General features: G+C 73.3%; 87 protein-coding genes and 2 riboswitches (2 of these 89 running past the window's edge). Of the genes, 31 read left to right on the top strand and 56 right to left on the bottom strand.

All coding sequences use genetic code 11. The annotated features are described in order from the left end of the window. Nucleotides 1-736, bottom strand: partial view of a thrombospondin type 3 repeat-containing protein gene (locus EDD28_RS18075; protein ID WP_170169386.1) — the 5' end (the start) only. It extends 2,042 nt beyond the left edge of the window; only the first 736 of its 2,778 coding nucleotides appear in the window; its start codon is at nucleotides 734-736; its stop codon lies beyond the left edge, outside the window. Nucleotides 737-1,050: 314 nt separating this feature from the next. Between EDD28_RS18075 and EDD28_RS07530 the strand changes: the two genes are divergently transcribed. Both EDD28_RS07530 and EDD28_RS07525 read left to right on the top strand, forming a co-directional pair. Beyond that, nucleotides 1,051-3,204: an NAD(+) synthase gene (locus tag EDD28_RS07530; RefSeq protein ID WP_123739997.1), complete on the top strand. Its 2,154-nt coding sequence runs from the start codon at nucleotides 1,051-1,053 to the stop codon at nucleotides 3,202-3,204. A gap of 155 nt (nucleotides 3,205-3,359) precedes the next feature. Beyond that, complete coding sequence (locus tag EDD28_RS07525; RefSeq protein WP_123739041.1) at nucleotides 3,360-3,734, top strand: SHOCT domain-containing protein; 375 nt, start codon at nucleotides 3,360-3,362, stop codon at nucleotides 3,732-3,734. A 149-nt stretch (nucleotides 3,735-3,883) separates the two neighbouring features. Here EDD28_RS07525 and EDD28_RS07520 read toward each other — a convergent pair whose 3' ends face one another. Next, nucleotides 3,884-4,489 carry a thymidine kinase gene (locus EDD28_RS07520; protein ID WP_123739040.1) on the bottom strand — a complete coding sequence of 202 codons (606 nt, stop codon included), beginning with the start codon at nucleotides 4,487-4,489 and terminating at the stop codon, nucleotides 3,884-3,886. 71 nt (nucleotides 4,490-4,560) lie between these two features. Here EDD28_RS07520 and EDD28_RS07515 point away from each other — a divergent pair, with 71 nt between their 5' ends. From EDD28_RS07515 to EDD28_RS07495, 5 genes are all read left to right on the top strand, one after another. Beyond that, complete coding sequence (locus EDD28_RS07515; RefSeq protein ID WP_123739039.1) at nucleotides 4,561-6,699, top strand: alkaline phosphatase family protein; 2,139 nt, start codon at nucleotides 4,561-4,563, stop codon at nucleotides 6,697-6,699. Next, entirely contained in the window at nucleotides 6,696-7,538 is an 843-nt protein-coding gene (locus EDD28_RS07510; RefSeq protein ID WP_123739038.1) for an MBL fold metallo-hydrolase, read from the top strand. The genes EDD28_RS07515 and EDD28_RS07510 overlap by 4 nt, the downstream gene beginning before the upstream one ends. A 96-nt stretch (nucleotides 7,539-7,634) precedes the next feature. Next, entirely contained in the window at nucleotides 7,635-8,213 is a 579-nt protein-coding gene (locus EDD28_RS07505; protein ID WP_148059567.1) for a hypothetical protein, read from the top strand. Between the two features lie 230 nt (nucleotides 8,214-8,443). Continuing rightward, complete coding sequence (locus EDD28_RS07500; protein WP_123739036.1) at nucleotides 8,444-9,034, top strand: hypothetical protein; 591 nt, start codon at nucleotides 8,444-8,446, stop codon at nucleotides 9,032-9,034. Nucleotides 9,035-9,112: 78 nt separating this feature from the next. Continuing rightward, the gene (locus EDD28_RS07495; RefSeq protein ID WP_123739035.1) at nucleotides 9,113-9,808 is read left to right on the top strand and encodes a copper resistance CopC family protein; all 696 of its coding nucleotides are present in this window, start codon (nucleotides 9,113-9,115) and stop codon (nucleotides 9,806-9,808) included. Between the two features lie 105 nt (nucleotides 9,809-9,913). On the opposite strand, the gene EDD28_RS07490 is transcribed toward EDD28_RS07495, so the two are convergent. The 3 genes from EDD28_RS07490 to EDD28_RS07480 form a co-directional block, all read right to left on the bottom strand. After that, the gene (locus EDD28_RS07490) at nucleotides 9,914-12,268 is read right to left on the bottom strand and encodes a glycoside hydrolase family 31 protein (protein WP_123739034.1); all 2,355 of its coding nucleotides are present in this window, start codon (nucleotides 12,266-12,268) and stop codon (nucleotides 9,914-9,916) included. Between the two features lie 111 nt (nucleotides 12,269-12,379). After that, on the bottom strand, nucleotides 12,380-13,408 hold the full coding sequence (locus EDD28_RS07485; RefSeq protein ID WP_123739033.1) for a LacI family DNA-binding transcriptional regulator: 1,029 nt from the start codon (nucleotides 13,406-13,408) through the stop codon (nucleotides 12,380-12,382). A gap of 21 nt (nucleotides 13,409-13,429) precedes the next feature. Next, entirely contained in the window at nucleotides 13,430-14,749 is a 1,320-nt protein-coding gene (locus tag EDD28_RS07480; RefSeq protein WP_123739032.1) for an alpha-amylase family glycosyl hydrolase, read from the bottom strand. A 384-nt stretch (nucleotides 14,750-15,133) separates the two neighbouring features. Between EDD28_RS07480 and EDD28_RS07475 the strand changes: the two genes are divergently transcribed. The 4 genes from EDD28_RS07475 to EDD28_RS07460 all read left to right on the top strand — a co-directional run bounded on the left by EDD28_RS07475 (nucleotide 15,134) and on the right by EDD28_RS07460 (nucleotide 20,257). Next, nucleotides 15,134-16,525, top strand: coding sequence for an extracellular solute-binding protein (locus EDD28_RS07475; RefSeq protein ID WP_245967958.1), 1,392 nt, complete (start codon nucleotides 15,134-15,136; stop codon nucleotides 16,523-16,525). 80 nt (nucleotides 16,526-16,605) lie between these two features. Next, complete coding sequence (locus tag EDD28_RS07470) at nucleotides 16,606-17,616, top strand: carbohydrate ABC transporter permease (protein ID WP_123739030.1); 1,011 nt, start codon at nucleotides 16,606-16,608, stop codon at nucleotides 17,614-17,616. After that, nucleotides 17,613-18,524 carry a carbohydrate ABC transporter permease gene (locus EDD28_RS07465; protein ID WP_245967957.1) on the top strand — a complete coding sequence of 304 codons (912 nt, stop codon included), beginning with the start codon at nucleotides 17,613-17,615 and terminating at the stop codon, nucleotides 18,522-18,524. Before EDD28_RS07470 ends, EDD28_RS07465 begins: the two co-directional genes overlap by 4 nt. Continuing rightward, the gene (locus EDD28_RS07460) at nucleotides 18,521-20,257 is read left to right on the top strand and encodes a glycoside hydrolase family 13 protein (protein ID WP_123739029.1); all 1,737 of its coding nucleotides are present in this window, start codon (nucleotides 18,521-18,523) and stop codon (nucleotides 20,255-20,257) included. Before EDD28_RS07465 ends, EDD28_RS07460 begins: the two co-directional genes overlap by 4 nt. A gap of 47 nt (nucleotides 20,258-20,304) precedes the next feature. On the opposite strand, the gene EDD28_RS17305 is transcribed toward EDD28_RS07460, so the two are convergent. Genes EDD28_RS17305 through EDD28_RS07450 form a run of 3 tightly spaced genes read right to left on the bottom strand, consistent with a single transcriptional unit; the run spans nucleotide 20,305 to nucleotide 22,507 of the window. Beyond that, nucleotides 20,305-20,466: a hypothetical protein gene (locus tag EDD28_RS17305; protein WP_170169385.1), complete on the bottom strand. Its 162-nt coding sequence runs from the start codon at nucleotides 20,464-20,466 to the stop codon at nucleotides 20,305-20,307. 8 nt (nucleotides 20,467-20,474) lie between these two features. After that, nucleotides 20,475-20,792, bottom strand: coding sequence for a metal-sensitive transcriptional regulator (locus EDD28_RS07455; protein ID WP_425469979.1), 318 nt, complete (start codon nucleotides 20,790-20,792; stop codon nucleotides 20,475-20,477). Beyond that, nucleotides 20,792-22,507 (bottom strand): FAD-dependent oxidoreductase, encoded by a 1,716-nt coding sequence (locus EDD28_RS07450; RefSeq protein ID WP_123739995.1) that lies wholly within the window; start codon nucleotides 22,505-22,507, stop codon nucleotides 20,792-20,794. The genes EDD28_RS07455 and EDD28_RS07450 overlap by 1 nt, the downstream gene beginning before the upstream one ends. A 167-nt stretch (nucleotides 22,508-22,674) precedes the next feature. On the opposite strand from EDD28_RS07450, the gene EDD28_RS07445 reads away from it, so the two are divergent. Further along, nucleotides 22,675-24,192 carry an aldehyde dehydrogenase family protein gene (locus tag EDD28_RS07445; protein ID WP_123739027.1) on the top strand — a complete coding sequence of 506 codons (1,518 nt, stop codon included), beginning with the start codon at nucleotides 22,675-22,677 and terminating at the stop codon, nucleotides 24,190-24,192. Nucleotides 24,193-24,419: 227 nt separating this feature from the next. Here the strand turns inward: EDD28_RS07445 and EDD28_RS07440 are convergent, their stop codons facing one another. From EDD28_RS07440 to EDD28_RS07430, 3 genes are read right to left on the bottom strand one after another with little or no spacing between them, the layout of a single operon-like run. Beyond that, the gene (locus EDD28_RS07440; protein ID WP_123739026.1) at nucleotides 24,420-26,159 is read right to left on the bottom strand and encodes a hypothetical protein; all 1,740 of its coding nucleotides are present in this window, start codon (nucleotides 26,157-26,159) and stop codon (nucleotides 24,420-24,422) included. Continuing rightward, nucleotides 26,156-27,067 carry an FAD:protein FMN transferase gene (locus EDD28_RS07435; RefSeq protein WP_123739025.1) on the bottom strand — a complete coding sequence of 304 codons (912 nt, stop codon included), beginning with the start codon at nucleotides 27,065-27,067 and terminating at the stop codon, nucleotides 26,156-26,158. Before EDD28_RS07435 ends, EDD28_RS07440 begins: the two co-directional genes overlap by 4 nt. 53 nt (nucleotides 27,068-27,120) lie before the next feature. Next, the gene (locus EDD28_RS07430) at nucleotides 27,121-27,636 is read right to left on the bottom strand and encodes an FMN-binding protein (protein WP_123739024.1); all 516 of its coding nucleotides are present in this window, start codon (nucleotides 27,634-27,636) and stop codon (nucleotides 27,121-27,123) included. A gap of 163 nt (nucleotides 27,637-27,799) precedes the next feature. Here EDD28_RS07430 and ppk2 point away from each other — a divergent pair, with 163 nt between their 5' ends. Next, entirely contained in the window at nucleotides 27,800-28,837 is a 1,038-nt protein-coding gene (gene ppk2, locus EDD28_RS07425; protein WP_245967956.1) for a polyphosphate kinase 2, read from the top strand. A 22-nt stretch (nucleotides 28,838-28,859) separates the two neighbouring features. Here the strand turns inward: ppk2 and EDD28_RS07420 are convergent, their stop codons facing one another. Then, complete coding sequence (locus tag EDD28_RS07420) at nucleotides 28,860-30,479, bottom strand: DHA2 family efflux MFS transporter permease subunit (RefSeq protein WP_123739023.1); 1,620 nt, start codon at nucleotides 30,477-30,479, stop codon at nucleotides 28,860-28,862. 163 nt (nucleotides 30,480-30,642) lie between these two features. Here EDD28_RS07420 and EDD28_RS07415 point away from each other — a divergent pair, with 163 nt between their 5' ends. Continuing rightward, nucleotides 30,643-31,641, top strand: coding sequence for a CAP domain-containing protein (locus EDD28_RS07415; RefSeq protein WP_123739022.1), 999 nt, complete (start codon nucleotides 30,643-30,645; stop codon nucleotides 31,639-31,641). A gap of 13 nt (nucleotides 31,642-31,654) precedes the next feature. Here EDD28_RS07415 and EDD28_RS07410 read toward each other — a convergent pair whose 3' ends face one another. The 4 genes from EDD28_RS07410 to EDD28_RS07395 all read right to left on the bottom strand — a co-directional run bounded on the left by EDD28_RS07410 (nucleotide 31,655) and on the right by EDD28_RS07395 (nucleotide 34,061). Beyond that, nucleotides 31,655-32,239 (bottom strand): PIN domain-containing protein, encoded by a 585-nt coding sequence (locus tag EDD28_RS07410; protein ID WP_123739021.1) that lies wholly within the window; start codon nucleotides 32,237-32,239, stop codon nucleotides 31,655-31,657. 34 nt (nucleotides 32,240-32,273) lie between these two features. Next, the gene (locus EDD28_RS07405; RefSeq protein ID WP_123739020.1) at nucleotides 32,274-32,780 is read right to left on the bottom strand and encodes an excisionase family DNA-binding protein; all 507 of its coding nucleotides are present in this window, start codon (nucleotides 32,778-32,780) and stop codon (nucleotides 32,274-32,276) included. A gap of 99 nt (nucleotides 32,781-32,879) precedes the next feature. Further along, a complete protein-coding gene (locus EDD28_RS07400) occupies nucleotides 32,880-33,641 on the bottom strand; it encodes a VOC family protein (RefSeq protein ID WP_123739019.1) in 762 nt (253 codons plus the stop codon). A gap of 105 nt (nucleotides 33,642-33,746) precedes the next feature. Continuing rightward, nucleotides 33,747-34,061 (bottom strand): DMT family transporter, encoded by a 315-nt coding sequence (locus EDD28_RS07395; RefSeq protein WP_123739018.1) that lies wholly within the window; start codon nucleotides 34,059-34,061, stop codon nucleotides 33,747-33,749. Between the two features lie 10 nt (nucleotides 34,062-34,071). Then, nucleotides 34,072-34,137, bottom strand: a riboswitch (guanidine-III (ykkC-III) riboswitch). 146 nt (nucleotides 34,138-34,283) lie between these two features. On the opposite strand from EDD28_RS07395, the gene EDD28_RS07390 reads away from it, so the two are divergent. From EDD28_RS07390 to EDD28_RS07380, 3 genes are all read left to right on the top strand, one after another. Then, nucleotides 34,284-36,326: a DUF4914 family protein gene (locus EDD28_RS07390; RefSeq protein ID WP_123739017.1), complete on the top strand. Its 2,043-nt coding sequence runs from the start codon at nucleotides 34,284-34,286 to the stop codon at nucleotides 36,324-36,326. A 92-nt stretch (nucleotides 36,327-36,418) separates the two neighbouring features. Further along, complete coding sequence (locus tag EDD28_RS07385; protein ID WP_123739016.1) at nucleotides 36,419-36,910, top strand: VOC family protein; 492 nt, start codon at nucleotides 36,419-36,421, stop codon at nucleotides 36,908-36,910. Continuing rightward, entirely contained in the window at nucleotides 36,907-37,305 is a 399-nt protein-coding gene (locus tag EDD28_RS07380; protein ID WP_123739015.1) for a VOC family protein, read from the top strand. Before EDD28_RS07385 ends, EDD28_RS07380 begins: the two co-directional genes overlap by 4 nt. A gap of 27 nt (nucleotides 37,306-37,332) precedes the next feature. Here EDD28_RS07380 and EDD28_RS07375 read toward each other — a convergent pair whose 3' ends face one another. From EDD28_RS07375 to EDD28_RS07340, 8 genes are all read right to left on the bottom strand, one after another. Then, entirely contained in the window at nucleotides 37,333-40,659 is a 3,327-nt protein-coding gene (locus EDD28_RS07375) for a glycoside hydrolase family 2 TIM barrel-domain containing protein (protein WP_123739014.1), read from the bottom strand. Then, complete coding sequence (locus EDD28_RS07370; protein WP_123739013.1) at nucleotides 40,656-42,911, bottom strand: glycoside hydrolase family 3 C-terminal domain-containing protein; 2,256 nt, start codon at nucleotides 42,909-42,911, stop codon at nucleotides 40,656-40,658. The genes EDD28_RS07375 and EDD28_RS07370 overlap by 4 nt, the downstream gene beginning before the upstream one ends. Nucleotides 42,912-42,995: 84 nt before the next feature. After that, nucleotides 42,996-44,954: an alpha-galactosidase gene (locus EDD28_RS07365; RefSeq protein WP_123739012.1), complete on the bottom strand. Its 1,959-nt coding sequence runs from the start codon at nucleotides 44,952-44,954 to the stop codon at nucleotides 42,996-42,998. Between the two features lie 65 nt (nucleotides 44,955-45,019). Continuing rightward, the gene (locus EDD28_RS07360; RefSeq protein ID WP_123739011.1) at nucleotides 45,020-46,462 is read right to left on the bottom strand and encodes a glucosidase family protein; all 1,443 of its coding nucleotides are present in this window, start codon (nucleotides 46,460-46,462) and stop codon (nucleotides 45,020-45,022) included. Continuing rightward, nucleotides 46,459-47,403 carry a carbohydrate ABC transporter permease gene (locus EDD28_RS07355; protein ID WP_123739993.1) on the bottom strand — a complete coding sequence of 315 codons (945 nt, stop codon included), beginning with the start codon at nucleotides 47,401-47,403 and terminating at the stop codon, nucleotides 46,459-46,461. Before EDD28_RS07355 ends, EDD28_RS07360 begins: the two co-directional genes overlap by 4 nt. Further along, complete coding sequence (locus EDD28_RS07350; RefSeq protein WP_123739010.1) at nucleotides 47,400-48,317, bottom strand: carbohydrate ABC transporter permease; 918 nt, start codon at nucleotides 48,315-48,317, stop codon at nucleotides 47,400-47,402. The genes EDD28_RS07355 and EDD28_RS07350 overlap by 4 nt, the downstream gene beginning before the upstream one ends. Before the next feature lie 103 nt (nucleotides 48,318-48,420). Further along, the gene (locus tag EDD28_RS07345; protein WP_123739009.1) at nucleotides 48,421-49,812 is read right to left on the bottom strand and encodes an ABC transporter substrate-binding protein; all 1,392 of its coding nucleotides are present in this window, start codon (nucleotides 49,810-49,812) and stop codon (nucleotides 48,421-48,423) included. Between the two features lie 59 nt (nucleotides 49,813-49,871). Then, complete coding sequence (locus EDD28_RS07340; RefSeq protein ID WP_123739008.1) at nucleotides 49,872-52,901, bottom strand: alpha-mannosidase; 3,030 nt, start codon at nucleotides 52,899-52,901, stop codon at nucleotides 49,872-49,874. A 184-nt stretch (nucleotides 52,902-53,085) separates the two neighbouring features. Between EDD28_RS07340 and EDD28_RS07335 the strand changes: the two genes are divergently transcribed. Further along, a complete protein-coding gene (locus EDD28_RS07335) occupies nucleotides 53,086-54,321 on the top strand; it encodes an ROK family protein (protein ID WP_170169384.1) in 1,236 nt (411 codons plus the stop codon). A 189-nt stretch (nucleotides 54,322-54,510) separates the two neighbouring features. On the opposite strand, the gene EDD28_RS07330 is transcribed toward EDD28_RS07335, so the two are convergent. From EDD28_RS07330 to EDD28_RS07315, 4 genes are all read right to left on the bottom strand, one after another. Then, complete coding sequence (locus tag EDD28_RS07330) at nucleotides 54,511-55,494, bottom strand: sigma-70 family RNA polymerase sigma factor (protein WP_123739006.1); 984 nt, start codon at nucleotides 55,492-55,494, stop codon at nucleotides 54,511-54,513. A gap of 112 nt (nucleotides 55,495-55,606) precedes the next feature. Further along, on the bottom strand, nucleotides 55,607-56,449 hold the full coding sequence (locus EDD28_RS07325; protein ID WP_123739005.1) for a carbohydrate ABC transporter permease: 843 nt from the start codon (nucleotides 56,447-56,449) through the stop codon (nucleotides 55,607-55,609). Nucleotide 56,450: 1 nt separating this feature from the next. Continuing rightward, nucleotides 56,451-57,377, bottom strand: a complete 927-nt coding sequence (locus EDD28_RS07320; RefSeq protein WP_148059566.1) for a carbohydrate ABC transporter permease — start codon at nucleotides 57,375-57,377, stop codon at nucleotides 56,451-56,453. Nucleotides 57,378-57,382: 5 nt separating this feature from the next. Continuing rightward, nucleotides 57,383-58,732 (bottom strand): ABC transporter substrate-binding protein, encoded by a 1,350-nt coding sequence (locus EDD28_RS07315; protein WP_123739003.1) that lies wholly within the window; start codon nucleotides 58,730-58,732, stop codon nucleotides 57,383-57,385. A gap of 425 nt (nucleotides 58,733-59,157) precedes the next feature. On the opposite strand from EDD28_RS07315, the gene EDD28_RS07310 reads away from it, so the two are divergent. From EDD28_RS07310 to EDD28_RS07290, 5 genes are read left to right on the top strand one after another with little or no spacing between them, the layout of a single operon-like run. Next, entirely contained in the window at nucleotides 59,158-60,453 is a 1,296-nt protein-coding gene (locus EDD28_RS07310) for a mandelate racemase/muconate lactonizing enzyme family protein (RefSeq protein ID WP_123739002.1), read from the top strand. A 33-nt stretch (nucleotides 60,454-60,486) separates the two neighbouring features. After that, on the top strand, nucleotides 60,487-61,254 hold the full coding sequence (locus EDD28_RS07305; protein WP_123739001.1) for a FadR/GntR family transcriptional regulator: 768 nt from the start codon (nucleotides 60,487-60,489) through the stop codon (nucleotides 61,252-61,254). Between the two features lie 3 nt (nucleotides 61,255-61,257). Next, nucleotides 61,258-62,265 (top strand): aldose epimerase family protein, encoded by a 1,008-nt coding sequence (locus tag EDD28_RS07300; protein ID WP_123739000.1) that lies wholly within the window; start codon nucleotides 61,258-61,260, stop codon nucleotides 62,263-62,265. Continuing rightward, the gene (locus EDD28_RS07295; protein ID WP_123738999.1) at nucleotides 62,262-62,990 is read left to right on the top strand and encodes an SDR family NAD(P)-dependent oxidoreductase; all 729 of its coding nucleotides are present in this window, start codon (nucleotides 62,262-62,264) and stop codon (nucleotides 62,988-62,990) included. The genes EDD28_RS07300 and EDD28_RS07295 overlap by 4 nt, the downstream gene beginning before the upstream one ends. 6 nt (nucleotides 62,991-62,996) lie before the next feature. Further along, entirely contained in the window at nucleotides 62,997-63,848 is an 852-nt protein-coding gene (locus EDD28_RS07290; protein WP_123738998.1) for an SMP-30/gluconolactonase/LRE family protein, read from the top strand. On the opposite strand, the gene EDD28_RS07285 is transcribed toward EDD28_RS07290, so the two are convergent. After that, entirely contained in the window at nucleotides 63,845-64,693 is an 849-nt protein-coding gene (locus tag EDD28_RS07285) for a fumarylacetoacetate hydrolase family protein (RefSeq protein WP_123738997.1), read from the bottom strand. The genes EDD28_RS07290 and EDD28_RS07285 overlap by 4 nt on opposite strands. Nucleotides 64,694-64,762: 69 nt before the next feature. Between EDD28_RS07285 and EDD28_RS07280 the strand changes: the two genes are divergently transcribed. Next, nucleotides 64,763-67,651: an FAD-binding and (Fe-S)-binding domain-containing protein gene (locus EDD28_RS07280; RefSeq protein WP_123738996.1), complete on the top strand. Its 2,889-nt coding sequence runs from the start codon at nucleotides 64,763-64,765 to the stop codon at nucleotides 67,649-67,651. Nucleotides 67,652-67,690: 39 nt separating this feature from the next. On the opposite strand, the gene EDD28_RS07275 is transcribed toward EDD28_RS07280, so the two are convergent. The 6 genes from EDD28_RS07275 to EDD28_RS07245 all read right to left on the bottom strand — a co-directional run bounded on the left by EDD28_RS07275 (nucleotide 67,691) and on the right by EDD28_RS07245 (nucleotide 75,226). Next, nucleotides 67,691-68,374 (bottom strand): SDR family NAD(P)-dependent oxidoreductase, encoded by a 684-nt coding sequence (locus EDD28_RS07275; RefSeq protein ID WP_123738995.1) that lies wholly within the window; start codon nucleotides 68,372-68,374, stop codon nucleotides 67,691-67,693. Then, nucleotides 68,371-69,633, bottom strand: coding sequence for a hypothetical protein (locus tag EDD28_RS07270; RefSeq protein WP_123738994.1), 1,263 nt, complete (start codon nucleotides 69,631-69,633; stop codon nucleotides 68,371-68,373). Before EDD28_RS07270 ends, EDD28_RS07275 begins: the two co-directional genes overlap by 4 nt. Further along, entirely contained in the window at nucleotides 69,630-71,870 is a 2,241-nt protein-coding gene (locus tag EDD28_RS07265) for an alpha-galactosidase (protein WP_123738993.1), read from the bottom strand. The genes EDD28_RS07270 and EDD28_RS07265 overlap by 4 nt, the downstream gene beginning before the upstream one ends. Nucleotides 71,871-72,020: 150 nt before the next feature. Beyond that, a complete protein-coding gene (locus EDD28_RS07260) occupies nucleotides 72,021-72,392 on the bottom strand; it encodes an RNA-binding S4 domain-containing protein (RefSeq protein WP_123738992.1) in 372 nt (123 codons plus the stop codon). Nucleotides 72,393-73,352: 960 nt separating this feature from the next. After that, nucleotides 73,353-73,886 carry a MarR family winged helix-turn-helix transcriptional regulator gene (locus tag EDD28_RS07250; RefSeq protein ID WP_123738991.1) on the bottom strand — a complete coding sequence of 178 codons (534 nt, stop codon included), beginning with the start codon at nucleotides 73,884-73,886 and terminating at the stop codon, nucleotides 73,353-73,355. Between the two features lie 140 nt (nucleotides 73,887-74,026). Beyond that, nucleotides 74,027-75,226 carry a substrate-binding domain-containing protein gene (locus tag EDD28_RS07245; RefSeq protein ID WP_123738990.1) on the bottom strand — a complete coding sequence of 400 codons (1,200 nt, stop codon included), beginning with the start codon at nucleotides 75,224-75,226 and terminating at the stop codon, nucleotides 74,027-74,029. 234 nt (nucleotides 75,227-75,460) lie between these two features. Between EDD28_RS07245 and pdxY the strand changes: the two genes are divergently transcribed. The 3 genes from pdxY to EDD28_RS07230 all read left to right on the top strand — a co-directional run bounded on the left by pdxY (nucleotide 75,461) and on the right by EDD28_RS07230 (nucleotide 78,537). Continuing rightward, nucleotides 75,461-76,312, top strand: coding sequence for a pyridoxal kinase PdxY (gene pdxY, locus EDD28_RS07240; RefSeq protein WP_123738989.1), 852 nt, complete (start codon nucleotides 75,461-75,463; stop codon nucleotides 76,310-76,312). Nucleotides 76,313-76,402: 90 nt separating this feature from the next. Continuing rightward, nucleotides 76,403-77,128 carry a LytR/AlgR family response regulator transcription factor gene (locus EDD28_RS07235; protein WP_123738988.1) on the top strand — a complete coding sequence of 242 codons (726 nt, stop codon included), beginning with the start codon at nucleotides 76,403-76,405 and terminating at the stop codon, nucleotides 77,126-77,128. After that, a complete protein-coding gene (locus tag EDD28_RS07230) occupies nucleotides 77,125-78,537 on the top strand; it encodes an ATP-binding protein (RefSeq protein ID WP_123738987.1) in 1,413 nt (470 codons plus the stop codon). The genes EDD28_RS07235 and EDD28_RS07230 overlap by 4 nt, the downstream gene beginning before the upstream one ends. Here the strand turns inward: EDD28_RS07230 and EDD28_RS07225 are convergent. The 11 genes from EDD28_RS07225 to EDD28_RS07175 form a co-directional block, all read right to left on the bottom strand. Then, on the bottom strand, nucleotides 78,530-79,567 hold the full coding sequence (locus EDD28_RS07225; RefSeq protein ID WP_245967955.1) for a glycosyltransferase family 2 protein: 1,038 nt from the start codon (nucleotides 79,565-79,567) through the stop codon (nucleotides 78,530-78,532). The genes EDD28_RS07230 and EDD28_RS07225 overlap by 8 nt on opposite strands. A 12-nt stretch (nucleotides 79,568-79,579) precedes the next feature. Continuing rightward, complete coding sequence (locus EDD28_RS07220) at nucleotides 79,580-80,206, bottom strand: hypothetical protein (protein WP_123738986.1); 627 nt, start codon at nucleotides 80,204-80,206, stop codon at nucleotides 79,580-79,582. Between the two features lie 10 nt (nucleotides 80,207-80,216). After that, nucleotides 80,217-82,688 carry a glycoside hydrolase family 3 C-terminal domain-containing protein gene (locus EDD28_RS07215; protein ID WP_123738985.1) on the bottom strand — a complete coding sequence of 824 codons (2,472 nt, stop codon included), beginning with the start codon at nucleotides 82,686-82,688 and terminating at the stop codon, nucleotides 80,217-80,219. Next, nucleotides 82,688-85,657 carry a glycoside hydrolase family 3 C-terminal domain-containing protein gene (locus tag EDD28_RS07210; RefSeq protein ID WP_245967954.1) on the bottom strand — a complete coding sequence of 990 codons (2,970 nt, stop codon included), beginning with the start codon at nucleotides 85,655-85,657 and terminating at the stop codon, nucleotides 82,688-82,690. Before EDD28_RS07210 ends, EDD28_RS07215 begins: the two co-directional genes overlap by 1 nt. Nucleotides 85,658-85,871: 214 nt before the next feature. Next, on the bottom strand, nucleotides 85,872-86,303 hold the full coding sequence (locus tag EDD28_RS07205; protein WP_123738984.1) for a hypothetical protein: 432 nt from the start codon (nucleotides 86,301-86,303) through the stop codon (nucleotides 85,872-85,874). 115 nt (nucleotides 86,304-86,418) lie between these two features. After that, on the bottom strand, nucleotides 86,419-88,842 hold the full coding sequence (locus EDD28_RS07200; RefSeq protein ID WP_123738983.1) for a glycoside hydrolase family 3 N-terminal domain-containing protein: 2,424 nt from the start codon (nucleotides 88,840-88,842) through the stop codon (nucleotides 86,419-86,421). A gap of 393 nt (nucleotides 88,843-89,235) precedes the next feature. Next, nucleotides 89,236-91,668: a glycoside hydrolase family 3 N-terminal domain-containing protein gene (locus tag EDD28_RS07195; RefSeq protein ID WP_123738982.1), complete on the bottom strand. Its 2,433-nt coding sequence runs from the start codon at nucleotides 91,666-91,668 to the stop codon at nucleotides 89,236-89,238. Nucleotides 91,669-92,002: 334 nt separating this feature from the next. Then, on the bottom strand, nucleotides 92,003-94,399 hold the full coding sequence (locus EDD28_RS07190; RefSeq protein WP_123738981.1) for a glycoside hydrolase family 3 protein: 2,397 nt from the start codon (nucleotides 94,397-94,399) through the stop codon (nucleotides 92,003-92,005). Nucleotides 94,400-94,694: 295 nt separating this feature from the next. After that, entirely contained in the window at nucleotides 94,695-97,127 is a 2,433-nt protein-coding gene (locus EDD28_RS07185; protein WP_123738980.1) for a glycoside hydrolase family 3 protein, read from the bottom strand. 272 nt (nucleotides 97,128-97,399) lie between these two features. Next, on the bottom strand, nucleotides 97,400-98,221 hold the full coding sequence (locus tag EDD28_RS07180) for an ABC transporter permease (RefSeq protein WP_123738979.1): 822 nt from the start codon (nucleotides 98,219-98,221) through the stop codon (nucleotides 97,400-97,402). Then, complete coding sequence (locus EDD28_RS07175) at nucleotides 98,218-99,006, bottom strand: ABC transporter ATP-binding protein (protein WP_211339134.1); 789 nt, start codon at nucleotides 99,004-99,006, stop codon at nucleotides 98,218-98,220. Before EDD28_RS07175 ends, EDD28_RS07180 begins: the two co-directional genes overlap by 4 nt. A 191-nt stretch (nucleotides 99,007-99,197) precedes the next feature. On the opposite strand from EDD28_RS07175, the gene EDD28_RS07170 reads away from it, so the two are divergent. After that, a complete protein-coding gene (locus EDD28_RS07170; RefSeq protein WP_123738977.1) occupies nucleotides 99,198-101,867 on the top strand; it encodes a helix-turn-helix transcriptional regulator in 2,670 nt (889 codons plus the stop codon). 24 nt (nucleotides 101,868-101,891) lie between these two features. Here the strand turns inward: EDD28_RS07170 and EDD28_RS07165 are convergent, their stop codons facing one another. The 7 genes from EDD28_RS07165 to EDD28_RS07135 form a co-directional block, all read right to left on the bottom strand. Then, the gene (locus tag EDD28_RS07165) at nucleotides 101,892-102,671 is read right to left on the bottom strand and encodes an ABC transporter ATP-binding protein (protein ID WP_245967953.1); all 780 of its coding nucleotides are present in this window, start codon (nucleotides 102,669-102,671) and stop codon (nucleotides 101,892-101,894) included. Continuing rightward, nucleotides 102,668-104,317 (bottom strand): ABC transporter permease, encoded by a 1,650-nt coding sequence (locus tag EDD28_RS07160; protein ID WP_123738976.1) that lies wholly within the window; start codon nucleotides 104,315-104,317, stop codon nucleotides 102,668-102,670. Before EDD28_RS07160 ends, EDD28_RS07165 begins: the two co-directional genes overlap by 4 nt. Before the next feature lie 119 nt (nucleotides 104,318-104,436). Beyond that, nucleotides 104,437-105,588: a thiamine ABC transporter substrate-binding protein gene (locus EDD28_RS07155; protein ID WP_123738975.1), complete on the bottom strand. Its 1,152-nt coding sequence runs from the start codon at nucleotides 105,586-105,588 to the stop codon at nucleotides 104,437-104,439. A gap of 60 nt (nucleotides 105,589-105,648) precedes the next feature. After that, nucleotides 105,649-105,761, bottom strand: a riboswitch (TPP riboswitch). A gap of 664 nt (nucleotides 105,762-106,425) precedes the next feature. After that, complete coding sequence (locus EDD28_RS07150) at nucleotides 106,426-107,277, bottom strand: amino acid ABC transporter permease (protein ID WP_123738974.1); 852 nt, start codon at nucleotides 107,275-107,277, stop codon at nucleotides 106,426-106,428. A 13-nt stretch (nucleotides 107,278-107,290) separates the two neighbouring features. Next, nucleotides 107,291-107,938, bottom strand: a complete 648-nt coding sequence (locus EDD28_RS07145; RefSeq protein ID WP_123738973.1) for an amino acid ABC transporter permease — start codon at nucleotides 107,936-107,938, stop codon at nucleotides 107,291-107,293. A 154-nt stretch (nucleotides 107,939-108,092) separates the two neighbouring features. Further along, nucleotides 108,093-109,106, bottom strand: coding sequence for a glutamate ABC transporter substrate-binding protein (locus EDD28_RS07140; protein ID WP_123738972.1), 1,014 nt, complete (start codon nucleotides 109,104-109,106; stop codon nucleotides 108,093-108,095). Nucleotides 109,107-109,213: 107 nt separating this feature from the next. After that, nucleotides 109,214-109,708: a (deoxy)nucleoside triphosphate pyrophosphohydrolase gene (locus EDD28_RS07135; protein WP_123738971.1), complete on the bottom strand. Its 495-nt coding sequence runs from the start codon at nucleotides 109,706-109,708 to the stop codon at nucleotides 109,214-109,216. 71 nt (nucleotides 109,709-109,779) lie between these two features. On the opposite strand from EDD28_RS07135, the gene map reads away from it, so the two are divergent. After that, nucleotides 109,780-110,547, top strand: coding sequence for a type I methionyl aminopeptidase (gene map, locus EDD28_RS07130; RefSeq protein WP_123738970.1), 768 nt, complete (start codon nucleotides 109,780-109,782; stop codon nucleotides 110,545-110,547). A gap of 190 nt (nucleotides 110,548-110,737) precedes the next feature. On the opposite strand, the gene EDD28_RS07125 is transcribed toward map, so the two are convergent. The 3 genes from EDD28_RS07125 to EDD28_RS07115 form a co-directional block, all read right to left on the bottom strand. Continuing rightward, on the bottom strand, nucleotides 110,738-111,691 hold the full coding sequence (locus EDD28_RS07125; RefSeq protein WP_123738969.1) for a PfkB family carbohydrate kinase: 954 nt from the start codon (nucleotides 111,689-111,691) through the stop codon (nucleotides 110,738-110,740). Nucleotides 111,692-111,773: 82 nt separating this feature from the next. Beyond that, nucleotides 111,774-112,358 (bottom strand): phosphosulfolactate phosphohydrolase, encoded by a 585-nt coding sequence (locus tag EDD28_RS07120; RefSeq protein ID WP_123739989.1) that lies wholly within the window; start codon nucleotides 112,356-112,358, stop codon nucleotides 111,774-111,776. Beyond that, complete coding sequence (locus tag EDD28_RS07115; RefSeq protein ID WP_170169383.1) at nucleotides 112,339-113,706, bottom strand: MFS transporter; 1,368 nt, start codon at nucleotides 113,704-113,706, stop codon at nucleotides 112,339-112,341. The genes EDD28_RS07120 and EDD28_RS07115 overlap by 20 nt, the downstream gene beginning before the upstream one ends. Before the next feature lie 106 nt (nucleotides 113,707-113,812). Here EDD28_RS07115 and EDD28_RS07110 point away from each other — a divergent pair, with 106 nt between their 5' ends. Both EDD28_RS07110 and EDD28_RS07105 read left to right on the top strand, forming a co-directional pair. Beyond that, nucleotides 113,813-114,889 carry a small ribosomal subunit Rsm22 family protein gene (locus EDD28_RS07110; RefSeq protein ID WP_170169382.1) on the top strand — a complete coding sequence of 359 codons (1,077 nt, stop codon included), beginning with the start codon at nucleotides 113,813-113,815 and terminating at the stop codon, nucleotides 114,887-114,889. Then, nucleotides 114,877-115,343, top strand: the 5' portion of a protein-coding gene (locus tag EDD28_RS07105; RefSeq protein ID WP_245967952.1) for a M50 family metallopeptidase. It continues 328 nt past the right edge of the window; only the first 467 of its 795 coding nucleotides appear in the window; its start codon is at nucleotides 114,877-114,879; the stop codon falls past the right edge of the window. The genes EDD28_RS07110 and EDD28_RS07105 overlap by 13 nt, the downstream gene beginning before the upstream one ends.

Raw genomic sequence — 115,343 nt, 5'->3', positions numbered from 1 at the left:
CGTCACCGCCGGCGCCGCCGTCCTCGGCGTCGCGACCGTTCGTCCCCTCCGCACCCCAGGCACCGCCGAGGCCGCCGGCGCCACCCGTGGCGCCGATGCCGGGCTCGCCACCGCGACCCCAGTCCGAGGCTCCGCCACCACCGTGCTCACCGGCGCGGTCGCCCATGCCACCCGCGCTGCCGCTGCAGAACCAGGCGTAGGAGCAGCCTCCGGCGGCGCCGCCTCCCGCCGCGACGACGAGGATCTCCTCGACGCCCGTGTCCCCGTGAACGATCGCGATCGCGGACGAGCCACCACCCCCGCCTCCGCCGGCGGCGGAACCGCTCGCCGAGCCGCCGGTACCGCCCGGGGAGTACCCCGCTCCGCCGGTCCCTCCGTCCGCCTCGTTCGCGCCCGGCGCCGACGGGACGAGCCTGAGCACGTCGCCCGGCTCGACGTCGATGGTCCCGGCGAGGGCCGTCGCCACGCCGCCGAAGTTGCCGCCCGCGCCCCCGCCCGAGGCACCGTCGATGTGGAAGCCGATCGTGGACACGCCGCCCGGAACGGTGAAGTCCGTGGCGACGCCGGGATCGTCCGCACCGGAGACGGTCATGGACGCCGTGCCGCTCGGGCCGTAGTCGAGGGTCGGGGCCGCCGCGGCCGGCATCCCCTGGCACGCGAGGAAGACGACGAACGCGGCCGCCGATCCTCTCCCCGCGAGCCTCCTGGCACTCCTGCGGCGCGCCGTCACCGGCACCGAGGCACCCGCCCCAGCCCGAACTTCTTCTCTCAGCATCACTCATGAACTCCTATTCACCGTCTCGCCTGCGACGGGTGGCCTCCGAAGACGCCTTCCCGTGGGCGCCGCACCCCGGACGGAGCGCGCGACGAAGTCATTAGAGACAGCGCCCAGCCCGACTGAGTACGCCGGTTGAGGTAGTCAGGGCGTGTCGCTCGCAGATCTGAGTGACGCCGATCGGCAGTTGAGCGACGCGGCAGGTGTGTCGCGTCGGCGAGGTCGTCGCCGACGCCCGCTCGGGGGAGCACCGCGCGGTGCGGCAGACTCGTCCCATGAGTCCCAGCCCCGAGGCCGTCACCCCCGCCACGGACCCCCGCGACTTCCGCAACGCCTACCGGCACGGCTTCGCGCGCGTCGTCGCGGCGACCGTCCCCGTCCGGATCGCCGACCCCGCGACCAACGCCGCAACGATCGCCACCGAGGTCGCCCGTCTCACGGCGCCCGGCGCGCCGGCCGAGGGCGCCGCCGCGATCCTGTTCCCGGAGCTGTGCCTCACCGGGTACGCGATCGACGACCTCGTCCTGGCCGACACCGTCCTGGCGGCCACCCGCACGGCCATCGCCACGCTCGCCGCGGCGACCGCCGACACCGGCGCCCTCGTCGTCGTTGGCGCCCCCCTGCGCCACGGCACCCGCCTGTACAACTGCGCCGTCGTGCTGCACCGGGGCACTGTCCTCGGCGTCGTGCCGAAGTCGGCCCTGCCGACCTACCGCGAGTTCTACGAGCGACGCTGGTACGCACCCGGCGACGACCAGCGCGGCGGCACGATCTGGCTGGTCACCGGCGAGGGAGCCGACGCCACCCACACGCCGGTCCCGTTCGGTCCCGACCTCCTGTTCGACGCCGTCGACGTGCCCGGCCTCACGGTCAACGTCGAGATCTGCGAGGACATGTGGGTGCCGGTCCCGCCGAGCAGCGAGGCGGCCCTCGCGGGCGCGACCGTCCTGCTCAACCTGTCCGGCTCCCCCATCACGATCGCGCGCGCCGAGGACCGTCACCTCCTCGTCCGCGCGCAGTCGGCGCGCTGCCTGGCCGCCTACGCCTACGCCGCCGCCGGCACGGGCGAGTCGAGCAACGACCTGTCCTGGGACGGGCAGACGATGATCTACGAGACCGGGACGCTCCTGGCCGAGACCGAGCGGTTCCCCGCGACGGCCCAGGCGAGCGTCGCCGACGTCCACGTCGCCCGGCTCGTCGCCGACCGGCTGCGTCAGGGCTCGTTCGACGACAACCGCCGCACGCACGCCGAGCGGGTCGCGCAGTTCCGCACGATCCCGTTCGTCCTGGACCCCCCGCGGCACGACATCGGGCTGCGTCGCGCGCTCGACCGCTTCCCGTTCGTGCCCGACGACCCGGCCCGCCTCGCGCAGGACTGCTACGAGGCGTTCAACATCCAGGTCTCCGCGCTCGAGCAGCGGATGAAGCAGATCGGCCTGCCCAAGCTCGTCATCGGCGTCTCGGGCGGCCTCGACTCCACCCACGCGCTGCTCGTCGCGGCTCAGGCCGTCGACCGGCTCGGCCTGCCCCGCGAGCACATCCTCGCGTTCACGATGCCCGGCTTCGCCACGAGCGACCACACGAAGAACAACGCCCGCGCGCTGTCCGAGGCCATCGGCGTGACGTTCGAGGAGCTCGACATCAAGCCGGCCGCGCGCGAGATGCTGCACCGGATCGGCCACCCCTTCGCGGACGGCGAGCCGGTGTACGACGTCACCTTCGAGAACGTCCAGGCCGGCCTGCGGACCGACTACCTGTTCCGGCTGGCCAACCAGCGCGGCGGCATCGTCGTGGGGACCGGCGACCTCTCGGAGCTCGCGCTCGGCTGGTGCACCTACGGCGTCGGCGACCAGATGTCGCACTACGGCGTCAACGCCGGCGTCCCCAAGACGCTCATCCAGCACATCATCCGGTGGACGACGTCAACTGATCAGTTCGACGACGCCACCGCCGCCGTCCTGCAGTCCGTCCTCGACACGGAGATCTCCCCCGAGCTCGTGCCCGCCGGCCAGGACGGCGCGGTCCAGTCGACCGAGTCGACCATCGGCCCCTACGCGCTGCACGACTTCGCCCTCTTCCACACCCTGCGCTACGGGACACCGCCATCGACCATCGCCTACCTCGCCGAGCAGGCGTGGCGCGACCCCGACGCCGGCGAGTGGCCCCCCGGCTTCCCCCAGGGCAAGCGCCCCAGCTACGACCTCGCCCAGGTCACCCGCTGGCTCGAGGTCTTCCTGCGCCGGTTCTTCGGCTTCGCGCAGTTCAAGCGCTCCGCCATCCCCAACGGCCCCAAGGTCAGCCCCGGCGGCTCCCTCTCCCCCCGCGGTGACTGGCGCGCCCCCTCCGACGGCAACGCCGACGCCTGGCTCGCGGAGCTGCACGCCGCCGTCGACCCGACGCTCACCACCCCCGACGCGGACCCCGCCTAGCGCATCGCCGGGGAGCGACGACGCCACCCGCCCGGGTGGCCGGCGTCTCACGACGCCCCACCCGCGACCACCCGCCGAGCGGAGCGGGCCCGCGAGCCCTAGAGTCGTCAACGGATCCGGGCCAACGTCCCGGTCACGACCTCAAGGAGCCCCCCGTGGAGCTGTGGCACTTCATCCTGCTCATCTTCGAGTTCTTCCTCCTGCTCGCCTGGTTCTACATCCTGTGGATCATCATCAGCGACCTCTTCTCCGACCGGGCCGTCAGCGGCTGGGCCAAGGCGCTGTGGATCGTCTTCGTCATCTTCTTCCCGTTCCTCGGCAGCCTCGTCTACCTCATCGCCCGCGGCGGCGGCATGGCCGAGCGGCGCGCGGCGCAGGTCCAGGCGGCGCAGAGCCAGTTCAACGACTACATCCGCCAGCAGGCGGGCACCGGCTCCGCGAGCGAGCTGCTCGACGCCAAGAAGCTGCTCGACGACGGCACGATCACCCAGGCCGAGTTCGACCGGATCAAGGCCCGCGTCGTCGGCTGACGCCACCCCGCCTCGATCAGGACGGCCTCCGTCCGGCGACCACGGTCACCGGACGGAGGCCGTTCCCGTCGGGGCGCCGGGCACCGGGCGCCGCGACGTCGGGCCTCGCTCGTCCGACGTCCGGAGCCGGGGCGCGCCGTCCCGGCCGGTCAGCCGAGCCGGCCGCCCGACTGCTCCAGGTAGCACGCCCCGCACATCGACTCGTAGGTGACGTCGCCGGCGTCGATCGCCACCTGGTCGCCGTCGAACACGAACCGCCCGCCGGTGAGGCGCGCGTTGAACAGCGCCTTGCGACCGCAGCGGCAGATCGTCTTGAGCTCCTCGAGGCTGTGCGCAACCTCCAGCAGGCGGGCGCTGCCCGGGAACGCGACCGTGCGGAAGTCCGTGCGGATCCCGTACGCCAGCACCGGGACCCCGTCGAGGATCGCGATCCGGAGCAGGTCGTCGACCTGTTCGCCCGAGAGGAACTGCGCCTCGTCCACCAGCAGGCAGGCGACCGGCTCCCCGACCGACTCGCGCACGCGCGCGACGTGCTCGGCGAACAGCGTCCGGACCGAGACGTCCGGCGCGATCGTGAAGTCGACCTCGCGGGACACCCCGAGGCGCGACAGGATCGCGGTGTCGCCCTTGGTGTCGATCCCCGGCTTCGCGAGCAGCACGTGCTGGCCGCGCTCCTCGTAGTTGAACGCGGCCTGCAGCAGCGCCGTCGACTTGCCGGAGTTCATCGCGCCGTAGCGGAAGTAGAGCTTGGCCACGAGCGACGATCCTAGGGCTCGCCCCGCCCCGCGCTCGCCAGCGTGTCGGCCGTCGGTGGCACGCTTGCCGTGTGCCCACCGCCCACCCGGACCACTCCTCGACGCCGCAGCCGCCGCGCCGCGTGCGCCCGGACGTCGCAGACCTCGCCGAGGCCCTGACGTCGTTCGTCGGGTCCGTCGTCGGGCTCGGCGTGGGGATCGCGGTCGTCGACGGGGTCTCGGCGCCGAGCCTGTGGGCGATCCCGCTCGCGGCGCTCGTCGTCTTCGCGATCACGTGGCTCCTCCAGGCCCCGCTGCGCTGGCTGGCCGATCGCGTCGGGGCGGCGCTCGCCTTCGCGCTCGGGCTGGCCGTCCAGATCGCGACGATGTGGGCCGCGCTGCGCCTCCTGCCCGGTCTCGTGGTCCGCACGTGGTGGGACGCGGCGCTCGTGCTGCTCGTCGCGGCCGTCGTCGTCGCGGTCCTGGGCTGGCTGACGGCGAGCGACCCCGCCTACGCCGTCGGCGACGTCGTACGACGCGGCCGGCGCGCCCATCGTCGTCGCGCCCGACAGGCAGCGAACGGTGCCACCGGTCCCGCGGCCCCGGCGCGCGAGCCCGGCCTGCTGCTGGTGATCCTCGACGGCGTGGCCGAGCCCGTCCTGCGCTATGCCATCGAGGCGGGCCACGCCCCGACGATGGCGCGGTGGCTGGCGAGCGGCCGCTACCGGCTCGACGGGTGGTGGACGCAGGTCCCGGCGACCACGCCGGCGTCGACCGCCGGCATCCTGCACGGCAAGGCCGACCACATCCCGGCGTTCCGCTGGTGGGACGCCTCGCTCGGCCGGCTGGTCGTCGCGAACCACCCGTGGGACGCGGCGGCGATCGAGGCGTCCTTCACCGACGGCGAGGGACTGCTCGCGCACGGCGGCGCGGCGGTCGCGACCGCCTTCTCCGGCGACGCCGCCACGACGCAGCTCGTCATGTCCCGCACCTACGGGCACCGGGTCAAGGGACGCCGCGTCGGCAGCGTCTACATCCGCTTCCTGGCCAACCCGTTCGTCTTCTTCCGGACGCTCAGCCTCACGGTCGGCGAGATGGTCAAGGAGCTGTGGCAGGCCCGGCAGGCGCGGGTGCGCGGCGTCGAGCCGAGGATCGGCCGGGGCGGCTGGTACGTGGTCCTGCGCGGCGTCACGAACGTGTGGCTGCGCGCGCTCGGGACGACCATCGTCGCGGGCCACATGGAGCGCGGGACGCCGACGATCGCCGTCGACTTCGTCGACTACGACGAGGTGGCGCACCACGCCGGCCCGCTCCGCCCCGAGTCGATGCGGTCGCTGGAGGGGCTGGACGGCGTGCTGCGCGCGCTCGCCACGGTCAACGAGGTCGCGCTGCGGGACTACCGGATCGTCGTCGTCTCCGACCACGGCCAGTCGCTCGGCGCCACGTTCGAGCAGGTCGCGGGCCGGTCGCTCACCGAGGTCGTCACCGCGCTCATGGGCCGGCCGCGCTCGGAGCGGCCCGAGGAGGCCGGTCACGAGCGGCCGGGCGACGAGGACTGGGGCCCGCTCAACGCGCTGCTCAACGAGATCGTCGCGCCGGTGCGCGGGCGGACCGTCGCGTCGGGGCCGGGCAGGAGGGCGGCGGGCCGGCCGACCGAACCGGCGCGGATCGACCAGGAGCGGCTGGCCGACGCCCTCGACCCCGACGCGGTCACCGTGATCGCGTCGGGCAACCTCGGCCTCGTCTGGTTCACCGGGGTCCCCGGACGACTGCAGCTCGACGAGGTCCAGCGTCGCTGGCCCGGTCTGGTCGCCGGGCTGGCCGATCACGTGGGTGTCGGCGTCGTCGTGGTCGACTCCTGGCGCGGCCTGCTCGTCATCGGTCCGCGCGGCGTGCGCGCGCTCGAGCCGGAGGTCGCGCCCGACGACCCGGAGGTCGAGGGAGAGGACCCGCTGGCGATCTTCGCCGACGTCGACGCGGCCGCCCGCGACCTGCGGCGCGCCGGGCGCCTCCCGAGCACGGGCGACCTGCTGGTCGTCTCGAGCGTCGGCCCCGACGGTCACGTCCACGCCTTCGAGCACCAGGTCGGCTCGCACGGCGGGCTGGGCGGTCAGCAGAACGAGGCGCTGCTGCTGCACCCCGCCGCGCTCACGGTGTCCGACGAGCTGGTCGGCGCCGACGCCGTGTACCACCAGCTCGTGGCGTGGCAGCGGGAGCTCGGGCTGCGATGAGGGTCACCTGGCTGGGCCACGCGACCTGCGTCCTCGACCTTCCCGACGGAACACGTCTCGTCACCGACCCGCTGCTCGGCGCGCGGGCCGGCGTGCTCATCCGGCGCGGGCGGGTGCCGGAGCACGCCGAGTGGGTCGACGCGGACGCGGTCCTGCTCTCCCACCTGCACCACGACCACGCCCACCTGCCCTCGCTCCGCGCCACCGGCGGGCTGGTCCTCGGGCCGGCCTCGACCGCGCGGTGGGCCGAGCGGCAGCGGCTGCGCGCCCGCGGGCTCGGCGACGAGTGGTTCCAGCTCAGCGCCGAGGTGGCCGTGCGGACCGTCCCTGCCGTGCACGGCGACCGGCCGATGCCGCACCGACCGAACGATGCGGTCGGGTTCGTCGTGCGCTGGGCCGACGGGGGTGCGAGCGGCGACCGCGACGGGGCGGGCGGGGGCCGCGGTGCTGCCGGGGGCGACGGGGGCGGTGGTGCTGCCGGAGGCGGCGCCGTCCGGCGGCTCTGGTTCGCTGGCGACACGGAGCTGTTCCCCGGCCTCGCCGACCTGCCCGACCTGGCGGGCGGCCCCATCGACGTGGCGCTCGTGCCCGTCGGCGGCTGGGGGCCGCGACTCTCGGGTGGCCACCTCGACCCGAGCCGCGCCGCCGAGGCGGCGGCGATCGTCGGGGCGCGGACGGCCGTCCCGATCCACTGGGGCACCTTCCACGCTCCGCTCGGCCGTCACGTGCCGCGCGGCTGGATGGACCGGGGCGGACCCGACTTCCTGCGCGCGCTCGACGCCATCGCGCCGGGCACCTCCGGCGTTCTCCTGGCGCCGGGCGAGCATCACGCGCTGTAGCCCGTCCCGGACCGTCGTCCACAGGTTCGAGGGCGGTGGTATCGGTCGGTTCGATGCTGTTCTAGGGTGGTCGACAGGGGCGGTCTGGAGCGGTTGATGAGCGACATGTGGTGGTCGCGCGGTGTGGGGTGTGGTCTCGTCGTGGTGCTCGCGGTCGGGCTCGTCGCCTGCCGCGGAGGTGAGGAGCCGACGCCAGCGCCGTCCGGCTCTGGTGCCTCCCCCACGGTGGAGGCCAGTCCGAGCCTCGATGCGACGGTGGACGAGCAGGAGCTCATCGACGAGGCGATCGCCGCGCTGACCGAGTACCTGGCGCTGGCCAACGAGATCGAGAACGCCGGTGGCGAGGGCTGGGAGGAGAAGCTCAAGCCCTGGTGGGGCAGCCAGGAGATGATCGATGCCGGGACTTTACAGTTCACAACCATGCTGGATAACGGATGGCATCACGAAGGCGCTTCAGTCGCGACCAATCTGGTAGGCCACGCTGTCAGCCTGCCAGATCAGACGATCAAGATCAGCTATTGCCTCGATGCGCGCGGAGTCCGAGCAGTCGACTCTGAGGGCAGCGAAGTGGCACATGGCGTTGATCATCCATTCCCGGGCGAGGCGGAACTCCGTCATGCCGAGGAACGATGGCTAGTGATGTCCGTGCAAGTCGATCGGAGCGCTGAGTGCTGACTTCTCGCAGGGTTCGCAGCGCGGTTACGTCTATGACGCTCGTTATCATCTGGCTCGTTCTCCCCGCTCCTGCTGCGCGCGCCGACGCGGACTGCAGCGCAGGGCAAATCGAAGGTGGAGCGGGCGGAATTGCATATGCCGTCGGCTGCTTCTCGTCCAACGAAACGCCGAAGCACTCAGCGCCACCAGTCGAGACCGAGGAGGACCAGCGGGTTCGGACGCCGCTGGAGATGACGGAGACGACCTGCGTCGAGTACACCGACGCCGCCTGCGCCACCCTCCTCTACCACCCGCCTGACACGGCCGATCCCGTGGCACCGACCGACCCCGCCGCGCTCGCCCGCCACGCCCTCGCCGTCCTGCGGCTCGCGCCGCCCGACCTTCGCCTCACGCCCCCACCGGACCCGGGCGACCCGAACACGCTCGTCAACACCCCGACGCACCTCTGGCTCCCGGTCGGCACGACACTCGCCCCGCAGACCAGCAGTGCCACCGACCGGGGACTCACGGTCGCGGTCGAGGCACGGCTGGACCACGTCACCCTGACCACCGACGATGTGCCCACCGCGTCGACGGACTGCACCCCGGCCGACCTCGTCACCGGTCCGCCCGCCAGTCCGTTCGACCCGCCCGCCTGCGGACACGTCTGGCGCACGACCTCGGCCGACCGACCCGGCGGGGCGTTCCACCTCACGGTGACCTATCACTGGGGCATCACCTGGACCGGCGGCGGACGGACCGGAACGCTCACCACGACGACGACCGCTACCTACGACGTCGCCGTCCGCGAGCGTCCCGTCACCCTCCGCCCCGACCCCTGACCCGAACGCCCGACCCGGACGCGGCCGGACGGCGCCGGCCACGATGCCGTCGGACGGACCGGGTGGGAGACTGGGGCCATGTCCCCTCGTGCTCGTCTCGTCGGCGCGCTGGCGCCGCTCCTGCTCCTGCTCGGCTGGGTGGCCGCCCCCGCCTCGGCCCACGACACGCTCCTCGCCTCGACCCCGGTCGACGGCGGCGTCGTCGACCGGATCCCGACCGAGGTCGTCCTCGAGATGTCGGCCACGGCGATGGAGCTCGGGACCGAGGTCCAGGTGCTCGACCCCGCCGGCACCAACGTCGTCACGGGCGACCCCATCATCGACGACCGCTTCGTCAGCACGCCGGTGGCGATCGCCTCGGCCGGGGACTACTCGGTGGTGTGGCACGTCACGTCGAGCGACGGCCACCCGATCGAGGGGACCTTCTCCTTCACGGTCCCCGAGTCGGTGATCCCCGTCGAGCCGACCCCGACCCCGAGCGAGACGCCCAGCGCTCAGGAGAGCGCCACCCCCAGCGAGACCGCGAGCGCCGCCCCGTCGACCGCAGCCCCGTCCACCGCCGAGGCGTCGACGACCGCGACGGAGGCGAGCGCGGCTCCCTCGCCGTCGGAGTCGTCGCCGTCGGACTCCGGTTCCGGGGCCCCCGTCGCGCTCATCGTCATCCTCGTCGCGGTCGTCGCCGTGCTGGCCTCCCTCTGGTGGCTGCGCGCACGCCGTGGCGCGGCCGCCGGCGACGCCTGGCCGACGGACGCCGGCGGCACCCCGCGGGGCTGACCGCTCGCGCCGCCCCCAGCCCACGTCGCCGTCACACCACCCAGCGACTCCCGCACCCCGCTCCGCCCGGAGCGGGCTCCCACCCGGGGCCGGAGCGCGCCCGCCTCACGGGTGGAACACGGCCGCCAGCTCCGCCCACGACTCCTCGCGCACGTACACCGGAACGACCGCCAGCGGCACCTCGCGCTCGACCACGCTCCCACCGGTGTAGGACTCCCCCGTCCACGCGTCGCGCCACCGCACACCGGCACCACCCGGCAGGTACGTCTCCCACCGCGTCGCCCCCGGCTCGGTCACGGGTGAGACCAGCACGTCCGGGCCGATGAGGAACTGCGCCGGCCTCCGCCAGACCTCGGCCTCCCCGCCGAAGTCGACCCACAGCCCGCGCAGGAACGGCACCGAGGTCTCGATCGCCTCCCGCGCCGACCGCGCGAGGTAGGGCCGCAGCCGCCGGCGCAGGTGCGCGTAGTCGCGGAAGACGTCGACAACCTCCGGCACCCCGGACAGCTCGGCCACGTTCCACGGCGTCCGGTCCCGCAGGGGCAGCTCGTGGTGGTTGAACTCCGAGTGGTACTGCATCACGGGAAGGAACGCACTCATCGCGACGGCCCGCAGGTACAGCTCGGCGTCGGGCACCGGCCCCGAGAACCCGGCCAGGTCCCAGCCCCAGTAGACGATCCCGCAGACGCTCGCCGTCAGCCCCGCGTTGAGCGAGTGACGCATGGCCTCCCAGGTCGAGTTCTCGTCCCCCGCCCAGAAGACGCCGTGCGCCTGCGAGCCGGTGAAGCCCGACCGGGAGAACGTCACCGGCGCCTTGCCGGCCGAGCGCAGCAGGTCGCCGAACGCCCGCGCGTAGTTCACCGGCACGAGGTTGTTGCCCTCGTCGCCGCGTCGACCGTCGCCGTACACGAGCTCGTCACCCCAGGCGTGCTCGCCGCCGTCGGTCTTGAACCCGTCGATGTCGAGCTCCTCGACGAGGTAGCGCCGGTACTCGGTCCAGTGCGCGCGCCCCTCCGGCGTCGACAGGTCGGGCAGCAGCGCGCGCGGGAACCACCAGCCGCGGTTGCGGTACGCGGACCCGTCGGCCTCGCGCACCACGTGCCCCGACCGCTCGAGTGCCGCACCGTCGGCGAGCACCTGCCGGGTCTGCTCGTCGGTCCACGGCGTCTCGTCGAGCGCGATCGTCCCGTCCGTCTTGAGCAGCGGGATCTGCCACAGGAGCACCCGGACCCCCCGCGCGTGCAGGTCATCGATCCAGGCGCGGGGATCGGGCCACGCCCCGTCCGCGTCGAAGGTGACGTCGGCCAGCGAGCGCGGCGAGCCGTCCGCGTGCAGCTCGTGCCGGCTGTCGCGCAGCTCGGTGATGCCGAGCTCGTCGCTCCACGCCTCGACGACGACGACGTCCACCGGCACGTCCAGGTCGCGGTGCCGGTCCATCTGCTCGGTGACGAGCGCGGCCGTGTTCCACTCGTTGCCCGATGCCCAGAGCCCGAGCACCCAGTCGGGCAGCTCCTCCGGGTGCCCAGCGACGTCGAGGAAGCCGCGCAGCACGTCGCCGACGGACCCGTCCCACACGTCGAGGTCCAGCTCCGGCGCGCCGCCGAGCGCGGCCTCGATCCACAGCAGCCCGGGGTCGGAGGCGCCGACGTCGAACCACGTCCGGCGCGAGGTCCGGACGTGGAAGCCCCAGCCGTCGCCGCCGATGACGTGCGCGAACGGCATCGGCAGGTAGGTGCGGGCGTGGACGCCCTGCGACTTGTACTGCTCGAACACGACCGCGTCCAGCTCGCGCCCGCGCAGGTCGACGGCCTCGAACCGCTCGCCGAACCCGACGACGTGCTCCTCGGGCTCCAGCCGCAGCGCCAGGCGCACGCGCCATGTCCCCTCGTCGTCGGTGAACCACGCGACGGAGTCGGGGACGAGACGCGGGTGCGTCGCGGAGCCGTTGACCCGCAGCGTCCCGCCCGCCGCATCGCCCCACGCACCGACCGGCAGGTCGAACCACGGGGTGCCAACCGCCGACGCCTCAGCCGCCGCATCGCCGGCCGCACCGGCCACCGCGCCCACCTCGCCGGCCACGTCCGCCCCCGCGTGACCCTCCCCACCCGACGCCGCCTCGAACCGGTAGCGCCAGGTACCGGGCTCGCCGAGCGCGGCCAGCCGGACGTGCCACACGTCCCCGGTCGAGGCGGTCGCGGCCTGGGCGGCCGCGAGGTGTCCGTCCCCGCCCGCGAGCGCCGCGGCGTCGGTCGCGTCCGCCGGCCCGCGGGTGAGCGCCAGGGGCGTCTCCCGGCCGGACGGCGAGACGAGCGCACCCGTGACGACGTCGGCCCCCGGCGCCCGCACGCCGAGGACGATCCCGTCGCCGACGGCCGGGCGGTACGGCACGCGCTGGTCGGGCGAGGCGGCGTAGGGGTGACCGTCGCCGGCCGGACGATGGACGAGCTGGGGCTGAGGCATGGGGACTCCTTCGGGCGCGGACGGCTCGACGGCGAGCCGCGGTGACGGGACGTCGACGACCGGGGCGTCGACGGGCAGGCGGGAGAAGCAGGACGACGGCGCGGGACTCGCTCAGTCCGCGCGGACCACGCGCACGCGCGGCGGTGCGACCGACTCGCGGTCGACGATCCAGGGATCGACCACCCGGAGCGTCGACTCGCCGCCGCCCATCCGGTCGAACAGCAGGTCGACGGCACCGCCGGCCTTCGCCGCCGTGTCCTGGTGCACCGTCGTGATGGCCGGCGTCACCATCTCGGCGAGCGCGGTGTCGTCGAAGCCGGTGAGCGAGATGTCGTCGGGGACGCGGAGCCCGACGTCGGCGAACCCCTTGATGAGGCCGGCCGCGATGACGTCGGCGGTCGTGACGAACGCCGTGAACCCGCGCGCGTCGGCCAGGAGGTCGGCCGCCAGGGCCCGCGCCTCGCCGAAGTTGACCTCGCACAGGAGCCGGGACGCGTCGTAGTCGTCGACCCCGTGCTCGGCCAGCGCCGCGAGGTACCCGGCGTGCCGCAGCGACACGACGCTCGGCTCGTCCGACGTCTCCGGACCGAGGAACCCGATCCGCCGGTGCCCGGCCGCGATGAGCCGCTCCGCCGCGAGCCGTCCGCCGAGCTCGTCGTTGAGGCGGCTCACCACGAGCCCCTCGCCGTAGGCGTCGATGAACACCATGGGCGCGCGGTGCGCCGTGCGGAGCTGGAGCACCTGGGTCGCGTTGACCCCGAACAGGATCGCCCCGTCGACGTTCCACGAGCGCATCGCGGCGACCGTCGTGGTGACGTCGTTGGAGAAGTGCACCATGAGCTGCTTGCCGCGGGCCGCCACGCCGCGCTCGATCTCGTCGAGCAGGTCGGCGTAGTGCGGGTTCGTCAGCGGCGACTGGCCCTCGTCGCGATCGCCGAGGAAGACCAGCGCGATGATCTCGGAGCGCGCCGTCGACAGCGCGCGTGCATTGGCGTTCGGCTCGTACCCGAGCTCCGCGACGACGGCGAGCACGCGCGCCTGCGTCGCGGCCGAGACCCGTCCGGCCTTGCCGTTGATGACGTTCGAGACCGTCATCTTCGTGACGCCGGCCGCCTTCGCGACGTCCATGAGGCTCACCATGGCTCCGCCCCTCTCATCCGGTCACTGTGCCACTGAGACGATCGCCGCGCGGCCCGTGGAGTGCACGATGCCGTCCCGCACCGTCAGGACGCCACCCGAGACGAGGTCGACGTGCTCCCCGTCGGGCAGCTCGGGCACCGCGACGTCCGCCTCCTCGCTGCGGAACGGGAAGATCCCGACGAGGGACCGCGTGCCGGAGACCGACCCGGCCCCCGCCTCCCGCGTGTACGACCCGACCACGGTGTCGACGCCCGGCGCCACGCGCAGGCGATACGCGCCGTCGACGACGATGGGGTCGCGCGTGACCTCCCGCAGGCGTCGCAGGTGGTCGGAGAGGTCCTTGCCCGGGTCCCAGGCGACGGGGTCGACGTCGAACAGGCTCGGCCGGTTGGGGTCCTGGTGCTCCTGACCGGCGTAGAGCAGCGTCGCGCCCTTCTGGAAGTACAGGAACGCGGTCCACACGAGCAGGTCCTCGGGAGACGTCGCGAACGACGCGACGCGGTCCCGGTCGTGGTTCTCCAGGAAGCGCAGCTTGACGTAGTTGTCGGGGTACCAGGAGTCCTGGAGCTCGAGCAGCCGGACGTAGTCGGCGAGCGTCCCCGTGCCGAGGGCGTAGTCCCGCAGCCCGTTGATGACGTCGTAGTCGTAGGTGAGGTCGAACGCCTGGTAGGTCTCGCCGTCGGAGTGGCACAGCAGACCGCGGGAGCGCAGCAGCCGGACGAACTCGGGCTCGACCGTCTCGGCGAGCCACACGACGCCCTCCTTGACCTCGGCCACCTCGCGGCGCGCCCGGCTCCAGAACTCCATCGGCAGGAGCGGGGCGACGTCGCAGCGGAACCCGTCGACGATCCGCGCCCAGCCCCGCAGCGTCTCGACGTGGTAGTCCCACAACCCGTCGCGGACGTCGAGGTCGAGGTCGATGATGTCGGCCCAGTCGGGGTTGCGGTTGGCGGGGTTGCCGTCGGCGTCGCGGTAGAACCACTCCGGGTGGGTCTCCCACAGCACCGAGTCCGGCGAGGTGTGGTTGAAGACGACGTCCATCATCGCGAGCATGCCGCGGTCGTGGATCGCGTCGACGAGGCGCTCGAACTCCTCGCGGGTCCCGTACGCGGGGTCGACGGCACGGTAGTCGCGGATCGCGTAGGGCGAGCCGGCCTCGCCCTTGCGCCCCGCGACGCCGCTCGGGTGGATCGGCAGGAACCAGACGATGTCGACGCCGAGGTCGCGGATGCGGTCGAGGTCGGCCAGCACGCCGGCGAAGTCGCCCGACGGCGAGTGGCTGCGCACGTAGACGCTGTAGAGGAGCTTCCCGCGCAGGGAGATGTCGGTATCGAGGGCCACGGGCACTCCTTCGGGACGACGTGGGCTGCTGGCGAACGGCGGACGGGCGAACGACTGACGGACGGGCTGGGGGCCGGTCCGGTGGCCGCGGACGGCGACGATGCCCGACCCGCGGGTGCCCCGCGACCGAGGCACAGCCCCGCCAGCGTACTTTCTGACTCGGCCCTTCTGTCAAGCCATTCCGGCCACCAAGGTTTACCGGTCAACATTCGACCTCCCGTGGACCGGCGCAGGCGCGCTCGCGCGCGAGGAGGACGCCCTGACCTGCAAGGATGTCCCAAGGTAACGGTTTGGACACGACGGTTGACGCACCGGGGGCGCGGGCGTAACCTGCGGGAGGTATACCGGTAAAGGGCCGGTCTCATGCATGGACGAGGAGGTCCCGTGCGACACGCATCGATGCGACGAGGAACCCTGGCGACGGTCGCTGCCCTGGCAGCGGCCGGCCTGGTGCTGACTGCCTGCTCCTCCGGGGGTGGCGGCGGTGGCGGCAAGGTCGACGACAACCCGGACAAGGGTCTCGACGTCGTCGGGGAGACCCTCACGTACGACCCGAACACCCTCGTGAACGAGGGCAAGCCCGTCACGCTCGACTGGTGGGTCTGGTTCTACGACGAGGGCTTCAAGAAGATCGCCGCCGACTACCAGGAGATCCACCCGAACGTCACGATCAACGTCGTCAACCAGCCGTGGGACGACTACTGGACCAAGCTCCCGCTGGAGCTCCAGGGTGACAAGGGCCCCGCGATCTTCAACATCCACAACAGCCAGGAGGCGAACATCCTCCCGTATGCCGAGCCGTACGACATCCCCGTCGACGAGCTGAGCGCCGACTTCACGGGCGCTGCCTCGCACGTGGTGGACGGCAAGGTGTACTACATCGACTTCGGCCTCATGAGCGGCGCGATCTACTACAACACCGACATGTGGGCGGCCGCCGGCCTCACCGACGCCGACGTCCCGACGACGTGGGACGAGTTCCGCGAGGTCGCCAAGAAGCTGACCGTCCGCGACGGCGACACGCTCACGCAGTCCGGCTTCAACTTCAACAGCTCGGGCGCGGCGTTCCAGGGCGGCCTCGCCTACCAGCTCGGCCAGAACCTGTTCGCGCAGGACGGCACGACGCCGACGATCGACAACGACGCCAACCTCACCGTCATCGAGCGCTTCCTCGACATCTACGCCGACGGCTCGGGCGACCCGAACTTCGGCACGAACTCGGGCGAGGCGTTCGGCCAGGGCCTCACCGCCATGACGTACGACTGGGGCCACTTCGTCGGCAACCTCGCCACGAACTACCCGGACATCAACTACGCGACGTTCCAGCTCCCGGCCCCCGAGGCGGGCGAGACGCCGTACGCGATCGACCGCTACAACGGCGAGGCGACGTTCGGCATCAACGCGAAGGCGTCGGACGCGCAGAAGGCCGCCGCGCAGGACTTCCTGCGGTTCTTCCTCACCAACAGCGAGTTCCTGACGCAGATGTGCCTGGACTTCGGCGTCTACCCGGCCTACAAGGTCATCGCCGACGACCCGGCCTTCGGGGAGAACCCGGCGCTCGCCGCGTTCGGCGACGTCGAGCGCTACATCTGGCCCGGCCCGATGCCCGCCGCGATCGAGACGAGCTGGAAGGCCATGTGGGAGGACGTGCTCTACAACAACGTCGCCCCGGCCGACGCGCTCAAGGCCGCGCAGGCCCAGGCGGAGAAGGACCTCGCCGGGACGGGCTTCGTCTCGGTGGAGAACCTCTACCCGTTCTACCAGCCGACGAGCTGATCCAGCATCGAAGGGAGCGACGCCGGCCCCGGGAACGCGCTGCTGGGCACGACCCAGCGGCCCCGGGGCCGGCGCCCATCATGACAACGGTCACGGAGTCCAGCACAGGGTCGTCCACGCGGGCGGCCCGCCCGTCCAGCCCACCCCGCCGCGTGCGCAAGCCGCGCGGGGAGCTCACGATGGTCGTGGTGACGGTCGGCGTCATCATGGCCTTCATCGTCGTCCTGCTCATCGTCCCGATCCTCATCGCGCTGCGGGGCAGCTTCCACCAGTGGAACCCGCTCAACGGGACGTTCACCTGGGTCGGCCTCGACAACTACGCCGAGCTCTTCGCCGACCCGCAGTTCGCGCGGGCCTCGCTCAACACCGCCGTCTTCGGCGTCGCGGCCATCGCCGGTCGCGTCGTCATCGGCCTCGCCATCGCGTACGCGCTCTTCTCCCGGCTGACCCGGTGGAAGGGCTTCTTCCGCACCGTCTTCTACATGCCGACGATCACGCCGCTCGTGGCCGTCGCGTACGTGTGGAAGCTCATGTACAACCCGCAGTTCGGCGCGATCAACTCGATCTTCGGCCTCGACGTCAACTGGCTGTTCGACAGCCGGTTCTCCCTCCTGGCGATCATCCTCATGACGATCTGGAAGGACTTCGGCTACGCCGTCATCCTGCTGCTGGCCGGCCTCTACTCGATCCCCGAGGACTCGCTCGAGGCCGCGTCGGTCGACGGCGCGAACTCCTGGCAGCGCTTCTGGCGCGTCATCCTCCCGCTGCTGCGGCCGATGCTGTTCTTCGTCGTCATCACGTCGCTCATCGCGTACCTGCAGGCGTTCGTCCAGGTGCTCGTGCTGACCGGCGGCGGCCCCGGGACCTCGACGCAGATCATCTCCTACATGATCTACGAGCAGGCGTTCGTGAAGTACAACTTCGGCTACGCCTCGGCGATCGCCTTCGTCCTCCTGCTCGTCACGGCGGCCCTGACGGCCGCGTCCTGGCGGTTCAACTCCTCGGGCGGAGCTGACCGGCCGGGACGCGCGGCCCGGCGTCGCGCCGCACGACGCGCGGCCGCCGCCACGACCGAGGGGAGCGCCCGGTGAGCGCCATCCAGAAGACCTCCTCCGGCGTGCCCCTGACCGGTCGACGCGCCGGACGCACCGCCGCGGCGCCGCGGCGCCCGATGCCGGCCCGCACGCGCGCCGGCGTCATCGCCCTCAACACGCTGCTCGCCGTCATGGGCGTGTTCACGGTGTTCCCGTTCGTCTGGATGGTGTTCTCTGCCTTCAAGTCGAACGCGGAGATCGCGAGCCTCGACCAGACGTTCTTCCCGCGCGACTGGACGATGGCGAACTTCGAGAGCATCCAGACGAAGCTCGACTTCTTCCGGCTCTTCGCCAACAGCGTGTTCCTGTCGGTCTCCATCACCGTGCTGGCCGTCTACACGAGCCTGCTCGGCGGCTTCGTGTTCGCGAAGTACCGCTTCCGGGGTCGCGGCTTCTTCTTCGGCGTCATCCTCTCGACGATGATGGTCACCTGGGCCGTCGTCATCATCCCGCGCTACACGATGTTCCGGAACGCCGGGCTGGTCGACAACTACGCGTCCCTCATCGTCCCGGCGGCGATCAGCGCGTTCGGCATCTTCATGATGCGCCAGAGCATGGACGCCATCCCGGACGAGGTGCTCGAGGCGGCCCGGATCGACGGCGCGTCGGAGATCTTCATCTTCCACCGCATCGTCGCGCCGATGAGCATCAACGCCATCTCGGCGCTCGCCATCTTCCAGTTCCTCTGGGTCTGGGAGGACTACCTGTGGCCGTACCTCATGATCTCGACGCAGTCGAAGCAGGTGCTCGCGGTCGGCCTCACGACGTTCAACGGCCAGTACTCGACGGACTACGGCGGGCTGTTCGCCGCGACGACCATCTCGATCCTGCCCGTCCTCGTCGTGTACCTGGTCTTCCAGCGCCGGTTCATCGCCGGGGCGGCGAGCGCGGCGGTGAAGGGATGAGCTCCGCACCCCAGCACCCCGTCGACGACGCGGGCCGCCCCTGGTGGCACGACGCCGTGATCTACCAGGTCTACCCGCGCAGCTTCGCGGACGCGAACGGCGACGGGATGGGCGACCTGGCGGGCGTCACGGCGCACCTTGACCACCTCGCGGCCCTCGGCGTCGACGCGATCTGGCTCTCGCCGTTCTACACGTCGCCGCAGAGCGACTGCGGGTACGACGTCGCCGACTACCTCGACGTCGACCCGATGTTCGGCACGCTCGCCGACCTCGACGACCTCGTCGCGCAGGCGCACGGCCGGGGGCTGCGCGTCGTCGTCGACATCGTGCCGAACCACTCCTCGTCGGCGCACCGGCTGTTCCAGGCGGCGCTGACCGCGGGGCCGGGCTCGCCCGAGCGGGCGATGTACGTGTTCCGGGACGGGCGCGGCGAGCGCGGCGAGCTGCCGCCGAACGCGTGGCCGGGCGGCGACGACGGCTCGGCGTGGACGCGGGTCCGGGAGGCCGACGGCGCGTGGGGTCAGTGGTACCTGCACATCTTCGGCATCGACCAGCCCGACTGGGACTGGACCAACCCGGCCGTCGCTGACATGTTCGACGACGTCCTGCGGTTCTGGCTCGACCGCGGGGTCGACGGGTTCCGGATCGACGTGGCGCACGGCATGGCGAAGGAGGACGGGCTGCCGGACCGGGCGATCGCGCCGTGGGAGGGGTGGGTCATCCCGACGGTCGACCCGGCCACGCGCCCGCCCATGTGGGACCAGGACGCGGTGCACGACATCCACCGGCGCTGGCGCCGCGTCGTCGACGAGCACACGGCGGCCCAGCGCGCGCGGCGCACCGCCGACGATCCCGCGTACGACGACCGGATCCTCGTCGCCGAGGCCTGGCTGGAGCCCGAGCGGCTCCAGCTCTACCTGCGGCCCGACGAGCTCCACCAGGCGTTCAACCCCGACCTGCTCGTGACGCCGTGGCGCGCCGACGACCTGGTCGCGGCCATCACGACGTCGCTCGAGACGTGCGCGGCGGTCGGGGCGATGCCGACCTGGGTGCTGTCGAACCACGACATCGTCCGGCACGCCACCCGTCTGGGCTACGCCGCCGACCGGCCGCTCGGTGGCGGCATCGGCCCGCGCGACGAGCAGCCCGACCGTGAGCTCGGCCAGCGACGCGGGCGGGCGGCGTCGCTGCTCATGATGGCGCTCCCGGGCGGGGTGTACCTCTACGAGGGCGAGGAGCTCGGGCTGCCCGAGGTCACCGACCTGCCCGACGAGGCGCGGCTGGACTACGTGTTCCTGGAGAGCGGTGGCGCCCAGGTGGGGCGCGACGGCTGCCGCGTCCCGATCCCGTGGCGGGCCGACGCCCCGGCGTTCGGGTTCAGCCCGACCGGTCGGTCGTGGCTGCCCCAGCCGGAGTGGTTCCGCGAGTTCGCGGCCGACGTCCAGGAGCTCGACCCCGACTCGACGCTGTGGCTCTACCGGAGGGCGCTGCGCCTGCGTCGCGACCTCGACCTCGGGGGTCCGGCGTCGTCGGTCGAGGCGAGGGACGGGCTCGTCGTCGTGACGCGGCCCGCCTCGTGCGTCGTGGCGAACACGACGGGCGAGAGCGTCGAGGTGGCGGTGCCGGCCGGGCTCGCGCCCGTCCTGGTCAGCCTCGGCGACGCCGGCGGCGTCCCGCGCGTCGGCGAGGACCGCTGGGCGGTCCCCGGCGACGTCACGGTCTGGTTCGGCTGACCCGGCCGCGCCTGAGCCGGACGCCCCGCAGGCCGGGAGGCGACGGGCTACCGCCCGAGGAGCCGCGCGAGGAAGCCGGTGCGCGGCTCCTCGGCGTGCCCCCGGCAGCGCTGGGACGTCGGGACGCCGCGCAGCGCCTGCTCGACGTGGTTGCCGCAGCCGCTCCACGTCGCGAGGCCGCACTGGCGGCAGGTCACCTTCTGGCACATCGGATCTCCTAGGCGAGCATCAGGAAGAGCTTCTCCAGCTCCTCGGGGGTGAGGTCCTCGTGGTTCGGCTGCCCGTCGGGCTCCGCGAGGCAGTTCTTCATCGCGGTCGCGACGATCTGGAAGCCGGCCCGGTCGAGCGCGCTCGACACGGCCGCGAGCTGCGTCACCACCTCGCGGCAGGGCGCGCCGGCCTCGACGGCCGCGATGACGGCGGTGAGCTGGCCGGAGGCGCGGCGCAGCCGGTTGCGGATCTTGCGCTGGGCGGCCTCCTGCTCCTCGCGGGAGAGGGCGGTGCGCCCGGGGGCGGCGGTGGGACCGGTCTCGATCATGGGAGCTCCTTCGGGGATGAGCCAGTCTCGCCCACGACGAGCACGTCCTTCGCGTCCCGGCCGAGCCAGGCCGTGAGCGTGAGCATGCCGCCCGACAGGTTCGCCGAGTCGAACCCCTCCTCGACCAGCACGCGGTGCGCGAGGTAGGAGCGCATCCCGGACGCGCAGTGCACCCGCACCGCGCGTCCCGCGGCGGCCGCGCGGATCTCCGCCAGCCGCTCGCGCACCTGCGTGTGCGGGACGTTGAGCGCCCCCGGGAGGTGACCGGTCGCGTACTCCGCGGGCGAGCGGACGTCCAGCACGAGCGCGGTGGCCAGGACGTCGTCGAGGTCGCGGGCCTGCCACTGGGCGAGGACGCCCGAGGTCAGGTTGTCGGCCATCATCCCGGCGAGGTTCACCGGGTCCTTCGCGCTGCCGTACGGCGGGGCGTAGGCGAGGTCGAGGTCGACCAGGTCCCCACCCCGGGCGCCGTGCCGCAGGGCCGTCGCGAGGACGTCGATCCGCTTGTCAACGCCGTTCCGGCCGACGGCCTGCGCGCCCAGGAGCGCGCCGTCGGTCCGGCGCAGGTGGAGCAGCAGGTGGAGCTGGCTCGCACCGGGGAAGTAGCCGGCGTGGTTGCCGGGGTGGAGGTGGATCGTCTCGTAGGCGACGCCGGCGGCGTCCAGCGCCGCTCGGTTCGCACCGGTGAGCGCGGCCGTCAGCTCGCCGACCCGCACGATCGCCGTGCCGAGCGGCCGCGGGACCGGCCGGGTCGCGACGCCCATGACGTCGTCCGCGACGAGCCGGCCCGCGCGGTTCGCCGGGCCCGCCAGCGGCACCGGACGGCGCACGCCGGTGACGGGGTCGGTCGAGACGGTCGCGTCGCCGACCGCCCAGATGCCGGGGACGGATGTGCGCCCGTGCTCGTCCACGACGATGGCGCCCCGCTCGCACGCGACGCCGGCGGCCTCGAACGGCGCCGTGTCGGGCGTCACGCCGACCGAGACGACCACGAGGTCGGCGTCGATCACCTCGCCGTCGGCCAGCTCGACGGCGACGGGGGCAGCCGCGGCGCCGGGCGAGCGGTGCAGCTCGACGGCGCCGAGGCCGTCCCGGACCCGGATGCCGAGGCGCTCCAGCTCGGCCGTCACCAGCGTGGCGAGCTCGCGCTCCAGCGGCGGGAGGACGTGCGGTGCCAGCTCGACGACGTCGACGTCGAGCCCGGCCAGGCGCAGCGCCTCGGCGGCCTCGAGCCCGATGAACCCGGCGCCGAGGACGACCGCGCGAGCCGGCCGGCCGGCGGTCGTCGTCGGCTCGCGCAGCGCGACCACGCGGTCCCGGAGCGCGACCGCGTCGTCGACCGTCCGCAGCGTCGTGGCGACGCCGGCCTCCAGCGCGTCCGCCAGCCCGGGGATCGGCGGCAGCACGGCGCGGGCGCCGGGGGCGAGGACGAGCGCGTCGTAGGCGAGCGTGACGGTGCCGTCGGGCGTCCGGGCGGTCACGGTCCGCGCGTCCGGATCGAGGCCGACGGCGTCGTGCCGGGTGCGCACGTCGAGGTCGAGCGCGGCGCGCAGCGACGCGGGCGTCTGGACGAGCAGCTTCGCTGGGTCCGCGATCTCGCCGCTCACGTAGTAGGGCAGGCCGCAGTTCGCGAAGGACGGGTGGTCACCGCGCTCCAGCACCACGATGTCGGCGTCCTCGTCGAGGCGCCGCGCGCGGGCGGCCGCGCTCATCCCGCCGGCGACACCGCCGACGACGACGATGCGAAGGCGGTCCGGGCGGGCATCGGTCGAGTCGGTCACATGAGAGAAGATACTCCGGGGGGTATCTGTGCGCAAGTCCGGCCCGGGGTGTGCTCGGCGCACGGATCGGCCGCACGCGCCGGTCCTACGATGGACGCATGGCCCAGCTGACCCTCACCGCCGGCATGCCCGTCCCATACGCGGGGGACCGCGTCGCCGTCGTGAGCGAGGAGCTCGCCGCGGCGTTCCAGCCCGGTGACGCGCTCTACGTCGACTCCGGGACGGGCGAGCTCCTGCACGTCCCGGCGCGCGTGCGCGAGGCGGTCGGGGCCCAGGTCGCCGCCGCGCTCGACGCGTTCACCGCGCTGCGCAGCGCCACCCCCGGAGCCGTGCGCGCGTTCTTCACCGCGTTCGCCGACCTGCTCGCCGACGACGACGTGTGGGGCCGCATCGCGTCGGCCAACGCCGGCGACGTCGAGCGCGCCCGCGACCTGGGCCGCTCGACCACCCGCCTCGAGATCTCCGACGGCATGCGGGCCGACATGGTCGCCGGGCTGCGCGAGTGGGACGGCATCCTCGCGGAGCGCGAGGCCGCCGGCGAGTCCCCCGTCGCGACCGTCGACCACGAGGGCTGGTCGGTCGACGTCGTCGCGGCGCCGCTCGGCGTCATCGGCTTCGTCTTCGAGGGCCGCCCGAACGTGTTCGCCGACGCGGCCGGCGTGCTGGCGACCGGGAACGTCGCCGTCCTGCGGATCGGCGGCGACGCGCTCGGCACGGCCGAGGCGATCCGCGACGCCGCCCTCGTTCCCGCCCTCACCGCCGCGAGCCTGCCCGCGGGCGCCGTGAGCCTCCTCCCCCTGCGCGACCGCTCGGCCGGCTGGGCCCTGTTCGCCGACCCGCGTCTGGCGCTCGCGGTCGCCCGCGGGTCCGGCCCGGCGGTGGCCCAGCTCTCCGCCGTCGCCCGCTCGGCCGGCGTCCCGGTGTCGGCGCACGGCACGGGTGGCGCGTGGATCGTCGCCGGCGACGACGCGGATGCCGCACGCCTGGCCGGGGTCGCGCGCTGGTCGCTCGACCGCAAGGTGTGCAACACGCTCAACGTCGCTGTGATCCCGAGCGCCCGCGCCGCCGAGCTCGTCCCCGTGCTGCTCGCCGCGGCCGACGAGGCGGCGGTCGCCCGGACGGGGGCGGGATCCGCCGCCCGCGTCCACGTGGCCGACGGCTCGCAGCGGTGGCTGCCGGCGGAGGAGCTCGAGCGGACGATCCCCGTGCACCGCGCCGACGGCGTCCACACCGAGCCGCGCGCGTCCGTCCTGCCGGTGGCCGACCTCGGCCGCGAGTGGGAGTGGGAGGGGACGCCGGAGCTGTCGCTCGTCGTCGTCGACTCGGTCGACGAGGCGATCGAGCTGTTCGGCCGGTACTCGCCGCGGTTCGTCGTCTCGTTCCTCAGCGAGGACGACGACGCGCACGCGCGGTTCCGCGCCGCCGTCGACGCGCCGTTCGTCGGGGACGGGTTCACCCGCTGGGTCGATGGTCAGTACGCGCTGTCCCAGCCGGAGCTCGGCCTGTCGAACTGGGAGAACGGTCGGCTGCTGGCCCGGGCCGGCATCCTCACCGGCGCCGAGATCACGACGCGGCGGATCTTCGCGCGGGTCGAGAGCGCCGACCAGCACCGCTGACCGCCCCGCCCCCAACTCCGACTCACCTCTACCGCCGGCCCCAGCGCCCGCGCAGCTCCGACTCACCTCCGCCCCCAACTCCGATACTGGGGTGGTTCCGGTCGCGATACGCGATCGAGGCCACCCCGGTATCGGAGCAGCGCGGGGGCGGAGGCGCCCACCGCTGGGCCAGACGGGGTAGGAGGCCCCGGCCCGGGAAGCGGCCGAGGTCGGGCGAGCCCTACGGCTCAGTAGCCGAGGAAGACGTCCGTCCGCACGCGCCGCGCGCCCTGCTCCCGGGCGATCAGCTTGACGGCCGCCACCGAGCCGGGTGAGCCCGAGACCAGCACCGTCCGCTCCGCGAGGTCGGGCACGGCCTCGGCCAGGACCGCCGCGTCGACGGCCGACCCCTCGACGACCCGGTACCCGGCCGGCAGCGTCGAGCGGTCCGCGCCGAGCGGCACGACGAGCACGAGCGAGACACCGTGCGGCAGCCCGACCCGCGCCGGCAGCGCGCCGGTCACGCCGCCGCCGGGGATGCCCGACGGCACGGGCACGGGATCGGCGAGGATCGGCAGCACGTCGCGGACGTCCTTGACGGCCCACACGGCGACGACGTCCAGGTCGGCGCCCGGCCGCCGACCACCGCCGCGCGCGAGGTCGTCGAGCATCGCCAGGAACGGCGTCATGCCGACGCCGAGCCCGACGAGCGCGCTGCGCCCCTCGGGGAGGAGGAAGTCACCGGCCACGAGCGTGACGCCTAGCTCGTCGCCCGGTGCCAGGTCCGCGAGCGCCGCCTTGACCGGGCTCGGCGCGGCCCCGGGTTCGGCGAGCCGCGTGACGAGCCGGACCTCGCCGGCCAGCGGCGACGACGCGAGCGAGAGCACCCGCCGACGGCCGCGAGAGTCCTCGGCGGCGCGGGGACGGGCGAGCGCCTGGGGCACGTCGACCTCGACGTACTGCCCCGGACGGAACCGCAGCGGCGACGAGGGCGCGAACCGCAGGTCGAGGAGACCGTCGTCGGCACCCGCCGCGCGGCGCAGGAACCGCAGCGCTACCCGGCGGCGCGGGCCCAGCCCGAACGCGACGACGTTGCCGAGCGCGAGCGCGAGCTCCGGCGAGAGCCAGCCCCAGCCCCACAGGACCGGCGCCGCGGACGCCACCCCGACGAGCACGCCGACGCCGACCCGCTCGAGCAGCCGCGGCGGCGTCGTCAGCGGCTCGGTCAGCATGAAGCACGCGAGGAACGCGATCGGGCCGGAGAGCACGGCGAACGACAGCGCGGTCCAGCCGGGCGTCCCGAGGCCGACGTAGCCGAGGACCGTCAGGGCGACCGCTGGCACCGCGTAGCTCGCGGCGTAGAGCATCCGGCGCGTGCGCCACAGGACCGCGAGGCCGGCGAGCACCACGAACGGGAACAGCACGGACGACCCGATCCACCACCACGCCTGGGCCAGCCCGGTCCAGCCCGCCACGAGCAGCCCGACCACGGCGGGGTTGAGCACGTGCCGCCCGCGCCAGGCGAGCAGGTACTTCGAGCCGCCCGCGAGCACCCCGGCGAGGGCGACGCCGACGAGGCCCGCGTCGGCCACCGGCAGCAGCACGAGCGCGAGGATCAGCCCCGTGATGACCGGCGAGAGCGCGTGCACCGGCGGCATCGAGGCGAGGATGCCCGACAGCGTCGGCGTCCTCCGCGTCGTCGTGGAATCGGCCCGCCCGCGCCACGCGGCGACGACCCCCGCCAGCAGCCGGCCACCGGCGGTCCCGATGACCGAGCCGAGGACGGCGCAGAGCGTCGTCAGGCCGAGCGCGATCCACGAGGAGTGGAAGGCCCCGAACAGCGACATGACGAACGCGATCCCGACGAGCGCCAGCAGCGCCCACAGGACGAGCGTGTACATCGAGACCCGCCCGAGCAGGCGGTCGAGCGCGACGCCGGGGTGCCAGCGCCGCGCCTGCGCACCGGCGCGCGCGGCCGCCCCGCTCACGGGTACAGCTCCGCGACGACCCGCTCGTCGTCCAGCCCGGCGTGCCGCAGCGGACCGGACGTCGGCATGACGACGACGGCGTGCACCCCGTCGAGGGCCGAGAGCACCTCGCTCGGCGGGAGGAAGAACGCGGCCGTCGAGGCGGCGTCGGCGATCATCGCCGTGCGCGCGAGGGCCCACGTCGCGAGGATCCCGCGCACCGGGGCGCCGGTGCGCGCGTCGATCACGTGGTGCAGCCCGTCGGCCCAGGCGCGCCGGTTCGTCGCGGACGCCGCGATCGCGCCGTCGGTGAGGGTGACGACGCCGACGGCGCGCGTCGGGTCGAGCGGGTGCTCGAGCCCGATCCGGACCCGGGCGGGGCCGACGTGGCGCAGGTCGCCGCCCGCGTCGACGGTGAAGCTCTCGATCCCGGCGCGGCGGATCACGTCAGCGACGACGTCGACGAGGCGCCCCTTGCCGACGGCGCCGACGTCGAGCACGGTCCCCCGCGGGAGCTGGAGGAGCGCGGTCGTGCGCTGGAACCGCCCCTCCCAGCCGGGGACGGGCTTCGGCGCCCCGGGAGCCGGCGAGAGCCGGTAGGTCGGGTCGTACCCGAGGTGCTCGAGCGTCGCGCCGACGAACGGGTTGACGGCGCCGTCCGTGGCGTCAGCGAGGCGGGTGTAGAGGCGGAGCATGGCCTCGCCGTCCACCCCGACCGGGAACTGGCCGCCCTCGCGGGCCACCGCCGCCACGACCGAGTCGGGCCGGAACCGGGACCACTCGAAGTCGAAGTCGTTGATCTCGGCGAGGATGCGGGCCTCGAGCCCCAGCGGCAGGGGTTCGGGCGTGTCGATCACCCAGCGCGTCCCGATGGCGTCGAACTCCATGCGGCCGGCTGCGATCTCGTCCACGGCGGCATCGGCGATCACGGGACGACGCTATCGTCCGCTGCCGCCGCGCGGGGCTCCGTCCGCGGGATGAGTCACGCGCCCAGCGCCTCCGCCTTGATCTGCTCGACGGCGTCATTGAAGCCGCCCGAGGTGAGGGACGAGCCCGCCACCTTGTCGACGGCCAGCTCGTCCAGCGGGACCCCGACGACGACGTCGGCGATGCCGCCGGCGAACTGCTCCTGGAAGCCCTGCGAGCGCGGGTCGCCCGCCTCGGGCGTGACGACGACGTCCGTGACGACGCCGTCGGCCAGGGTGAGCGACACGTCGACCTGCTGCTGCCCGCCCGGGGAGACGTAGCTGCCGGTCGCCTCGTACGTGCCGTCGGCGTAGTCGGAGGCGCCCGCGGCGGCACCGTCGGTCGAGTCGGTGGGATCGGTCGAGGCCGTCGGGTCGGCGGCCGCCGTCGAGCCGGAGCTCGCGTCGGTCGGGTCGGCCGGGGCCGGCGTCGCGGAGGCGTCGCCCGAGGCGCAGCCGGCGAGGGCCCCGACGGCCGCAAGCGAGGCGGCGGCGGAGAGGGCGATGCGGGTCGAGCGCGTGACGGGGGTCATGGGGCCTCCTGACGTGGATGGCTCAAGGTTCAGGCACGCGCCTGGACGTTTGCTGTGAGCCCCGTGTGATCTCGCGACCCAGCGGCTGTGACGCCGGCCACGTCGACGGATCCGGGCCCTCGGACCGATGCGCTCACGGCCCTGCCCGGACTAGGTTCTCGCCATGGCAACGACGCATGGCAGTGACGACGCAGCTACCCCCACCCCCGAGGGCGGGCCGACGGCCGACGACGCGACCGGGACGACCGACGCGACCGCAGACGACGCCCGGGACGCCGCGGACGGGGCGGACGGGGCGGACGACGCACCGGCCGTCGCGAAGGCCAAGAAGGCCAAGAAGGCCGGGAAGAAGAAGTCGACGAAGGCCGACAGGGCCCGGCGCAACCGGAAGAAGCTGTCGAACGACGTCTACGAGGCGGAGCTCTTCCGGCTCCAGACCGAGCTCGTCACGCTCCAGGAGTGGGTCAAGGCGACGGGCCAGCGCGTCGTCGTGATCTTCGAGGGGCGCGACGCGGCCGGCAAGGGCGGCGCGATCAAGCGGATCACGGAGTACCTGTCGCCGCGCGTCGCGCGGATCGCCGCGCTGCCGGCGCCGACCGAGCGGCAGAAGACGCAGTGGTACTTCCAGCGCTACGTCGAGCACCTGCCGGCCGCCGGGGAGATCGTGCTGTTCGACCGGTCCTGGTACAACCGGGCCGGCGTCGAGCGGGTCATGGGGTTCTGCACGCCGCAGGAGTACGCGCAGTTCATGCGGCAGGCGCCGATCTTCGAGGAGATGCTCATCAACGACGGGATCCTGCTGCGCAAGTACTGGTTCTCGGTGTCGGACGCGGAGCAGCTCAAGCGGTTCCGGTCGCGGCTCAACGACCCGGTGCGGCGATGGAAGCTGTCGCCGATGGACCTCGAGTCGATCCACCGCTGGGAGGACTACTCGCGGGCGAAGGACGACATGTTCGTCCACACGGACACGCCCACCTCGCCGTGGTTCGTCGTCGAGTCGGACGTGAAGAAGCACGCGCGGCTCAACATGATCTCCCACCTGCTCTCGACGTTCCCGTACGTCGAGGTGCCGCACGAGGAGGTCGAGCTGCCGACGCGGCCCCAGGGCGGGGAGAACTACCGTCGGCCGCCGCGCTCGCTGTCCACCTACGTCCCGGACCACGTCGCGCAGCTCACCGGCGACCCCGAGCGCAACAGGTAGCGCCGCGGGTCGCGCGCGCCGGTCAGCGGGTCGCGCGCGCCGGGATGAGCAGCGAGACGACGAGCCCGACGACGAGCACGGCGACGGCCACGAGCAGCGTCTGGGCCGTCGCCGACGCGAAGCCGCTGTGGATCACGCCGGTGACCACCGCGACGATCTGGTCCTTGACGGCCGCCGGGATGCCGTCGGGCAGCTCGAACCCGCCCGCGGGGCCGCCGGCCGCGTCCATCGAGAACTGCCCCGACATCGTCGTGAGCGCGTCGAGGAACTGCTGACGGAAGTCGGCGGGGATGCCGTCGGCCGCCGCGCGCCCGGCCGCGGGCAGCTCGACCGACAGCCGCGAGGTCAGGGAGGCGACGATGACCGCCGAGCCGAGGACGCCACCCATCTGACGCGTCGTGTTGAAGGCCCCCGCCCCGGCACCGGCCGTCGTGGCGTCGAGGCCGGACGTCGCGAGGTTCGCCAGCGGCGAGAACACCATGCCCGTGCCGGCGCCGAACAGGAGCATCGGGAAGACCAGGTGCCACGCGACGAGGTCGGGCGTGATCATCGCCGCGACGATCCCGACCCCGACCGCGAGGAACGCGAACCCGGTCGAGACGACCCACTTGCCGGGCAGCCGGTCCGAGAGCCGTCCGGCGAGCGGCGCCACGACGCCGGAGACGAGCGAGCTCGGCAGGTTGATGAGCGCAGCCTGGATCGGCGAGAGGCCGAGGATCGACTGCAGGAAGATCGTCAGCGGGAAGAAGATGCCGATCATGGCGAACGAGATCGCCATGCCGGAGACGTTCGAGAGCGCGAACGTGCGGTTGCGGAACAGCGCGAGCGGCATGAGCGCGGCCGATCCCTGGCGTCCCTGCCACCACACGAAGATCCCGAGCACCACGACGCCGAGACCGATGATGCTCCACACGCTGATCGGGCCGACGATGGTGCCCCAGTCGTAGCTGCTGCCCTCCTGCACGCCGAACACGAACGCGCCGAGACCGACGACCGAGAGCACGACGCCGAGGACGTCGAACGTCGTGGCGTGGGTCTCCAGCCGCGGCAGGTAGCGCAGGGCGAGGACGAGGGCGACGACGCCGACCGGGACGTTGATGAAGAAGATCCACTCCCAGCTGACGTACTCGATGAAGACGCCGCCGAGGAGCGGGCCGGCGATCGTCGCGACGCCGGCCGTCGCGCCCCACAGGCCCATGGCGGCGCCGCGCTTGTCGGGCGGGAAGACGCGCGTGATGATCGCCATCGTCTGCGGCGTCATGAGGGCGGCGCCGATCCCCTGGACGACGCGGGCGGCGATGAGCACGCCGATGTGGCCCGAGAGGCCGCACCAGGCCGACGCCGCCGTGAAGACGACCAGGCCGACGAGGAAGACGCCGCGCGAGCCGAACCGGTCACCGAGCCGTCCCGCGAGCAGGAGCAGCGTCGCGTAGGAGAGCAGGTAGGCGGAGTTGACCCAGCCGACGGCGACCAGGTCGGCGTCGAGGTCCGTGACGAGCGTCGGCACGGCGATGTTCACGATCGTCGTGTCGAGCATGATCATGAAGAAGCCGAGGATGAGCGGCGGGAGCGTGCTCCACGGGCTGCGACCGCCGAGGTCGACCAGTGCGCGCACGCCCGGACGGGACTGGGTGTCGGTCATGGGACTCCTCGTGCCGGGGCCCGTGGGTGCGGCGCTGATCGGCCGGGCTCGCGCGAGCGTCGGTCAGTCTACGTCCGAGGTCCGACGGATTCTGACGTGCCGTCAGGCGGCCCGTCGGGTCGCGTCAGGGCGCGTCGGGGCGCGTCGGGGCCATGATGGTCCGGTGACCCGTCGGCCAACCCGCGCCATCGCCGCGCTGTCCGCGCTGCTCGCCGCGGGGGCGCTGACGCTGTCCGCCTGCGGCCTCGGCTCCGACGGTGGGACGGGCGACGGGACGCCAGCATCGTCGTCGCCGGCGGCGACCGGGGCGGCATCGGACGCCTCGCCGGACACCGCGTCGGCATCGTCCGACGACCCGCGGGCCACGGCGCCCGGGACGGTCGACGCCGCGGCGGTCCCGCCCGAGTGGGTCGACGCGCTCGCGCTGGTCGACGCCGCCCGGGTCGAGCGGGGGCTCGGGAAACTGCGGATCGACCAGGGGCTGACCGACCTGGCCCAGCGTCAGGCGGAGCACTACGCGACCGGGGCGCAGGACTGGGACGGCGACTTCGGCGAGGACCTCGCGGTCGCGGGATTCGCTCGCGGCTCGGCCCGGATCGGCTCGGGAACGACCCCGGCCGAGGCCGCCGAGACGTGGCTCGCCTCCGCGGAGGACGCCGAGACGCTGCTCGACGCGGAGCTCGGCTTCGCCGGCGTGGGGGCGGCGCCGTGGCAGGGCGGGCAGTCGGTCTACCTGCTCGTGCTCGCCTACCGCGCCGACGACGGCAGCATCCCGCCCGGCTCGGATGGCGCGGAGGAGGTGCTGGTGCTGACGAACGTCGAGCGGGCCAAGGTCGGCCTCGCGGGCGTCTCGCTGAGCGACCGGCTCAACGCAGCGGCGCAGCTCCAGGCCGACCACCAGGCGTCCATCCTCGAGATGACCCACGAGGGCAACGGCGGGCTGAGCAACCGCGTGGCGTCGGTCGGGTACGAGGCCCGGGTGGCGGCGGAGAACGTCGCGGTGGGGTACCCGTCGATCGACGACGTGGTCCGGGGCTGGATCGACTCGCCGGGACACTACGAGAACATCGTGAACCCGGACGTCACCGAGATGGGCTTCGCGGTCGCGTTCGGCAGCGACGGTCGCGCGTACTACGCCCAGGTGCTCGGCGACCCGTTCTGACCGGGACGCACGGTCAGCCGGCGCCGAGGCGCGGTCTGAGGATCTCGTCGACCTCGATCATCCCGCAGCGATCCCGGAGGTCCGCGAGGACGTCGCCGGCGACGGTGCCCTGGCTCGTCCGACGCGAGATCAGCTCGCGGAGGGCACGAACCCCTGCCTCGGGATGCGCTGCCACCGTGTTCGCGGCGAACTCGGCCGGAGGCACCACGTCGATCTCCGCCACCCCGAGGACGGCCGATCGCTCGAAACCCGCCCGACGATCGCTCGTGACGATTGCATCGGCCTTGCCCATGAGCGCCGCGTGGAGGACGTGCCCGTCGTCCGCGTCGTCCAGCGCGTAGGCATAGTCGCCGTCCTTCCGCGCCTCGATCCGCGCACCGGGGAAGGCGTGCGCCATCTGATCGAAGAGATGGGCACGTCGAGTCGCGCCGTCCGTCCGACCTCGCCGCTCGTCCAGTCGCGCGAGCACGTAGTCGAGCTCGACGAGGATCCCCGACCCCCACAGCGGCGCATAGGCGCCCTCGGCGGCGAGCTGGAGCAGGAAGTCTCGCTGCAGCCCCGGCACCAGGACGCAGGTGTCCAGAACCGCTCGATACACCTGCCCAGACTGCCAGAAACCGGCTCCGACCGCGTCAACGCACGGAGCGAGCCTCGCGAAGAAGGGCCATGACGTCCTCGTCGGCCGAGTCGGCGTACGCCGCCGCACTGTCGGTGATGAACCTGTTGCGGCGCTCGCGCAGGGCTTCCCGATAGGCGAGCACGTCGGCCAGTCGCAGCCGACGACGCACCGAGCCGGGCACGTGCGCCAGCAGCTCGCCGTCGTCGATCAGACGCACGACCGTCGGCCGACTGACGCCAAGGATCTCCGCCGCCTGCTGCGTGCTGATCTCCCGGTCGCGCGTGAGCACACTGATCGACTGCCCACGGCTCAGCGCCGCCACGACCTGCTTGAGCACGGCGTGCACCTGTTCGGTCAGCTCGACCTGATCGCTCTCACCCGCACCGCTGAGGAAGTAGGTCGGCGCCGGGGCCGTCCCGTGGCGGGCTTCGTGCGCCTCGAGGAAGCTGAGCACCGCGGCCAGATCGTCCACGTCACCGGGCGTCGGCACCACCATGTCTGCCTGCTGGGCCGCGCTCATGGTCCACCTCCGCGAGTTTCCGTGTCCCCGACGCTATCACCGTTGCGAAAGTTACGAAAGACGCAGCGCGTGGGCTCGCGGCGGAGCCCCCGCCCGGGCCTAGGCCGGCTGGTGGAGCTTCACGCTCGCGCCGCCCGGGTCGAGGATCCAGCCGAGCAGGCCGAACGGCGTGGGGTCGGGCTCGCGCACGACCGTCCCGCCCAGCTCGACCGCTCGCGCCGTCGACGCGGCCGCGTCCTCCACCGTGACGTACCACCCCCAGTGCGACGGGATCTCCGACGGCAGGAACGCGTTCGCATCCATGACCCCGGCGACCATCCGGTCCCCGGCGAACGCCTGCGCGTACGGCACCCCGACCGCCGCCCGCTCGAACCGCCAGCCGAACGCCTCGGCGTAGAACGCCTCGGCCGCGGGCAGGTCGCGCGTCGACAGCTCGAACCACGACGGCGCCCCCGGCGCGTCGAGAACCTCGAACCCGGCGAACGGCGCCGGCTCCCACAGCCCGACCCCGGCCCCGGACGGGTCCTGGAGCATGGTGAACCTGCCCGATCCCGGCACGGCCGACGGCTCGACCAGCAGGCTCGCTCCGGCCGCGACGCACCTCGTCACCTCGGCCTCGGAGTCCTCGACCGCGAGGAACAGGTTCCACACGTCCGTCTCGACGGGCGCGACCCCCGCCCCGGCGACCGCGCGCCCCTCGGCCAGGAACGTCACGTACTGCCCGGGCACGGAGTCGAGCTCGCGCGCCTCCCAGCCGAACAGCCCGGTGTAGAAGTCGACGGTCCGCGCGAGGTCGCGCACACCCGCGTCGGCCCAGCAGAACGTCCCGCGCGGGAACGGCTCACGCGTCCGGTCTCCCATGGCTCTCTCCTTCGCTCGACGGTGGGACCCCGGTGGCGTCGGCGTCCTCGTCCACCTATGAGACCACCGGGGTCCGACGAACTCATCGATCGGGAGCCGCCAGCGTCAGGACACGGCCTTGAGGCCGATCACCCCACCGACGATCATCGCGAGGAACAGCGCGCGCCACACGGTCATCGCCTCCTCGCCGGAGACGACGCCGATGATGACGGCGAGGACCGCGCCGATCGCGACCCACACGGCGTACGACGTGCCGACCGGCAGCTCCCGCATGGCGTAGGCGAGCCCGCCCATGCTGATGACGAGCGCCACGACGAACACGATCGACGGGCCGAGCTTGGTGAACCCCTCCGAGCGACCGAGCGCGGTGGCCCAGACGGCCTCGAAGACTCCGGACAGGATGAGAACGAGCCAGGACATGAGTACCCTCCACGGGCCGTCTTGTCGCTGTCCGGGTACGGCACCCCTCGTCCGGGAGCCCGGCTCCGGGCTCGACCTCCAGGGTCGCACGCGGGCGACGGGACGGCAATGCCCGCATTCCGTCCACATGCTGAGCAACGTGTCCGTCCGGGGACCAAGTGCCCAGTCACCCCGTCGGAGGGACGCCCTACCGTCGAGAACGTCCCCGACGAAGGAGCTCCCATGTCAGTCGCGCCAGCCGCCACCGCTCCGACGAGCGCCCCGAGCGCCGTTCCAGCCGGTGGCACGACGGACCCGACCGAGGGGACCCGCGCCGCGCTGAGCCAGCTCGCGCGCGTCGCCCTGCCGCCCGAGGTGCGCGCGGCCGTCGAGGCGGCGCCGAGCGTCGTCGTCCCCGCGAGCCGCGAGGAGCTCTACGCCCTCGCCCTCGGCCCGGACGGCGGCCCGGTCTTCGAGGTGGCGTACGACGTCGCCGCGGCCGGCGGGGCGACGTCGACCCGGATCGTCGAGGCGACCGTCGCGCGCTGCCGCAACGGCATCGCCGTCAACTACCCCGAGGACTACATCCGGCGTCGCGACCCCGACTGCATGCGGATCGCCGACGACCTGCCGACCGACAAGCCGCGCTACCGCGACCGGGAGGGCGGGGAGTTCGACCCGACCCGGACCGAGACGCTCGACTGGCTGGCGACGCAGCCGCTCGCCGTCGTCCCGTTCAAGGCGGGCGGGCGCCGCCACGGCTACCCGAGCGTCGCGATCGTCCCGCAGAACGCGGCGTTCTTCGCCCTCGCGCTGGTCGACCTGCAGGGCTGGGTCACCTTCGAGGAGCTGGCCGAGGAGACCTCGGCGCGCGGCGAGGAGACGTGGGCGCCGCGCAGCCTCATGGTCGTCGCTCCCCCGTTCCGGCACACCCGCTTCGACGGCCGCCAGGTCGTCGTCCACAACCGCTCCGAGACGCTGCACGAGGTCTGGGCCTACAACCTCTACCCCGGACCCAGCGCGAAGAAGGGCGTGTTCTCCGTCCTGCTCGACATCGGCGAGCGCGAGGCCGAGCCCTGGTACACGGCGCACGCGTCGTCGGTCCTGGTGACGACGCCGTACGACAACGAGATCGTCATCATGCACGAGGGCGCGTCGGGCGGCGGCAAGTCCGAGATGACGCAGGACCTGCGCCGGATGGACGACGGGCGCATCCTGCTCGGCCGCAACGTCAACACGGGCGAGCCGTACATCATCACGCTCAACGAGTCCTCGTCGCTGCGGCCCGTGACGGACGACATGACCCTGTGCCACCCCGCGCTGCCGCACGACGAGGGCAAGCTCGCGATCGCCGACGCCGAGGACGGCTGGTTCATCCGCATCGACAACCTCACGTCCTACGGCGAGGACCCCAAGCTCGAGAAGATCTGCATCCAGCCGGCCGAGCCGCTCGTGTTCTTCAACGTCCAGGGCGTCCCGGACGCGACGATCCTGCCCTGGGAGCACACCCCCGACTCCACGGGCAAGCCGTGCCCCAACCCCCGGGTGGTCGTCCCGCGGCGGCTCATCCCGCGGATCATCGACGAGCCCGAGCAGGTCGACGTGCGCACGTTCGGCGTCCGGATGCCGGCCTGCACGCGCGAGAAGCCGACCTACGGGATCATGGGCATCGCGCACATCGTGCCGCCGTCGCTGGCCTGGGTGTGGCGTCTCATCGCCCCGCGCGGCGACAAGAACCCCTCGATCGGCGAGTCCGCGGCCGAGGCGTCGACGATCCGGCACGGCGGGCTGGTGGCGGAGGGCGTCGGCTCGTACTGGCCCTTCTCGACGGGGACGAAGGTCGGGGCGGCGAACCTGCTCCTGCGCCAGATCGTCTCGGCCCCCCGGACGCGCTACGTCCTCACCCCCAACCAGCACATCGGCGCCTACCAGGTCGGCTTCGCCGCCGAGTGGCTGACCCGGGAGTACCTCGCCCGGCGCGGCGTCGCGCGGCTGCGCCGCGACCGGCTGGCGCCCGCGCGCTGCCCGCTGTTCGGGTACACGCTCACGGACATGGTCCTCGACGGACAGACGATCCGCCCGACGCTGCTGCGGCCGGAGTTCCAGTCCCAGGTCGGCGAGGCCGCGTACGACGAGGGCGCCCGGATCCTGTCCGACTTCTTCGCCGCCGAGCTCTCGCAGTTCCTCACGGACGAGCTCGACCCGCTGGGCCGGTCGATCATCGAGGCCGTCCTGCGCGGAGCGTCGGTCGAGGAGTACGAGGAGCTGACGCCGATCCTCGGCTGAGTCCACAGGTTCGCCGACGGACCGGTGAGTTTGTCGGTGCCCTGCGGTCCAATGGGTGACAGCAGTTCCCACTGGTCCTCCCGGAGGTTCGAATGTCCCCCTTCACGACGTGTCTGTGGTTCGACGGCAACGCCGCCGAGGCCGCGGAGTTCTACGTGTCCGTGTTCGCCGACCTGCCCGGCGGCGCCCGGATCACCGGGACCGAGCACTACCCGGAGGGCGGGCACCTGCCGGCCGGGACCGTGCTCACGGTCAACTTCGAGATCGCCGGACAGAGGTTCCTCGCGCTCAACGGCGGGCCGGTCTTCAGCTTCTCGGAGGCGGTCTCGCTCCAGGTGCCGTGCCGGGACCAGGCCGAGATCGACCACTACTGGGCCGCGCTGCTCGCCGACGGCGGCCAGGAGTCCCAGTGCGGCTGGCTCAAGGACCGGTTCGGGTTCTCCTGGCAGGTGGTGCCGGACGGTCCGATCTTCCGCGCCGAGGACTCCCCCGAGACCAACGCACGGGTCAACACCGCGCTCATGGCGATGCGCAAGATCGACCTGGCCGCCCTCGACGCCGCGCGTCGCGGTGACGACGCATGACGGGCCTCACGCCGTACCTGACCCTGCCCGGTACCGCCCGCGCCGCCCTCGAGCGGTACCGGGAGGTGTTCGGCGGCGAGCTGGTGCTCGGCACGTTCGCCGAGATGGGCCGGACGGACGGCCCGGGCGGCGCGATCGGTCACGGCATGCTCCAGGGCCGGGTCACCCTGTTCGCCTCCGACGCCGGCGAGGGCGACGACGCGCCGACGCCGGTCGCCGGCGTGATGTTCGCACTGCTCGGCACGGCCCCGGCGCAGGAGCTGGAGTCCTGGTTCGCGGCGCTCGCGGAGGGCGGCCGTGTCGTCGACCCGCTCCAGCCACGACCGTGGGGCGACCACGACGGTCAGGTGGTCGACGCCTTCGGCGTCCACTGGCTCATCGGCTACCAGGGCTGAGCCCGGCCGGCGCCCCCGCGGCCGGGCTCAGCGCGGCGGCACCGCCGGGACCGCCGTCCACGACAGCCGCGTCGGGCCGGGCAGGTACCGGTGCGGCACCGACACCCCGGGGCCGCAGGTGGCGGAGCCGAGTCCGTCCTGACCCGCGTCCAGGTGGATCCACAGGGCGGACGGCACCGGCAGGTCGTGCGGGTGCGCGGCCCGGGCAATCTCGGCGTTGCTCCACGTCCGCGCCGTCAGGTCGAGCCGGCCGTGCGCCTGCACGGTGAGACCGCCGGTGACGTCGAACGCGGCCCAGCGCACCTCGCGACGGCAGCCGTTCTCCTGGGGGACGACGTAGCGCGTCGCCAGGCCGTCGACCGTCGTGCGCCAGCGGCCGACGCGCGCGGCCGCGCACGAGTCCGCGTACGACTCACCCGGCCCGAGCCCCAGGTACTCCACGGGGACGTCGCCCGGGGACGGCATCGGCAGCGCGAGGGTGTAGCCGAGCCGGGGAAGACCGCCGACCCACCGCCCCTCGGGAACGACGTCCAGGTCCAGTCGGACGCCCGGGCCGAGCGCCGTGTCCTGCGCACTCCACCGATACGTCACGTCGAAGCCCGACCGCGTCCCCGATCCGGCGACGCGCGACCGGACCAGCAGCGCGTCGTCCGTCCGGCGCACCTCGCGGACGCGCGAGCGCAGCCGGTCCAGCCCCGCGGCGGTCCACGCCGCGAGGTTCGACACGCTCTGTCCGCCGCCGACCGCGCGGTCGTTCTCGGTCGGCGGGCGCATCGCGTCGAACCCCGCGTGCGCCACGTCGAGGTCGCCGAGGGCGACGAGCGTCCCGCGGGCGTCGAACCGCGCCGGGCCGATCCGCAGGTCCCGCTCCACGACCACGACCGGAGCCCCGTCCGCCCGCGCCGGCGCGGGCTCGACCGGGTCGCCGGAGCGCACCCGGGCGACCGGGTGCCCCGGGGCGCCGACCGCCGCGGCGCGCGCCGGCTCCGGGGCAGCGACCGCCGCCGAACCCCGCCCGTCCAGACCCTCGACCGCCGCCGAACCCCGCCCGTCCGAACCGGGCAGCGTCCCGAGCGGCACCTGACCGAGACCGACGCGGTGGCCCTCCGGCGCCCAGGGCCGGGCCCCGACGCGGGCCTCGACCGTCACCCAGACCTCGGCGGCGCCGCTCAGTCGGCCGCCCGCGCCGATCCCCGCGTCAGCACCCGCGTCGATCGACGCGCCGCCACCTGCCTCGGCGCGCGCGTCGAATGCCGCGTCCCGCACGTCGAGCGCCGCGTCCCACGCCCGCGCGGGAAGGTCGACGACCGCACCGGCCCCCGGCGCGAGGACCGGGACGTCGAGCACGCCGTCCGCGACCCCGACGCCGTCGACCTCCGTCCGCCAGGTGATCTCGACCCCCGAGGTGTCGAGCACCTCCCACCGGTTGCGGACGCTGACGGCCGGGACGTCACGCTCCCCGGGACCGGTGACGTCGTCCGCCGAGCCCGGGCGCCGCCCGCGGTTCGCTGCCTCGATCCGGAGAGGCGCATTGACCGCGGCCAGCTCGACGAGCCCCGGCGACGGCGTGCGGTCGGGCAGCAGCAGCCCGTCGACGACGAACGACCCGTCGTGGATCTCCTCGCCGAAGTCGCCGCCGTAGGCGTAGCCGGTCTCGCCGCTCGCCGTCCGCGTCTCGATGCCGTGGTCGAACCACTCCCAGACGAACCCGCCCATGAGGCGGGGGTAGGTCTCGAGCACCCGCTCGTAGTCGGCGAGGCCACCCGGCCCGTTGCCCATCGCGTGGGCGTACTCGCACAGCACGAACGGTGCGCGGCGCCGGCGCTCGTCGGCGGCGAGGTCGTCGAGCTGTGGCTCCGCCCCCCGGCCGATCGCCTCCGTCTCCTCGACCGACGCGTACATCCGCGAGTACACGTCGACGACGTCGAGCACCTGGTCGGGCTCGTAGTGGATCGGCCGGTCGTCGCGCGAGCGCGCGTCCTCGGCCATCGCCGCGAGGTTGCGGCCCCGGCCGGCCTCGTTGCCGAGCGACCACAGGACGACGCTCGGGTGGTTCTTGTCCCGCTCGACCATCCGGGCCATCCGGTCGACCATCGCGTCGCGGAACCGGGGATCGTCCGTCGGGTTGCCGCGCCAGTCCTCGGTCTCGAAGCCGTGGGTCTCCAGGTCGCACTCGTCCATGACGTAGAGGCCGTGCTCGTCGCACAGGTCGAGGAACGCGGGGTGCGGCGGGTAGTGGCTGGTGCGGACGGCGTTGCAGTGGTGACGCTTCATCGCGAGGACGTCGGCCTCCATCACGTCGCGGGAGACCGCCCGCCCCTCGCGCGGGTCGAACTCGTGGCGGTTCACGCCGCGCAGGAGCACCCGCCGGCCGTTGACGGTGAAGACGCCGTCGACGACGGCGACGGTGCGGAACCCGACGCGCAGCGTCACGGTCTCCGTCGGCGTCACCACCTCGACGTCGTACAGCCGCGGCACCTCGGCCGACCAGGGCTCGACGGGGACGGTCACCGGCTCACCCGGACGCAGGCCGAGGCCCAGCTCCGGCACCCGGACGACGGCGTCGCCGCAGCTCGCCGCGCCGCCGCTCACCACGCCGCCGCTCACCACGCCGCCGCTCGCCACGCCGTCGCGGGCCTCAGCCCCGGCCGACCCAGCCCCGCCCGCGCTCGCGGGCGCCAGCTCGACGTCGACGCGGAGCGTGCCCTCCCCCGTCCGGTGGTCGTAGGAGGCCCGGACCCGGACGTCGCGCACGCCGCCGGCCGGCCGGTGGACGAGAGACACGGACCGGAACAGACCGGACAGCCACCACTGGTCCTGGTCCTCGAGGTAGGAGCCGGTCGACCACTGGTGGACGCGCACGCCGACGACGTTCTCCCCCACCCGCAGCACGTCGGTGACGTCGATCTCCGCCGGGAGGCGGGAGCCGGTCACCTCGCCGACCACCGTCCCGTTGACCGCGACGATCGCGCACGAGTCGACGCCCTCCAGCCGCAGGAGCCAGCGCCCGTCGCGGGCCAGGTCCGCGCCGGTCAGGACGACGACGCGGCGGTACTCCCCCGTCGGGTTCTCGTCCGGGACGGACGGCGGGTCCATCGGGAACGGGTAGCGGATGTTCGTGTAGATCGGCCGGCCGTACCCGTGGAGCTGCCAGTGCCCCGGCACCGGCATCTCGGCCCATCCCTCCCCCGCGTCACCGAGGTCGACCCCCGTGTCGGCCGACGGGAACCAGGCGAACGACCACGTCCCGTCCAGCGGGAGGACGGCGGCGTCGGTTCGGAACGTCGCGCGCGGGGCGACGACGCCGACGCACGACGGCACCAACGCCCCGTCGAGGCTCCCCGGCGCGCTCACGACACCACCGCCGAGCGGGCGACCACGGCGTCGCGCAGCTCGACGTCGGTCGGCTCGGGCCGGTCGGCCGGGCTCGCCGGCAGCGTCACCTCGACGGCGGCGCGCAGGTCCCGCGACGACGAGCCGAGCTCGACGACGTAGGAGCCCGCGTCACGGCGCCACAGGCCCCCGGCGACGTCCCAGTAGGCGAACGCCCGGGGCTCGAGCGTCACGACGACGCGCGCCGTCCCGCCCGGCGCCAGGCTCACCCGAGCGAAGTCGCGCAGCTCGCGGACCGGTCGGCGCACGGGGGTCACCGGCACCGCCTCGCCCGGCTCGCCGTCGAGGACGGGGACGCCGCCGCGTCGCCGGGGCGGCGCAACGTAGACCTGGACGACCTCGACGCCCGGCCGCTCCCCGACGTTGACCACCTCGCACGCGACCTCGACGACGCCGGCCTCGGCGTCGACGACACCGGCCGCGGCGTCGCGGTACTCGAACCGCGTGTAGGAGAGCCCGTGCCCGAACGGGTAGCCGACGGCGAGGCCCAGCTCGTCGTACCAGCGGTAGCCGACGAAGACGCCCTCGCCGTAGCGCGCGTGCCCCCGGTCGCCGGGGTAGGTAACGAAGGCCGGCGTGTCCTCCAGCCGGACCGGCCAGGTCTCGGCGAGCCGTCCGGACGGGTCCACGTCGCCCGCCAGCACCCGGGCGAGCGCCTCCCCGCCCGCCTGGCCGAGGAACGGGCAGTGCACGACGGCGGCCGCGCGGTCGCGCCACCCGCCGAGCCGCACGGCGGACCCGCCGTTCACGATCGCGACGACGGGCGTCCCGCTCGCGACGGCCGCGTCGAGCAGCTTCTCCTGGGCCGCCGGCAGGTCGAGGTGCGCACGGTCGTAGCCCTCGGACTCGGTGCCGTCGACCTGGCCGACGAGGACGAGCGCGACGTCGGCCGCGCGAACGGCGGCGAGCGCCTCCGCCTCGCGCGCCGCGTCGGGCGCCTCGGCGGTCATCGCGTACCCCTCCGCGTAGGTCACGTCGAACGAGCTCCGCAGCGCGTCGAGCACGCTGACCGGGGTCCGCGCGGGGTTGACCAGGGCCGAGCCGGCGCCCTGGATCCGGGGGGCGACGGCGAGCCGGCCGACGACCGCGAGCCGGCGCGGCGCGGTCAGCGGGAGGACGCCGTCGTTGCGCAGCAGGGTGATCGCGGCCTGTGCCGCCTCGGCGGCGAGCGCGTGGTGCGCCGCCACCATGTCCTCCGGCAGCGCGCCCGGACCGTCGGCCGGCTCGCCGTCGGCCGGCTGGTCACCGACTGCCGGTCCGGCTCCCGCCGCGCCCTCGGGCCCACCGGCCACCGTCCGGCCGTCCAGGCCCGGCGTCTCCGGGTCGACACCCCACCGGATGAGCCGCGTCATCGGCGCGGGGACGGCTCGCGCCACGAGCTCGAGCACGCGCCGGACGGAGCGGTCGAGGACCTCCTCGGAGATCCGACCGTCGCGGACGGCAGCGACGACCTTCGCGTCGGTCACGCCGTCACAGCCGGGCATCTCCAGGTCGAGGCCGGCGGCGAGCGCCGCGACCCGGTCGTGGACGGCGCCCCAGTCCGAGACGACGAGGCCGTCGTACCCCCACTCGCCCCGCAGCAGGTCGTCCAGCAGCCAGCCGTGCTGCGAGGCGTGCACGCCGTTGAGCCGGTTGTAGGAGCACATGACGGTCCACGGCCGCGCCCGCGTCACCACGCGCTCGAAGGCCGCGAGGTAGATCTCGCGCAGCGTCCGCTCGTCGACGTCAGAGGAGTACCAGTGCCGCCCCCACTCCTGGTTGTTGGCGGCGAAGTGCTTGAGCGAGGTCCCGACCCCGCGCGACTGCACCCCGGTGACGTAGGCCGCGGCCAGCTCGCCGGTGAGGACGGGGTCCTCGGACAGGTACTCGAAGTTGCGACCGCACAGCGGGGTCCGCTTGATGTTGACGCCGGGGCCGAGCAGGACGCCGACGCCGAGCGCGCGCGCCTCGGCCCCCAGCGCGGCACCGACCCGCTCGACCAGGTCGCGGTCCCACGTCGCCGCGAGCGCCGACTCGGTCGGGAAGCAGGTCGAGGGGACGGAGTCGCGCGCCGCGACCTCGCGGCGCACGCCGTGCGGGCCGTCGCTGAGCCACACGGACGGCACGTCGGCGTCGGGCACGGGCGTGGTCCGCCAGGAGTCGAGCCCGGACAGCAGGCTCGCCTTCTGCTCGAGCGTCAGGCGCGCCAGCAGGCGGTCGACGTCGTCGTTCATGGGTTCTCCCTCGGGGCTGGGTGGGGCTGGGTGGGCTGATGGCCAGCGGGCTGGGCGCCGGGCCGGTCGGGCCGGTCGGGACGTTCAGGGCGTGACGCGGTCGAGCCGGAGCAGCCAGGACCGGGCCGGGCCGTCCGCGGCGACCCCCAGCCCGTCGGCCATGAGGCTCGCGCCGGTGGCCCTCGTCCCGCCGACGCCGGGATCCTCGCCCGGCCCGAGCGCCGTGACGGCGTAGGTCGCGGCCGGGTCGAGACCGACGGGCCGGACGACGCGGCGCGCGGTCCCACCGTCGAGCCGGACGGCGACGAGGAGCACCGGCCCGGCGCCCCCGGCGTCGAGCTGGAACGCCGGGAAGCGCTCGCCCCCGCCGTCGCGCATCGGCTGGTCGGTCAGCGGGCGGACGACGCCGCCGGCGGCGATCAGCGGCAGGGCGTGCTCCCGGTGCGTCGCCACGTGCGCGGCCAGCCGGTCGCGGAGCTCGGGCGAGAGATCGGGCAGCCGGTAGGACACCGCGTGCCGGTGGAGCGCCACCGCGTGCAGGCCCAGGTCGAGCGTCGCGACGTCGAGCGTGGCCGGGTCGAGGTTCTGGCTGCCGTGGGAGCCGCGCCACTGCGACTCGGCGAAGTGGAAGATCGACGCGGCCGGCAGGAGCTGCGCCGCCCCCCACAGGAGCTGGAGGTGGAACTCGGTCCAGTCCGGGTCGGACAGGAACACGGTGTGGAAGCGGGCGGCCAGGCCGAGGTCGATCCGCAGGCCGCCGGACGAGCACGCCTCCCACAGCACCTCCGGGTGGGCGCAGCGCAGCTCGTCGAGCAGCGCGTACAGGCCGCGGTAGTGCTCGTACAGGCCGTCGCCGGCGTCGTGGCCGTGGTCGACGCGGGAGCAGCCGGCGCCGGGGTCGAGGTTGAAGTCCCACTTGATCCAGCGAGCGCCCGTCCGCGCGATCAGCCGCTCGACGACGCGCCGGACGTGCTCGCGCCCGGCGGGCGAGCCGAGGCAGACGTAGCCCAGCCAGGCGGGGTGGTCCGGGTCAGGCATCTCCTGCGGGGGCAGCACCCCGTCGCGCGCGAGCTGCCAGGCGGGACGCGAGGGAACGCCGCCCACCGGCGGGTCGTCGTCGCGGCGGGCGAGGATCTCCGGGTGCGCGAGGCCGACCCGGGCATCGACGCCGACGGCCTCGGCCTCGATCCAGACGCCGAGCTCGATGCCGCTCGCGCGCACCGACTCCGCGAGACCCGACAGGCCCGCCGGGAACCGCTCGGTGTTCTCGTCGTCCCAGTCGCCGCGCTCCCGCTCCCAGAACGTCCCGGCGTCCGGCCGGCCGAACCAGCCGGCGTCGCAGGTCGCGACGTCGAGGCCGAGCCGCGCGGCGATCCCCGCGTTCTCGACGAACCGGGCATGGTCGATCTCGGCGTCCTCGTAGGGCCACCAGTGGTTCCACGCCGTCGCCACCCGCTGGCTCCACGCCGATGTCGGCGCGACCCACCGCCCGACCGCCCGGGCCAGCGCGGCCCCGGCGTCGAACCGGTCGGTCCCGCGGGCGAGGATCACGTCGGGCGCGACGAAGGGCAGCTCCGCGCTGACCGCGCGGGCGAACTTCCACGGGCTGATGCCCGCCGTCACCGTGAGTCCGCCGTCACCCGTCGGTGTCACCGTCATCACCCAGTTGCCGCTCCAGGCCGGCGAGACGACCACGGCGCCGTGCTCGGGCGAGGTGAGGCACAGCCACGGGTGGACGATCTTGGAGCCGCGCCCCGCCCGCACCTCCAGGCGCAGCGGCTCCGACCCGACGGCCCGGCCCCGCGGGTAGAACTCGTCGCCCCAGTGCGAGGAGAACCAGTCGGCCCTCCACCGGCCAGGGGGCAGGGTCAGGCGCGCGGTCGGGACGTCGCTGACGGTCACCCGCGTCGGCGTCCCGTGCGGCACGCGGACGGTGAGCCGGCACCGCGCGACCGCGGCGTCGAGGCGCTCGGCCGTGCGCCGCTCGATGGTGCCGGCGACGGCGGTCTCGCCGAGGCCGAGACAGTGGTCGAGGTCGAGCATCGCGTCCTCCGGCGGTGGTCGGGTTGGGGTGAGGAAGGGGTCGGGTGTCGGGGGGTGAGGTCGCGTCAGCCGTTGACGACGGCGGTGACGACGACGGCGCGCGGCGCCCCGTCACGCAGGCCGGCGGGCAGCAGGGGCGCCGCCACGTCCACGGGCGTCCCGTCGACCACGAGGTCGACGAGACGATCACCCGTGCCGCGGACCTCGACGTCGAGCGTGGCGGACCCGTACCGCAGGCCGGACAGGCGCAGCCGGTCGATGCCGGCCGGCAGCCGCGGGGCGACGCGGATGCCGGCGGCCCCCGGGTGCAGCCCGAGCAGCGACTCGACGAGCACGCCGAGCAGCGCCGTCGCCGACCAGGTCTGGTCGGGCTCCGACGCCCACGCCCGGCCGATGCCGGGCAGGTAGTCGCCGCGCCACCCGGCGTCCGACTGCCACCCGCCGTCCGCCGCACCCGTCCGCGCGTTCTGCACCTCCGGGTAGGCGTGACCGCCGGCGGCGACGAGCCGCAGGAAGCCGTCGAGCTCCGCCCCGAACGCGTCGAGGTCGCCGGCGTGAGCGACCGCTTGGACCCACGCACCGGTGATCCACGGCCACACGACGGTGTTGTGCCGCCCCGGGTGGCGGTCGGAGAACAGCTGCAGGTGCGGCCAGACGGAGACGACGCCGAACGGCTCCCGGTGCGTCCGGGCGACGAGGTCGAGCGCGCGTGGCCCGCTGGCGTGGCCGGTGAGCAGCGCGAGGGCGAGACCGAGTGCCTCCTGCGAGGTGTCGAGGCGGGCGTCCGCGGGGTCATCGCCCCGGGGCACCAGCAGGTACCCGTAGGCCGTGCCCGTCCAGAACAGCTTCTCGACGGCCCGCATCAGGTCGGTGGCCATCGCCCGGTCGGCCGCACCGTCCCCGCCGAGGGCGTCGGCCATCGCGCCGAGGGCGCGGTAGGCGGCGGCGTGGACGAGGTTCGTGGAGAGGCAGAGGACGTCGTGGGCGCGGGGGTGGTCGAGCACGAACGACGACTCGTTGCCGGGCTCGACCACGTCCACCGGGTACCCGGAGATGCCGTCCGCCATGACGGCCGGCCCCCGGAACAGCCCGAACCGCGCCACGTACCGGCCGGCGCGGGCGATCGAGAGCGAGCGCCGGGCGACGCCCTCGGCCCACCCGAGGAACGCGCGGTCTCCGGTGAGCAGCGCGTGCCGGTGCGCCGCGACCACCCAGACGACGTGGTCCCACCACTGGTCGTCCTGGGCGACGACGGCGCCGTCCGGACCGTCCTCGCACACCATCCGCAGGGTCGCCTCCGCCACGTCGGGCGTGAGCCAGCTCGCGGCGAACCACGAGTTGACGGCCGCGTCGCGGGTCCACGGCTCGGCGTAGCCGCCGCCCGCACGCAGGAACCTCGCCGGCTCCTCCGGGCCGCGGCCGGGGACGGTGTTGACCTCGAGGAGGTTGCGCAGCGCGGCGGGGACGCAGCGCTCCAGTCGCTCCTCCCCCTCGAACCGGATGGTCATCCCTTCACCGATCCCGTCGCGCTCACGCCGGAGAGGAACTGCCGCTGGAACACCAGGAACAGGACGATCGGGATGATCGTCGCGATGAGCATCGCGGCCATCGCGAGGCTGAGGTCGGTGCTGCGCTCGGCCAGGCTGAGCGCGACGGACAGCGGCCGCTTCGCCGGGCTGGGCAGGGCGAGCAGCGGCCAGAGGAAGTCGCGCCACGACGCGATGAAGGTGAGCAGGGCCACGACGCCCATGATGGGGCGCGCGAGCGGCAGGACGATGTGCCACAGCACGCGGATCGGCCCGGTCCCGTCGATCTTCGCCGCCTCGAACAGCTCCGCCGGGATCGTCTGGAGGTACTGCTTGACGATGAGGACGTTGAACGCGCTCACCGCTCCGGGGAGCCACACCGCCCACCACGTGTCGATGATCTCGAGGTCGATGATCGTCAGGTAGAGCGGGACCAGCGAGATGATCCCGGGGATGAACAGCGTCGCCATGATGGCCGCGTCGAGGAAGGCCGCGTACCGCGGGCGCAGGATGGCGAGGACGTAGGCCGCCGTGAGCGTCACGAGCAGCATGAAGAACGTCGTGCCGATGGCGATGATGAACGTGTTCGCCGTGTAGAGGTTGATCTGGACCTTGTTCCACGCGTCGACGAGGTTCCCGGGGTGGAAGCCCTGGCCCCACAGCCCGAGCGGGTCGCGCAGCGTGTCCTGGGACGTCGACGTCGCCGCGACGACCAGCCAGAACAGGGGGTAGAGGCCGACCAGCACGAGGATCGCGAGGAAGAGGGCCTTCCACGACAGGACCGACGCGCGCGTGCCGGGGTGGCGCAGGTCGTTGGCGGAGATCAGCGTCCGCTCCTCGGCCTCGCCGGCACCGCGCCGTCGCCGCGGGGGTCGTGCCGCACCCGCGGCGCGACCGGTCGTCCCGTTCACCGGAGCGCTCATGACGCCCACCTCCTCGTGACGCGCAGATACACCCAGGACAGCAGCGCGAGCACGCCCGCGAGCAGGAGGCTCAGCGCCGACGCCACCCCGTAGTCACCCGCCTGGAACCGCCGGAAGACGAGCATGAGCAGCATGAGCGTCCGGTTCTCCGGACCGCCGCCGGTCAGCAGGTAGGGCTCGGTGAAGACCTGGAACACGCCGATGATCTGGAGCAGGAGCATGACCAGGAGCGTGCCGCGCAGCTGCGGCAGCATGATGTGCCAGACCTTGCGCGCGATGCCGCCCCCGTCGACCTCGGCGGCGTCGTACAGCTCGCGGTCGATCGTCACCATGGCGGCGAGATAGATGATGATCGTCGACCCGGCCCCGGCCCAGATGCCGGCGACGACGAGCGCGAGCATCGACCAGCGCGGGTCGATCAGCCAGCCGACCGGCCCGAGCCCGACCTTGCCGAGGAGCGTGTTGATGAGGCCCGTCTCGTCCGGGGCGTAGAAGCGACGCCAGAGGAGGATCGCGACGACCGGCGGGACGACGACCGGGAGGAACGCGAGGATCGAGCCGAGCTGGCGCGTCCGCCCGCGCATCTCCGAGATGGTCGCGGCGGCGAGCAGGGGGATCGGGAACCCGATGACGATCGCGATGAGCGCGTAGAGCGCGGTGTTCTGCAGTGCCTGCCAGAGCAGGGGGTCGCTGAACACGCGGTGGAAGTTGTCGAGACCGACCCACTGGGTCGTGATGAGGTTGGTCCGCTGGAACGCGAGGATGACGCCCCGCGTGATCGGCCACCAGCCGAAGACGGTGAACCCGATGATCATCGGGAGCGCGAGGACGAACGTCGTCAGCCCGCCGCCCCTGACCCACCGGACGATGGACGCCGCTGGCGTGCCGCGGCGCGGCGCGTCGGTCGTGGTCATCGTCGAGCCTCCTTTCCGTGTCGGGACGGGACCGGCCGGTCCCGGGTCGGGACCGGCCGTCCCGCGGCCCGGCGCAACCGCGCCGGACCGCGGGAGCGCGGCCTCAGTCGGGCAGCGCCGCCTCGACGGCGGGCATCGAGGTGTCCTGCGCGGTCTGCAGGAGCGCCGGGATGTCGGCGTCCTCGCGTCCGAGCACGGCCTGGATGACGGGCGCGAACGACTCGTAGATCTCGCCGGCGGCGTAGGGCGGCCCGCCGTGGATGGTCAGCGTGTCGGCCGAGTCGAGGTAGGTCTGGATCTGCGGCATCGGCACGTTGACGTACGGGTCGATCCACCCCATGAAGCTCGCCATGACCTCACCCGTGACGCGCGGCAGGCCGACCTCCGGCACGGGCAGGCCCTCGGCGTCGCGCGCGGTCGCCCACGCCACGGCGTTCTCCTCGCTCATGTACGGAGCGAAGTTGTGGAACTCCAGCCACCTCACGACGGCCTCGGCCTGCGCGTCCGTCGCGTCCGGGCGGACGATCGCGACGCGGCCACCGCCACCCGTGCCGAGACCGTCCGCCGTCTGCGGCATCGGGAACATCCCGTAGTCCTCCTTGGGCATGCCGCTGACGAGCGTCATGTTCTGGTAGGCGTCGCCGCCGCGGACGGCCATGCCGAGCTGCCCCGCCGCAAGCATGTTGTTGATGTCGCCGTCGGTGATGAGCGAGTTGACGCCCATCGAGCCGTCCTCCCAGCGCATGTCGTGCAGGAGCTGGAGGAGGTCCTGGATCGGCTGGGCGGTCAGGTCGAGGACCCACTCGCCGTCGACCTGCGTCATCATCTCGCCGCCGAAGGCCGGGAGCGCCGAGTCGAGGATCCACCCGGCGTAGCCCTCGGTCGCGGGGGTGGCGTACCCGACCTCGCCCGTCGCCTCGGTGATCGCCTTGGCGGCGGCCCGGACGTCGTCCCACGTCGCCAGCGGCTCGTCGGGGTCGAGGCCGGCCCGCTCGAACAGGTCGCGGTTGATCATGAGGCCCATCGAGTACGCGTACGTCGGCACCCCGTAGTACCGGCCGTCGGGGCCGAGGCCGAACTCCATCATCGCGTCGGGCACGTCGCGCAGCGTCGCGCTCGCCTGGACGACGTCGGTGAGGTCCTTGACCTGGCCGTTCGCGATCAGGCTGTTCATCTCCGACGGCGGGAGGTCGATCACCGTCGGCAGCGTGCCGCCGGCGAGCTGCGCCGAGAACGTCTGCGGGTCCCAGAGCGTCTCGACGGCGGTGATGTCGATGTCGGGGTTGGCCGCCCGGAAGGCGTCGAGGTCGGCCTCGAAGGCCGCGCGCTCCTCCGGCTTGGAGTTGTCCGGCAGGCCGGACACGGTGATCGTGACGCGGCCGTCGGCCGCACCGTCGCCCCCGTCCCCGCCGTCGCCGGAGCCGCAGGCGGCGAGGACGAGCGAGGTGGCCGCAACCGCGGCGGCAAGTGTCGTGACTCGTCTGAGGTGCTTCATCGGTTCCTCCTGGGTGTCATGGACGCGTCGGCCGCGTCGCACGGGTTCTCCTCCGCCCGTCAGCGGGCGTAGCGCAGGGTGACGATCTGGAACGGGCGCAGCTCGAGCTCCACCGCCCCGTCGACGACGGTGGCGGCCTCGCCGGTCGGCTCCTCGAGGAGGTCCGTCACCGCGACGCCGACGTGCTCGAAGTCGGCGCGAATGCTGGCCCGCGTCCGGCCGCCGTCGCTCTCGTAGAGCCGGACGACGACGTCGCCCGAGCGGTCCTCGGCGAGCTTGACCGTCTGCACGACGACGCCGCGCCCCGTCACGTCGAGCAGCGGGGCCACCGCGCGGGCGCCCGTGAGCCGGGTCGTCGGCAGGTTGACGTCCCAGGCGTGACGCAGCGCGTCCGCGCGGGTGGCGCCCGGCAGGATCCGGTAGCGCATCGTGTGCTCGCCCATGTCGCAGTCGGGGTCGGGGAACTTCGGACCGTGGATCACGGACGCCCGGATCGTGGTCGCGGCGGCCGAGCGCTCACCGGCCCAGGTGCGGCGCACGTCGTAGCCGTAGGTCGAGTCGTTGACGACGGCGACGCCGTAGCCCTCCTCGCCGACGTGCAGCCACCGGTGCGCGACGGTCTCGTACCTCGCCTCGTCCCAGGTCGTGTTGGTGTGGGTCGGCCGCACGACGTGCCCGAACTGCGTCTCCGAGGCCGCGGCGTCGGCCTTGACGTCGACCGGGACCGCGAGCTTGAGCAGGCGGCGGGCCTCGTGCCAGTCCACGTCGACCGTGACGTCGAGGTGACGGGCGCCGGCGGGCAGGCGCAGCGTGGCCGCGACGGTCGAGGAGCGGTAGGTGTGGCTCACGCGCACGGCGTCCGGCGCGAGGATCTCGACCGAGTCCGCGGCGCGCAGGTCCTCGACGGTGCGGCGGTACGCCGCGTCGATGTCCCACGCCTCGTACATGGTCGGCCGGTCGCCGTGCACCTGGAAGAGCAGCGCCGCCGCGCCGGCCGCGACGACCTCGCGGTCGGCGACGAGGTCCCGCAGCGACGTGACGAGACCGCGGGGGTCGACGACGACGCGGAGCAGGCCGTTGTCCAGGACCGTGCCGTCCGCGCCGGGGACGACGGACGTCGCGCCGGTCGCGCCCGAACCGGCGTCGTGAGCCCCGATCGCCATGGGAGCGACGGAGTCGAGCGCGAACGGCGTCGCGTTGGCGGCGAGCGCGAGGTCGCCCTCGCCGACGAGGGCGCGGACCGCGCCGTCGACGATCTCGGCGCACTCTGCGAGGACGCGCCCGTAGCCGGCCTCCGCCTCCCGGTGCACCCACGCGATCGACGACCCCGGAAGGATGTCGTGGAACTGCTGGAGCAGCACGACGTGCCAGATCCGCTCGAGGTCGTCGTAGGGGTAGGGCGCGCCCTCCCGGACGGCAGCCGTCGCGGCCCACAGCTCGGCGGCGTGGAGCGCGTGCTCGCTGCGCCGGTTGCCCTGCTTGGTCCGCACCTGCGACGTGTAGGTCCCGCGGTGCGTCTCGAGGTACATCTCGCCCGTCCAGGTCGACGGGTCGGGCAGCTCGGCCTCGGCCGCGGCGAAGAAGTCGCGCGGGTTGCCGAGCACGACCCGGGGCGAGCCCTCGAGGTCCGCCTGGCGCTCGGCGCGGGCCACCATCTCGCGCGTCGGGCCGCCGCCCCCGTCGCCGTACCCGAACGGGATGAGCGAGCGCGTGCCGTGACCGGCCTCCGAGTACTGGCGCTCGGCCTTGTCGAGGTCCTCGGCGTCGAGAGCCGAGACGTAGGAGTCGACGGGCGGGAAGTGCGTGAAGATGCGGCTGCCGTCGATCCCCTCCCAGGTGAAGGAGTGGTGCGGCATGACGTTGGTCTCGTTCCACGACAGCTTCTGCGTGAGGAACCAGCGGGCGCCGGCCGCGCGGGCGATCTGCGGCAGCGCGCCGGAGTAGCCGAACGAGTCCGGCAGCCACACCTCGGGGCAGGTGACGCCCAGCTCCTCGCGGAAGAACCGCTGCCCGGCGACGAACTGGCGCGCCATCGCCTCGGAGCCCGGCATGTTGGTGTCCGACTCGACCCACATCCCGCCGACCGGGATGAACCGGCCGTCGGCGACGGCCGCCCGGATGCGCTCCCACACCTGGGGGTAGTGGTCCTTCATCCAGCGGTACTGCTGCGCCGAGGACGCCGAGAAGGTCAGGTCCTCGTGCTCCTCCAGGAGCTCCAGGACGTTCGACCAGGTGCGGGCGCACTTGCGGATCGTCTCGCGCACCGGCCACAGCCAGGCGGAGTCGATGTGCGCGTGGCCCGTCGCGACGAGCGTGTGCGACGAGGCGCCCGCCGGGGAGGCGAGCACGGGGGCGAGCACCGCACGCCCGGCGCCGACGGTCCCGGGCAGGTCGTCGGGGTCGCACACGTCGATGGCGCGCGCGAGCGCGGCGACGATCGACGCGCGGCGCGGGCTGGTCTCGGGCAGCACGAGCGCGAGCTGCCACAGCACGTCGACGTCCGCGGCGAACGCCGCGACCTCGTGGTCGCGCACGGCCAGGTCGCACGAGCGGAAGACGTAGACGGGCGTCGGCGGACGGTGCTCCTTGGAGGTGTACGGGCTCTGCCGCCACGTGTTCCCCCACCGCTCGCCCTCCGCGCGGACGGCGGCGTCCGGGTTCGAGGCGGCCTCGATGTAGAGGTCGACGCGCTCCGTGCCGCGGTCGACCCGCAGGTAGCGGTTGTACGGCTCGATCGCCTTGACGATGGAGCCGTCCGGACGATACGCGAGCCCCTCCGCCTGGCCGCCCTCGTTCCACGTGTGGAAGCCGAGGTCGACCACGACCTCGAGGTCGCGCTCGCGCCAGGCCGCCGGGACCTCGCCCGTCACGTGGAACCACTCCGTGCTCCACGCGACGCCCCACGGGGATCCCATGACGAAGGGCTCGTACGTCGCCGCCCGGGCCTCGTCGAACGGGACGGGCTCGTCCGGCACGCGCCAGACGGACACGTCGAGCGCAATCCGTTCCGGATAGAGCGCCGGCGTGATCGTCTCCTCGACGAACCGGCTGATCCGCCCCTCGAAGCGGGTCTTCTCGTCAAAGCGCATGGGGCACCCCGTCATTGGCGTGGGCCAGGACCGGGCCGCGGCGACGGTGCCTGGTGAGATACTTAGTACGCGAGAAATAGTAATACCTTTGCGAGAGCGTCCGCAACCGATCCGGACGTCTCGCCTGCGGTCCCGGCGCCGTCGGTACCCTTGGCGGACCCGCGTCGTTGGCATGAGGAGGGTCATGAGCGGAACGGCAGCGTGGCGTGGCAGCAGCGTCGCCCGCGTCGCCGACTTCAACCTCGCCGTGCTGATCGACACGATCCGGCGCTCGGAGTCCGGCCTCAGCCGCGTCGAGCTGGCGAGCGCGACCGGCCTCACGCAGCAGGCCGTCTCGGGCATCACGCGGCGCGCGCTCGCCTCGGGTCTGCTCCTGGAGGGGGAGCGCCAGCAGCCGAACGGCCGCGGCAAGCCCCGCACGCCGCTGCACCTCAACCCGGCCGGCGCTTACGCCGTCGGCGCGCACATCGACCCGCAGGGCCTCACGTACGTCATCGCCGACCTCGCGGGTCGGGTGGTCGCGCGGTCGGCCCGCGAGCTGGACCGGGACGCCGAGCCCGACGACGTGATGGCCGGCATGGCCGTCGAGATCGACCGGCTCGTCTCCTCCTCCGGCATCCCGCGCGACCGGGTCGTCGGGGTCGGCGTCGCCTCCCCCGGCCCGGTCGACCTCGGCCGGGGCATGATCGTGTCGCCGCCGCACCTGCCGCGATGGCGCGACGTCCGGGTCACGACGGAGCTCGCCCGCCGGACATCGCTCCCGGTCATCCTGGACAAGGACGTCGCCGCGGCCGCCGTCGGCGAGCGCTGGGCCGGGACGACGATGCACTCGGCCGACTCCGCCTTCCTCTACATGAGCACCGGGGTCGGCGTCGGCATCGTCGCGGGCGGCAGCGTCCTGCGCGGCCGCACCGGCAACGCGGGCGACGTCGGGCACCTGTCGGTCGACTCGGCCGGGTTCCACTGCCCGTGCGGGCTGCGCGGCTGCCTGGCCGGCGTCCTGTCGACCGACGGCATCCTGGCCGACGCGGTGGCCGACGGGGCGCTCCCGAGTGCGCCGGCCACGCGCGAGGCCGCGCTGCCGATGCTCACGACGCTGGTCGAGCGGTACGAGGCGGGCTCCCCCGCGGCGACGGCGACGATCGAGCGCGCCGCCGCGCGCCTGGCCGTCGCGATCCGCACGATCGCGAACATCACCGACGCCCAGGTCGTGGCGATCGGCGGCATGACCTGGGCCCGCGTCTCGGACGCGATCATGCCGCTGCTCGACGGGCTCCTCGCGGCGGGGCTCGCCCGCGGGCCGGACGTCCCGCTGCGCGTGACGACGAGCGCGTTCGGCGAGGACGCCGCCGCGATCGGCACGGCCTGCCTGGTCCTCGACGACGCCTTCATGCCCAGCGCCGGGACGTTCGCGCTCTAGGGCGGCTGGTCGGGCCGCTGCGCGAACCCGGCCGCGCGGGACGGCGGGGTGCCGTGCGCGCCCGGCGCCCACCCGAACGGCCGGGGGCCCGGCCCCGTGGCCCCCGACGGCGGCGACGGGGACGGCGCGGCGCGGTCCGGCCGGGTCGCCCAGCTCGAACGGCCGGCGGCCGTTCAGGCCCGGCCGGCGCTAGTCCAGGTGTGCCGGGAGGCCGAGCGCGGCGAAGATCTCGGCGCCGAGGAAGACCGTCTCCTCGACGACGCGCGCGCCGCGACCGTCGTCGCGCACGACGAGGGCGTGGACGCCCCACGGGGCGTGCCCGCCGGCGGGGTCGCGCCGGTACTGGGCGAAGCCAGGGCCGCCGCTGACGTCGACCGCGATCGTGCGCGAGCCGAGACACTCGTGACCGGGACCGGCCATCCAGCCGACGACGTCCTCGCGCCCGGAGAGGTAGAGCTGGAACGGCGGCATCGACATGACGGCGTCCTCGGCGAGCATCGCCGCGAGCGCGTCCATGTCGTAGCGCTCGAACGCCTCGACGTACCGCTCCACGACGGCCAGCTCCTCGGCCCGGTCGACGTTGGGGCGCGCGGCGCGCGACCCGTCCTGCACGGCGCGCATCGTCTCGCGCGCCCGCTGGAGCTGGGAGTTGGCCGCGGCGACGGAGACCTCGAGCAGCGCGGCGACCTCGGCGGCTGGCCAGGCCAGCACGTCGCGCAGGATGAGGACGGCCCGCTGCGAGGCCGGCAGGTGCTGCAGCGCCGCGACGAACGCGAGCCGGACGGACTCGCGCGCGACGACGACGTCGGCCGGGTCCCGCACCAGCTCGTCGAGGCTCGGCTCGACGAAGGTCTCGGCGGGCCGCGGCTGCCCGAGCGAGGAGATGACGGGCGCCGACGGGCCGGACTCGAGGTCGACCGGCAGGGCGCGACGCTTGCGGGCGGCGATCTCGTCGAGACAGACGTTGGTGAGGATCCGGTAGATCCACGTGCGCAGCGAGCTGCGGCCGTCGAACCGCTCGTACGCGCGCCAGGCGCGCAGCATCGCGTTCTGGACGGCGTCCTCGGCGTCCTGGATCGAGCCGAGCATCCGGTAGGCGTACCCGCGCAGCTCGCGTCGGTAGACGTCGAGCTCGGCGGGGAAGCCGGAGACCCCGGCGACGGCGGTTGTCATGGGGTCATCGTGACATCCCGGTCCGACATCGGAGAAGGGCGCCCGGGGCGCTGCGCCCGCGCGAGGCGCCGGTCGGACGCCTCGCGCGGGGGCACCGCGCGCGGGGCAGCGGCTACCGGCTGACCCCGACCTGGAGGCCCTGCATGATGTACTTCGAGGCCACCGACAGCAGCAGGAGCGGCACGACGGCCGTGATGAACAGTCCCGCCGACACCAGCGGCTGGTCCGTCACGAACCGCTCGCCGATGGAGGCGAGCGTCGGCGTGAGCAGCCGGTTCGCCTGGTCGGGGATGAGGATGAACGCGAAGATCAGCTCGTTCCACACGCCGAGGAACTGCAGCACCGCGAGCGTCGCGAGGCCGGCGACGCCCATCGGGAGGATGACCGACCACAGCGTCCGGTAGAACCCGGCGCCGTCGATCCGCGCCGCCTCGATCACCTCGTTCGGGATGCCCCGGAAGGAGATGGTGAGGAAGAACGTGGCGAACGGCAGGCCGGTCGCGAGGTACACCAGCACGAGCCCCCAGTAGCTCCCGACCAGCTCGAGCCGGGAGAGCATGAGGTAGATCGGGATGATGAGCACCGGCCCGGGGATGAGCATGACGGAGACGAACGTCGCCGTCACCGCCCGCGCCCCGGGGACGGGGAGCTTGGCGAGCGCGTAGGCGGCCAGCGCCGCCAGCAGCAGCACGAGCGACACCGAGACGACCGACACGATGAGGCTGTTGAGGAACGCGCGGCCGGCGCCGTAGGCGTCGGCGAGCGTCACGTAGTTCGCGAGGCTCCACTGCCCCGGCAGGCCGAACGGGTCCTGGAGGTAGTCCTCGTTCGAGCGCAGCGACGTGACGAGGACGAAGTAGAGCGGGTAGATGATCGACGCCGCGACGCCGCACAGCATCGCGAAGACGACCCACTGGCTCCGGCGACGGCCGGTCGGGGCGACGGATCGAGACATCTCAGTCCTCCTCCTGGAGTCGGAAGACGCGGTTCTGGATCAGCGTGAGCACGCCGATGAACAGGAACAGCAGCACCGCGAGCGCGGCCCCGGCGCCGAGGTTCGTGCTCGAGAACGCCTTGAGGTAGACGAGGTAGTCGATCGTCGTGGTCTCGAACCCAGGCCCGCCGGCCGTCATCACGAACACGAACCCGAACAGCGAGGAGAACGTGTAGAGGACGTTGATGATGAAGACGAACCCGAGCACCCGCCGCACGTTCGGCAGCGTGATGAACCACAGGCGCTTCCACCACCCGGCGCCGTCGAGCGCCGCGGCCTCGAAGACCGCGGGGTCGATCGACGTCAGCCCGGCGAGCAGGAGCAGCGACTGGTAGCCGAAGCCCGACCAGACCAGCGCGAGGACGATGACCGCGATCGCCAGCCGGCCGTCCGTGAAGAACTGCACCGGCTCGACGCCGAGCAGCCCGAGCGCCTGGTTGACGGCCCCGTAGTAGCCGAAGGCGTTGCGGAACATGATGCCGATGACGGCGACGGACAGGACGTTCGGCAGGAAGAAGATCACCCGGAAGGCCCGCCACCCGCGCACCCGGTCGAACAGCAGGACGGAGACGACGAGCGCGACGAAGATGACGAGAGGGACCGAGACCAGGAACGTCACGTTGTTGAGGAACACCTCGTGAACGATCGGGTCGCGCAGGAGCGCGACGTAGTTGCTCAGGCCGACCCACCGGTACGTCAGGCCGTTCGTCCGGGTGAAGGAGATGTAGAGCGCGAACAGCACGGGGAACGCCATGAACCCGACGACGACGAGGAACGCCGGCAGGACGGCGAGCAGCCCGACGACCCGGTTGCGGTCCCGGATCGAGCGGCCCGGTGCTGGCCGCGTCCCCGCGGGTGGCTGCCCACCCGCGGGGACGGCTCGTGCCACCGACGTCACTGCAGCGCGATTTCCTGCTCGTAGGACGCCTGGAGCTGGTTCACCGCGTCCTGCGGCGTCGTCGTCCCGAGGAACACCGCGGCGTTGACGCGGTAGAACAGGTCGATCGTCGCCTGCGGCATCACCGAGTCGAAGGCGAAGGTCACCCCGTCGCTCGCCTCGGCCAGCTCCTCGAACTGCGCCCGCAGGAGCGGGTTCTGGATCTTCGACGGGTCGCCGTCGCGGTGGTTGGAGCCCTGGGTCTGGTAGAGCTCGACGAACACGTCCTGGTTCTCCGGCTCCGCGAGGAAGCGGAGGAACTCCCCCGCCAGCTCCTTGTTCTTGCTGTACTCGGTGACCGAGATCGCGATCTCGGGGCCGCCGGCGCCGATGTTCGGGTGCGCGGAGCCCTCGAGCGTCGGGATGAAGAACGAGCTGACGCCGTCCTCGCCGAACGCCTCGAGCATGTTGTTGTTCTCCCAGCTCCCCACGAGGTAGTAGGCGCTGCCGCCGCTCACGAAGCCGGCAGTGGAGTCCCCGTTGGATACCTGCCCGGCGTCGGGGTTCGTCAGGCCGCTCGTCCCCCAGTCGGCGAATGCCTGGTAGGCCTTCACCATCGCGGGGTCGTCCACCCGGATCTCGCCGGCGTACATCTGCGTGAACGCCGACTCCCCGAGCTCGCCGCCGACCAGCGCGCTGATCATCCAGGCACCGGTGTAGCCCTCGAGGTTCGCCACCCAGAAGCCGTTCTTGTCGGTGGCGTCGACGACCTGCTGCCCGTTGGCGATGAGCTCCTCCCACGTCTGCGGCGGGTCGGCCGGGTCGAGGCCGGCCTCCTCCAGCACGGCGTGGTTCTGGAACACGGTGAACAGGTTCCCAGCGCCGTAGGGCATCCCGAGGATGCGACCGTCGGGCTCGAAGCCCTCGCGGTTGACGTTGAAGCCCGCCATCGAGTCGATGATCTCGGGCGTCAGCAGCGGCTCGAGGTCGGTGAAGAACTCGGCGAACGACAGCGTCGGACCACCCGCGTACTGGATGCGGACGTCGGGGCCGTCGCCGGCGATCGAGGCCGCCTGGAACTGGGCGCCGTTCGCCGTGATGTCCCCGCCCTGCTGGACGACCTTGACGGTGACGCCCGGGTTGGCGTCCTCGAACTTCGCCGCCATCTGGTCGATGAAGGAGTTCTCCATGTCGGCGTCGCCGTTGTCGAGCGTCCGCCCCAGGATGCCGGTGTCCCAGACCAGCAGCTCCCTCGTCTCGGTGCCCGAGCCGGACGACCCGGCACCCGAGTCGGACGACGGGCCGCAGGCGGCCAGCCCGATCACGGCGGCGAGGAGCACAGCGGCCCCCGGTCCATGCATTCTCATTCCGGATCCTCCCTGTCGGGCCGTACCACCGGGCGAGCCGGTCGGCCTTCGCGTCTGTGCACATCGGTGTGCAGTCCTGCCGGACGGCGGGTGCGGGCGCGGACCTCCCCGGGCCGATCGGTGCGCCCCGCCCGCCGGGCCTCGACCGAGGCCCGGGACGACGACGTCCCTCCCGGGGTGCGCCTACCCCCGCGATGGACGATACATCATACCTAGCGAGGTCGCCAAGACCCGGCGCTACCCGTGACCGACGCGAACATTCCGTGCGGTCGCGCGGTTTTCGTCCATCACCTTGGACTCGACCTGGATTAACATATGATGTATGTTCGGCCCGGTGGCCGACTCTCGGCTCACGGCTGGCGACGACGCGAGCGATCCGGCGCGCGCGACGCGGGAGGGACGGCAGTGGTCATGGAGGTACGGCAGTGATCATCGACTCGATCGACTTCTTCTACGGCTCGATGCCCGAGGTGACCCTGGAGGCCGACGGCAGCCAGGACGCGCTGCTCGTCCGCGTCGCCACCGACGACGGCAGCGTCGGCTGGGGCGAGTGCGAGGCGTCCCCGCTCGTGTCGATCGCCGCCTTCGTCGCCCCCCGCTCGCACGGCGTGTGCCAACCCGTCTCGGCCAGCGTGATCGGGCAGCGGATCGACGGCGTCGCCGACATCGAGCGGCTGACCCGGCTCGTCGGGCGCAACAGCATGGACCTCCTCCAGGCGGCCCACACGTGGTCCGGCATCGAGATCGCCCTGTGGGACCTGCTCGGCCGTCGCCTCGGCGAGCCGGTGTGGCGCCTGCTCGGGTACGAGCGGTCCCACCCGAAGGTGCCGTACGCGTCGATGCTCATGGGCGACTCCCCGCAGCTCACGCTCGAGCGGGCGCGGGAGGCGCGGGCGCGTGGCTTCCTGGCGGTCAAGGTCGGCTGGGGCGGGTACGGGACGGGCACCGCGCGGGAGGACGCCGACCACGTCGCCGCCGCCCGCGAGGGCGTCGGCCCGGACGGGGTGCTCCTGGTCGACGCCGGGCAGATCTGGGTCGACGACCTCGAGGCGGCGGCGGCCCGGCTGGCCGCGCTCCAGGCCGCGGACGCGCTGTGGCTCGAGGAGCCGTTCGTCCCGTACGCCTTCGGCGCACACGCGCGCCTGGCGGAGCTGGCGGGCAGCGTCGGCATCGCCGGCGGCGAGGGCGCGCACAACCCGCACATGGCGATCAACCTGATCGAGCTCGGCGGCGTGCGGTTCATCCAGGTCGACGCGGCCAGGATCGGCGGGATCGGCCCGGCGCGGCAGGTGGCCGACGTCGCGCTGGCCAGCGGCGTCACCTACGTCAACCACACGTTCACGTCCCACCTCGCGCTCTCCGCGTCGCTGCAGCCGTTCGCCGGCCTGGCGACGCACCGCATCTGCGAGTACCCGGCGGAGCCGAAGCAGCTCGCGCTCGACCTCTCGCGCCAGCACATCGCGCTCGACGCGAACGGGGAGATCGCCGCCCCCGACGCCCCCGGCCTCGGCATCGACGTCGACCCGGCCGGGCTGAGCCCGTACCTGCGCGACGTCGAGATCCTCGTCGACGGTCGCACGCTGTTCGCCAGCCCGTCCCTGCCCGGGGAGCCGGCGCGGGCGCGGCTGGCCGCGACGACGGCGCGGCCAGCGACGACGACAGCGCCCGCGAGCGGCCCCGCCACCCCCTCGGTCCTCGACCCCTCCCGCGCGCTACAGTGACGAAAACTCGTCGTACCTAAGCGGAGGCATGTCATGGTCGAGCCAGCAGGGACCCGCTCGGGCTACGCGATGCGCGGCCGGCAGGCCATCGTCATCGAGGCGGTCGGGCGCAGCATCGTGTCGGGCGAGGTCGCCGTCGGCGAGGTGCTGCCGCGGGAGGCGGAGCTGGTCGAGCGGTTCGGCCTGTCCCGGACCTCGGTCCGGGAGGCGATGCGGGTGCTCGCGGCCAAGGGTCTGGTCGACATCCGCCAGAAGGTGGGGACGCGGGTGCGCCCCCAGGAGCTGTGGAACGTCTTCGACACCGACATCCTGCGCTGGCACAACGAGGCGGGGCTCGGGGCCGAGATCATGCGCGACCTGGTCGAGGTGCGGCAGATCATGGAGCCGGCAGCGGCGCGCCTGGCCGCCGGCCGCGCCACGATCGCCGATCACCACCGGATGGCCAAGGCCCTCGCCGCCATGACGGCGAGCACCGAGGACCCCGACGACTACGCGTCGGCCGACGTCGAGTTCCACCTCGCCGTGTACGCCGCGAGCCACAACTCCCTGCTGCGGCAGTTCGGGAGCGTCGTCGCCGACTTCATGAAGCTCACGTTCACGGTGCAGCAGCACACGACGATGGACCCCGGCGAGCTCGCGGCGGACGCCGCCAGCCACGCGACGGTCTACCGCGCGATCGACCGGGGCAACGGCGAGCAGGCCGAGGAGGCCATGCTCACGGTCGTCCTCGACGGCAAGAACGCGCTCGTCCGCGCCCTCGGTGGAGCCGACGGCGGGCCCGTCGGCGCGTCCGGCGGCTGAGCCGTGGCGCGGGGGGCCGGGCGGGTCGACGGACGCGATACCGGACGGGCCGGCGCAGGGGGCGCCGCGGCGCCGTCGACGTCGCCGCCCGCGACGCTGACGCTCGAGCGCGGCGGCCTGCTGGCCCGCCTGCGTCCGGCGGAGGGCGCGGTCCTCGACGAGCTCGGCCTCGACGGGGTCTCGGTGCTCGCCCGCACCCCCTGGGCCGAGGACGTCACCCCCGCGGGCCACGCGACGCTCGCGGACGAGGCCTCGTGGGTCGCGCGGTGGCGCGGCGGCTGGCAGCTCTGCGCGCCGAGCTCCGGCCAGCCCTCGCCCGCGGCGCCCTCCTTCCACGGCGAGGCATCCCTCGCACCCTGGCGGGTCGAGCCGGTCGCACCGGACCACGCGCGCGGCTGGTGGACCTCGCGCGACGGCGGCCTCACGATCGAGCGCTCCTGGCGACTGACGGGATCGGGAACGATCGAGGTCGCCTCCCGCCTGCGCAACACCACGCCGGAGTCCGTGCCCGTGATCGTGGCCGAGCACCTGATCCTCGGCGGCGACCTGCTGACCGCCGCGCTCGACGGCGACGGTGCGCGGCTCGAGCTGCCCCGCGCCGACCTCCTGGCCCTGAGCTACTCGGGCGAGCCCGACCCGACGGCGCCGCCCGTCGACCCCGCCCGGCTCACCACGCTCGACCGCACGACACCCCCGCTCGTCACCGGGATCGCCGACCCCGACCGGCGCGCCGTCACCGTCGTCACCCCGTCGCTGCGGGCCGAGGTGACGTGGCGCGGGCTGCGCCACGCGCTGCTGTGGACCGAGCTGGCGGCGAGCCGGGAGGAGCCGTGGGGCGGCCGCGTCGTCGCGCTCGGCATCGAGCCGACGACGACGCCGCACGGCGGCGGCCTCGGCGTGCCGGGTGCGCACCGGCTCGACGCGGGGGCGACGCTCGCCTGGTCGGTCGGCCTGCGCCTCGCGCACGCCGACGACACCCACCACCCGCACGACAGGAGGGAACGAGGATGACCGACAACGGACTGCGGTGCCTGGTCACGGGGGCGGCGAGCGGCATCGGCGCCGCCGTCGCCGAGCGCCTGCGGGCGCGCGGGGACCGCGTCGTCGGCGCCGACCGCGAGGAGCTGCCGGACGGCCTGCGGGTCGACCTGTCGGACCCGGCCGGCCGGCACGACCTCGTCGCGCGCGCGAGCGACGTCCTCGGCGGGCTCGACGTGCTCGTCAACGTCGCCGGCGTGTTCGCGGAGACACCCGTGCTGAGCAGCACGCTGGAGCAGTGGCGCGCCGTCTGGGCCGTCGACCTCGAGGCGCCGCTCGAGCTCATGCGCGAGGCAGCCGTCACCATGGCGGCGACCGGGTTCGGTCGCATCGTCAACATCACGAGCGTCCACGCGGGGTTCGCCCAGCCCGACTGCCTGGCCTACGACGTCGCGAAGGCCGGGCTGGAGGCGGCCACGCGCTCGTTCGCCCTCGACACCGCGCGGCACGGCGTGCTGGTCAACGCCGTCGCCCCCGGCTTCGTCCGCACGCGGATGAGCCTCACGGCCGAGGGCGTCGACGAGACCGACACCGAGGCGTTCCGCGAGCGCTACGTGCGGCACGGGCTGCTCCCCCTGGGCCGGGCGGCCCTGCCCGAGGAGATCGCCCACGTCGTCGGCTGGCTCGCGAGCCGGGAGAACACCTACGTCACCGGTCAGGTCCTCGTGGCCGACGGCGGCCTCACCACGACGTTCTGACCGGCGATGACCCGGGTGATCGCGACGGGGCTGGGGTTCCCCGAGGCGCTGCGCTGGCACGACGGCCGGCTCTGGTTCAGCGACATGTTCCGCTCGCGGGTGGCGCGGTGGTCGGAGGCCGACGGCGTCGAGACGGTGCTGGGGGCCGAGGACGGATGCCCCGAGATGCCGGGCGGGCTGGGCTGGCTGCCGGACGGGCGCCTGCTCGTCGTCGACTGCCTCGGCCGGCGCGTGCTCGTGCGCGAGGACGACGGGCTGCGCGTGCACGCCGACCTCGCGGGGCTCACGCCCCACCCGCTCAACGACCTGCACGTCGACCCGGACGGCGTGGCCTGGGTCGGCGGCTACGGGTTCGACCCCGAGCTGGACGCCCCGGTGCCGTCACCGCTGTGGCGCATCGACCCCGGGACGGGCGACGTCGAGCCGACGGCCGCCGGGCTGGTCTTCCCGAACGGCTGCGAGCGGACCGAGCGCGGGCTCGTCGTCGCCGAGACGTTCGCCGACCGGGTCACCGTGCTCGACGACCGCGGTGATCCCTCACCGCTCGCCCTCCTCCCGCCGGGGTCGGGCCCCGACGGCCTCTCGGTCGCGCCCGACGGACGGGTGTGGGTCGCGCTCGCCTTCGCCGGCGCGCTCGTCAGCGTCGAGCCCGACGGCGGCGTCACGCGCGTGCTCGAGGCCGGGACGAGCGCCGTCGGCTCGGGCCGCGCCGGCGTGTACGACTGCGCGGTCGAGCCGGGCGGGCGTCGCGTGGCGGTCGCCGGGGCCGACGTGGACGAGGAGGTCGCGGCGCGCGAGGACACCGGCCACCTCCTGCTGCTCGACCTCGCGCCGCGGTCGGGCCTGCCGTCCGGCTAGACGGCGGGGACCACGCGCTGCCGGGCGCTGCCCAGCCGGTCGATCCGCAGCTCCATGACGTCCCCCGGCACGAGGTAGGCCGGCTCGGCCATGCCGAGGGCGACGCCGGGCGGGGTGCCGGTGTTGATGAGGTCGCCGGGCTCGAGCACCATGAACTGGCTCAGGTACCGCAGGATCTCGGCGGGGTCGAAGATCATCGTGGCGGTCGAGCCGCTCTGCCGGCGCACGCCGTTGACGTCCAGCGACATCCCCAGGTCCATCACGTCGCCCACCTCGTCGGGCGTCACGAGCCACGGCCCGGCGGGGTTGAACGTCGCCGCCGACTTTCCCTTGACCCACTGCCCGCCGCGCTCGAGCTGGAAGGCGCGCTCGCTCACGTCGTTCACCAGCACGTACCCGGCGATGGCGTCCCAGGCCGCGGCCGGCGAGTCGAGGTAGCTGGCTCGCGAACCGACGACGATGCCGAGCTCGACCTCCCAGTCGAGCTTGGTCGCCCCGCGCGGCATGACGACGTCGTCGTCCGGGCCGACGAGCGTGTTGGGGCTCTTGGAGAAGACGATGGGCTCGGTCGGGACGGGCATGCCGGACTCGGCCGCGTGGTCGCGGTAGTTCAACCCGATGCAGACGATCTGGTGCGGGCGCGCGATCGGGGCACCGATCCGCTCGCCGGCGAGGGGGCGCGGGGCGCCGGCCTCGACCAGACCGGGCAGGTCGCGCAGGCCGCCGGCGGCGAAGAACGCCTCGTCGAAGTCGGCGACGTGCTCCGACACGTCGACGTACTCGTGCTCTCCCACGGCGACGGCGGGTCGCTCGTGTCCCGGTTCACCGATCCGCATCAGTCGCATGTCGCACGTCCTCCCATCGCGGTCCAATAGATCATATGATTGTATCCGATCCGCGCGCGAAGGAGCACGATGGCCCGACGACCCGACCGAGCCGACGCCGACGTGCGCCCGGAGCCGGAGCTGCGCGCGGCGTTCGAGGCGGCCGACGTCGCCGACGTCAGCGACCGGCCGCTCGACCGCCTCGTCGGCGCCCACGACGCCTCGCACGTGCGGGTGGTGCCGAGGCTCGTCGCCAGCGCCCGGACGACGGCCGACGTCGTCGCGGCGCTCCGGGTCGCTCGCGAGCGCGGCGTCCCGGTCACGTTCCGCTCGGGCGGCACGAGCCTGAGCGGCCAGGCCGCCGGCGGGGGCCTGCTCCTGGACACGCGGCGCGGCTTCCGCCGGGTGGAGGTGCTGGAGGACGGGCGGTCGGTCCGGGCGCAGCCCGGCGCGACGCTGCGCGCGATCAACGCGCGGCTCGCGCGGCACGGCCGGGTCCTCGGCCCCGACCCGGCGAGCGAGATCGCCTGCACGCTGGGCGGCGTCCTCGCGAACAACTCCAGCGGCATGGCGTGCGGCACGCGGCACAACGCCTACGCGACGATCGCGAGCGCCGTGCTCGTCCTCGCCTCGGGCACGGTGATCGACACCGGGGCCGAGGAGGCCGACCGGCTGCTGCTGGCGGCCGAGCCGGCCGTGCACGCCGGGCTGCTCGCGCTGCGGGACGAGCTGCGCGCCGACCCGGCGGCCACCGCGACGATCCGCCGCCAGTTCGCCGGCAAGAACACGATGGGCTACGGCCTCAACTCCTTCCTCGACCACGACGAGCCGGTGCGCATCCTCGAGCACCTCGCGATCGGCAGCGAGGGGACGCTCGCCTTCATCGCCGAGGCGACGCTGCGCACGGTGGAGCTGCACGCCCGCGCGAGCACGGGCCTCGCCGTCCTGCCCTCCGTCGTCGCGGCCGCCCGCGCCGTGCCGGCACTCGCGGCCGCGGGGGCGGCGACCGTCGAGCTGCTCGACGCCACGAGCCTGCGGGTGGCCCAGCGAGCCCCGCGGGCGCCCGGCTGGCTGCGCGACCTCGACGTCCGTGAGCACGCCGCGCTGCTCGTGGAGGTCCGCGCCGGTGACGACGCGGCCCTGGCGGCGGCCGAGTCGGCGCTGTCCGACGCGCTCGCCGGGATCGGCGCCGTGCGTCCCGTCGAGCTCACCCGGGCGGCCGACGAGCGCGCGGCGCTGTGGCACATCCGCAAGGGTCTGTACGCGGCGGTCGCCGGGGCGCGGGAGCCGGGGACGACCGCGCTGCTCGAGGACATCGCGGTGCCCCTCCAGCGTCTCGGCCGCACGTGCGTGCTGCTCGGCGACCTGCTGGAGACGCACGGCTACCGCGACGCCGTGGTGTTCGGGCACGCCAAGGACGGCAACCTCCACTTCCTGCTGACCGAGCGGGTGGACGACGCGGACGGTGCGGCGCGCCTGGCCGCGTTCACCGGCGGCCTGGTCGACCTCGTCCTCGGCGAGGGCGGGACGCTCAAGGCCGAGCACGGGACGGGGCGCGTGATGGCCCCCTTCGTCGAGCGCCAGTACGGCCCCTACCTGACCGGCGTGATGTGGCGGGTCAAGCGCCTGCTCGACCCCGAGGGCATCCTCAACCCCGGCGCGGTGCTGTCCGCGGACCCGGGTGCGCACCTGCGCGACCTCAAGCCGTTCCCCGCCCTGACCGACGCGGCGGCCCCGGCGGGCGACTGCGTCGAGTGCGGGTACTGCGAGCCGTCCTGTCCCAGCCGCGACCTCACGCTGACGCCCCGGGCCCGGATCGTGCTGCGACGGGAGATCGCGCTCGCCCGCGACCGCGGGGACGACGCCCTCGCGGCCGACCTGGAGCTGTCGGAGCGCTGGTCGAGCGTCGAGACGTGCGCGGCGGACGGGATGTGCGCCGTGGCCTGTCCCGTCGGGATCGACACCGGGGAGGTCGTCCGGCGGCTGCGCGCGGAGCGCGTCGGGCCCGTGGCCCGCGCCGCCGGCCGGCTCGCCGCCGATGCCTGGCCGGCGCTCGCGGCCGGGGCGTCGCTGGCGATGTCGGCGGCGCACGCGCTCGAGCCCGCGAGCGCCGCAGCCACCGTCGCGCTGCGCCGGGTGCTGCCGCACGAGCTGGTGCCGCGGCTCGACCCGGGTCTGCCGGGCGGCGGGCGGCGCCGTCCGCGGCGGGCCGACCTCGCCCCGGCGGCGGTGCTGCTGCCCTCGTGCACGGGCCAGCTCGTCGGGCCGGACGGCGGGCACGGGGGTGGCGACGGGGCCGGCGACGGGCGGGACGGGGCCGGCGACGGGCTTCCGGTCGCGGAGGCGGTGCTGGAGCTCGCCCGGCGGGCCGGTGTCGGCCTGCGCACGCCCGAGCGGCTGGACGCCCTGTGCTGCGGCGCGCCGTGGCGCTCGAAGGGGCACGAGGACGGCGCTCGCCGCGTCGTCGACCGCACCGTGGCCGAGCTGCTGCGGGCGAGCGACGACGGCGCGCTGCCGGTCGTGGTCGACGCCAGCACGTGCGCGGCGGCGCTCGCGAGCGCCGCCGCCGGGGCCGCGGCGGGACGCGGCCGCGCGCTGCGGGTGGTCGACGCCGTGTCGTGGGTCGCCGGGCACGTGCTGCCGCACCTGGCCGAGCCGCGGCGCGTGGCTGAGGTCGTGCTGCACCCGACGTGCTCCGACGTGAAGTCCGGCGCCGACCTGGTCACGCTGGCCGGCGCCCTCGCGGACACGGTGACCGTGCCGCGGGACTGGGGCTGCTGCGGCTTCGCCGGCGACCGCGGGCTGCTGCACCCGGAGCTCACCGCCTCGGCCACGGCGGCGGAGGCCGCCGAGCTGGCCGACGCCGAGGCCGACGCGTACTGCTCGACCAACCGGACCTGCGAGATCGCGCTCACGCGCGCCACCGGCCGGACCTACGGCCACCTGCTGACGCTGCTCGAGCTGGCCACGCGCCCGTAGGCACGCAGCTCCGCGCGGATCGTCCGCGCGGGCCCGCGCTCAGTAGGTCGCGCGGCCGCCGCTGATGTCGTAGACCGCCCCGGTGGAGAACGAGACCCGCTCGGAGCAGAGCCAGGCGACGAGCTCGGCGACCTCCTCGGGGCGACCGACCCGTCGCATGGGGATGAGCGAGGTGATGTGGGCCAGCACGTCGGGCGAGGTGGCGGCGTTCATCGGCGTCGCGATCACGGCGGGCGCCACGGCGTTGACTAGCACGCCGGTCGTCGCGAGCTCCTTGCCCACCGACTTGGTGAGCGCGATGACGGCGGCCTTCGTCGCCGAGTACGCCGACAGTCCCGGGTTGCCGTCCTTGCCGGCCATGCTCGCGACGGTCACGATGCGGCCCCAGCCCCGCTCGACCATGCCGGGGATCACCGCCCGCAGCGCCGCGACGGTTCCCTGGACGTTGACGTCCCAGACGCGCTGCCACTCCTGCGCCGTGGTGTCGACGAGCGGCGCGTTCGGCCCGACGATCCCGGCCGAGGTGACGAGCACGTCGACGCCGCCGAGGTCGGCCACGACGCGCGCGAGCTCGGCGCCGTCGGTCACGTCGGCGCGACGGTCGGCGCCGTCCGCGAGGTCGAGCGTCGTCACGTCCAGCCCGTCCTCCCGCAGCCGAGCGGCGGCCGCGGCGCCGAGCCCGCTCGCCCCGCCGGTGACGAGGGCGCGGCGCGGCGCGGTCACCGCGCCGCTCCCGTCCGGACGAGCTCGACCTCGTGCTCGCTGAGGTACTCGTGCGCCTCGTCGGTCATGTCCTTGAACCACAGCCGCGACCGAGCCCCGAGCCGCAGGCAGGTGCGCCGCAGCTCCAGGTCCTCCGCTGAGTCCACCGGCTGCAGGGAGGGGTACCAGAGCGTGTGGCCCGGTCGGTGCACGATGCGGACCGGCCGCGACCAGCGCTGCGACGCGTCGCCGTCGCCGAGGTCTGGGCAGGTGTTGATCGAGAGGAACAGGCTGTCGCCGACCCAGAGCGGGGCGTCGACGCGACCGAGCAGCATGACCCACGCGCCGATCGCCTCGTTCCAGCTCACGGACGGACCCCAGTAGAAGCGTCGGTCGCCCTGCGAGACGCCCCCGCCGCCCTCGGCCGCCGGGATGCGCAGGGACTCGATCGGCCGGCCCGCCCCGTCCCACGGCGCGGCGAACGCGGTGCCGTCCCAGCGGCGGGCGGCGCCGGTCGGCGCGTCGAGGTCACGCAGCGGGACCCGCGCGACGCTCACGCACTGGCCGTCGGCCTCGACGTCGTCGTCCCAGTCCCGCGCGTTCCATGCCTCGGGGTAGGCGTACTCGCCGTAGAACACGTAGAGGTGGTCACCGCAGGCGACGGCGCTCGGGTCGCCGACGCCCCCGGGGAAGCACTCGTTGCGGTTGACGGGCAGCCGGATCATCCGCTCGTCGCGGTCCTCCAGCAGGATCCCCCGGTCCACCCAGCTCTCGCCGCCGTCGGTCGATCGCATGATGCCGATGCGCGGCACCGCCTGCACCGAGTCGGCGCCCCGCAGTCCGGGCGGCCAGTCCTCGTCGCGCAGGCCGCGGCCGGTCGCGGGGTCGAAGGGCAGCGTCTCCGGGTAGTTCTCGTTGTGGTAGAGCGCCGAGAGCGTCCGCCCGGTCGGGTCCTCGGGGTGCTGGTAGACGGTCTCGAACCAGACGGCGCCGTGCAGCCCGTCGGCGGCGCGCGGCGCGACGGGGGGCAGGACGGGCGGGGTGAGCTCGGCCGTGTCGCGGGCGAACGCCGCCGCGACGGATCCGCCGCGCCCGATCATGAGGTGCGCGCCGTCGCCCCACACGGGGTCCTCGCCGTACTTGCCGGGGAAGATCCGGAACTCCTCCCCCACCCAGGCCGTGGCCATGTTGCAGTCGACGAAGCTGCCGAACGTCTGCCGGGGGGCGGGGTGCAGGCGGACGGCGACGTCCTCGACCCCGGTGTCGATCTCGATCGTCATGACTCCTCCGTGGCGGGGGTCGGCTCGACCGGGGTGGTCGATGCGGTCGGGGCGGCCGGCGCCGCCGGGCCGGCGGGCTGGGTCGGGTCGGCGGGCTCGGTCGGGTCGGCGGGCTCGACGAGGACGAGCCAGGAGGCGGCGGCCGCGACCTCCGGCGGCGCGGCGGCGAGCAGGTCGTCCCCCGCCGTCACCTCCCACGTCGTGGCGACACCCATGGCCGAGCAGCGGTACCGGCGCCCGGGCGCGAGCCCGACCGGGACGGCGCCCGGGGCAGGCGCCTCGGGGTCGAGCCGGAACCCGGCGACGACGTGACGCTCGCCCGAGCCGGAACCGGTCCGGCTGAGCTGGAGCGCGGGGCTGCGCTCGCCGAGGCCGCCGCGCTGCGGGGGTGCGGTGAGCGGTTCCAGCGTCGCCTCCGTGAGCATCGGCTGGACCCAGGACCGGAACGTCGCCACGTGCGCCGCGACGCGCTCGAGGAGGTCGGGGCGCAGCTCGTCGAGGCGCAGGCTCACGCCGAACCGGTGCAGCATGGCGGCCCGCAGGGTGAGGTCGAGCCGGTCCGGCGTCAGGTGCTCCCAGTCCAGGCGGGCCGGCGGGTAGTCACCGCGCCACTGCGACCAGGACCAGTGCAGGATCCCCGACGGCGGGAGGAGCTGCGCCGCACCGTCCAGGACCTGCAGGTGGTGCTCGGTGTGGTCGGGATCGCTGAGGAAGAAGCAGTGCACGTGTCGCGCGAGGCCGAGGTCGAGGCGCAGGCCGCCGGACGAGCACGCCTCTAGCACGAGGTCCGGGAACCGGGCGCAGATGCGGTCGAGGACGTCGTAGAGCCCCTCGTAGTGGCGCAGCAGGCCGTCTCCCGCGCCGTGGCCGTGGTCCGTCCGCGTGCACCCCGCGTCCGGGTCGACGTTGAAGTCCAGCTTGAGCCAGGTCGCGCCGGTCTCCTCGATCACCGCGGCGATCGAGCCCTCGACGTGATCGCGCCCGGCGGACGAGCCGAGACACACGTAGCCGAGGAAGGTCGGGTCGTCCGGGTCGAGCGACACGGTCATGAGGCGGTAGGACGGGTCGTGCCGACGCCCGTCGACGGCGTGCGCCATCGCCTCGGGGAGCCGGTGGCGCAGCTCGGCCGCCGCCCCCACCGCCTCGGCCTCGATCCAGACGCCGGCCGCCACGCCCTGGGCGCGCACGTCCTCGCCGAGCGCGGTGAGACCGCCGGGGAAGCGCGAGCTGTTGACGAGCCACCAGTCGCCGCGCTGCTCGGTCCACACGCTCGCGGCGTCGGACGCGCCGAACCAGCCGGCATCCGTCGTCGCCACCTCGAGCCCGAGGCGGCTCGCGACGCGGGCGTTGCGGACGATCACGTCGTGGGTCACCTCGGCGTCCTCGTACGGCCACCAGTGGTTCCACTCGGTCGGGGCGGCGTCGCTCGCCGGCGTCCGTGGCATCCAGTCGTCCCGGACGGCGCGCTGAAGCTCGCGGCGCACCGCCGCCGCGTCGGCCCCGACCGCGAGCACGACCGACGGCGCCGAGACCTCCTCGCCGGGCGCCAAGACCACCTCGAGCTGCCAGGGCGAGATCCCGGCGGCCACGTCACCGCCGGCGAGGGCGGCGACGTGCCAGTTCCCGCTCCACGCGGGCGAGATCACGACGGCGGCGTCCCCGCGCTCGCGCGTCGCCCGCAGGTACGGGCTCGTGCCGTGCGAGGAACGCCCGGCGCGCACGTCGAGCAGGACGTCGTGGCGGGTGCTGCCCTGCCGGGGCCGCCACTCGTCGCCCCAGGCCGAGCGGTACCAGTCGAGCGTCCACGGGTCGGGGTCGAGCCGCAGTGCGAGCGAGTCCATCCGGGTGATCGCGAGCGGGACCGGGCCGGTGTTGCGCAGCCGCAGGGTGCACTCCCACACGTCCCGGCCGCCGATGCGGCGAGCCTCCCACCGCGCGCGCAGACCGGCCGAGGCCGGCGACGCGGCCGCGAGCGCCGCGGGGTCCAGCTCGGCGCTCGCCTCGACGCTGCCGCTGCCGCTGCCGCTGCCGCTGCCGCTGCCGCTGCCGAGAGCGTCGGCCGCGTCGGTCGTCCCTGTCGGGTCGGCCGGGTCGGCGAGATCGACCAGGCGCCATCCGTCGTCCGGCACGGGGACGCGGGCGATCTCCACCCGCGCGGGCACGAGCTCGGCGATCGGCGTCCCGGTCAGGACGAGCTCGAGCGTTCCTCGGTCAGTCGATCGCATCGTCGCGGTCACGGCGCCGTCCTCGGGTTGGGTGCGTCAGATCATACCTATTCGCGAGACGAGCGGGCAAGGCAAAGCCCAGCCCGGAACGAAGTCGAGCAAAAGATATGATCTGAGGCGCGTGGTGGTCGCGGGTGCCGCGCCCCGGCGCGGCGGCAGGCCCTAGCCGCGGCCGCGGAGCTGGTCGATCTGCCGACGCTCCCGCTTCGTCGGCCGGCCGGCGCCGCGATCGCGCTGGACGACCGGGGCGACGTACTCCCGCGGCGGCGGGGGTGGGGAGTGGTCGACGTACTGACGCTGCGCCTCGGGCGCGCCGACGCGCTTGACGATCAGCCCCGTGACCTCAAGCACCCGGACCCGGTCGCCGACGCGTGCCTCGACCGTCGAGCCGATGCCGACGGTCGTCGACGGCTTGGCACGCTCGCCGTCGACCTCGACGTGGCCTCCGCGGCAGGCGGTCGCCGAGGCCGAGCGCGACTTGAACATGCGCACGGCCCACAGCCACGAGTCCACCCGGACGCCACCGCCAGCCATGGGCCAACCCTACGGACTCCCCGTCGGCGGAGCCCGGCCTCGTGCGATCCGCCTCACGCAGGAGCCCCTCGCCGACGACCGCGCGCACGGTCCGCCCCGGCGCCGCGCGCAGACCGGTGCCACCCAGCGCCGTGCGCAGACCGGTCCCACCCGGCATCACGCCCAGACCGGCCCCACCCGATGCCGTTCGCAGACCGGGCCCCACCCAGTGCCGCGCAGACGGGCCCCGCACAGTCGGAGCACACGGACCGCATGCTCCGGCGGACGATCAGCGAAGCCCGCGGACACCGGGGGCGGCTGATCCCGGCGGCGGACACGGCCCGCGGCTACCTCGCCGAAATCGGTCCACCTTCTAGAAAGCGCCGTGTGCGTCGGATCACCGGCTGGCGTCGCCGCAGGTCACAGGACTTCGGCCGCTGCGGCAACACGACGTACACGATGCGGGCCTGCCGATCCGTCGATCGGACCGCGCGACTCATCGAGGACGCGGACCCCGGACGGCGATCGCGAGAAGGTCCGGACGCAGGCCGCAGGCGACGGAGGTTCCGGGAGTCCACGGGGGATCCGCGGAGCCACGGAGTCGTCCGGGCAGGGCAGGCGGTGGGCAGGGCAGGCGGGCACTCGGCGCAGGTCGCGCAGGCCAGGCACTCGGCGCGGGTTGCGCAGGCCGGGCACTCGGCGCAGGTCGCGCTGGCGAGGCACTCGGCGCAGGCGGATGGACGGGCGAACCGAACCCGCTCCGCGGCGCGATTCGTGTGCGACGCATCGGTCGGCAGCGTCGCCGCAGGTCAGATGCACTTCGGCTGCCTGCCACACCCGTCGGACACGACGCGTCTCAACACGAAGAGTCCTGTCGACCTTGGCTCGCCCTCCCATCCGGCTGCTCTCCACCATCGAGCGCCCGGGATCGTCTCCCGCGCCGGCCCGCCACCGGCCCTACCGCCATCCCCACCTCCGGTCCTACCGTCGACGCAGTCCCCGTCGCTCCCGCTCATCGCTCAGGTTGCGCGTCACCACGGTGAGGAGCCGCTCGAGCTCGCCGACCTCCGCCGCGGACAGCCCTCGGACGGCCCGCGCGGCGATCGCCATCACCTCACGCCGACCCCGCTCCGCGTGCTCCGCCCCGGCTCGGGTCACCCGCACGCCGCGGATGCGCGAGTCCATGAAGGACGACTCACGCCGGACGAACCCCCTGTCGCCGAGCCGTCGGAGCACGTCGCTCACGGTCGCGGGCGCCATCCCGAGATCGTCTGCCAGCTCGGAGACGGCGGCGTAGCCGACGCTCAGGTTCCGCGTCAGGATCTGGAACTGCGTGCTCGTGATCCCCGCGAGCAGCAGACCCTCGTCGACGACCGAGGCCATCCCCCGGCTCGCACGCCCGAGGAGCTCGGGCAGCCGCGGCGTCCGCCGTGCGTCAGCGGCCGCCTGGTCCCTGTCCCACCCGTCGTCCGACGGGCCGTCCCACGGGTAGCCGCCCGCGTCGTCGTCATCCATCGACCGAGCATGGGGCACGGACGACCCAGCGTGCTCGTCATCCACAGGCACCCGTCCACAGGCACCCGTCCACAGGCGGACGTCCGCGGCCGCGCCTCCACGGGCGGACGCCCCCGGCCGTGCCGTCGAGCTCTCTCCGGCTACGACCCGGAGCCCGGCGCCGTCAGGCCCGAGGAGATGGACGGGTCGATGAACTCGTTCGTGTAGAGCCGCTCGGCCGAGACCTGCGCGTCGGCGGGCAGCGAGCCGGCCGACTGCAGCACGGGGACGAACGTGTCGACGATCTCCGTCATGCGCTCGGGGTCGAGCCGGCCGAACACCCCGGACGCCGGGTCGTCGTAGGCCAGGCCGTCCGACACCTGCGCGGCCGCCGAGAAGGCGGCGACGCCCGGCGAGTAGGTCCACGACGTCTGGTACGCCTCGACCAGCTCGACGATGAGCTCGTTCGTCGACTCGGTCAGCTCCGGGTCGAGCAGGTAGTCGATCTGGGACTGCTGCAGCACGGGCACCAGCCGCTCCAGGCACGCGGCCTGGGTCGCCACGTCGTCCTCGCGCACCACGATCGGCTCCGGGTAGATCGAGTACCCCAGCTCGCTCAGGTACTGGAACGCCACCGGCCGCATCCACTGCGAGATCTCGTGCTCGTAGGTGTACGGCTCGGAGGTGCCGAAGCCCTGCTGGACGATCGACGGGTCGGTGACGAACCGCTGCGGCGACCCCTCGTAGCTCGGGTCGAGCTGCGCCATGTCCAGCAGGCCCTTGCTGGCCAGCAGCGACGGGATGATCCGGCCGCTGGCGACGAGCGTCGCCCCGGTCGCGAGCACGTCGGCGACGCCGGTCGCGTCGGGGTAGGTCTCGGGGTCCCACATGTAGATCTGCGGGGAGCTGGTGAGCTGGCTCGTCACGGCGACGACGGGCCGGCCGGCCGCCTGCGCGTTGATCGCCTGGTCCGTGTTCACCGCGCCGACGAGGATGTCGCGGTCGAGGTACATGAGGTCGCTCACCGCCTGGAACCCGACGTTCGGGCCGCCGGGACGGATCTCGACGTCGACGCCCGTGTCGACGCCCTGCGCGACGAGCGAGCCCGTCACCGTCTTGGCGTCGGTGTCGATCGCGCGGTCGGGGCCGAGGAGCGCGTACATCGCGCCGTGCTCGGCCTGCGGCTGCCAGTCCTGCTGCATGACGACGGTCGACGGGCAGACCTCGGCGAGGTCGAGCGCGCTGCCCGCCTCGGCCGCCGGCGGCAGGTCGTCGGACGACGCAGCCGCGTCGCCGTCGCCCGTCGAGCAGGCGGCGAGCGTCAGCGCCGCCACCACGAGGACGGCCGGCGCGAGGGGCACGAGGGCAGGGAAACGACGAGGGGACGGCGAGGTACGCATCGTGGGGTCCGTTTCGGGCTCTGGGGAGCCAGCCGTGGGCTCCTGGCGATTTCAGCGGCAGGCACAGCGTAGACCCGCGCGGTCGCCGCGACCGACCGTCCGCCGCGACCGACCGACCGTCCGCCGCGACCGACCCGTCCGCCGCACCCGCCGCGCCGACCGACGCCACCGGCTCCCCCGGCGTACCCTCGGGGCGTGAAGATCCTGTCGATCCAGTCATCGGTCGCCTACGGTCACGTCGGGAACTCGGCCGCGGTGTTCCCGCTGCAGCGCATCGGCGTCGAGGTCCTGCCCGTCTACACGGTGCACTTCTCCAACCACACGGGCTACGGCGCCTGGCGCGGCCCGCTGCTCGCGCCCGAGGACGTGCGCGAGGTCATCACGGGCATCGAGGAGCGCGGTGTCCTCGGCGAGATCGACGCCGTGCTGTCCGGCTACCAGGGCGGCGAGGGCATCGGCGACGTGATCCTCGACGCCGTCGCGCGCGTCAAGGCCGCCAACCCGGAGGCCGTCTACTCGTGCGACCCCGTCATGGGCAACGCGAAGTCGGGCTGCTTCGTCGCCCCGGCGATCCCGGTCCTCCTGCGCGACCGCGTCGTCCCGGCCGCCAACATCATCGCGCCGAACCAGTTCGAGCTGGGCTTCCTCACCCGGACCGAGCCGCGCACGCTGGAGGAGACGCTGGCCTCGGCCGACCTCGCCCGCGCGATGGGCCCGCGCACCGTGCTCGTCACGAGCGTCGAGCGCCCCGACCGCGCCGAGGACACGATCGAGATGATGGCGGTGAACGACGAGGGCGCCTGGCTCGTCACCACCCCCTACCTGCCGCTCAAGGCGAACGGGTCGGGCGACGTCACGGCGGCCCTCTTCACCGCGCACTACCTGCGCTCGGGCTCGGCGGCCGAGGCCCTCGCCGCCACGACGTCGTCGGTCTTCGACCTGCTCACGACGACGTGGGAGTCGGGTCAGCGCGAGCTCCAGCTCGTCGAGTCGCAGGAGTACTACGCGCACCCGCGTCTGCAGTTCGAGGTGCGCCGGGTTCGCTGACCGGTGACGCCGTCCACGGCCCTGAGACGTCGGCTCTCCCCCCGCGCGATTCCTGGAATACTGGGGTCCCCGAGGAAGGGAGCCACGCGCATGGTGCGAGTTGGGATCGTCGACGACGACGCAGCGGCCCGCGCGGTCATCCTCGCCCACCTCAAGCGCTACCAGGAGGAGCACGGGGAGCAGTTCTCCGTCCGCACGTTCGCGAGCGGGACGGAGCTCGCCGAGAACTACCACCCGGACCTCGACCTCATCTTCCTGGACGTCGTCATGGGCGGGATGGACGGGTTCGAGGCCGCCCGCGCGATTCGGGAGCTCGACGACCACGTCGTCATCGTCTTCGTCACGAACATGGCCCAGTTCGCCATCAAGGGGTACGAGGTCAACGCGCTCAGCTACCTCGTCAAGCCCGTGCCGTACTTCGCGTTCTCCCAGGAGCTCGCGCGCTCGCTGCGCATCGTGCAGCGCTCCAGCCCCACGTCGGACAGCCTCATGGTGCCGACGACGACCGGGACGGCTCTGGTCGACCTCGCCGACATCACGTACGTCGAGAGCAGCCGGCACCGCGTCATGGTGCACACGCTCGACCGGACGTACACGTTCACGGGCACGCTCAAGTCGCTCGAGGCGAAGCTCGCCGACAAGGACTTCTTCCGCAGCAACAACTGCTACCTGGTCAACCTGCGGCACGTCCGCGGCCTGGACGCGACGAGCTGTCGGATGGAGGGCGGCGAGGAGCTCCAGGTCTCCCGCCCGCGGCGGCGCGCGTTCCTCGAGGCGCTCACGACCTACGTCGACGAAGGCCGGCGCACGGGGTGATCGACGACCCGACGCTGCCGGACATCCCCCGGCTGTACACGGCGCTGGCGGAGTGGGGGGCCTGCGTCGTGTACGTGCTCCTCGCGCGTCGGCGGCCCTCCCGGCTGGCGATCTGGACGCTCGCGCTCGGGCTGCCGCTGCTCATCGCGGTCCAGGTCTTCGCCGGCGGCCTCGCGATCGCGCTGTGGATCCCCGGCATGGTGCTCGCGGCCGCCACGATGTACGGGATCATCCAGGTCTCGCTCCAGCGCTCCTGGCAGACCTGCCTCTACCTCACCGCGTGCGCGTTCGTCCTCGCCGAGCTGCTCGCGTCCTTCCAGTGGCAGGTCCGCAGCTACTTCACCCGGGACCCGCTGGGCTGGGACGTGCGGGACGTCGTGCTGCTGGTCTCCTGCTACGTCATCGGGCTCGCCGTCGCGTTCTGGGTCGAGCGCAACCACTTCCCCCGCGAGCTGCGGTTCGAGGCCGACCTGCGCCACGCCCTCACCGCCATCGCGATCGCGGCCGTCACCGTGTTCGTGTCCAACCTCAGCTTCCTCACGACCAACTCGCCGTTCAGCGGGCGGGAGAGCCCGGAGATCTTCTACATCCGCACGCTCGTGGACCTGGCGGGGTTCGTCGCCCTGTTCGCCCACCTCGGCAGCCGGATGGAGCTGCAGCGCACGCACGAGCTGGAGGCGATGAACAGCCTCGTCCGCTCGCAGCACCAGCAGTACCTGCAGACGCGGCGCACGATGGACGAGGTCAACTCCAAGTACCACGACCTCAAGCACTACATCGCGGCGATCCGCGCCGAGCCGGACCCCGAGCTGCGCGCCGACTACCTCAACCAGCTCGAGGCGAGCGTCCAGGAGTACGACCAGCACATCGACACCGGCAACCCGGTGCTCGACGCGATCCTCACCCAGGGCGCCCAGCGCTGCTCGGCCGAGGGGATCACGCTCACGTGCGTCGCGGACGGGGACGCCGTCGCGTTCCTCGACGCGATCTCGCTCAGCTCGCTGGTGAGCAACGCGTTCGACAACGCCATCGAGGCGGTCATCCGGATCGGGGATCGCGAGCGTCGGCTCATCCGGGTCGCGATCTACCGGCAGGACGGCTTCGCGGTGCTCCGGTTCGAGAACTACTTCGAGGGCGACGTCACCTTCGCCGGCGACCTGCCCGTGACGTCGAAGGTCGACGGGCGCAACCACGGGTTCGGGACGCGGAACATGCGCCGCGTGGCCGACACGTGGTCCGGCTCGCTCACCATGGAGGCCGAGGACGGCTGGTTCGTCGTGCGCGCGCTCATCCCGGTGCCGGCGTCCGCGAGCCAGCCGCGGGCCGACCAGGCGTCGGCGAGCCGGCCGTCCGCCGCCTCACCGGATCCCGTCGCGCCGGGCGGGCCGGCCGGGCCGACGGCTAGTTGAACCCGACCGCCCACTGCGCCGCCTTGTAGGCGAGCACCGAGACGCGTCGCCCGGGCCGGCCCGGCAGGTTCGTGATCTGACCGATGACGCTGCGGCGCAGCCGCCGGTAGAGCCACTCGTCCTCCTCGCGCAGCTCGCGCCAGAAGGCCTCCTTCTTCGCCAGCGCGGCCTCGGAGCCGGCGCGGATGAGCAGGATCGACGAGACGGCCGAGACGATCTCGAAGTAGTGCAGCAGGTAGCGCCGCATCGCCTTGGGGGCGTGCGGGTCCTTGCGCGCGGCATCGAGCGCTGGCAGCATCGCGCGGTTCACGGCGAGCTGCTGGTCGACGCGGGCGAGCATGACGGCCTCGTTGACCGACTGGCCCGGCCGACCGATGTAGTACCGGTACAGGTCGACGTCGAGGTAGTACATCGACCGGACCGAGCGCAGCGGCAGGTAGGCGTAGAGGTTGTCGACGTAGAACGTGTGCTCCGGCAGGACGAGCCCGGTCTGCAGCAGCAGCTCCCGCCGGTACACGAGGGAGTGCATGAGCATGTACTGCCGCTTGCGGAACCTGCCGACCTCGTCCCAGCCGAACACCCGGCCCTCGGGCAGGACGTCGCCGTAGCGGACCGCGACCGGACGGCGCCGGTCGACCTTCTCGTAGACGAAGTTCGTCACGACGAGGTCGACCTCGCACACGTCCGAGTCGAGGTCGGCGAGGGCCGTGAGCAGGCTGAGGTAGGCGTCGACGTCGAGCCAGTCGTCGGCGTCGACGATCTTCACGTAGCGGCCGCGGGCGGCCGCTAGACCCGTGTTGATCGCCCCGCCGTGCCCCTTGTTCTCCTGGTGCAGCGCCCGGACGACGCCGGGGAAGCGCGCCGCGTACGCGTCAGCGATCTCCCCGGTCTCGTCCCGCGACCCGTCGTCGACCACGAGGATCTCGACGCCCCGCGGCGCCCGGCCGCCGGGCAGGAGGGAGTCCAGGCTGCGACGCATGTAGCCCGCCGCCTGGTAGCACGGGACGACGATCGAGAGCAGCGTGCTCACGCCGGACCCCCTTCAGCTCGCGTTGGCAGGCCCGGTCTCGGCCTCGGCTGCCTCCGCGCCCTTCTCGTCCTCCTCCGGGACCTGCCGGAAGATGACCTTGAAGATCGGGAAGAACACCCAGAACTGGACGAGGGCGTTGATGATCATGGTCAGCATATCGGCCATGGTCTCGCCGGCACCCGGCCACGTGCGCATCGCGAAGTCGTACAGCGGCACCTTGTAGAAGCTCTGGAGCAGGGCCGCGAGGAACGTGATGACGACGTAGGCGATGGCATACCACATCGCCGCCCACCAGATGTTGGAGTTCGACTTGAAGGTCACGCTCCGCTGGGCGAAGAAGTTGATGACCTGGGCGATGAGGATCGTGATCTGCACGGCCAGGAAGTACGCGAGGCCGCCACCACCCTGCGGGATGGGCCCGGCCGGGTAGTCGAACATGTAGAAGCCGTCGCCGAGCCGGAGCCACTGGAACGTGGTGTCGATGAGGCTCGTCATGCCGAACAGCCACTTGAACACCGGCATCAGGATGAGCTGGAGGACCGTCATCCCGTTGCTGATGATGAGGAACATGATGAACTGGGCCAAGGTGGTGTGGCGGTCGTAGAACCCCTGCCACCACTTCCTGATTCCACTGAACATGGGTACTTCCTCAGCTCTCGTGCCGGTCGGACGGGTTGGTGGCGGCGGCGCCGGGCGCGCCGGTGGAGAGGCGCTCGAACTCGCGTGCCAGCTCCTTGGCGTCGCGGCCGCTGCGACGCCAGGCGCCGATGAGCGCCCCGAGGCCGCCGAACGTGCTGCCGTTGACGATGCGGACGATCGCCTCGGCCATCGGCGTCGTGATGGCGCCGTTGGTCATCTTGGCCAGCGCGCGGAACGGCATGGCCAGGACGAACAGCATGTTGAGGTCGGGCTTGCCCTTGGCCTCGGACTTGCGCAGCCGGCCGTGCAGGATGCCGGCGGCCCAGCGGGCGAGCGGGTTGCGCGCCGAGCTCATCGCCCCGAGCGGGTCGTTCAGCCCGAGGTCGCGCTTGCCCGACGGGGCGGCCACCAGGGGCCGGCCGAGCAGGAGCTCGAACTCCGCGTCGGTCACCCGTCGCACGTCCCCGCTCGCGTAGTGCGGCAGGGCGGCGGCCGCCGCCGTGTCCGGCTCGCAGGTGCCGGCGACGTCGAGCTCGGCGCGCAGCGGCAGGTCCGCGACGTTCGCCCCGACCTCGACGGCGTACCGCGCGGTCTCGACCTCCCACGCCCCGGTCCGCGTCGACCAGTGCCGGAAGGTGTACTCGTCGAACGGGATCTCGACCTGGGTCGACTCCCCGGCGGCGAGCCGCACCTTCGCGTAGCCCTTGAGCTCGCGGCGCGGCCGCGGGATGCCCTCGCCGATCCGGCCGACGTAGAGCTGCACGACGTCGGAGCCGGCGACCGTCCCGGTGTTCGTCACGGTGACGCGGGCGCCGTCGGACGTGACCGAGAGGTCGGAGTAGGCGAACGTCGTGTAGGACAGCCCGAACCCGAACGGGAACCGGACGGGCTTCTCGACCGTGCTGAAGTACCGGTACCCGACGAACGGGCCCTCGCGGTACTCGACGATCGACTCGCCCGGGTAGCTCTCCGAGCCGGGGACGTCGGCCAGCACGACCGGGTAGGTCTCCGCCAGCCGGCCACCGGGGTTCACGGCGCCGGTGAGCACGTCGACCATGCCCTCCGCCCCGCCCTCGCCGCCGAGGTACCCGTGCGCGAGCGCCGCGACGTGCGAGAGCCACGGCATCTCGACGGGCGAGCCGGCCGCGAGCACCACGACGACGCGCTGGTTGACGGCGGCGACGGCCTCGAGCAGCTCGAGCTGCGCCGGAGCCATCGCCATCGTCGCGCGGTCGCGACCCTCGGTCTCGGCCAGCTCGTCGAGCCCCAGGTAGAGGAGAACGACGTCGACGTCCTTGGCCAGCGCCACCGCCTCGGTGACCAGGGCCGGGTCGGCCGCGCCCGAGCGCGGGAAGCCACGGGAGAATCCGGCGACGTCGAGCGTGCTCGCCGCCAGCGCCTCGAGCGGCGTCACGAGGTTGCGGGTGTTGACGAGGGACGAACCGGCGCCCTGGTAGCGCGGCGTCTCGGCGAAGTCGCCGATGACGCCGACGCGGGTACCGGCCGCGAGCGGCAGCAGCCCGCCCTCGTTGCGCAGGAGCACGACGCTCTCGGCGGCGGCGCGGCGAGCCAGTCCGTGCTGCACCGCCTCGTCCGTCGCCGGCGCGGCGCCGGAAGCGGCGGTCCGCTCGGCGAGCCGTCGGATCTCCTCGACGCGCGCGTCGAGGTCGGCCTCGCTGAGCCGGCCGGACGCCAGCGCGTCGAGCACCTCGCGCACCGAGCCGAAGCCAGGCGATGGCATCTCGAGCGCCGAGCCGGCCGCGACGGCGGCCGCCGCGTCGTTGCTCCCGCCCCAGTCGCTGACGACGAGACCGTCGAAGCCCCACTCCCCCCGCAGCACGGTGGCGAGCAGGAAGACGCTCTCGTTCGCGTAGCTGCCGTTGACCCGGTTGTAGGAGCTCATGAGGGCCCACGGGTCGGCGGAGCGCACGACCCGCTCGAAGCCCGTGAGATAGATCTCGCGGAGCGTGCGCTCGTCGACGACGGAGTCGCTCGTCATGCGAGCGGTCTCCTGGCTGTTGGCCGCGAAGTGCTTGGGGCACGCAGCCACGCCCCGGGACTGGATGCCCAGGACGTAGGCCGCCGCGAGATCACCGGCCAGCAGCGGGTCCTCCGAGAAGTACTCGAAGTTGCGGCCGCACAGCGGGTTGCGCTTGATGTTGAGGCCGGGGCCGAGCAGGACGTCGACCTCCTGCTCCGCCGCCTCGCGCCCGAGCGCCTCGCCGATCTCCCGCGCCAGGTCCAGGTCCCAGCTGTTCGCCACCGTGGCGGCGGGCGGGAAGCAGGTCGCCTTGGCCGACTCGGCGATGCCGAGGTGGTCCGAGGCGCCGAGCTGGCGCCGGATCCCGTGCGGGCCGTCCGTCAGGACCAGCGCCGGGAGCCCGGCCCGCGGGACGGGCCGGGTCTCCCACGTGCTGGCGCCGCTGACGAGCGCCGCCTTCTCCAGCGTGGACAGCCACGCCAGAGGAGTCGACCCCGTCATCAGGCGTCCTTGTGCTTGCGCACCCGCAGGACCACGAGCGTGGCGCCGCCGAGCACGAGCAGCCCGACCGCCGCGGTGATCGCGACCTGGACGTAGCGCCACTGGGGCGGCGTGTAGGACACCGTCGCACCCGGGGCGAGCCCGTTCATCGCGTTGGAGTTGGCGACCGTGTAGAGGATGTTGTGGGTCGCGTTCCGGATGTCCGTCACGGCCTTGGCCGACGTCGTGTCCTGGAAGGACTTCGACGGCTGGAACGTCAGCGTGAGGTCGGTGCCGGCGCTGATGCTCTGGTTCGGGTTCATGTACGGGTACAGGTTGAAGTCCGAGATGCCGAAGCCCTCGAAGCCCCACTCCCCGCGCAGCACGTCGGTCATGAGCGCGTGGTGGCCGCCGGCCCAGACGGCACCGATGCGGTTGAACGAGCTCATGATGCCGCCGGCGCCGACGGTCGTCGTCGCGATCGTGCCGTTGTCGTCGGAGAGGTACGGGACCTCCATCGTGATGTTCTTGACGGCCATCTCGAACGGCTTGAGGTACAGCTCGCGGATCGTCTGCTCGCTGGCCCAGGTCGCCGGACCGTTGTTGACCCGCTCGTTCTCCATCTCGTTGAGCGCGAAGTGCTTGAGCGTCGTGTAGACGCCCTTCTCCGCGACCCCGTTGGCGACGGCGGTCATCATGACCCCGGACAGGTACGGGTCCTCCGAGTAGTACTCGAAGTTGCGCCCGGCGAACGGGGAGCGGTGCAGGTTGGCGGCCGGCGCGTACCAGCCGTTGATGCCCTTGAGCAGCGCCTCGTTGCCGAGCATCTGACCCATCTGGCGGCCCAGCTCCTCGTCCCACGACTGGGCGATGAGGTACTGGGACGGGTAGGCGACACCGTTGATGGAGGAGTTGATGAAGGACGAGAAGCCGGCCGGGCCGTCGGGCTCGAGCGTCTGCGGCTTGGCGATCGAGGCGATCGCGGCCGTCTGGTACGCGCCGTTGAGGAGCATCGCCGTCATCTCGGGGACCGAGAGGGAGTCGAGCAGCGTGTCCCACAGCGGGTCGTCCTTCGGCAGACCGCGCAGGTCGACCAGCGTGAGGTCGGAGCCGACGCCCGTCTTGGGCATGTCGCCATCGAACGCCGCGGCCGCGGCCTCGTAGTCCCACGCCTTGAACGCGTCGATCACGGCCTGGTCGGCGACGAAGAGGTCCGCCGTCGGGGCCGTCGGGAACGTCCCGGCGAAGTCGGCGCGGGACAGCGCCACGACCTTGCCCTCCGTCGGCGTCTGCGCGAACTGCGCCGAGGCGTCGTCGAACTGGTTCGTGACCTCGCCGGCGTCGGACGCGCGGTGGTTCTCGCCGGAGTACACGACGTCGGAGTCGACCGTGTAGACGATCGGCTCGGTGCCCGGGGCGACCGTGTGCGAGTCGGTCCGGACGGTCAGCTCGTAGTCGCCGGCCTCCAGGACGTACGCCTTGGCGTCGAGGTGGTCGTAGGAGGCCATGTCCTCGACGGCGACTGTGAGCGTGACGCTCTCGCTCGCACCGGGCTCGATGACGCCGGTCTTGGCGAAGTCGGAGAGCACGACCTCCGGCTTCTCGATGCCGCCCGGGGTGTACGGGGCCGAGTGGTAGAGCTCGACGACCTCGCGGCCGGCCGTGTCGCCCGTGTTGGTGACCTCGACCGTCACCTCGATCTCACCGTCGACCGCGCCGGCCTTGCTGTCCGTGACGGCCCACTCGAACGTGGTGTAGCTCAGGCCGTACCCGAACGGGTAGACGACGGCGGAGTCGTAGTCGATGAAGCCCTCGGCCGCGGCCGTCTCGTAGTAGCGGTAGCCGAGGTAGATGCCCTCGGAGTAGTAGACGAACGGCGCCTCGTCCGTGACCGTCGCGTTCGACGCGGCCGACTCGATCGCCGGGACCGGGAAGCTCGCCGTGATGTTGTCGTAGATGAAGCGGCCGAAGTTGTTGAACGTCGGGTCCTGCGTGAAGTCGGCGGACCACACGTCGACCGTGCGGCCGGACGGGTTCACGTCGCCGGAGAGGATGCCGCCGAGCGCGTCGAAGCCCGTGGCGCCGGGGGAGCCGGCGAGGACGATCGCGTCGACGCCCTCGTCGTTCTGGATGTCGCCGAGCTCGAGCGTCGTCGAGGCGTTGATGACGACGACGACCGTCTCGAAGTTGGCCTTGGCCAGCTCGATGAGGTCGCGCTCGTCCTGGTTGAGCTGGAGCTGGTGCTGGCCGTCGACGTAGTTCTCGTCCCAGCCGTCCATGTTCATGGCGAGGTCGCCGCCCTCGCCGCCGGGGCGGCCGATGAGGATGACGGCCGCGTCGTCGTACTGGGCGAACGAGCTGGCCTGCGCCTCGTACTGCGCGACCGGCATCTCGCCGATGTAGTACGTGGAGACGTCGGGGCGGTCCATCTCGATGAAGCCGCGCGGGTTGTTCTCGTCCTGGGCGAACGTGTCGATCGCGTTGTAGACGGCGTCGTTGATCGTGAAGCCGGCGTTCTCGAGGCCGACGCGGGGCGTCACGGCCGAGCGCGTGTCGACCGAGCCGGAGCCGGCGCCGCCGAAGACGGGGTCGGCCGCCGAGCGGCCCATGAGGGTGATGTTGGCGCCCGAGGCGAGGGGCAGCGATGCGCCCTCGTTCTTCGCCAGGACCATCCCGCTCGCGGCGATCTCCGCGACGAGGTCCTTGGCCGCCGTGTCGAGCGCGTCGATGTCGGCGAAGTCGGTCTTGTAGTACTCGGTGTCCCAGGCCTCCGACTCCTCCGAGTTCGTGAACTCGTAGGTGCCCGTCCCGAGCTGCGACGCGACCCACGTGCCGAACACGTTGAGTGCGACCGTCGCCACGACGGCGATCACGGTGACGACAGCAAGCACCGGGACCCAGATCCACAGGAACTTCTTGTTCGACATCCGCTTCTTCGTCTTCTTCGACGTGGGAGCGCTCTCGGCGCTCGTTCGCCCCTTGGCGTTCACTGCTCTTCTCCTCGAGTGGGCTGCGGTCAGGCAATCAGGGGACCCGTGCTCCGCCGGTCAGTCCGTCGGTCGGGCGGTCAGGGGGTGGGAACGGGGACACGTCCCGGTGCGTCCGGGACGTTCCCGTGTAGCGAACCGCCCGGACGGGTGCCTCGCGCTCACGGTGTGTGCGCGGGGCACCCGGTCCGGACGAGATCGGGTGATCGGGCGAGCGTCAGCTGGCCTTCTCGGTGATGTTGCCGTCCTGGTCGATGACCCAGGTCTGGCCCGTCGCGGCGGAGTCGCCGTCGATCGTGAACTTGCCGTCCTTGATGTCGACCGTGCTCTGGATGCGCGAGGCAGCCTCGGAGAACGAGTAGGGCACCACGAGGAGGCCGTACTTGACCGTCGGGGCCTTGACGTCGCTCGCGAGCATGATCTGGCTCCAGCTGTCGTCCTCGGCGAGGGCGTCCAGCACGGCCTGGCGGGCGTTCTGGAGGTCCTCGGCGATGTCCGACTCCGAGGCCGCCGGGGCGTCCTCCGACGAACCGCCGTCGCCACCCGTCGTGCCGCCGTTGCTGTCGCCGCCGCAGGCCGCGAGGCCGAAGGCCCCACCGGCAACCAGCGCGAGCCCGGCAACCGAGCTCAGCAGTCGCTTCGTGTTCACTGCATCCTCCTCGAGGGGTTGTGTGGCCACGGGACCACCCCGTGGCCTGCTCCGGGCGACAGCGGGGTGGTCCCACTGTCGCCCGGAGCGGCTTGCTGCGGCGTCTCCGTCAGGATCAGGAGATCGGGCCGCTGTAGTTCAGGCCGAAGCCGTAGTCGTACGCGTTGCCGGCGGAGTCCGTGTAGGGCGTCATGTCCTTCGGGACGTCCTCGAACTGGGCCTCGACCGTGTCCATGTTCGCGGGGAACTGGATCGGCAGACGGCCCTGGGGCTCGTACAGGCCCAGCGCCACCTCGAGGATCGCCTGGTCGTTGGTGCCGAAGCTCACGACGATGGCGTTCGACTTGCCCTCGAACTCGGCCGGGATGACCGGGTTGACGGCCTTGAGGACCGTGATGACCGGGATGTCCTTGCCGCTCGCCTCGACGGCCGCGGTGGCCCGCTCGAAGGCGTCGAGGTCGGCCTCGTTCGCGATCCGCGACGTGTGGCCGAAGTAGGACCGGTTCTCGACCGTGCCGTCGGGCAGGAGGTCACCGCCGATGGACGTCTGGCGCACGTTCGCACCGTCGGCCGTGTAGGGGCGGTACTGCAGCGAGAACGGGTACCACTCGCCCGTCTCCTTGTCCTGGCCGGAGGCGGTGAACGGGTCGCCGTTGTTCGGGCTGTTGAGCCCGACCAGCACGAGGTCGACGTCGGTGAGGTCGGGAGCCGTGTACTCCGTGACCACGCCGTCGGCGTCCGTGACGGCCTCGTCGGTGACGACGGTGCCGAAGAACTGCTCGGCGACCTCGATCGTGAGACCCGGACCCTCGGTGTACTCGCCCGGGCCGAACAGGCCGTCGAAGCCGGTGTCGTACGAGCGCGGGATGTAGACCGTCTTGTCCTTCCAGGACTCGGCGTCGGACGCGGCGATGGCGCCGTCGTTCTTCAGCATGACGACCGAGTCGAGCTGCGCGGCGTAACCGGCCGCCACCTTGTCGTCGCTCGCGAGGATCGACTTGGACTCGTCGAGGTCGAGGAACGGGTCCTCGTACAGACCCGGGTTGAACAGCATCGCGAGGATGCGCTCGCCGGACTCGCGGAAGCGGGTGTCGGCGTCCACGTCGACCTCGCCAGCCTCGAACTTCTCCTGCCACAGGTCGTGCGCCTCGAGGATGTAGGTCGCGTCGTTGACGCCACCGAACATGTCGTGACCCGTCCCGAGCACCTTGAAGTAGCGCTCGGCCGGGGTCAGGTCCTCGGCGCCCCACGCCATGCCGAACATCGCGCCCTCGTCGGTGGAGCCGGACATGACGCCCCAGTCCGTGACGATGACGCCCTCGTAGCCGTTCTCCTCGCGCAGGATGTCCATCCGGCCCTGGTCGTAGGCGGTGCCCATCCGGTCGACGCCGAGCAGCGGCTGGCCGTTCGCGTCGAGCGCGATCGAGTAGGCGGTCATGACGGACGCGGCGTCGAGCGAGCCGAGGAACGGCTGGGTGTGCTCGGCAAGGTTGCCGCCCGGGTAGACGCCGTACTTGCCGACGTAGGTGTGCGCCTCGCGGCCACCCTCACCCGGGCCGTCGCCCGAGAAGTGCTTGATCATGGCGTTGACCGACTCCGAGCCCCAGACGTCCTCGCCGCCGGTGCCCTGGAAGCCCTTCACGTAGGCCTGCGTGAGCTCGGTGACCTGAGCGACGTCCTCACCGAACGTGCCGCCGACGCGGAGCCAGCGCGGCTCGCTCGCGAGGTCGATCTGCGGGCTGAGGGCCGTCGTGATGCCCAGCGCGCGGTACTCGGCCGAGGCCATCTCGCCGAAGTTCTGCGTGTGCTCGGCGTTGAACGTCGCGGCGAGACCGAGGTTGGAGGGCCAGCGCGAGATGTCGGCGCCTGCGGCGTTGTAGCCGCCGGAACCGGCCGTGGAGCGCGGGTCGGAGCTGAAGTTGACCGGGACGTAGGGCGCGTCGGCCGTCGCGAGCGTCTCGACGTACGCCTGCATCTCGTTGACCCACGGCACCGTGGCCGCGGCGTCGGAGCCGGCGGCGTTGAGGACGTTGCGGAGGTTGGACTCCTCCAGGTAGGTCTTCTGCGCGTCGGTGAGGCCGTCCTGCGGGGCGCGCTCGTGCGAGCTCCACAGCATGAGGCCGGCGATCTGCTCGATCGACAGCTCCTGCGCGAGCGACTCGGCGCGGGCCGACGTCTCCTGGCGCCAGTCCTCCCACGTGTCCAGCGTCCCGTTCGCGTTCATGTCCTTGAACGCGTAGGTGAGGTCGCCGTCCTTTTCCTCGAGCAGCTCGATGCCGCTCTCGGAGCCGTAGGACAGCTGCTTGCCCTCGCCCGGGTTGGTCACCCGGATGAAGGTGGTCTTGCCGTCGCTGATCTCCTCGGTGGAGTAGCTGTTGGGGTCGTTGTTGGCGGCCTCGCTGGTGGTCTCGGACGCGCTCGCGTCACCGCTGGGGGTGTCGCTCGGCGACCCCGTGCAGCCGGCGAGCACCATCGCAAGCGCCGCGGTGAGCGCGGCCCCCGCCATGACGTGCTTGACCGTCGGTCTCCCGATCGTCATCGTGTCTCTCTTCCTTCGTCTGGCGCACCCGTTCGACCGTGTCGAGATCGAGCCGCCGTGGAACCCACCGCCGGACGACTTCCTAGTCGCACCCGGCAGCCACGACCACTGTGGCGTGTGACTCGTAGGCAACCAGTCGGCGACGTTCCCGTGGGGGCCATCTGCACAACCTGTCGGTTCCGACGCACAACCTGTCCGCGCCCACGATCCGCACCAGTCCGCCGTTATCGAACCGTGATCCAGTCGTGATCGGGGCGTGATCCCGACCCGGTCGGGGCCGGGTCGGCCTCCGCTCGAAGGCCCCTTTCGGGACGCCCCCCTCCGATACCGGGGTAGGTCCGATCGCGTTTCGCGACCCAGCCCACCCCGGTATCGGAGGTCTGGCCGGGCGGGCTAGGAGATCGGGCCCGCGTAGCTCAGGCCGAACCCGTAGTCGTACACGTTGCCGGCCGAGTCGGTGTACGGCGTCATGTCCTTGCCGACGTCCTCGAGCTGGGCCTCGACCGTGTCCATGTCCGCCGGGAACTGCATCGGCAGGCGCCCCTTCGGCTCGTACAGACCCAGCGCCACCTCGATGAGCGCGGCGTCGCTCGTGCCGAACCCGACGACGATCGCGTCCGACGCCGCCTCGAACTCCGCCGGGATGACGGGGTTGATCGCCCGGATCACGGTGACGACCGGGATGTCCCGGCCGCTGGCCTCGACCGCCGCCGTTGCCCGCTCGAACGCGTCGAGCATCGACTCGTTCGCGATCCGCGACGTGTTGCCGGCGTAGGAGCGGTTCTCCTGCGTGCCGTCCTCGAGGAGGTCACCGGAGATCGAGACCTGGCGCACGTTCGGGCCGTCCGCCGTGTACGGGCGGTACTGGAGCGAGAACGGGTACCACTGGTCCGACTCGGCGTCATACCCCGAGCCGGAGAAGTTGGTGCCGTTGTTCGGGCTGTCCATGCCGACCAGGACGACGTCGACGTCGCTCAGGTCGGGGGCGGTGTAGCCGATCACGTGCCCATCGGCGTCGAGCTCCGCCTCGTCCGTCACCACGGTCCCGACGTACCCCTCGGCGACCTCGACCGTCAGCGTCGGACCCTCGAGGTACTCCCCCGGTCCCGTCGCCGACGCGAAGCCGACGTCGTAGGCGCGCGGGACGTAGACGGTCTTGTCCGTCCAGTCCGCCGCCTCGGACGCGCCGATCGTGCCGTCGTTCTTCAGCATGACGACGGAGTCGAGCTGCGCGGTGAAGCCGGCCTCGACCTTGTCGTCGCTTGCGAGCACCGCGAGCGACTCGTCCATGTCGAGGTAGGCGCACTCGTACAGACCCGGCTTGAGCATGAGGGTGAGGATCCGGGCCGCCGACTCGCGGAAGCGGGTGTCAGCGTCGACGTCGACCTCCCCGGCCTCGTACTTCTCCTGCCACAGGTCGTAGGCCTCGAGGATGTACGTCGCGTCGTTGACGCCACCGAACATGTCGTGGCCGGTGCTCAGGACGGTGAAGTACCGCTCGGCGGGCGTCAGGTGCTCGGCGCCCCACGCCTGACCGCTGGTCGCGGGCTTGCCGTCGGCGCCGGTGTCGCCGATCGCGCGCATGACGCTCCAGTCGGTGACCACGACGCCGTCGTACCCGTTCTCCTCGCGCAGGAGGTCCATCCGGGCGTGGTCGTACGCCGCGCCGGTCCGGTCGCCGCCGAGGATCGGCTGCCCGTCGGCGTCCAGCGCGATCGAGTAGGCCGTCATGACGGACGCTGCGTTCAACGAGCCGAGGAAGGCCTGCGTGTGCTCCTCGAAGTTCCCACCCGGGTAGACGCCGTACTTGCCGACGTCGCGGTGCGACTCGCGGCCGCCCTCGCCCGGACCGTCGCCGGCCCAGTGCTTGATCATCGCGTTGACGGACTCGGCGCCCCACGCGTCCGTTCCCCCGGTGCCCTGGAAGCCGTCGACGTACGCGGCCGTGAGCTCCGTGTTCTGGTCCGCGTCCTCGCCGAAGGTGCCGCCGACGCGGAGCCAGCGCGGCTCCGTCGCCAGGTCGATCTGCGGCCCCAGCGCGGTCGCGATGCCCAGCGCGCGGTACTCGGCCGAGGCCATCTCGGCGTGCTTGACCGTGTGCTCGGGGTCGAACGTCGCCGCGAGGCCCAGGTTCGAGGGCCAGCGCGAGATGTCGTCGCCGTCGGAGTTGTACCCGCCGGACCCCGCCGTCGAGCGCGGGTCGGAGCTGAAGTTCACCGGGACGTACGGAGTGCCGTCCGTCGCCAGCGTCTCGACGTAGGACTGCATCTGGTTGACCCACGGGATGATCGCCGCGGCGTCGTTGCCCGCGGCGTTGAGCACGTTGCGCAGGTTCGACTCCGACAGGTAGGTCATCTGCGCGTCCGACAGCCCGTCCTGCGGGGAGCGCTCGTGCGAGCTCACGAGCATGAGGCCGGCGATCTGCTCGGCCGACATCTGCTGCGCGAGGTCGGCCGCGCGCTCGGACGCGTCCAGACGCCAGTCCTCCCAGGCGTCCAGCGTGCCGTTGCCGTTCATGTCCTTGAAGGCGGAGGTCGCGTCGCCGTCCGCCTCCTCCAGGATCGCGACGCCGCTCTCGGCGCCGTAGCAGAGCCGGGGGCCGTCGCCGGGGTTCTCGACGATCGTGAACGTCGTGGTCCCGTCGTCGACCTGCCGGGTCTCGAAGGGGCCGGTCTCAGCTGCGCTCGTCGTGCCGTCCCCGCTCGGGTCCTGGCTCCCGGTCTCACCCGGTGTCCCGGTGCACCCGGCCAGCACCAGCGCGAGCGCACCGCTCAGGGCGGCTCCGGCGAGGATGCGGCGTCGAGGTGTCGATCTCCCGATCGTCATCGTGTCTGTCTCCTTCGTCTGGCGGTCGGCGGACGGCGCCGCCGACGACCCTCTGGCTCACCCGCCGGGCCGGTGCCCCCGTGCACGTCCCGACGCACCCCGTCGCGGGGTGTCCCAGCAGGCAATCAAGAAAAACAGAGCGAGTGGTCACATTGTCGACAACCTGTCGATATTCGTGCACGACCTGTTCCACCCCATGACCGGATCGCGACCCGGAGGTCGGATCGCCACCACCGCCAGCCGCCGCCCGGCCCGCTCCCCCCTCCGACAACGGGGTGGGCCCGATCGCGTCTCGCGATCGAGCCCACCCCGTTGTCGGAGGTTCAGCCGGGCGCTAGGAGATCGGGCCCGAGTAGTTCAGGCCGAACCCGAACTCGTAGGTGTTGCCGGCCGAGTCGACGTAGGACTCCACGTCCTTCGGGACGTCCTCGTAGGAGCCCTCGACGGCGTCCATGCTGGCCGGCAGGCCGATCGGCAGGCGCGCCGCCGGCTCGTGCAGACCAAGGGCCACGTCGAAGTACGCGGACTGCGCCACGCCGTAGCCGATGAGGATCGCGTCGGACAGCGCCTCGAACTCCGCCGGGATGACGGTGGAGTGGTCCATCATGACCTCGCCCGTGCGGATGACGGTGATGAGCGGGATGTCCTTGCCCGACGCCTCGATGGCCGCGGCGGCGCGCTCGATCGCGTCGAGGTCGGCCTCGTTCGAGATCTGGCTCGTCTGCCCGAGGTACGACCGGTTCTCCTGCGTCCCGTCCGCGAGCGCGTTGCCCGCGATGGAGGTCTGGCGCACGTTCGGGCCGTCGGCCATGTACGGGCGGTACTGGAGCGAGATCGGGATGTAGGTGCCCGTCGCCGCGTCGAACCCGCCGAACAGGCCACCCTGCTGCGGGGGCTTGATACCGACGACGGTGACGTCGACGTCGCTCAGGTCGGGCGCGGTGTAGCCGACGACCTTGCCGTCGGCGTCGAGCTCGACCTCGTCGGTCACGACGGTGCCGAAGTACTCCTGCGCGACCTCGATCGCGAAGGTCGGGCCCTGGGAGTACTCGGTGCCGAGCATCGGGTTGTCGAAGCCGAGGTCGTAGGACTGCGGCACGTAGACCGTCTTGTCCGCCCAGTCGCCGGCCTCGGCCGCCGCGATCGCGCCGTCGTTCTTCAGCATGACGACGGAGTCGAGCTGCGCCTGGTACCCGGCGTCGATCTTGTCCTGGCTGCCGATGACCTCGGTCGAGTGCTCGAGGTCGACGTACGGGTTCTCGTACGCGCCGTTGTTCATGATCATCCGGACGATCCGCTCGGCGGAGGCGCGGAACCGGGTCTCCGCGTCGACGTCGACGACGCCGTTGCCGGCCTCGAAGTCCGCCTGCCACAGGTCGTACGCCGCCTTGACCGGCGCGAGGACGTTGTTGCCGCCGAACATGTCGACGTCGGACTGGATGACGGCGTAGTGCCGCTCCTCCTCCGTCGCGGTCTCCATCCCCCACGGGCCGCCGAACGCCTCGATGTCGTGCGTGACGCGCCAGTCGGTCATGATGACGCCGTCGTAGCCGGCGTCGCGCAGCAGGCCGACCTTCTCCTTGTCGTACGCGGTCGCGACCTTGTCGCCGAAGGCGGCCGAGCCGTCGGCCGCGATCCCGATCGAGTAGGACAGCATGACGGCGCCGGAGTCGAGCGTCGACTTGAACGGCTCGAAGGAGCCCTGCTCGTTGCCGCCCGGGTACACGGCGAACTTGCCGATGTCCGTGTGCGACTCGCGGCCACCCTCACCCGAGCCGTCGCCCGGGAAGTGCTTCGTCGTCGTCGCGACGGACGACTCACCCGACTGGAAGCCCTCGACGTACGCGGCGCCGAGCTGACCCGTGAGCTCCGGGTCCTCGCCGAACGTGCCGTTGTTGCGGGACCAGCGGGGGTCGGTCACGAGGTCGATCTGCGGGCTCAGCGCCATGTTGATGCCGAGCGCGCGGTACTCCTCCGACGCCATCTGGCCGAACTGCAGCACCGTCTCCGGGCTGAAGGTCGCCGCGAGGCCGAGCGAGTTGGGCCAGACCGAGATGTCGGTGACGGCCGAGGCCGTGTAGCCGCCGGCAGCGTCGGAGCGCGGGTCGGAGCTGAAGTTCACGGGGACGTAGGGCTCGTCCTCGCTCGCCAGGCCCTCGACGAACGCCTCCATCTCGTTCACCCAGGTCACGCTCGGCGCGATCTGGTTGTCGGCAGCGTTGAGCACGTTGCGCAGGCGGTCGTCGGACAGGTACGTCTTCTGCGCGTCGGTCAGGCCGTCGGCGGGCGAGCGCTCGTGGGAGCTGAACAGCATGAGGCCCTGGATCTGCTCGACCGAGAGCTGCTGCGCGAGGTCGGCCGCGCGCTCGGACGCATCCAGACGCCAGTCCTCCCAGGTGTCCAGCTCGCCGTTGCGGTTCATGTCCTTGAAGGCGTAGGTGAGGTCGCCGTGGGTGACGTCGAGCAGCTCGATCCCGCTGTCCGGGCTGTAGGACAGCGTCTTGCCGCCGTCCGGGTTGGTGACCTCGACGAAGGTCGTCTTCCCGTCGTTCACCTCCCTCGTCGAGTAGGTGTTCTCGTCCCCCGCCGTCGTCCCCGACGCGGACGCGCTCGCGCCGTCGCTCGGGTCCGTTGACGGCGTCGACGTGCAGCCGGCGAGCACCAGCGCGAGCGCGCTCACGAGCGCTGCTCCCGCCAGGACCGGCCTGACCGACCCTCGTGCGATCGTCATCGATGTCTCCTTCGTCCCGACACGACCACGGTGGCGTGTCTCGGTGCCCTCCACTCGACCACTCGGCGGCGCGGTCGGCCCGCGGCGCGGGACAACCTGTCGTTTCCGGGGCACAACCTGTTGGTGCTGGTCATGGGCGATATCGCATCGTTATCCGATCGTGATCGAACCGTGATCCGGCGCGGGCGGGGCGGGCGCGGGCGCGGCACCGGCGCCCGACTCCGATACCGGGGTGAGCCCGATCGCGTATCGCGACTGAGGTCACCCCGGTATCGGAGGGGACGGACCGGCCGGGCTAGGAGAGCTGCTCGCCCGAGCAGCTCAGACCGAAGCCGAGGTCGTACGTGTTGCCCTGGGAGTCGACGAACGCGGCGACGTCCATCGGCGTGTCCTCGAACGACCCCTCGACGGCGTCCATGTCGATCGGGAACGCCATCGGCAGCCGGCCGGCCGGCTGGTGCTGACCGGTCGCCACGTCGAGCAGCGCCTGGTCGGAGACCCCGAAGCCGACGAGGAGCGCGTCCGCCCGGGACTCGAACTCCGCCGGGATGAACGGGTTCGTCGCCTTGACGACGGCGATCACCGGGATGTCCTTGCCCGTGGCCTCGACGGCAGCGACGGCCCGGTCGAACGAGTCGAGGTCGCCCTCGTTGCTGATCCGCGAGGTCTGGCCGAAGTAGGAGCGGTTCTCCCGCGTCCCGTCCGGCAGCAGGTCGCCCGAGATCGAGACCCGGCGCACGTTGTCGCCGTCGGCCGTGTAGGGGCGGTACTGCAGCGAGATCGGGTAGTAGTGCCCGGCCTCGGTGTCGTACCCGGGGGCCGTGTGGTAGATCCCGTTGTTTGGCGAGTGCATGCCGACGAGGACGAGGTCGACGTCGCTGAGGTCCGGCGCCGTGTAGCTGATGACGTTGCCCTCGGCGTCGAGCTCGGCCTCGTCCGTCACGACGGTGCCGAAGTACTGCTCGGCGAGCTCGAGGTCGACGACCGGGCCCTCGGTGGGCACGGCCGGGCTGAACCAGGTCGACATGCCGGCGTCGAACGTGCGCGGGATGTAGACGGTCGCGTCGGAGTAGTCGACCGGCGCCGCGCAGGAGACCGCGTCGCCGGTGTTCTTGAGCATGACGACGGAGTCGGCCTGCGCGTTCGCTGCCGCCTCGATCTTGTCGGGGCTGCCGAGCACCGCCTTGGAGCTCTCCAGGTCCAGGAACGGGTCCTCGTACAGGCCCGTGCGGATCACCATCGTGAGGATGCGGGCGCCGCTCTCCTCGAACCGCGTGCGCGCGTCGACGTCGAGCTCACCGGCCTCGTGGGCGGTCTCCCAGAAGTCGTACGCCTCCATGACGGGGCCGACGGCCGTGTTCCCGCCGAACATGTCCATGCCGGCCTTGAGGATCTCGAAGTGGCGCTCGCCCTGGGTCAGCTCGTCGACGCCCCATGCGGTGCCGTACGGCGAGTCGGGGTCGCCCGAGCCGCCCGAGGTGATCGCCCAGTCGGTCACGAGGACACCCTCGTATCCGTGCTCCTCGCGCAGGATGTCGATGATGTCCTTGACGTAGGCCGTGCCGCGCTCGGAGCTGAACATGGGCTGGCCGTCGCCGTCGAGCGTGATCGAGTACGACGTCATGATGGCCGCGGAGTCGAGCGAGCCGAGGAACGGCTGGAGGTGCTGGTCGAAGGAGTCGCCGGGGAACACGGCGTACTTGCCGGTCTGGTAGTGCGACTCGCGCCCGCTCTCGCCGGCGCCGTCGCCCGGGAAGTGCTTGATCATGGCGTTGACCGAGCCGGTGCCCCAGCCGGCGTCGGGGCCGGTGCTGTCGGGGTCGTCCTGGTAGGACTCGACGAACGCGGCCGTCATGTCGGTCACGAGGTCGGTGTCCTCGCCGAACGTGCCGTACACGCGCGACCAGCGGGGGTCGCTCGCGAGGTCGATCTGCGGGCCGAGGAGCGTCGTGATGCCGATGGCGCGCAGCTCCTGCGAGCTCATCTCACCGAACTCGCGGACCAGCTCGGGGTCGAACGTCGCGGCCATGCCGAGCGACGACGGCCACTGCGAGACGTTCTCGGCCTGCGAGTACGCCACCTGGTTCGTGGCGTCGGAGCGCGGGTTGGAGGCGAAGTTCACCGGGACGTACGGGGTGTCCTCGGACGCGAGCGTCTCGACGAACGCCTGCATCTGGTTCACCCACGTGACGTTCGCGGTGACGTCGTTGTTGCCGGCGTTCTGCACGTTGCGCAGGTGGCTGGTGGTGAGGTAGTCGCGCTGGTTGTCGCTCAGTCCGTCGATCGGCGAGTTCTCGCCGCTGCTGAACAGCATGAGGCCGGCGATCTGCTCCGTGGAGAGCGACGGGACGAGGGCGGCGGCCCGCTCGGCGGCCGGCACCCGCCAGTCCTCCCAGGTGTCCAGCTCGCCGTTGCCGTTGAGGTCCTTGAACGCGTAGGTCAGCTCGCCGTCGGCGACGTCGAGCAGCTCGATGCCGCTGTCCGGGCTGTAGGACAGGGTCGCGCCATCACCCGGGTTGGTCACCCGGACGAACGTCGTCCTGCCGTCGCTGATCTCCTCGGTCGAGTACGACGTCCCGTCGCCGGCGTCCGCCGTGCCCCCGGACGTCGACGGGGTCGACCCGTCGTTCGGCGTGGAGGTGCAGCCGCTCAGCACCATCGCCACGGCGCCGAGCAGCGCCGTCCCCGTCAGGACGGGCCTCGCGACCCTCGATCTCCTGATCGTCATCGTGTGTCTTCTCCTTCGTGTGGCGCGACCGCGGATCGTGCCCGCTGGCGCCGTTTGAGGTCTCGGCCGGTCGCGCCCCCACGCACGTCCCGCCGGCCACGCCGCGACGGCGTGTACCAAGCACGCAATCAGGTCGCGGCGCGGCGGACGCGGTGCTCACGCACAACCTGTCGGTTTTCGTCGACAACCTGTCGAACGGCGACCAGTCGGGTGACCGCTTGGTTGGGGCACGCTCAGCGGCGCACGGCCGGCGTCAGCGGCGGCGGCCGGCGTCAGCGGCGGCGGCCGCCGCCGGGGGCGCCGTAGAAGTGCCCGACGACGAGCCGCTCGGCCACGCCGAACACCGTGAACACCACGACGCCGAACAGTGCCGTCAGCCCGACCGCGGTGAGGAGCACCGCCATGTCGAGCCGCAGCGTGTAGACCCGCAGCAGCCCGCCGATGCCGACGGCGCCCTGCTGGAAGAAGAAGTCGCCGACGATCGCGCCGATGACGGACAACCCGGCCGCCGAGCGCAGCCCGGTGAACATCGACGGCACGGCCGCCGGCAGCTCGAGTCGCGTCAGCCGCTGCCACCGCGTGGCGCGGGCGAGCGTGAACAGGTCGTGCGCCGCGGGACTGGGGCCGGAGGTCAGCCCGAAGAACGTCATCGAGATGACCGGGAAGATCGCGATGATGACGGCGACGACCACGCGAGCCGGGATGCCGTAGCCGAACCACACGCCGATGAGCGGCGTCAGCGCGAGGATCGGGACGGTCTGCAGGATGACCGCGTAGGGGTAGATCACGCGCTCGACCCACCGCGACTGGCTCATCGCGATCGCCCAGGCGGCCCCGAGCGCGACCGCGATCGCGAGGCCGGCGAGCGAGACCATCGTCGTGCGGCCGAGCGCCTCGAGCATCGGCTGCATGACGCTCGGCCGGCCGAGGGTCGCGACCACCTCCCACGGCGGCGGCAGCAGGAACCGCCGGTCGGGGTCGAGCAGGACGAGGCTGACGTAGGTCCAGATCCCGCCGAGGACGACGACGGCCACGACACCCGAGGCGACCGACGCGACCCACTCGGGCAGGCGGCGCGGCGCGCGGGCGGTCATCGGGTGACCCCCGCTCGGGGGTCGTCGCCGATCGAGGCGCCCGCGGACTCCAGCCGCCCCGACACCTCGCCGACGAGCGCCGCGAACTCGGCCGTGTAGCGCAGCTCCGGCGCTCGCGGGTGCGCCCACGGGACGACGACCTCGTCGGCGATCCGGCCGAGCCCCATGACCAGGACGCGGTCGGACAGGTACACCGCCTCCGCGACCGAGTGCGTGATGAAGAGCGCGGCGAACCGCGCCGCGGCGAAGAGGTCCTGCAGCAGCACCTGCAGCGACAGCCGGGTCAGCTCGTCGAGCGCGCCGAAGGGCTCGTCGAACAGCGCGAGCTCCGGCTCCGACACGAGCGCGCGGGCGATCGAGACCCGCATCCGCATGCCGCCGGAGAGCTGGCGCGGCCGCTTGGCTCCGGCGTCGGACAGCCCGACCGACGCGAGCGCCGCCTCGGCCCGCGCGCGACGCTCCGCCGCCGGGACGCCGCGCAGCTCGGGCAGGAGCTCGACGTTGGAGCGCGCGGTGCGCCACTCCAGCAGCGTCGCGTCCTGGAACACGAACCCGAGGTTGGCGCTGGCCGCGGCCGATCGCTCGACGTCGCCGTCGGTCGGCGTCTCCAGCCCGGCGGCGATCCGCAGCGCCGTCGTCTTGCCGCAGCCGCTGGGACCGACGAGGCTCACCAGCTCGCCGGGGTCGACGGTGAACGAGACGTCCTCCAGGGCCCTCGTCCCGTCCTCGAACACCTTCGTCACGTGGCGCAGCGCGAGGGCTGGGGTCGAGGGGCCGGCGGGCACGGGGCAAGCCTATGCGCCCGGGCCACCCGGGCCGGAGCGGGCCAGGAACGGTGCCCCGGCGAGGCCGGACCGGCGCCCGGGCGAGGCCGGAACCGGGCCTGGCCCGGGCCCGGGCTGGTCGGGGTTCGGGCGGATCCGTCGCCGGTCCCTTAGGTTGGAGTCCTCCCATCCCTTCCCCCCGAGGGTGTGACATGTCGCGGCTCACCGACCCTGCTCGACTCCCCCTGCCCCCCGACCCGCTCGCGCCGCGGGCCTCGCTCGTGGCTCGGTTGCGCGGGGACGCCCGACTGTCCGTCGTGCGCGGCCCGCTCGGGAGCGGCAAGACCGTCCTCGCCACGCTCGCCGCGCGGGAGGACGCGGCGGCGGGACGCGTCGTCGTCTGGCGAGAGGTGCACGCCGACGACGACGCCGAGCAGACCTGGGCCGCGGTGCTCGCCGACCTGACGGGCGACGGTGCCGAGCCGACCGACGCAGCCGGGGCCGCCGGCGGCCCGCGGGACGCGCTGGCCCGGCTGACCGTCGCGCTGCGGGCGGGCGAGCCGCCGGTGACGATCGTGCTCGACTCCCTCGACCGGGCCCGTGACCCGCGGCTCGCGAGCGACGTGCTGGAGCTCGTGACGAGCGTCGCCGGACTCCGCGTGATCGTGACGACGCGACGCGCCCTCCAGCTCGAGGGCCGCTCGGCGCGCGTCCGCGTGCCCGTCGCGCTCGTCGGACCCGACCTCGCCCTGACCGCCGAGGACATCGCGGTGCTGCTGCCCGACCGGACGCCGTCGCCGGAGACCACCCGCCGGCTCGCGCTGCACACCGGCGGGCACGCGCTGACGATGCGCCTCCTCCTGCTCGCCCTCGCCGATCACGGTCAGCACCCCGGGGCCGTCCCGCCCGAGCGGCTGCGGGCGCTCGCCGACGAGGCAGCGCTCGAGGTGCTCGGCAACGCCGCGACGCCGGCCGAGCTCGCGATGCTGAGCCGACTGGCCGTCCCGGGCCACCTCACGGTCGAGCTCGCCGACCTCGTGCGCGCCCTGCGCCCGCCCGCGGCGGACGACGGGGAGGACGCCGGGGCGGCCGAGCGGCTCGACCGGTCGGGACGCGACCTGATCGACCACGCCGAGGAGCTTGGGCTCGGGTTCTGGCGCACGGGCGGTCTCGCGGCCACCGGTCCCGACCTGTTCGAGGTGCTCGCCCCGTTCCGCGCCGTGCTGCACACCCACCTGCGGACGAACGACCCGGACCTGCACGCGCGGCTGACCCACGACGTCGTCGCGGCGGCGCTGGCGACCGGGGCGTTCGGCGTCGCCGGCCTCGCTGCCCTCGAGGCGCAGGACCCCGCGCTGCTCGACCGCGCCTGCCGCGCCGGCTGGCTGTACCTGCGCGACGCCGACATGGTGGCGCTGTCGGACATCGCGCTCGGCGTCGAGGAGTGGCAGCTCGAGGGGTACCCGAGCCTCGCGCTGACGCTCGGCTTCGCGCTGCGTCAGCACCCGACCCGCGGTCATCTCGCGCCGCGGATGTTCGACGTCGCCGCGCGGTCGGTCGCCCTGCTCAACCCGTCCGACCCGGGAGAGCGCTGCTACCTCTCCACCGTCAAGTCGATGGCCCTGCGCTTCCTCGGCGACCACGCCCGGGCGCAGGAGGCGGCGACCACCGCGCTCGACTCGCTGCGGGAGGCGCGGGCCGCGGGCATCGAGGTCCAGGGCGCCGGGTTCCTGCTGCGCAACATCGCGACCGCGTCGTTCATCTCGGGCGACACCCCGCGCGCGCTGGAGCTGCTCGAGGAGGCGCACGCGAACGAGCGCCCCGGCACGCCGTCGGAGCTGCTCACCCGCCTGCTGCGCGCGCTGGTCCTCGTCTGGGCCGGCGAGGTCGAGATCGCCGACACGTTCGTCCGCGACCTCCCGACGCGGCCGCCGGACGTCCTCGCCCTGGGACGCTACGCGGCCCGCATCCTGCTCGACACCCGCGCGATCATCGCGATGGAGCGCGACGACCGCGAGGGGTACGACGAGGCGCAGGACCTCCTGCTCGCGATCCCCCAGCGGTTCGAGGAGCTCGCCGGGCTCGAGGCGATCTCGCTCGCCACGCGCGCGGCCTACGCAGGCGAGCTCACCGAGGCCCAGGCCGTGCTCGACCGCGCGCTCATGGCACCGAACGCGCGGCTCGTCTCCGTGACCTGGGTCGAGCGGATCCGCGCCGTCCGGACCATGGTGCGGGCGGCCCTCGGCGGTCCACTGTCCGCGGCCGGCGCCCCCGTCGAGATGCTCGGCGAGAGCACCGCCGACCACGACACGTTCGCCCTGCTCCTGCGCGCAGCCGCGCTCGTGGCCACGGGTCACCTCTCCCTCGCCGACACCCTCATGCTGGAGGCGGCGCGCCCCCGTCCCCCGGCGACGGCGGCCGACGGGCCGGTGCTCCACTCCCAGGTCGCGCTGCGCATCCTCACGCACCTGCTCGACGCGGTGCTCGCGACCCGGACCGGCAACCGCGACGCGGCGCGCCGGCAGGTCGGCAGCGCCGTCGCGCTGACCCGGGAGAGCGGGTCGCGGCGGATGTGGCTGGCACTCACGGCCGCCGACCGCCGGCTGCTCGAGGGCCTGCTGCCCGGGGGCGCGCCGGACAACCTCGACACGCCCTTCCCCGCCATGCTCGAGGCGGGGGCGACGACGTCGACCGACCTCACGCCGCGCGAGACGATCGTGCTGCACGAGCTGGCGCGCGGGTCGAGCACGCGAGCGACGGCCGACGTCCTCGGCGTCTCGGTCAACACCGTGAAGAGCCAGCAGCGCAGCCTGTACCGCAAGCTCGGGGCGAGCACGCGGGAGGAGGCGCTGCGCCGCGCCCGCGACCTCGAGCTCCTCTAGCCCGGCCGCGCCGCTCGGCGCCGGCTACGACCCGAGGCCGAGGAACTCCGCGACCTCGGCGTCACCGGGGTCGGCGACGAGCTCGGCCGGGCCGGCGACGCGGCGCACCCGCCCGTCGATCATCACGGCGACGCGGTCGGCGACGGCGAACGCCTCGTCGTGGTCGTGGGTCACGTAGAGGGCCATCGTCCCGGCCTCGCGCAGGACGCGGGCGACGTCGACGGCGAGCTCCTCGCGCAGGCGCCGGTCGAGCGAGGACAGCGGCTCGTCCAGCAGGAGCAGCCGCGGCTGGGGGGCGAGCGCGCGCGCCAGCGCGACCCGCTGCGCCTGCCCGCCCGACAGCGTCGAGATCGAGCGCGCCCCGAACCCGTCGAGCCCGACCAGGTCGAGCATCTCCGCGACGCGCTCCGCGCGCGACGCGCGCGTGGCGCCGAACGACGTCCCCCGCAGCCCGTACGCGACGTTCCCGGCGACGTCGCGGTGCGGGAAGAGCTGACCGTCCTGGAACATGAGCCCGAACCCGCGGCGGTGCACGGGCACCCGCGTCAGGTCGACGCCGCCCCACAGGACGCGCCCGGCCGCCATCGGCTCGAGGCCCGCGACGGCCCGCAGCAGCGAGGACTTGCCGCACCCCGAGGGGCCGAGCAGCGCGAGCACCTCCCCGGCCTCGACACCAAGGGTGACGTCGTCAACCGCGAGCGTCGAGGCCGTCCGACCCGGGTAGCGCACGGTGGCGTCCTCGACCCGCAGCCCGGAGCCCATCCGGTCCGGGCGCGGCGCGGTGGCCTCGACGTCGTTCCTCACAGGTCTCCCGTCCCGGCGGGGCGCAGGCGCTCCGCCGTCGTCATGACGACACCGACGACGACGGCGAGCACGACCGACGCCGCGACCGCCATCTCGTAGTTGCCCTCGCCCGGTCGGCCGAGCAGCCGGAAGATCACGACCGGCAGCGTCGGGCGGTCGGGGCGGGCGAGGAAAGACGTCGCGCCGAACTCGCCCAGCGAGACCGCGAACGCGAAGCCGGCAGCGAGCCCGATCGAGCGCAGCGCCAGCGGCAGGTCGACGGTGGCCAGCACCCGACCCGGCGCCGCGCCGAGCACCGCGGCCGCCTGGCGCAGGCGGGGGTCGATCGCCCGGAGCACCGGCAGGATCGTGCGGACGACCAGCGGGATCGCGACCATCGCCTGGGCGATCGGGATGAGCACGAGCGAGCTGCGCAGGTCGAGGGGCGGGCGGTCGAGCGCGATGAGGAACCCGAACCCGACCGTCACCGCCGACACGCCGAGCGGCAGCATGACGGCCGAGTCGAGCGCCCCGATGGCGCGTCGGGCGAACGGCCGGCGGGGGCGCCGGGACAGGACGAGCGAGAGCGTGATCCCGACGACGAGCGCGAGCAGCGTCGCGTCGACCGCGATCCGCAGCGAGTTCTGCGCGGCGGCCCACACGCTCACGGTGAGCGCGCTGCCCCCGCCGCCGGCCCGACCCGTGCCGGACAGCGCGGCGTAGTTGGCCAGCGTCCACGCGCCGTCCCGGCGGAACGAGCGGACGACGAGCGTGAGCAGCGGCAGCGCGACCAGGGCGACGACGAGAGCCGTGAGCGCCGCGGTGGCGGCGTCGACCGGAGAGCGGAGCGGGCGCAGGGGGCGGACGGCGCGGCCGGCCTCGACGAGCCGCAGCGCCCGCTCACCGCGGGAGCGCGCCCGCGCCGATACCCACAGCGCGACCGCGACGACGACGAGCTGGATCACGCTCAGCACGGAGGCGGTCCGCAGGTCGAGGAACTGGGTGGTCCGCAGCCAGATCTCCACCTCGACCGTCGCGTAGCGCTGGCCGCCGAGCACGAGCACGACCGCGAACGCCGTCGCGCAGAACAGGAAGACGAGCGACGCGGCCGAGGCGATCGCGGGGCCGAGCGCGGGCAGCGTCACGGTGAGGAACGCGCGGGCCGGGGAGGCGCCGAGCGTGCGGGCCGCCTGCTCGGTCCGCGGGTCGAGCCGCTCCCAGACGGTCCCGATGAGCCGGACCGCGAGCCCGTAGTTGAAGAAGACCAGCGCGGCGACGATCGCCGGGAACGACCGGTCGAGGCCGAGGAAGCCGAGCGGACCGTGCGAGGCGAGCAGCGCGCGGAACGCGACCCCGACCACGACGCTCGGCAGCACGAACGGCACCGCGACCAGCCCCCGGACGAGGCCGCGCCCCGGCCAGGAGCACCGGTAGAGCACGTAGGCGCCCGGGACCGCGAGCACGACGGCGAGCACCGTCCCGGCGACGGCCTGCTCGAGGGTGTGCGCCACGACCCGCCAGGTCCGCGGGTCGCCCAGGACGTCGGCGAAGCCGCCGAGGTCGAGCGCGCCGTTCGCGACGAAGCCGCGCGCGACGATCGCCGCCACCGGATAGGCGAAGAACGCGGCGAGGAAGACGAGCGGGACGACGACGGCCAGCGTCCACATGGCGCGCCGCCACGCCGTCCAGGCGCGCTCGGCGGCCGGGACGGCGGGCGCCGGTGCGCCCGGCCGCGTCGGGGTCGACCCGCTGGGCCCCGGGGCGCGTGCCCCGGGGCCGCGGCGGGTCAGGCCAGGAGCTTGCTGGCCCACAGGTCGATCCAGTCCGAGCGGTGCGCGGCGATGTCCTCGGCCGGCACCGTCCACGGCGAGGGCGCGAGCGGCGCGAACCGGGCCCAGTCGGCCGGCAGCTCGACGCTCGAGTCCACCGGGTAGACGTACATCTGCCCGGGCACGTCGGCCTGGAACTCCGGCGAGAGCATGAAGTCGATGAACGCCCTCGCGCCCTCGGGGTTCGCGGCGCCCGCGATGACGCCGGCGTACTCGACCTGGCGGAAGCAGGTGTCGAGCAGCGCCGCGGTCCGGGCGGTGCCGTCGTCGCCGACCGTGAACGGCGGGGAGGACGCGTAGGAGAGGACGACGGGACGCGTGCCGTCGCCGCCCCCGCCCGAGAAGTCGACGTAGTAGGCGTCGGACCAGCCGTCGACGACGAGCACGTCGTTGTCGCGCAGCTTCTCCCAGTACTCGATCCAGCCGCCCGTGCCGTCGGACGTGGCCTCGCCGAACGCGCCGACGGTCGCGGCGAGGAGCGCGAGGCCGGGCGAGGACGTCGCCGGGTTCGTCACGACCGTCTGACCCGCGTACTCGGGCAGGACGAGGTCGTCGAACGTCGCCGGCGGCGTCTGGCCGTTCTCCTCGTACCAGTCGAGGTCGACGTTGAGGCAGACGTCGGAGAAGTCGATCGGCGTCAGGGCGTCGCCGAGGAGGTACTGCTCCGCGCTCGCGGGCAGCGCGGCCGACGTGTAGGGCTCGAACACGCCCTCGTCGATCGCGCGGGTCGCGAAGGTGTTGTCGACGCCGAAGACGACGTCGCCCAGCGGCGAGTCCTTGGTGAGGACGAGCTGGTTGACGAGGGCTCCCCCGTCGCCGGGCGCGACCATCGTGACCGAGATGCCCGTCTCGGCGGTGAACGCGTCGAGGACGTCCTGGCTCACGTTGAAGGAGTCGTGCGTGACGAGCGTGATCGACGAGGCCGGCGCCGCGGTTCCGGTGCCGTCGGTCGCAGTGGATCCCGGGGTGTCGGAGGTCTCGGTCGTGACGGAGGGGCTCGGCGACGAGAGCGAGCAGGCCGCGAGGGCGAGGGTTGCGCCGAGGGCGCCGAGGGCGGCGCCGGTGGTGCGGCCGGTTGCGCGGCGGCGGGTGGTTCGTGTGGTGGTCATGGTGTCCTCCCGGTGGTGTGGGAGGGTCCGTCGTGCGCCCCGGCTCGCCGAGGTGCACGACGGAGAGAGATCCCGACTTCCTTCGCCGGTGCTAACCGGAGCAGGTTCGAGGGTCTGCGGCTTCCCGCACTCTCAGCGCTCACCTTGGTGGCAGCGCTCCCCTGTCGTTTCGTTCGGGACCAGCCTACCCGCCGGTCCTGCGCGCCGGAAGTCGAGTGGCCCGCCGTAGCCGGCTCGACGGAGGACATCGCGCTCGCCGTGGCCACCCACCAACCGGGACTGACCGCACGCCCGGCCCCACCGTGGACACCGCACACCGGCAGACGCGACCCCCGGCCGTGGCCACCTACCAACCCGCTCGGCCAGGGCACCCGGCCCCATGGTGGACATCGCTCCCGCCGTGGCCACGTAGCAACCGGATCCGGCGGCGCACCCGGCTCCACGGTGGACACCGCGCACCGGCGGACGCAGCCCACAGCCGTGGCCACCTACCAGCCGGATCCGCCGAGCACTCGGCTCCACCGTGGACACCGCTCCCGCCGTGGCCACCGACCAACCGGCTCGGGCACGGCACCCGGCCCCACGGTGGACACCGCTCGCGCCATGGCCACCCACCAACCGGGACTGACCGCGCGCCCGGCTCCACGGTGGACACCGCGCACCCGTGGACACCGCTCGCGCCGTGGCCCCCGGCCAACCGGATCCGGCCGCGCACCCGGCCCCACGGTGGACACCGCTCGCGCCGTGGCCACCTACCAACCGGATCCGGCTAAGCACCCGGCTCCACGGTGGACACCGTCGTCGCGAGGGCCACGCTGCGCCCGGCCGGGCTCGGGGCTACTGGATCGTCGAGCGGCGGGCCTTCGCCAGGATCGACGTCGATCCGCGGCCGCCGCGCCGGTTGAGCCACATCTCCAGGCGCTGCGCGAGGAGCGAGATGAGCACGTTGACCACGACGTAGATGGCCGTGATGACGAGGTAGGTCTGCACGAGGTTGTTCGTGTTGGCGACCAGCACCTTCCCGGACTGCATGAGCTCGGGGTAGGAGACGACGTAGCCGAACGCGGTGTCCTTGACGACCACGACGGCCTGGGCGACGAGCGCCGGCACGACCATGCGCAGCGCCTGCGGGAGCACGACGATCCGCTTGACCGCCCCCTCGCGCAGCCCGAGCGCGAGCGCCGCCTCGCTCTGCCCGCGCGGCACGGCGAGCATCCCGGCGCGGAACACCTCGGCGAGCACGGCGGCCGCGCACAGCGTGATCGGCGTGACGAGCTTCCAGTAGTGCGAGAGGTTGATGCCGTACTGCGGCAGCGCGAACATGAACGCGTAGATGACGAGCAGGACGGGCACGGCCCGGAAGCCCTCGATGAACGCGATGGACGGCCAGCTCAGCCAGCGGTGCCGGGAGACGCGGCCGAGCGCGAGCAGCAGCCCGGCCGGCAGCGCCAGCACGGCAGAGCCGAGGGCCGCGACGGCGGTGCCGCGCAGGCCGTCGAGCAGGTACTCGATCGTCCCCGGCATGGCGAACGGGCGCCACTTCGACGGCGCGAGCTGGCCGGTCCGGTAGAGCTGCCAGTAGACGAGGGCGGCCAGCCCGGCCGCGAGCAGCACCGAGAGGCCGGTGACGACGCGGATGGTCAGCCGACCCCGCGGCCCCGGCGCGTCGAACAGCGCGTGCGCGCTCATCGCTCGGCCCCCGTCATCGCAGCACCCGGAACCGGCGCTCGAGCAGGATGCCGATCCCCGCGGCGACGAGCGAGATCACCATGTAGATGACGGCGATGACGCCGAAGGTGAGCAGCCCGAGCGCCGCCTTGTTGTTGATGTACCCGGCGGTGGCGGTCAGCTCGCGCATCCCGACGACGGCCGCGAGGGAGGAGGAGAGCAGGATCCCGATGAAGAGCGTCACGAGCGGGCTGATGACGGAGCGCACCGCCTGCGGCACGACCAGCTCCTTGGAGATGCCCCAGAACGTGAGACCGATCGCGCGTGCGGCCTCGACCTGGCCGGCGGAGACCGCGTTGATCCCGGTCCGGATCGTCTCGCACGCGAACGCCGCGCCGACCGTGATGATCGCGGCGATGACCGACCAGAACTGGCCGAGGTTGACCCCCGCGTACGGGAGGCCGTACACGACGAGGATCATGAGCGTCACCATCGGCACGTTGCGGAAGAACTCGACGTAGAGCCCGCCGAACGCGCGCAGGGGCGGGATCGGGGAGACCCGGAACATCGCCAGGATCGTGCCGAGCACCATCGCCCCGAGGAAACCGATGAGGGCGAGCTGGAGACTCAGCAGCGTCCCCCGCAGGAGCAGCCCGCCGTACTCGCCGAACAGGATCTCCATCTGCCCTCCCTCCGTCGTGAGGTCGTCGAGGTCCGCGGGACGGCCGCGACGCCGCCGCCGTCGTCATTCTCTCGAACGATCGACGACGACGGCGACGGCGGCTCGGTCGCGGGACCCGACCGGGAGTCGGACAGGCCCCGGCGACCGGGGTCGATCAGGACAGGCCGGTCTCGCCGACCGTCGGCGGGGCCGGGACCTCGGTGACGCCGGTGCGGTCGCCGATCGTCACGGTCCACAGCTCGGCCCAGAGGCCGTCGTCGATGATCTGCTGCAGGAACGTGTTGACGAACTCGGTGGCGTCCGAGCCCTTGAGCACGCCGATCCCGTAGAGGTCGACCGGGCCGAACGGCTCGCCGACGATCTTGACGGCGCCCTCCTGCTGCAGGACCGCGTTGAGCAGGAGCGTCTGGTCGATGACGTACGCGTCGGCGTTCCCGTTCACGACCGACTCGAGCGCCTGCGCGTGGTCGGGCAGCGCGAGGACGTCGGCGTCGGGCGCCTCGGTCTCGAGCAGGGTCTCACCCGTGGAGCCGGCCTGCGTCGCGACCGTCTTGCCGGCCAGGTCGGCCAGCGAGGTGATGTCCGTGTTGTCCGCCTTCACGAGGATCGCGGCCTGCGAGCCGTAGTACGGGCCGGCGAAGTCGATCCGCTCGGCACGCTCCGGCGTGATCGAGTAGGTGGCGATCGTCGTGTCGACGTCACCGTTGACGATCAGCTCCTCGCGCGTGTCGACGGAGACCTGGGTCAGCTCCGTCGTCGGCTCGCCGAGGATGTACTGCGCCAGCAGCTGGGACAGGCCGGCGTCGAAGCCGCGCACGGTCTTCGTCGACGGGTCGAGCAGCGAGAACAGGTTCGAGGTCTCGGTGCCGCCGACGCGGAGCTTGCCCTCGGCCTTGATGGCGCTGGCCCACTCGGACGCGGCGACCGCCGCGTCGTCCGCGACGGGTCCCTTCGCGATGATCTCGTCGTACGCGGCGACGTCGAGCGCGCCCCCGACGACTCCGGTGCCCTCACCGGAGCCCGAGTCGGTCGACGCGCTGGTCGTCCCGTCGCCACCGGCGGTGGCGTCGGTCGACGTGTCGGGCGGGGTGCTCTCGGGGCCGCACGCAGCCAGACCGAGCGCAACAAGAGCCGCGGCACCAGCCGCGACGATTCGGGTCGCCTTCATGGCAGCCTCCTTGGTTGGTCAGTTCGTCGAGGCTAACCGCGACCACCGACACGAACGGACGGAGGGCGCAAAGCGTCCGAATCATGGACGCTTTGCTCACATCGTGATCAAATCGTGACCCGGAGGTCGCGCGCGACGGCCTCGACGATCGGCAGGTCCGCCGGCAGCCACGGCACGCTCAGCCACTCCCCGATGGGCAGCCAGCGCAGCTCGTCGTGGTCCTGCAGCGGTCGCGGCTCCCCCGAGCCGGGCTCCAGCACGGCCAACCAGACGAGCATCACGTGCCCCTGGTGGATCGGCCAGGTGAGGTGGGCCGCGTCGGCGTCCTCCCCGCCCAGCCCGGCGAGGTCGCTCAGCACGCCGCGACCCTCCGCGTCGTCGATCCCCGGACCGGCGACCAGCGAGCCGAGCGCGACCTCGACGCCGAGCTCCTCCACGAGCTCCCGGCGCAGCGCCACCGCCGGCAGCTCCCCCGGCTCGACCTTGCCACCCGGGAACTCCCACGCGCCCGCGAGCGTCTTGGGCGCGCTCCGGCGGGCCGCCAGCAGGCGGGTGGGGTGGACGAGATCGTCCAGGATCGCTGCGGCGACGACGAGGGCCATGGGTCGAGCGTAATGAGCGCGGTCGTCCACAGGGCGGGCGTTCCGGACGGCCGCAGCCGTAGGCTGGCGGGGTGATCGAGCTCAAGACCCCCGCAGAAGTCCAGCAGATGCGTCCCGCCGGGCGGTTCGTGGCGTCCGTCCTCGAGGCGCTGAAGGAGAAGGCGGCGGTCGGCGTCAACCTCCTCGAGCTCGACGAGCTGGCGCACCGGATGATCCGCGACGCGGGCGCCACCTCCTGCTACATCGACTACCACCCGAGCTTCGGCGCCATGCCGTTCGGGAAGGTGCTGTGCACGAGCGTCAACGACGCGGTGCTCCACGGCCTGCCCTTCGACTACGTGCTCCAGGACGGCGACCTGCTCTCGGTCGACTTCGCCGCCGAGCTCGAGGGCTGGGTGTGCGACTCGGCGCTGTCCGTCATCGTCGGGACCGAGCGGCCGCAGGACCGTCGCCTCATCGAGGCGACGGAGGTCGCCCTGGCGGCCGGCATCGAGGCGGCGCGCGTCGGCAACAAGCTGGGCGACATCTCCTGGGCGATCGGCGAGGTCGCGCACGAGTACGGCCTGCTGGTCAACCTCGACTTCGGCGGGCACGGCGTCGGCCGCACGATGCACGGCGAGCCCCACGTGCCCAACGACGGGCGCCGCGGCCGCGGCCTCAAGCTCAAGCCCGGCCTCGTCATCGCGATCGAGCCGTGGTTCCTCGAGACCACGGACGAGATCTTCACCGACGACGACGGGTGGACGCTGCGCTCCATCGACGGCTCGCGCGGCGCGCACTCCGAGCACACCGTGGCGATCACGCCCGACGGGCCGCTGGTCCTCACCGCGCGCGACTGACGCGGCCGGTCCGACCCCGACACCCACGCCCAGCCCGCCCGAGGAGACGCCGGATCCGACGCCGTCCCCCGCGCCGACGCCCGACCCCACCGACGACCCGACGGACGAGCCGTCCGCCGACCCCGACCCGGTGAACACCGTAGAGGCCCCCGCGCCCTCGCCGGAGGACTGACCCGGCGAGCCGCCGGTGTCAGCCGGTCAGGTGCGCCAGCCAGGCCCGCGGGCCGCGGTGCTGCACGCGGGTCGCCGCGATCCCGGCCGCGAACGCGGCGGCCCGGCGCGGCAGCTCGTCGGACATCGACGCGCCCGACGCCGCCGGCTCCGACCCGTCCGTCGCCCTCCCGGCCGAGGCCACCGCGTGCGCGTACGCCCCGTGGAACGCGTCGCCCGCGCCGAGCGTGTCGACCGCGACGACGCGCGGGACCGGCACCTCGACCGTCTCCACGGCGCCCGACGAGCGGACGAGGACCTCGCCACCGCCGCGGGTCACCACCACGTGACCGGCCCCGAGCTCGGCCAGCCGCCGGATGGACGCGGCATGGTCGGTCCCCTCGAACCCGGGCGGTCGCACGGCCTCCGAGCACACGACGTGGTCGGCGAGACCGACGAGCGCGTCGAAGGCCGGCTTCCACCGCCCGACGTCGAGCACCACCGGGACGGCCAGGTCGTTCGCCAGCCGGGCGGCCTCGACCGCGGCATCGCCGTAGTGCCCGTCCAGCAGGAGCACCTCGGCCTCGGCGAGCAGCCGGCGGAGCGCGTCGTCGTCGACCGCGACGGGTGGCGCGCCCGCCGCGTCCGATCCGACGATCGACCGCTCCCCGGTGGCCGTCGCGACCGTGATCGACGACACCGGCGTGACGCGCGGCGACGGCGCCAGCTCCACCACCTCGACCCCGCGGGACGCCAGCTCCGCCCGCACGAGGTCGCCGGACGGATCGGTGGCGAGCGCGGTGACCAGCACCGCCCGGCCGCCGAGCGCGGCGAAGGTCACGGCGGCGTTGGTCGCGGGACCGCCCGCCGCGAGCGCGTGCTCGAACGACGTCGCCTTCTCGTTCGGCCCCGGCGGGTGCTCGACGTACTGGAGCACGTCGAGCGTCGCGAGGCCGAGGAACACACCGCGCGGGAGGCCCGAGACGTTCGTCATGACGCCATCCTGCCCGCAGCGAGCCGCCCGCGTCGGTCGGTCCCGCGTCGGCTCAGCCCCGCGTCAGCCGCTCCGCGTCGGCTCAGCCCCGCAGCGGCCGCGGGTCGTCGTCGGCGTCGAGCCGCGCCGCGTCGTGCACGTCCGCGAGCGCCGCCGGGTCGGCCGCGACGATGGCCCGGCCGGACCCGCTGGAGATCAGCAGGTGCCCGAGCGCGCGACGGAGCCCGAGGAACCCCTCGCACGCGACGGCCGCCTCGGGCGAGCTGTGGTCGATCCCCAGGTCCGTCAGCGCCGCGATCACGGCACCGGCGCCGAGCAGGTCCTCGACCGCGAACCGCGCCTCGCCCGCGTCGTCGCGCGCCTCGCCCCGGGTCTCGCCCCCGACGGCCACGACGCCGATCGACGTCCGTCCGCCGCGGCGGGCCTGCTCGTCCAGGCAGGCGCGGGCGACGGCCGCGGCGTTCCGCAGACCCCCGCGCAGCATGAGCACGTCGGGCGGCACCAGACCGGTGACGACCTCGCGCGCGGCGTCCTCCGCCTCGCCCAGGACGTCGACGACGACCACGACGTCGCACGGCGCGAGCCGCCGCAGCCCCGCGCGACCCCAGTCGAACCGGACCTGGTAGCTCGCCTGCGCGAAAGCCCCGTCACCCGTCACGTCGTGCATCGCGTCCCCCGTCCTCCCCGTCGCCGGTCACCCCGTCGCCGGTCACCCCGGCCGCGTCGACGTGCGCCGTCATCGGCCGCAGCGCCGCGCCGAGCGCGCCGATCCCCATGACGACGACGAGCACGCCGACCATCCCGAACAGGACGGTCCAGCCGGCCACGCGCTCGTGCACCGCGCCGACGAGCACGGGGGCCGACGCCGCCGCGAGGTAGCCGAAGGTCTGGACGAGCGTCGCGGTGCGGCGGTTCTCGTCGTCGCTGCCGGTGCGCCGCACGGCGAGCAGGAAGATCGTCGTGAAGAACCCGCCCTGTCCGACGCCGGCGACGAGCGCCCACACGAGCCACCACCCCGGCGCGAGCAGCATCCCGAGCGGCATGGCGGCCCAGCACGCCACGAGCGCGAGGACGAGCACCGCCTCGTCGCGCTGCGACCGGGGCCGGCCGGTCCCGGTCGCCGGGCCGGACCGTCGCCGGGACGCGGCGAGGAACGCCGGGACGAGGATCGGCCCGACGATCCCGGAGACCTGGAACGCCGACGCGCCGAGCCCCGCGGCCTGCGTGCTCATCCCGAGCATCTCCTCCAGCGCGGAGGGCAGCCACGCCGTGATCGCGTACCAGCTCATCGCCTGCGCCGCGAAGGCGGCCGCGAGCAGCCAGGCCACCGGGCTGCGCAGCGTCCGCGCGAACCCGCCGCGGGCCGGCCGCGCCGCCGTCCCGGGCGGGGGCTGCGCGCCGTGCACGGCCGCGTCGGGCAGCAGGAGGAGCCAGCCGAGCAGCGCGACGCCGCCGATCAGCACACCCCACGAGGCGATCGCGAGCTGCCACCCGAGGAGGACGGCCAGCGTCGCGGTGAGGGCGGTCGCGAGCGTCGAGCCCAGGTTCATCACCGAGCTGTAGACACCCATGAGAGCGGCCGCGCGCATCGGGTACACGCGTCCGATCAGCACCGGCACCACAAGGTTCCCGATCGAGAGCGAGGCGCCGATGAGGAACGTCCCGACGAGCGCGAGCGCGAACGAGCCGCCGGATCGCAGCACCGACCCGGTGACGACGCCGATGAGACAGGCGGCGCCCGAGACGCGCAGGCCGAGCGCGCGCAGGAGCAGGGACGACGCTGGCGTCACGAGACCGAAGCAGAGGACGGGGATCGACGTGAGCAGGCCGACCGCGCCCGCCGAGACGCCGAGCGCCTCGCCCAGCTCGCCGGCGACCGGCGGGACGGCGTTGAGCGGCGCCCGCAGCGCGAGCGAGAGCGCGATCATCGCGAGGATGCCGCCGGCGCCGGGACGACGCAGGATCGCCGGGACCGCGCGCGAGGCGAGCGAGCCGCTGGCGGGGGAGAGAGGCACGACCGCCATTCTCCCGCGTCGGCGCGGGGCCGGCCGCCACCGGCATCGCGCACCCGGCACTCGGCGCGCCGCCCGCGGCACGCACCGCGGTGAGAGACTGCTGCCCGTGCCCGTGACCATCCAGCTCCCCGCCGAGCTCGCGGACCGGCTCGCACGGCTGCGGTCCTCCCGCCGGCCCGGCGCCCCCGCGGACACCCGCGGCACGGAGGCCTCGGCGCGGCGGCTGTCGGAGCGGTACCGGGCGGACCGGCCGGCCGCGTCGCCGATCATCGCCGACGCCGGTGACGCGAGCGCGTACGCCCTCACGCGGCTGCCCGCGACGTTCGCGGCGGCTCGGTTCGCCTTCGAGGAGCTCGCCCGCGCCGTGCCGGGGCTGGCCCCGCGGACGCTGCTCGACGTCGGGGCAGGGACGGGGGCCGCGACGGCCGCCGCGTGGGCCACCTGGGACTCCCTCGACGCCGCGACGCTCGAGGACTACTCGGCGCCAGCCCTCGCGGTCGCCCGCGAGGTCCTCGCGGCCACCGACCTCGACGTCACCACGACCCTCGCCTCGATCGGCCCGCGCCGGGTCGGCCGCGCCGACCCCGGGGCCGGCGCGGCCGTCCCCGCCGACGACACCGACGACGCCGCCGGACCGGACCGACGGGCGGACCTCGCGGTGGCCGGCTACGTCCTGTCCGAGATCGACGACGCAGCCCGTCGCGCGCTCGTCGACCGACTGACGGCCGGGGCGCGGGAGGCCGTCGTCGTGATCGAGCCGGGGACGCCGGCGGGGTTCCGGCGCGTGCTCGAGGTGCGCGCCGAGCTGCTGCGCCGAGGCTGGCGGGTGGCCGCGCCGTGCCCGCACGAGGAGGCGTGCCCGGTCGCGGCGCGCGAGGGCGACTGGTGCCACGCGGCCGTCCGGCTGCCACGCACCCGGGAGCACCGCGCGGCCAAGGGCGGCGAGCGCGGGTTCGAGGACGAGAAGTTCAGCTGGGTCGCGGCGCTGGCCCCGACCAGCGGCCCGGCCATCGCGCGACCGGCCGGTCGGGTGCTGCGCCACCCCGAGACGCGGCCGGGGCACATCCGGCTGGAGCTGTGCGCGCCGGACGGTGGGATCGAGCAGGTGACCGTGACCAAGCGCGACCGGGACGCCTTCCGCGCGGCCCGGAAGATCGAGTGGGGTGAGGCGTGGGAGCTCTAGCGTGGCTGCCCTGGGCGGACGCCGCGTGGTGGCGGGCCGTCGTCGAGCGCACGGCACCGGACGCCGACGGGCCGGCGAGCGGCTGGTGCGCCGGAGCCCGGCTGAGCGGTGACACGTTCTGCCCCGACGGCGCCGCGCCCGCGTGGGTGCTGTGGCTGCCGGTGGCGCTCGGCGTCGCGCTCGTGGCGGTCCCGCCGCTGTGGCGGCTCGTCCGGATCGGCGTCACGCTCGTGCACGAGCTGGGGCACGCGGTGGTCGGCGTCCTGGTCGGTCGCCGGTTCACCGGCTTCGTCGTCCGCGGCGACATGTCGGGACACGCCGTCACCGTCGGGAAGCGACGCGGGCCGGGGCTCGCCCTCACGACGTGGGCCGGCTACCCGATGCCGGCGCTGGTCGGCGCCGGGCTCGTCTGGGTGGCGCTCGCGGGCTGGGCGCCGCTGCTGCTCCTGCTGGT

The organism is Salana multivorans (assembly GCF_003751805.1).
Lineage (GTDB): Bacteria > Actinomycetota > Actinomycetes > Actinomycetales > Beutenbergiaceae > Salana > Salana multivorans.
This window is presented reverse-complemented; position numbering and strand designations above follow the sequence as displayed.

Bases quoted from the DNA above. Each gene is read 5' to 3' on its own strand.
- EDD28_RS07150 (WP_123738974.1), bottom strand. From the start codon at position 107,277: ATGAGCGCGCACGCGCTGTTCGACGCGCCGGGGCCGCGGGGTCGGCTG.
- EDD28_RS07390 (WP_123739017.1), top strand. From the start codon at position 34,284: ATGTCAGTCGCGCCAGCCGCCACCGCTCCGACGAGCGCCCCGAGCGCC.
- EDD28_RS07200 (WP_123738983.1), bottom strand. From the start codon at position 88,842: ATGACGATCGGGAGACCGACGGTCAAGCACGTCATGGCGGGGGCCGCG.
- EDD28_RS07155 (WP_123738975.1), bottom strand. From the start codon at position 105,588: ATGACCACCACACGAACCACCCGCCGCCGCGCAACCGGCCGCACCACC.
- EDD28_RS07420 (WP_123739023.1), bottom strand. From the start codon at position 30,479: ATGACCGACACCCAGTCCCGTCCGGGCGTGCGCGCACTGGTCGACCTC.
- EDD28_RS07305 (WP_123739001.1), top strand. From the start codon at position 60,487: ATGGTCGAGCCAGCAGGGACCCGCTCGGGCTACGCGATGCGCGGCCGG.
- EDD28_RS07290 (WP_123738998.1), top strand. From the start codon at position 62,997: ATGACCCGGGTGATCGCGACGGGGCTGGGGTTCCCCGAGGCGCTGCGC.
- EDD28_RS07365 (WP_123739012.1), bottom strand. From the start codon at position 44,954: ATGCTCGACCTCGACCACTGTCTCGGCCTCGGCGAGACCGCCGTCGCC.
- EDD28_RS07195 (WP_123738982.1), bottom strand. From the start codon at position 91,668: ATGACGATCGGGAGATCGACACCTCGACGCCGCATCCTCGCCGGAGCC.
- EDD28_RS07405 (WP_123739020.1), bottom strand. From the start codon at position 32,780: ATGAGCGCGGCCCAGCAGGCAGACATGGTGGTGCCGACGCCCGGTGAC.
- EDD28_RS07500 (WP_123739036.1), top strand. From the start codon at position 8,444: ATGACGGAGACGACCTGCGTCGAGTACACCGACGCCGCCTGCGCCACC.
- EDD28_RS07120 (WP_123739989.1), bottom strand. From the start codon at position 112,358: ATGCACGACGTGACGGGTGACGGGGCTTTCGCGCAGGCGAGCTACCAG.
- EDD28_RS07350 (WP_123739010.1), bottom strand. From the start codon at position 48,317: ATGACCACGACCGACGCGCCGCGCCGCGGCACGCCAGCGGCGTCCATC.
- EDD28_RS07125 (WP_123738969.1), bottom strand. From the start codon at position 111,691: ATGACGAACGTCTCGGGCCTCCCGCGCGGTGTGTTCCTCGGCCTCGCG.
- EDD28_RS07450 (WP_123739995.1), bottom strand. From the start codon at position 22,507: ATGAGCGCGGCCGCCCGCGCGCGGCGCCTCGACGAGGACGCCGACATC.
- EDD28_RS07280 (WP_123738996.1), top strand. From the start codon at position 64,763: ATGGCCCGACGACCCGACCGAGCCGACGCCGACGTGCGCCCGGAGCCG.
- EDD28_RS07395 (WP_123739018.1), bottom strand. From the start codon at position 34,061: ATGTCCTGGCTCGTTCTCATCCTGTCCGGAGTCTTCGAGGCCGTCTGG.
- EDD28_RS07490 (WP_123739034.1), bottom strand. From the start codon at position 12,268: ATGCCTCAGCCCCAGCTCGTCCATCGTCCGGCCGGCGACGGTCACCCC.
- EDD28_RS07330 (WP_123739006.1), bottom strand. From the start codon at position 55,494: ATGACAACCGCCGTCGCCGGGGTCTCCGGCTTCCCCGCCGAGCTCGAC.
- EDD28_RS17305 (WP_170169385.1), bottom strand. From the start codon at position 20,466: ATGTGCCAGAAGGTGACCTGCCGCCAGTGCGGCCTCGCGACGTGGAGC.
- EDD28_RS07160 (WP_123738976.1), bottom strand. From the start codon at position 104,317: ATGTGGACGCTGGCCGTCGTCGTCCCGCTCGTCTTCCTCGCCGCGTTC.
- EDD28_RS07495 (WP_123739035.1), top strand. From the start codon at position 9,113: ATGTCCCCTCGTGCTCGTCTCGTCGGCGCGCTGGCGCCGCTCCTGCTC.
- EDD28_RS07295 (WP_123738999.1), top strand. From the start codon at position 62,262: ATGACCGACAACGGACTGCGGTGCCTGGTCACGGGGGCGGCGAGCGGC.
- EDD28_RS07430 (WP_123739024.1), bottom strand. From the start codon at position 27,636: ATGACCCCCGTCACGCGCTCGACCCGCATCGCCCTCTCCGCCGCCGCC.
- EDD28_RS07470 (WP_123739030.1), top strand. From the start codon at position 16,606: ATGACAACGGTCACGGAGTCCAGCACAGGGTCGTCCACGCGGGCGGCC.
- EDD28_RS07460 (WP_123739029.1), top strand. From the start codon at position 18,521: ATGAGCTCCGCACCCCAGCACCCCGTCGACGACGCGGGCCGCCCCTGG.
- EDD28_RS07270 (WP_123738994.1), bottom strand. From the start codon at position 69,633: ATGACGATCGAGATCGACACCGGGGTCGAGGACGTCGCCGTCCGCCTG.
- EDD28_RS07355 (WP_123739993.1), bottom strand. From the start codon at position 47,403: ATGAGCGCTCCGGTGAACGGGACGACCGGTCGCGCCGCGGGTGCGGCA.
- EDD28_RS07220 (WP_123738986.1), bottom strand. From the start codon at position 80,206: ATGTTCAGTGGAATCAGGAAGTGGTGGCAGGGGTTCTACGACCGCCAC.
- EDD28_RS07285 (WP_123738997.1), bottom strand. From the start codon at position 64,693: ATGCGACTGATGCGGATCGGTGAACCGGGACACGAGCGACCCGCCGTC.
- EDD28_RS07260 (WP_123738992.1), bottom strand. From the start codon at position 72,392: ATGGCTGGCGGTGGCGTCCGGGTGGACTCGTGGCTGTGGGCCGTGCGC.
- EDD28_RS07315 (WP_123739003.1), bottom strand. From the start codon at position 58,732: ATGAGAATGCATGGACCGGGGGCCGCTGTGCTCCTCGCCGCCGTGATC.
- EDD28_RS07180 (WP_123738979.1), bottom strand. From the start codon at position 98,221: ATGACCGCCCGCGCGCCGCGCCGCCTGCCCGAGTGGGTCGCGTCGGTC.
- EDD28_RS07140 (WP_123738972.1), bottom strand. From the start codon at position 109,106: ATGAAGGCGACCCGAATCGTCGCGGCTGGTGCCGCGGCTCTTGTTGCG.
- EDD28_RS07345 (WP_123739009.1), bottom strand. From the start codon at position 49,812: ATGAAGCACCTCAGACGAGTCACGACACTTGCCGCCGCGGTTGCGGCC.
- ppk2 (WP_245967956.1), top strand. From the start codon at position 27,800: ATGGCAACGACGCATGGCAGTGACGACGCAGCTACCCCCACCCCCGAG.
- EDD28_RS07190 (WP_123738981.1), bottom strand. From the start codon at position 94,399: ATGACGATCGCACGAGGGTCGGTCAGGCCGGTCCTGGCGGGAGCAGCG.
- EDD28_RS07370 (WP_123739013.1), bottom strand. From the start codon at position 42,911: ATGAACGACGACGTCGACCGCCTGCTGGCGCGCCTGACGCTCGAGCAG.
- EDD28_RS07505 (WP_148059567.1), top strand. From the start codon at position 7,635: ATGAGCGACATGTGGTGGTCGCGCGGTGTGGGGTGTGGTCTCGTCGTG.
- EDD28_RS07510 (WP_123739038.1), top strand. From the start codon at position 6,696: ATGAGGGTCACCTGGCTGGGCCACGCGACCTGCGTCCTCGACCTTCCC.
- EDD28_RS07135 (WP_123738971.1), bottom strand. From the start codon at position 109,708: ATGGCCCTCGTCGTCGCCGCAGCGATCCTGGACGATCTCGTCCACCCC.
- EDD28_RS07215 (WP_123738985.1), bottom strand. From the start codon at position 82,688: ATGACGGGGTCGACTCCTCTGGCGTGGCTGTCCACGCTGGAGAAGGCG.
- EDD28_RS07360 (WP_123739011.1), bottom strand. From the start codon at position 46,462: ATGACCATCCGGTTCGAGGGGGAGGAGCGACTGGAGCGCTGCGTCCCC.
- EDD28_RS07250 (WP_123738991.1), bottom strand. From the start codon at position 73,886: ATGGATGACGACGACGCGGGCGGCTACCCGTGGGACGGCCCGTCGGAC.
- EDD28_RS07145 (WP_123738973.1), bottom strand. From the start codon at position 107,938: ATGGAGATCCTGTTCGGCGAGTACGGCGGGCTGCTCCTGCGGGGGACG.
- EDD28_RS07235 (WP_123738988.1), top strand. From the start codon at position 76,403: ATGGTGCGAGTTGGGATCGTCGACGACGACGCAGCGGCCCGCGCGGTC.
- EDD28_RS07380 (WP_123739015.1), top strand. From the start codon at position 36,907: ATGACGGGCCTCACGCCGTACCTGACCCTGCCCGGTACCGCCCGCGCC.
- EDD28_RS07385 (WP_123739016.1), top strand. From the start codon at position 36,419: ATGTCCCCCTTCACGACGTGTCTGTGGTTCGACGGCAACGCCGCCGAG.
- EDD28_RS07530 (WP_123739997.1), top strand. From the start codon at position 1,051: ATGAGTCCCAGCCCCGAGGCCGTCACCCCCGCCACGGACCCCCGCGAC.
- EDD28_RS07340 (WP_123739008.1), bottom strand. From the start codon at position 52,901: ATGCGCTTTGACGAGAAGACCCGCTTCGAGGGGCGGATCAGCCGGTTC.
- EDD28_RS07325 (WP_123739005.1), bottom strand. From the start codon at position 56,449: ATGTCTCGATCCGTCGCCCCGACCGGCCGTCGCCGGAGCCAGTGGGTC.
- EDD28_RS07485 (WP_123739033.1), bottom strand. From the start codon at position 13,408: ATGGTGAGCCTCATGGACGTCGCGAAGGCGGCCGGCGTCACGAAGATG.
- EDD28_RS07170 (WP_123738977.1), top strand. From the start codon at position 99,198: ATGTCGCGGCTCACCGACCCTGCTCGACTCCCCCTGCCCCCCGACCCG.
- EDD28_RS07400 (WP_123739019.1), bottom strand. From the start codon at position 33,641: ATGGGAGACCGGACGCGTGAGCCGTTCCCGCGCGGGACGTTCTGCTGG.
- EDD28_RS07445 (WP_123739027.1), top strand. From the start codon at position 22,675: ATGGCCCAGCTGACCCTCACCGCCGGCATGCCCGTCCCATACGCGGGG.
- EDD28_RS07335 (WP_170169384.1), top strand. From the start codon at position 53,086: ATGAGCGGAACGGCAGCGTGGCGTGGCAGCAGCGTCGCCCGCGTCGCC.
- EDD28_RS07185 (WP_123738980.1), bottom strand. From the start codon at position 97,127: ATGACGATCAGGAGATCGAGGGTCGCGAGGCCCGTCCTGACGGGGACG.